100 protein-coding genes (2 of these 100 only partly in view) are annotated in these 115,343 nt (G+C 60.2%); 37 read left to right on the plus strand and 63 right to left on the minus strand.

Going from position 1 to position 115,343, the window contains the following annotated elements; genetic code table 11:
• From AC1RTQ_RS16690 to AC1RTQ_RS16705, 4 genes are all read right to left on the minus strand, one after another.
• Positions 1-1,092, minus strand: the 5' portion of a protein-coding gene (locus AC1RTQ_RS16690) for a methyl-accepting chemotaxis protein (protein WP_492877337.1). The gene continues 393 nt to the left of window position 1, outside the view; the window shows 1,092 of its 1,485 coding nt (coding positions 1-1,092); the start codon lies at positions 1,090-1,092; its stop codon lies off the left edge, out of view.
• A 297-nt stretch (positions 1,093-1,389) separates the two neighbouring features.
• A complete protein-coding gene (gene metW / locus AC1RTQ_RS16695) occupies positions 1,390-1,974 on the minus strand; it encodes a methionine biosynthesis protein MetW (RefSeq protein ID WP_003066861.1) in 585 nt (194 codons plus the stop codon).
• Entirely contained in the window at positions 1,971-3,200 is a 1,230-nt protein-coding gene (gene metX, locus AC1RTQ_RS16700; protein WP_492877340.1) for a homoserine O-acetyltransferase MetX, read from the minus strand. The genes metW and metX overlap by 4 nt, the downstream gene beginning before the upstream one ends.
• 217 nt (positions 3,201-3,417) lie before the next feature.
• A complete protein-coding gene (locus AC1RTQ_RS16705; RefSeq protein ID WP_302093152.1) occupies positions 3,418-3,987 on the minus strand; it encodes a TMEM165/GDT1 family protein in 570 nt (189 codons plus the stop codon).
• Positions 3,988-4,483: 496 nt separating this feature from the next.
• Here AC1RTQ_RS16705 and rbp (AC1RTQ_RS16710) point away from each other — a divergent pair, with 496 nt between their 5' ends.
• Positions 4,484-4,882 carry an RNA-binding regulator gene (gene rbp / locus AC1RTQ_RS16710; protein ID WP_302092581.1) on the plus strand — a complete coding sequence of 133 codons (399 nt, stop codon included), beginning with the start codon at positions 4,484-4,486 and terminating at the stop codon, positions 4,880-4,882.
• Between the two features lie 240 nt (positions 4,883-5,122).
• Positions 5,123-5,617: an RNA-binding regulator gene (gene rbp, locus AC1RTQ_RS16715; RefSeq protein ID WP_492877343.1), complete on the plus strand. Its 495-nt coding sequence runs from the start codon at positions 5,123-5,125 to the stop codon at positions 5,615-5,617.
• A 75-nt stretch (positions 5,618-5,692) separates the two neighbouring features.
• On the opposite strand, the gene AC1RTQ_RS16720 is transcribed toward rbp (AC1RTQ_RS16715), so the two are convergent.
• From AC1RTQ_RS16720 to AC1RTQ_RS16735, 4 genes are read right to left on the minus strand one after another with little or no spacing between them, the layout of a single operon-like run.
• Complete coding sequence (locus AC1RTQ_RS16720; RefSeq protein ID WP_492877345.1) at positions 5,693-6,505, minus strand: SDR family oxidoreductase; 813 nt, start codon at positions 6,503-6,505, stop codon at positions 5,693-5,695.
• Between the two features lie 3 nt (positions 6,506-6,508).
• The gene (gene lptC, locus AC1RTQ_RS16725; RefSeq protein WP_492877347.1) at positions 6,509-7,129 is read right to left on the minus strand and encodes an LPS export ABC transporter periplasmic protein LptC; all 621 of its coding nucleotides are present in this window, start codon (positions 7,127-7,129) and stop codon (positions 6,509-6,511) included.
• A complete protein-coding gene (locus AC1RTQ_RS16730; protein WP_034350998.1) occupies positions 7,126-7,686 on the minus strand; it encodes a KdsC family phosphatase in 561 nt (186 codons plus the stop codon). The genes lptC and AC1RTQ_RS16730 overlap by 4 nt, the downstream gene beginning before the upstream one ends.
• A complete protein-coding gene (locus AC1RTQ_RS16735) occupies positions 7,686-8,687 on the minus strand; it encodes a KpsF/GutQ family sugar-phosphate isomerase (protein ID WP_492877350.1) in 1,002 nt (333 codons plus the stop codon). Before AC1RTQ_RS16735 ends, AC1RTQ_RS16730 begins: the two co-directional genes overlap by 1 nt.
• Positions 8,688-8,798: 111 nt before the next feature.
• On the opposite strand from AC1RTQ_RS16735, the gene AC1RTQ_RS16740 reads away from it, so the two are divergent.
• Positions 8,799-9,356, plus strand: coding sequence for an adenine phosphoribosyltransferase (locus AC1RTQ_RS16740; protein WP_003066840.1), 558 nt, complete (start codon positions 8,799-8,801; stop codon positions 9,354-9,356).
• Positions 9,357-9,378: 22 nt separating this feature from the next.
• Here the strand turns inward: AC1RTQ_RS16740 and AC1RTQ_RS16745 are convergent, their stop codons facing one another.
• The 8 genes from AC1RTQ_RS16745 to def all read right to left on the minus strand — a co-directional run bounded on the left by AC1RTQ_RS16745 (position 9,379) and on the right by def (position 15,507).
• Positions 9,379-10,047 carry a hypothetical protein gene (locus AC1RTQ_RS16745; protein ID WP_492877352.1) on the minus strand — a complete coding sequence of 223 codons (669 nt, stop codon included), beginning with the start codon at positions 10,045-10,047 and terminating at the stop codon, positions 9,379-9,381.
• Between the two features lie 142 nt (positions 10,048-10,189).
• The gene (locus AC1RTQ_RS16750) at positions 10,190-10,669 is read right to left on the minus strand and encodes a Crp/Fnr family transcriptional regulator (protein ID WP_302092588.1); all 480 of its coding nucleotides are present in this window, start codon (positions 10,667-10,669) and stop codon (positions 10,190-10,192) included.
• Positions 10,670-10,966: 297 nt separating this feature from the next.
• On the minus strand, positions 10,967-12,160 hold the full coding sequence (locus tag AC1RTQ_RS16755; RefSeq protein ID WP_492877354.1) for a phosphoglycerate kinase: 1,194 nt from the start codon (positions 12,158-12,160) through the stop codon (positions 10,967-10,969).
• Positions 12,161-12,382: 222 nt separating this feature from the next.
• A complete protein-coding gene (locus AC1RTQ_RS16760; protein ID WP_492877356.1) occupies positions 12,383-12,715 on the minus strand; it encodes an AzlD domain-containing protein in 333 nt (110 codons plus the stop codon).
• Complete coding sequence (locus AC1RTQ_RS16765) at positions 12,712-13,482, minus strand: AzlC family ABC transporter permease (RefSeq protein WP_492877358.1); 771 nt, start codon at positions 13,480-13,482, stop codon at positions 12,712-12,714. The genes AC1RTQ_RS16760 and AC1RTQ_RS16765 overlap by 4 nt, the downstream gene beginning before the upstream one ends.
• Positions 13,479-14,444 (minus strand): methionyl-tRNA formyltransferase, encoded by a 966-nt coding sequence (fmt, locus tag AC1RTQ_RS16770; protein ID WP_409812067.1) that lies wholly within the window; start codon positions 14,442-14,444, stop codon positions 13,479-13,481. Before fmt ends, AC1RTQ_RS16765 begins: the two co-directional genes overlap by 4 nt.
• Before the next feature lie 42 nt (positions 14,445-14,486).
• Positions 14,487-14,984: a hypothetical protein gene (locus tag AC1RTQ_RS16775; RefSeq protein WP_492877360.1), complete on the minus strand. Its 498-nt coding sequence runs from the start codon at positions 14,982-14,984 to the stop codon at positions 14,487-14,489.
• A gap of 10 nt (positions 14,985-14,994) precedes the next feature.
• Complete coding sequence (def, locus tag AC1RTQ_RS16780; RefSeq protein WP_302092594.1) at positions 14,995-15,507, minus strand: peptide deformylase; 513 nt, start codon at positions 15,505-15,507, stop codon at positions 14,995-14,997.
• 203 nt (positions 15,508-15,710) lie between these two features.
• Here def and AC1RTQ_RS16785 point away from each other — a divergent pair, with 203 nt between their 5' ends.
• Together AC1RTQ_RS16785 and dprA are read left to right on the plus strand one after the other, a co-directional pair.
• Positions 15,711-16,898, plus strand: a complete 1,188-nt coding sequence (locus tag AC1RTQ_RS16785; RefSeq protein ID WP_492877363.1) for a LysM peptidoglycan-binding domain-containing protein — start codon at positions 15,711-15,713, stop codon at positions 16,896-16,898.
• Positions 16,899-16,911: 13 nt separating this feature from the next.
• Entirely contained in the window at positions 16,912-18,105 is a 1,194-nt protein-coding gene (gene dprA / locus AC1RTQ_RS16790; RefSeq protein WP_492877365.1) for a DNA-processing protein DprA, read from the plus strand.
• Positions 18,106-18,233: 128 nt separating this feature from the next.
• Here the strand turns inward: dprA and AC1RTQ_RS16795 are convergent, their stop codons facing one another.
• From AC1RTQ_RS16795 to AC1RTQ_RS16815, 5 genes are all read right to left on the minus strand, one after another.
• Entirely contained in the window at positions 18,234-20,633 is a 2,400-nt protein-coding gene (locus AC1RTQ_RS16795; RefSeq protein WP_492877367.1) for a DUF1631 domain-containing protein, read from the minus strand.
• Between the two features lie 56 nt (positions 20,634-20,689).
• A complete protein-coding gene (gene secF / locus AC1RTQ_RS16800) occupies positions 20,690-21,646 on the minus strand; it encodes a protein translocase subunit SecF (protein WP_302092598.1) in 957 nt (318 codons plus the stop codon).
• Between the two features lie 11 nt (positions 21,647-21,657).
• Positions 21,658-23,556 (minus strand): protein translocase subunit SecD, encoded by a 1,899-nt coding sequence (secD, locus tag AC1RTQ_RS16805; RefSeq protein ID WP_492877369.1) that lies wholly within the window; start codon positions 23,554-23,556, stop codon positions 21,658-21,660.
• 88 nt (positions 23,557-23,644) lie between these two features.
• The gene (yajC, locus tag AC1RTQ_RS16810) at positions 23,645-23,977 is read right to left on the minus strand and encodes a preprotein translocase subunit YajC (protein ID WP_302092600.1); all 333 of its coding nucleotides are present in this window, start codon (positions 23,975-23,977) and stop codon (positions 23,645-23,647) included.
• Between the two features lie 363 nt (positions 23,978-24,340).
• Positions 24,341-27,919, minus strand: a complete 3,579-nt coding sequence (locus tag AC1RTQ_RS16815; RefSeq protein WP_492877371.1) for an indolepyruvate ferredoxin oxidoreductase family protein — start codon at positions 27,917-27,919, stop codon at positions 24,341-24,343.
• A gap of 198 nt (positions 27,920-28,117) precedes the next feature.
• On the opposite strand from AC1RTQ_RS16815, the gene AC1RTQ_RS16820 reads away from it, so the two are divergent.
• Both AC1RTQ_RS16820 and AC1RTQ_RS16825 read left to right on the plus strand, forming a co-directional pair.
• Positions 28,118-28,600 carry an Lrp/AsnC family transcriptional regulator gene (locus tag AC1RTQ_RS16820; RefSeq protein ID WP_003060152.1) on the plus strand — a complete coding sequence of 161 codons (483 nt, stop codon included), beginning with the start codon at positions 28,118-28,120 and terminating at the stop codon, positions 28,598-28,600.
• A 221-nt stretch (positions 28,601-28,821) separates the two neighbouring features.
• Positions 28,822-30,531, plus strand: a complete 1,710-nt coding sequence (locus AC1RTQ_RS16825) for an MFS transporter (protein WP_492877374.1) — start codon at positions 28,822-28,824, stop codon at positions 30,529-30,531.
• A 94-nt stretch (positions 30,532-30,625) separates the two neighbouring features.
• Here AC1RTQ_RS16825 and mltA read toward each other — a convergent pair whose 3' ends face one another.
• Positions 30,626-31,801, minus strand: coding sequence for a murein transglycosylase A (mltA, locus tag AC1RTQ_RS16830; RefSeq protein ID WP_492877376.1), 1,176 nt, complete (start codon positions 31,799-31,801; stop codon positions 30,626-30,628).
• Between mltA and AC1RTQ_RS16835 the strand changes: the two genes are divergently transcribed.
• Together AC1RTQ_RS16835 and AC1RTQ_RS16840 are read left to right on the plus strand one after the other, a co-directional pair.
• A complete protein-coding gene (locus tag AC1RTQ_RS16835) occupies positions 31,800-31,970 on the plus strand; it encodes a hypothetical protein (protein WP_492877378.1) in 171 nt (56 codons plus the stop codon). The two genes, mltA and AC1RTQ_RS16835, sit on opposite strands and share 2 nt — an antisense overlap.
• A gap of 184 nt (positions 31,971-32,154) precedes the next feature.
• Positions 32,155-32,814 (plus strand): YiaD family glycine zipper/OmpA-like lipoprotein, encoded by a 660-nt coding sequence (locus tag AC1RTQ_RS16840; RefSeq protein WP_492877380.1) that lies wholly within the window; start codon positions 32,155-32,157, stop codon positions 32,812-32,814.
• Positions 32,815-32,879: 65 nt separating this feature from the next.
• On the opposite strand, the gene AC1RTQ_RS16845 is transcribed toward AC1RTQ_RS16840, so the two are convergent.
• From AC1RTQ_RS16845 to AC1RTQ_RS16860, 4 genes are read right to left on the minus strand one after another with little or no spacing between them, the layout of a single operon-like run.
• Positions 32,880-33,509, minus strand: a complete 630-nt coding sequence (locus AC1RTQ_RS16845; protein ID WP_492877382.1) for a response regulator transcription factor — start codon at positions 33,507-33,509, stop codon at positions 32,880-32,882.
• Between the two features lie 5 nt (positions 33,510-33,514).
• Positions 33,515-35,590: a two-component system sensor histidine kinase NtrB gene (locus AC1RTQ_RS16850; protein WP_492877384.1), complete on the minus strand. Its 2,076-nt coding sequence runs from the start codon at positions 35,588-35,590 to the stop codon at positions 33,515-33,517.
• Positions 35,587-36,402, minus strand: coding sequence for a carbon-nitrogen hydrolase family protein (locus AC1RTQ_RS16855; protein ID WP_492877386.1), 816 nt, complete (start codon positions 36,400-36,402; stop codon positions 35,587-35,589). The genes AC1RTQ_RS16850 and AC1RTQ_RS16855 overlap by 4 nt, the downstream gene beginning before the upstream one ends.
• Complete coding sequence (locus AC1RTQ_RS16860) at positions 36,399-40,511, minus strand: YhdP family protein (RefSeq protein ID WP_492877388.1); 4,113 nt, start codon at positions 40,509-40,511, stop codon at positions 36,399-36,401. The genes AC1RTQ_RS16855 and AC1RTQ_RS16860 overlap by 4 nt, the downstream gene beginning before the upstream one ends.
• A gap of 131 nt (positions 40,512-40,642) precedes the next feature.
• Here AC1RTQ_RS16860 and glnE point away from each other — a divergent pair, with 131 nt between their 5' ends.
• Positions 40,643-43,435, plus strand: coding sequence for a bifunctional [glutamate--ammonia ligase]-adenylyl-L-tyrosine phosphorylase/[glutamate--ammonia-ligase] adenylyltransferase (gene glnE / locus AC1RTQ_RS16865; RefSeq protein WP_492877390.1), 2,793 nt, complete (start codon positions 40,643-40,645; stop codon positions 43,433-43,435).
• A 341-nt stretch (positions 43,436-43,776) separates the two neighbouring features.
• Here the strand turns inward: glnE and AC1RTQ_RS16870 are convergent, their stop codons facing one another.
• Entirely contained in the window at positions 43,777-44,394 is a 618-nt protein-coding gene (locus AC1RTQ_RS16870) for a glutathione S-transferase C-terminal domain-containing protein (RefSeq protein ID WP_302092609.1), read from the minus strand.
• 170 nt (positions 44,395-44,564) lie between these two features.
• On the opposite strand from AC1RTQ_RS16870, the gene purB reads away from it, so the two are divergent.
• Entirely contained in the window at positions 44,565-45,944 is a 1,380-nt protein-coding gene (gene purB / locus AC1RTQ_RS16875) for an adenylosuccinate lyase (protein WP_492877392.1), read from the plus strand.
• Between the two features lie 150 nt (positions 45,945-46,094).
• A complete protein-coding gene (locus AC1RTQ_RS16880; RefSeq protein WP_302092611.1) occupies positions 46,095-46,655 on the plus strand; it encodes a YaeQ family protein in 561 nt (186 codons plus the stop codon).
• Positions 46,656-46,778: 123 nt separating this feature from the next.
• Here AC1RTQ_RS16880 and AC1RTQ_RS16885 read toward each other — a convergent pair whose 3' ends face one another.
• The gene (locus tag AC1RTQ_RS16885) at positions 46,779-47,225 is read right to left on the minus strand and encodes a DUF3717 domain-containing protein (RefSeq protein ID WP_492877394.1); all 447 of its coding nucleotides are present in this window, start codon (positions 47,223-47,225) and stop codon (positions 46,779-46,781) included.
• Positions 47,226-47,650: 425 nt separating this feature from the next.
• On the opposite strand from AC1RTQ_RS16885, the gene AC1RTQ_RS16890 reads away from it, so the two are divergent.
• From AC1RTQ_RS16890 to AC1RTQ_RS16900, 3 genes are all read left to right on the plus strand, one after another.
• Positions 47,651-48,406, plus strand: coding sequence for a TerC family protein (locus AC1RTQ_RS16890; RefSeq protein WP_302092613.1), 756 nt, complete (start codon positions 47,651-47,653; stop codon positions 48,404-48,406).
• Between the two features lie 133 nt (positions 48,407-48,539).
• Positions 48,540-49,013, plus strand: a complete 474-nt coding sequence (locus AC1RTQ_RS16895; protein ID WP_492877396.1) for a hypothetical protein — start codon at positions 48,540-48,542, stop codon at positions 49,011-49,013.
• 109 nt (positions 49,014-49,122) lie between these two features.
• The gene (locus tag AC1RTQ_RS16900) at positions 49,123-49,473 is read left to right on the plus strand and encodes a phage holin family protein (RefSeq protein ID WP_034348032.1); all 351 of its coding nucleotides are present in this window, start codon (positions 49,123-49,125) and stop codon (positions 49,471-49,473) included.
• On the opposite strand, the gene AC1RTQ_RS16905 is transcribed toward AC1RTQ_RS16900, so the two are convergent.
• Positions 49,432-51,093, minus strand: coding sequence for a M48 family metalloprotease (locus tag AC1RTQ_RS16905; protein WP_492877399.1), 1,662 nt, complete (start codon positions 51,091-51,093; stop codon positions 49,432-49,434). The two genes, AC1RTQ_RS16900 and AC1RTQ_RS16905, sit on opposite strands and share 42 nt — an antisense overlap.
• Positions 51,094-51,293: 200 nt before the next feature.
• On the opposite strand from AC1RTQ_RS16905, the gene moaC reads away from it, so the two are divergent.
• Positions 51,294-51,770: a cyclic pyranopterin monophosphate synthase MoaC gene (moaC, locus tag AC1RTQ_RS16910; protein WP_492877401.1), complete on the plus strand. Its 477-nt coding sequence runs from the start codon at positions 51,294-51,296 to the stop codon at positions 51,768-51,770.
• Positions 51,771-51,980: 210 nt separating this feature from the next.
• Here moaC and AC1RTQ_RS16915 read toward each other — a convergent pair whose 3' ends face one another.
• From AC1RTQ_RS16915 to AC1RTQ_RS16940, 6 genes are all read right to left on the minus strand, one after another.
• Positions 51,981-53,378, minus strand: coding sequence for a sulfatase-like hydrolase/transferase (locus tag AC1RTQ_RS16915; protein WP_492877403.1), 1,398 nt, complete (start codon positions 53,376-53,378; stop codon positions 51,981-51,983).
• Positions 53,365-54,588 carry a serine hydrolase domain-containing protein gene (locus tag AC1RTQ_RS16920; protein ID WP_492877405.1) on the minus strand — a complete coding sequence of 408 codons (1,224 nt, stop codon included), beginning with the start codon at positions 54,586-54,588 and terminating at the stop codon, positions 53,365-53,367. The genes AC1RTQ_RS16915 and AC1RTQ_RS16920 overlap by 14 nt, the downstream gene beginning before the upstream one ends.
• Positions 54,589-54,616: 28 nt before the next feature.
• Positions 54,617-55,084 carry a pilin gene (locus tag AC1RTQ_RS16925; RefSeq protein WP_492877534.1) on the minus strand — a complete coding sequence of 156 codons (468 nt, stop codon included), beginning with the start codon at positions 55,082-55,084 and terminating at the stop codon, positions 54,617-54,619.
• Between the two features lie 230 nt (positions 55,085-55,314).
• Positions 55,315-56,031: an FHA domain-containing protein gene (locus tag AC1RTQ_RS16930; protein WP_304351653.1), complete on the minus strand. Its 717-nt coding sequence runs from the start codon at positions 56,029-56,031 to the stop codon at positions 55,315-55,317.
• A gap of 540 nt (positions 56,032-56,571) precedes the next feature.
• Positions 56,572-58,488 carry a UvrD-helicase domain-containing protein gene (locus AC1RTQ_RS16935; protein ID WP_492877407.1) on the minus strand — a complete coding sequence of 639 codons (1,917 nt, stop codon included), beginning with the start codon at positions 58,486-58,488 and terminating at the stop codon, positions 56,572-56,574.
• Positions 58,485-60,416: an ATP-dependent nuclease gene (locus AC1RTQ_RS16940; RefSeq protein ID WP_492877409.1), complete on the minus strand. Its 1,932-nt coding sequence runs from the start codon at positions 60,414-60,416 to the stop codon at positions 58,485-58,487. Before AC1RTQ_RS16940 ends, AC1RTQ_RS16935 begins: the two co-directional genes overlap by 4 nt.
• Positions 60,417-60,763: 347 nt before the next feature.
• On the opposite strand from AC1RTQ_RS16940, the gene AC1RTQ_RS16945 reads away from it, so the two are divergent.
• Positions 60,764-61,417: a hypothetical protein gene (locus AC1RTQ_RS16945; RefSeq protein WP_492877411.1), complete on the plus strand. Its 654-nt coding sequence runs from the start codon at positions 60,764-60,766 to the stop codon at positions 61,415-61,417.
• Between the two features lie 375 nt (positions 61,418-61,792).
• On the opposite strand, the gene AC1RTQ_RS16950 is transcribed toward AC1RTQ_RS16945, so the two are convergent.
• Both AC1RTQ_RS16950 and AC1RTQ_RS16955 read right to left on the minus strand, forming a co-directional pair.
• The gene (locus tag AC1RTQ_RS16950; protein ID WP_492877413.1) at positions 61,793-62,674 is read right to left on the minus strand and encodes a hypothetical protein; all 882 of its coding nucleotides are present in this window, start codon (positions 62,672-62,674) and stop codon (positions 61,793-61,795) included.
• Complete coding sequence (locus tag AC1RTQ_RS16955) at positions 62,667-63,662, minus strand: type IV toxin-antitoxin system AbiEi family antitoxin (RefSeq protein WP_492877536.1); 996 nt, start codon at positions 63,660-63,662, stop codon at positions 62,667-62,669. Before AC1RTQ_RS16955 ends, AC1RTQ_RS16950 begins: the two co-directional genes overlap by 8 nt.
• Before the next feature lie 566 nt (positions 63,663-64,228).
• On the opposite strand from AC1RTQ_RS16955, the gene AC1RTQ_RS16960 reads away from it, so the two are divergent.
• The 5 genes from AC1RTQ_RS16960 (at position 64,229) to AC1RTQ_RS16980 (ending at position 68,047) form a co-directional block, all read left to right on the plus strand.
• Positions 64,229-65,287, plus strand: a complete 1,059-nt coding sequence (locus tag AC1RTQ_RS16960; protein WP_492877415.1) for a Fic family protein — start codon at positions 64,229-64,231, stop codon at positions 65,285-65,287.
• Between the two features lie 265 nt (positions 65,288-65,552).
• The gene (locus AC1RTQ_RS16965; protein ID WP_492877417.1) at positions 65,553-65,705 is read left to right on the plus strand and encodes a hypothetical protein; all 153 of its coding nucleotides are present in this window, start codon (positions 65,553-65,555) and stop codon (positions 65,703-65,705) included.
• A 65-nt stretch (positions 65,706-65,770) separates the two neighbouring features.
• Positions 65,771-66,958 (plus strand): AlbA family DNA-binding domain-containing protein, encoded by a 1,188-nt coding sequence (locus tag AC1RTQ_RS16970; RefSeq protein ID WP_492877419.1) that lies wholly within the window; start codon positions 65,771-65,773, stop codon positions 66,956-66,958.
• A gap of 369 nt (positions 66,959-67,327) precedes the next feature.
• Positions 67,328-67,582 carry a hypothetical protein gene (locus AC1RTQ_RS16975; RefSeq protein ID WP_492877421.1) on the plus strand — a complete coding sequence of 85 codons (255 nt, stop codon included), beginning with the start codon at positions 67,328-67,330 and terminating at the stop codon, positions 67,580-67,582.
• Positions 67,583-68,047, plus strand: coding sequence for a hypothetical protein (locus AC1RTQ_RS16980; protein ID WP_492877423.1), 465 nt, complete (start codon positions 67,583-67,585; stop codon positions 68,045-68,047).
• A gap of 223 nt (positions 68,048-68,270) precedes the next feature.
• Here the strand turns inward: AC1RTQ_RS16980 and AC1RTQ_RS16985 are convergent, their stop codons facing one another.
• The 3 genes from AC1RTQ_RS16985 to AC1RTQ_RS16995 all read right to left on the minus strand — a co-directional run bounded on the left by AC1RTQ_RS16985 (position 68,271) and on the right by AC1RTQ_RS16995 (position 69,976).
• The gene (locus AC1RTQ_RS16985) at positions 68,271-68,771 is read right to left on the minus strand and encodes an HAD domain-containing protein (protein WP_492877425.1); all 501 of its coding nucleotides are present in this window, start codon (positions 68,769-68,771) and stop codon (positions 68,271-68,273) included.
• Positions 68,772-68,834: 63 nt separating this feature from the next.
• Positions 68,835-69,392, minus strand: a complete 558-nt coding sequence (locus AC1RTQ_RS16990) for an HAD domain-containing protein (protein ID WP_492877427.1) — start codon at positions 69,390-69,392, stop codon at positions 68,835-68,837.
• Entirely contained in the window at positions 69,389-69,976 is a 588-nt protein-coding gene (locus AC1RTQ_RS16995; protein WP_492877429.1) for an HAD domain-containing protein, read from the minus strand. The genes AC1RTQ_RS16990 and AC1RTQ_RS16995 overlap by 4 nt, the downstream gene beginning before the upstream one ends.
• A 550-nt stretch (positions 69,977-70,526) precedes the next feature.
• On the opposite strand from AC1RTQ_RS16995, the gene AC1RTQ_RS17000 reads away from it, so the two are divergent.
• Positions 70,527-70,907, plus strand: coding sequence for a helix-turn-helix domain-containing protein (locus tag AC1RTQ_RS17000; RefSeq protein ID WP_492877431.1), 381 nt, complete (start codon positions 70,527-70,529; stop codon positions 70,905-70,907).
• A 370-nt stretch (positions 70,908-71,277) separates the two neighbouring features.
• Here AC1RTQ_RS17000 and AC1RTQ_RS17005 read toward each other — a convergent pair whose 3' ends face one another.
• Positions 71,278-72,036 carry a hypothetical protein gene (locus tag AC1RTQ_RS17005; RefSeq protein ID WP_492877433.1) on the minus strand — a complete coding sequence of 253 codons (759 nt, stop codon included), beginning with the start codon at positions 72,034-72,036 and terminating at the stop codon, positions 71,278-71,280.
• Between the two features lie 504 nt (positions 72,037-72,540).
• Here AC1RTQ_RS17005 and AC1RTQ_RS17010 point away from each other — a divergent pair.
• Both AC1RTQ_RS17010 and AC1RTQ_RS17015 read left to right on the plus strand, forming a co-directional pair.
• On the plus strand, positions 72,541-73,323 hold the full coding sequence (locus AC1RTQ_RS17010) for a Hachiman antiphage defense system protein HamA (RefSeq protein WP_492877435.1): 783 nt from the start codon (positions 72,541-72,543) through the stop codon (positions 73,321-73,323).
• A 12-nt stretch (positions 73,324-73,335) separates the two neighbouring features.
• Positions 73,336-76,461, plus strand: a complete 3,126-nt coding sequence (locus AC1RTQ_RS17015; RefSeq protein WP_492877437.1) for a DEAD/DEAH box helicase — start codon at positions 73,336-73,338, stop codon at positions 76,459-76,461.
• A 59-nt stretch (positions 76,462-76,520) separates the two neighbouring features.
• Here the strand turns inward: AC1RTQ_RS17015 and AC1RTQ_RS17020 are convergent, their stop codons facing one another.
• From AC1RTQ_RS17020 to AC1RTQ_RS17045, 6 genes are all read right to left on the minus strand, one after another.
• Positions 76,521-76,931 (minus strand): hypothetical protein, encoded by a 411-nt coding sequence (locus AC1RTQ_RS17020; RefSeq protein WP_492877439.1) that lies wholly within the window; start codon positions 76,929-76,931, stop codon positions 76,521-76,523.
• Positions 76,928-78,982 carry an integrase gene (locus AC1RTQ_RS17025; RefSeq protein ID WP_492877441.1) on the minus strand — a complete coding sequence of 685 codons (2,055 nt, stop codon included), beginning with the start codon at positions 78,980-78,982 and terminating at the stop codon, positions 76,928-76,930. The genes AC1RTQ_RS17020 and AC1RTQ_RS17025 overlap by 4 nt, the downstream gene beginning before the upstream one ends.
• Positions 78,975-80,549 (minus strand): site-specific integrase, encoded by a 1,575-nt coding sequence (locus tag AC1RTQ_RS17030; RefSeq protein ID WP_492877443.1) that lies wholly within the window; start codon positions 80,547-80,549, stop codon positions 78,975-78,977. Before AC1RTQ_RS17030 ends, AC1RTQ_RS17025 begins: the two co-directional genes overlap by 8 nt.
• The gene (locus AC1RTQ_RS17035) at positions 80,549-81,850 is read right to left on the minus strand and encodes a tyrosine-type recombinase/integrase (protein WP_492877444.1); all 1,302 of its coding nucleotides are present in this window, start codon (positions 81,848-81,850) and stop codon (positions 80,549-80,551) included. Before AC1RTQ_RS17035 ends, AC1RTQ_RS17030 begins: the two co-directional genes overlap by 1 nt.
• Positions 81,851-81,977: 127 nt before the next feature.
• Positions 81,978-82,532 carry a single-stranded DNA-binding protein gene (gene ssb / locus AC1RTQ_RS17040; protein ID WP_302092620.1) on the minus strand — a complete coding sequence of 185 codons (555 nt, stop codon included), beginning with the start codon at positions 82,530-82,532 and terminating at the stop codon, positions 81,978-81,980.
• 273 nt (positions 82,533-82,805) lie between these two features.
• A complete protein-coding gene (locus AC1RTQ_RS17045) occupies positions 82,806-83,978 on the minus strand; it encodes an MFS transporter (protein WP_492877538.1) in 1,173 nt (390 codons plus the stop codon).
• Positions 83,979-84,371: 393 nt separating this feature from the next.
• Here AC1RTQ_RS17045 and uvrA point away from each other — a divergent pair, with 393 nt between their 5' ends.
• Together uvrA and AC1RTQ_RS17055 are read left to right on the plus strand one after the other, a co-directional pair.
• On the plus strand, positions 84,372-87,440 hold the full coding sequence (gene uvrA / locus AC1RTQ_RS17050) for an excinuclease ABC subunit UvrA (protein ID WP_409812039.1): 3,069 nt from the start codon (positions 84,372-84,374) through the stop codon (positions 87,438-87,440).
• A 54-nt stretch (positions 87,441-87,494) separates the two neighbouring features.
• Positions 87,495-88,667 carry an NAD(P)/FAD-dependent oxidoreductase gene (locus tag AC1RTQ_RS17055; RefSeq protein WP_492877447.1) on the plus strand — a complete coding sequence of 391 codons (1,173 nt, stop codon included), beginning with the start codon at positions 87,495-87,497 and terminating at the stop codon, positions 88,665-88,667.
• Between the two features lie 201 nt (positions 88,668-88,868).
• Here AC1RTQ_RS17055 and AC1RTQ_RS17060 read toward each other — a convergent pair whose 3' ends face one another.
• From AC1RTQ_RS17060 to pyrF, 3 genes are all read right to left on the minus strand, one after another.
• On the minus strand, positions 88,869-89,852 hold the full coding sequence (locus AC1RTQ_RS17060; RefSeq protein ID WP_492877449.1) for a Bug family tripartite tricarboxylate transporter substrate binding protein: 984 nt from the start codon (positions 89,850-89,852) through the stop codon (positions 88,869-88,871).
• Positions 89,853-90,056: 204 nt separating this feature from the next.
• Complete coding sequence (locus tag AC1RTQ_RS17065; RefSeq protein WP_302092624.1) at positions 90,057-90,965, minus strand: LysR family transcriptional regulator; 909 nt, start codon at positions 90,963-90,965, stop codon at positions 90,057-90,059.
• A 19-nt stretch (positions 90,966-90,984) separates the two neighbouring features.
• A complete protein-coding gene (gene pyrF / locus AC1RTQ_RS17070) occupies positions 90,985-91,812 on the minus strand; it encodes an orotidine-5'-phosphate decarboxylase (protein WP_302092625.1) in 828 nt (275 codons plus the stop codon).
• 232 nt (positions 91,813-92,044) lie between these two features.
• Between pyrF and AC1RTQ_RS17075 the strand changes: the two genes are divergently transcribed.
• A complete protein-coding gene (locus AC1RTQ_RS17075; RefSeq protein ID WP_492877452.1) occupies positions 92,045-92,929 on the plus strand; it encodes a DMT family transporter in 885 nt (294 codons plus the stop codon).
• Here the strand turns inward: AC1RTQ_RS17075 and AC1RTQ_RS17080 are convergent.
• The 6 genes from AC1RTQ_RS17080 to sucC form a co-directional block, all read right to left on the minus strand.
• Entirely contained in the window at positions 92,926-93,495 is a 570-nt protein-coding gene (locus AC1RTQ_RS17080) for a dihydrofolate reductase family protein (RefSeq protein WP_492877454.1), read from the minus strand. The two genes, AC1RTQ_RS17075 and AC1RTQ_RS17080, sit on opposite strands and share 4 nt — an antisense overlap.
• A gap of 121 nt (positions 93,496-93,616) precedes the next feature.
• A complete protein-coding gene (locus AC1RTQ_RS17085) occupies positions 93,617-94,051 on the minus strand; it encodes a PaaI family thioesterase (RefSeq protein WP_492877456.1) in 435 nt (144 codons plus the stop codon).
• Positions 94,051-94,485 carry a MerR family transcriptional regulator gene (locus AC1RTQ_RS17090; protein WP_302092629.1) on the minus strand — a complete coding sequence of 145 codons (435 nt, stop codon included), beginning with the start codon at positions 94,483-94,485 and terminating at the stop codon, positions 94,051-94,053. Before AC1RTQ_RS17090 ends, AC1RTQ_RS17085 begins: the two co-directional genes overlap by 1 nt.
• Positions 94,486-94,627: 142 nt before the next feature.
• Positions 94,628-95,320 carry a TerC family protein gene (locus tag AC1RTQ_RS17095; protein ID WP_492877458.1) on the minus strand — a complete coding sequence of 231 codons (693 nt, stop codon included), beginning with the start codon at positions 95,318-95,320 and terminating at the stop codon, positions 94,628-94,630.
• Between the two features lie 145 nt (positions 95,321-95,465).
• Positions 95,466-96,365: a succinate--CoA ligase subunit alpha gene (gene sucD / locus AC1RTQ_RS17100; RefSeq protein WP_003064739.1), complete on the minus strand. Its 900-nt coding sequence runs from the start codon at positions 96,363-96,365 to the stop codon at positions 95,466-95,468.
• Between the two features lie 20 nt (positions 96,366-96,385).
• Positions 96,386-97,546, minus strand: coding sequence for an ADP-forming succinate--CoA ligase subunit beta (gene sucC / locus AC1RTQ_RS17105; RefSeq protein ID WP_492877460.1), 1,161 nt, complete (start codon positions 97,544-97,546; stop codon positions 96,386-96,388).
• Between the two features lie 471 nt (positions 97,547-98,017).
• Between sucC and argC the strand changes: the two genes are divergently transcribed.
• Positions 98,018-98,950, plus strand: a complete 933-nt coding sequence (gene argC, locus AC1RTQ_RS17110; protein ID WP_409812027.1) for an N-acetyl-gamma-glutamyl-phosphate reductase — start codon at positions 98,018-98,020, stop codon at positions 98,948-98,950.
• Between the two features lie 200 nt (positions 98,951-99,150).
• A complete protein-coding gene (yddG, locus tag AC1RTQ_RS17115) occupies positions 99,151-100,074 on the plus strand; it encodes an aromatic amino acid DMT transporter YddG (protein ID WP_492877462.1) in 924 nt (307 codons plus the stop codon).
• 3 nt (positions 100,075-100,077) lie between these two features.
• On the opposite strand, the gene AC1RTQ_RS17120 is transcribed toward yddG, so the two are convergent.
• From AC1RTQ_RS17120 to recA, 3 genes are all read right to left on the minus strand, one after another.
• Positions 100,078-100,800: a hypothetical protein gene (locus AC1RTQ_RS17120; protein ID WP_302092634.1), complete on the minus strand. Its 723-nt coding sequence runs from the start codon at positions 100,798-100,800 to the stop codon at positions 100,078-100,080.
• Positions 100,801-100,851: 51 nt separating this feature from the next.
• Positions 100,852-101,328: a recombination regulator RecX gene (recX, locus tag AC1RTQ_RS17125; protein ID WP_302092635.1), complete on the minus strand. Its 477-nt coding sequence runs from the start codon at positions 101,326-101,328 to the stop codon at positions 100,852-100,854.
• A gap of 182 nt (positions 101,329-101,510) precedes the next feature.
• The gene (gene recA / locus AC1RTQ_RS17130) at positions 101,511-102,620 is read right to left on the minus strand and encodes a recombinase RecA (protein ID WP_492877465.1); all 1,110 of its coding nucleotides are present in this window, start codon (positions 102,618-102,620) and stop codon (positions 101,511-101,513) included.
• Positions 102,621-102,758: 138 nt separating this feature from the next.
• Here recA and AC1RTQ_RS17135 point away from each other — a divergent pair, with 138 nt between their 5' ends.
• The 4 genes from AC1RTQ_RS17135 to AC1RTQ_RS17150 all read left to right on the plus strand — a co-directional run bounded on the left by AC1RTQ_RS17135 (position 102,759) and on the right by AC1RTQ_RS17150 (position 106,769).
• On the plus strand, positions 102,759-103,250 hold the full coding sequence (locus AC1RTQ_RS17135; protein ID WP_492877467.1) for a MarR family winged helix-turn-helix transcriptional regulator: 492 nt from the start codon (positions 102,759-102,761) through the stop codon (positions 103,248-103,250).
• A gap of 109 nt (positions 103,251-103,359) precedes the next feature.
• Complete coding sequence (locus AC1RTQ_RS17140; protein ID WP_003060046.1) at positions 103,360-104,037, plus strand: response regulator; 678 nt, start codon at positions 103,360-103,362, stop codon at positions 104,035-104,037.
• Positions 104,038-104,128: 91 nt separating this feature from the next.
• Entirely contained in the window at positions 104,129-105,571 is a 1,443-nt protein-coding gene (locus AC1RTQ_RS17145; protein ID WP_302092638.1) for a sensor histidine kinase, read from the plus strand.
• 220 nt (positions 105,572-105,791) lie between these two features.
• Positions 105,792-106,769 carry a tripartite tricarboxylate transporter substrate binding protein BugE gene (locus tag AC1RTQ_RS17150; protein ID WP_034374884.1) on the plus strand — a complete coding sequence of 326 codons (978 nt, stop codon included), beginning with the start codon at positions 105,792-105,794 and terminating at the stop codon, positions 106,767-106,769.
• A 90-nt stretch (positions 106,770-106,859) separates the two neighbouring features.
• Here AC1RTQ_RS17150 and AC1RTQ_RS17155 read toward each other — a convergent pair whose 3' ends face one another.
• From AC1RTQ_RS17155 to AC1RTQ_RS17165, 3 genes are all read right to left on the minus strand, one after another.
• Positions 106,860-107,672, minus strand: a complete 813-nt coding sequence (locus tag AC1RTQ_RS17155) for an SPOR domain-containing protein (RefSeq protein ID WP_492877470.1) — start codon at positions 107,670-107,672, stop codon at positions 106,860-106,862.
• A gap of 164 nt (positions 107,673-107,836) precedes the next feature.
• The gene (locus AC1RTQ_RS17160) at positions 107,837-108,667 is read right to left on the minus strand and encodes a biotin--[acetyl-CoA-carboxylase] ligase (RefSeq protein WP_304349478.1); all 831 of its coding nucleotides are present in this window, start codon (positions 108,665-108,667) and stop codon (positions 107,837-107,839) included.
• 156 nt (positions 108,668-108,823) lie between these two features.
• Entirely contained in the window at positions 108,824-109,330 is a 507-nt protein-coding gene (locus AC1RTQ_RS17165; protein WP_492877473.1) for an SET domain-containing protein, read from the minus strand.
• A gap of 117 nt (positions 109,331-109,447) precedes the next feature.
• Between AC1RTQ_RS17165 and AC1RTQ_RS17170 the strand changes: the two genes are divergently transcribed.
• On the plus strand, positions 109,448-112,384 hold the full coding sequence (locus tag AC1RTQ_RS17170; RefSeq protein ID WP_492877475.1) for a DNA topoisomerase III: 2,937 nt from the start codon (positions 109,448-109,450) through the stop codon (positions 112,382-112,384).
• A gap of 64 nt (positions 112,385-112,448) precedes the next feature.
• Here AC1RTQ_RS17170 and AC1RTQ_RS17175 read toward each other — a convergent pair whose 3' ends face one another.
• Positions 112,449-113,042, minus strand: coding sequence for a TetR/AcrR family transcriptional regulator (locus AC1RTQ_RS17175; protein WP_367882854.1), 594 nt, complete (start codon positions 113,040-113,042; stop codon positions 112,449-112,451).
• Positions 113,043-113,210: 168 nt separating this feature from the next.
• Between AC1RTQ_RS17175 and AC1RTQ_RS17180 the strand changes: the two genes are divergently transcribed.
• Entirely contained in the window at positions 113,211-114,455 is a 1,245-nt protein-coding gene (locus AC1RTQ_RS17180; protein WP_492877477.1) for a branched-chain amino acid ABC transporter substrate-binding protein, read from the plus strand.
• Between the two features lie 80 nt (positions 114,456-114,535).
• On the plus strand, positions 114,536-115,343 hold the start of the coding sequence (locus tag AC1RTQ_RS17185) for an acyl-CoA dehydrogenase family protein (protein WP_492877479.1). Its footprint extends 842 nt past the window's final position; the window shows 808 of its 1,650 coding nt (coding positions 1-808); its start codon is at positions 114,536-114,538; its stop codon lies beyond the right edge, outside the window.

Below are 115,343 nucleotides of genomic sequence, written 5' to 3' on the forward strand. Positions count from 1 at the left end.
GCCCCGGCCCTGTTCACCGGCGCGTGCAGCCTCCACGGCCGCGTTCAGTGCCAGGATATTGGTCTGGAAGGCGATGGCGTCTATGACGCCGATGATGTCGGCAATGCGCGAGCTGCTGGTGTTGATGTCCTGCATGGTCTGTACAACGCGCGCCACCGCGGCACCGCCCTGCCGGGCCACTTGCGAGGCATTCTGCGCCAACTGATTGGCCGTCTGGGCACTGTCGGCGTTCTGGCGCACGGTGGCGTTGAGCTGCCCCATGCTGGCCGCCGTTTCCTCCAGCGCGCTGGCCTGGCTTTCGGTACGGGCAGACAGGTCGGCATTGCCCTGGGCAATCTCGCTGGATGCATGTTGCATCTGCACCGATGCGCCGTGCACGCGCTGAACCAGTTCGCGCAGCGCACCGCGCATGGTTTGCAGATCGGCCATCAGGCCCCGTGCCATGCTGCCAGAGCTCCCACCAGTCAGGTCGCCATCGGCCACGCGGCGCAACGCCTTGCGCGCATCGGCCGGGTCTCCGCCCAGCTCGCTGCGCAGCGTGCGCACCATCACCCAGAGCAGCGCGGCCGAGATGGCCACGGCCAGCAGGGCCAGCAGACCCGACCACAGCTGCATGCGCTGGGCGCTGGCACGAGTGGCCGCATGCGATGCTTCGGCCGCATCGCGGGCCGCCTTGAGCTGTTGCAGCACGGCTTCGCGCAGCTTGCGCCAAGCTGGGGTTTCCCGGGTCTTGAGCGCGGCGGCGGCGGCGTCATAGTCCTCGGCCGCCAGAGTCACGATCTGGTCCTGCGCTTCGGACTGGGCCTGACGCAAGGCCTGCAAGCTCTTGACGGCGACTTCCATGGCCGTGCCCTGCACGCGCCGGCTCAGGTCATCATAGGCGGCGTCATAGGCCTGACGGGCATTGCCCAGGTTCTGCACGGCCTGCCCGTCCGACGGATCCATCACGATATTGCGCAGTGCCTGGCCCGATTGCAGACCCTGGGCATACAGCTCCTGCAGCTGCGCCACCACGGCCTGGTTGTTCCTCAGGTAGTCGTTGAAATCGGACTGTGTGCGGGTCAGCCCCCACTGGCTGCTAAGCAGCGCCAAAATAAACAAGGCTGCAGGTGCAGCCGAGCAAAAAATGAGACGGGAACTAAAACGCATGGCAAGGCGCGCACCGGCCGAAGCTTCAGTGCATTGATTCAGATCAAAAAGAAATAAGCAGTTGATTATGAATCAGATGCTTACATCTTTGCATTGCAGCAGCAGCACCGCCTTGCCTCAGGAGTGCGGCCCTCTCAAATTTAAGAGCTTCCGGCTCTTATCAGGCAATGAATTCGATATGAATCCATACCCGATTCATTGCCCATGAATCGCAATCAGCTACTGTTTCAAGAGCAGCAATCAGGCATGCTCGAAGTGGAACACCGCCGTTGTCGCCAACAGATTGGGCAAGCTTCTCACCACCTGACCGTTTTGCAGACCGAAGGAGTCGCGAATGCGCAAGCGGTTCTTGGTAGCCAGCACCTCGAAGTCCTTGTAGGTGCCCACGCGGATATTCGGTGTGTCATACCACTGATAGGGAAGGCGACGCGTGACCGGCATGCGCCCACGCAGCACGGAGAAGCGATTTTGCCAATGTGCAAAGTTGGGAAAGGCAACCACGCCTTGCTTGCCGATGCGGGCCGTCTCCTGCAGCATCACCTCGGCATTGCGCAAATGCTGCAACGTGTCGATCTGCAGCACCACATCGAAGCTGTTGTCGCCGAAGATGGCCAGGCCGTCCTCCAGATTGAGCTGCAGCACGTTCACGCCGCGGCGCGTGCAGGCCAGCACATTGGCATCGTCGAGCTCCACGCCATAGCCCGTACATCCGCGCTCTCGCACCAGATGCTCCAGCAGCGCGCCGTCGCCGCAACCCAGGTCCAGCACGCGTGCGCCCTCGGGCACCAACTGGGCAATGGCTTTCATGGTGGTCAACTCGGTCATGCGGTGTCTCCTGCGCGCTCGGCGGTGTTCAGTTCTTTGGCAATGCCTTCAAAATAGGAGCGCATCACGCCCATATAGCGTGGGTCATCAAGCAAAAACGCATCATGGCCATGGGGGGCGTCGATCTCGGCATAGCTGACGTCGCGGTTGTTCTCCAGCAGTGACTTGACGATCTCTCGGCTGCGCGCCGGGGCAAAGCGCCAGTCCGTCGTGAAGCTCACCAGCAGGAACCTGGCCTTGGCCACGGCCAGCGCCCGGGTCAGATCGCCATCATGGGAACGGGCCGGATCGAAATAGTCCAGGGCACGGGTGATGAGCAGATAGGTGTTTGCGTCAAAGTAGCCGCTGAACTTCTCGCCCTGGTAGCGCAGATAGCTCTCGATCTGGAACTCCACATCCTGGGTGCTGTACAGGTAATCGCGCCGATCCGACGCTGGGCCGCCCCGAGTCGGGCCAGCTCCCTCAGGAGGCAGCGATTCAGGTGCAGCGGGGAGCGTGGTGGCCCTGAGACTGCGGCCGAACTTTTGGTTCATCACGTCATCGCTCAGATAGGTGATGTGACCGATCATGCGCGCGATGCGCAGGCCGCGCGCGGGCACCACGCCATGCTCGTAGAAATGGCCGCCGTTGAAATCCGGGTCGGTGACGATGGCGCGACGCGCCACCTCGTTGAAGGCAATGTTCTCGGCGTTCAGATTCGGCGCGCTGGCCACCACCACGGCATGGCGCATGCGCTCGGGATAGCGCAGCGACCAGGACAGGGCCTGCATGCCGCCCAGGCTGCCGCCCAGCACGGCGGCGAGCCTCACGATGCCCAGGCGGTCCAGCAGGCGGGCCTGCGCATCCACCCAATCCTCCACCGTCACCACGGGAAAATCCGCACCATAGGGCTTGCCCGTGGCCGAGTTGGTGTGCATGGGGCCGGTAGAGCCGAAGCAGGAGCCCAGATTGTTGATGCCGATGACAAAGAACTTGTCGGTATCGACAGGCTTGCCCGGGCCGATCATGTTGTCCCACCAGCCTTCGCTCCTGGGCTGGCCCTCGTAGCTGCCGGCTACATGGTGGGAGGCATTGAGCGCATGACAGACCACGATGGCATTGCTCTTGTCGGCATTGAGCTGGCCATAGGTCTCGAAGGCAAGGTCGTAATCGGCGATGGAGCCGCCGCTCTGCAAGGGCAGCGGTTCATCAAAATGCATGAACTGAGGTGTCGCGATGAAGGACATATGAAAAAACCCGGCATCGCTAAAAACGAGGCCGGGTCGGTGTACTGTCACTTCGCGGACGGGTCTTTAGCTGGATTTATAAAGCGCCCGCAAGCTTTGGCAAATCGGCGCGTGAAAAGTCCAGTGTACTGCATTCATTGCACCGAGCTCAAAAGGAGACTGTCAAAGCTGTCCAAGCCTTTTGAGCCTTGTGCAAATAGCTATGCTTTTGGTAGTGTCACACTTTGGTCAGGAGCGCCGCCACACCCAGCACCAGGAAGATCACGGCGCACACACGGTGAATCGTCTTGATCGGCAGCTTCTTGGTGATCTTCTCGCCAAACCACACCACCGGCGCATTGGCCAGCATCATGCCCAGCGTGGTGCCAGCCACCACCCAGTAATACGACAGAGGGTACTTGGCGGCCAGGCCCACCGTGGCCAGTTGGGTCTTGTCCCCCATCTCGGCCAGGAAGAACAGCATCAGCGTCGTACCAAAGACACCCCAACGCCCGGCGCCATTGCCGGTATCGTCATCATCCAACTTGTCGGGAATCAGCATCCAGCCCGCCATGAGGATGAACGAAATCCCCAAGATCCAGCGCAGCACGTCGGGACCTAGCATCGTGGTGATCCAGTTGCCCACGGCGCCGGCCAGAGCATGGTTGACCAGCGTCGCGGCAAAAATGCCGGCCACGATGGGGACGGGTTTGCGGAACTTGGCCGCCAATACCAATGACAGCAGTTGGGTCTTGTCCCCCATCTCGGCCAGGGCGACGATGGAGGTGGATATGAGAAAGGCTTCCATGATGGGGATAGATGGCCGGAGTTGCCAGAACGCATTGATCACGCACCGACTCCGGCCTATCTCTTCATAGGTTTTCTCGGTACGTAATCAATGGTCTCGACCGGTCGCACCACGCATTGCACGCGGTACCGCATGCGCCATAGGTCACGAGGACCCAAGTCTGTTGACGCATGCATCCGGCAGCTGGCTGCCGAACGGCCTACTCCCCAAAGAAAGTAAGTCATCATTCTATCTGTTTAACCCTGTAAGACAACTGCTTATTTGAATATTCAAAATTTTGTATTTCAGGGTAACTCCTATCGGGACAATGTTGTTACCAACACGAAATTTGATCTTTTCGTAATACAACGGCTTCTCTTGTGACTCATAATGTATGAGTCTTCGTCTGGAAAGCAATTTTCGGATCGGAGCAAGTGCGTTAGCGTCTCTAATGTTGTCATCCAAGGCTGACTCCCTAGGGCTCCATCGCGTTTTCAAGTTTTTTCAGGAGTCCAGCATGGGCAACAAGCTTTACGTAGGCAATCTGCCTTACACATTCCGCGACCAAGATCTGCAAGACAGCTTCAGCGAATTCGGCACTGTGAACAGCGCCAAGGTGATGATGGAGCGCGACACCGGCCGCTCCAAGGGCTTCGGCTTTGTGGAAATGGGCAGCGATGCCGAAGCACAAGCCGCTATCCAAGGCCTGCACGGCCAAAACCGTGGCGGCCGTGATCTGGTCGTGAACGAAGCACGTCCCATGGAGCCTCGTCCTCCCCGCTCCGGCGGCTTTGGTGGCGGCTTCGGCGGTGGCCGTGAAGGTGGTGGCGGCGGCTTCGGCGGCGGCCGTGGTGACGGCGGCTTTGGCGGCGGCCGTGGCGACGGTGGCGGCTATGGCCGTCGCAATAGCTACTAATCAGTTATTGCCAATAACAAAAAAAGGATCTTCGGATCCTTTTTTTGTTGCTAAACGTTAGCAACGCGGTTTTCGAGCATTTATTTTTTTCCTTGTTCTCCGTCATAATTCCTTTCTCGGGCATTTCCCGTTCACAAGCGAATAGGTTTTCAGGATTTTTGGCATGTTTTCCCATGAATATGCGGCGGCCATCCTGAATTCGATCGCGCCATTGAAGCATTGAGGAGCTAGGAGTTATTAATGGGCAATAAGCTGTATGTCGGCAACCTTCCCTATGGTGTGCGCGACAACGATCTGGAGCAGGCATTCAGCCAGTTTGGAGCCGTAGCAAGTGCACGCGTCATGATGGAACGAGACACCGGCCGCTCCAAAGGCTTTGGTTTTGTGGAAATGGCCAGCGAAGCAGAAGCACAAGCTGCCATTCAAGGCATGAATGGCCAGCCCCTCGGGGGTCGCAGCCTCATCGTGAATGAGGCACGCCCCATGGAACCCCGCCCCCCTCGCACCGGCGGTTATGGAGGCGGCTTCCGCAGTGAAGGCGGTTTTGGCGGCGGTAATCGCGATGGCGGTTACGGTGGCCGCAGTGAAGGTGGTGGCTATGGTCGTGGCGATAGCGGCGGCGGCTATGGCGGTGGTGGTGGTCGCGGCGAAGGCGGCTTCCGCAGTCCCTATGGCTCAGGACCACGCCACGGTGGTCGCGGTGGCTACGGTGGCGGCAATAATCACGGCGAATGAGCTTCTTTTAGCAGCTCGGCAATAAAGGCACGATAACGTGCCTTTATTTATTTCTGAAGGCATTCAAATGCATAGTCATTTCCCCAATGTCTTCCACTCATCCTTTTTTAGATGCCTGGGCTTTCTGGTTTTCCCCAGAGTCAATCTATCCCATAGATAAGCGGGCAGCATCCGCATTACGCTGCCGACAATCCTCATCTGCCAGGGAATAATCGCATATCTGGCTTTGCGCTCGATAACCCGAAAGGCACGCCTTGCGAACTCCTCGGGCGAGAGCAGAAAAGGCATGGAATACGGATTATTTTTCGTCAACGGAGTGTCCACATAGCCAGGCAATAAACTGGTCACAGAGACCCCGGATTTCTGCAACTCAACGCGCAGACTCTCACAGTAAGCAATGGCTGCCGCTTTACTGGCCGAATATGCGGCATGGCCGGGCAAGCCGCGAATACCGGCCACACTGCAAATACCCACCAGACGCCCGGAGCCGCGTCGCACCATGGGAGCAATAAACGGCTGAAAGCTTGCAACCAGCCCCATGGTGTTGCTGGCCAGCACCTGCTGCATGACCTCAAGATCCTCGCGCAAGGAGGTATCCACGCCCCAGCTGACACCCGCGTTGGCAATAACAACATCGGGCAGGCCCTGGCGCTCAAGACAGGCATTCGCAGCACTGCAAGCACTTGCTATGTTCGTGACGTCCGCACCATAAACGGCGTAGCGGGATGCATCCATTCGCATGGACTGCGCCCACTGCTCCATGACTGCGGTACGTCTTGCCACCAAGGCGATCGACCAGCCCAGCTGGTAGTAGTGCCAGGCCAGGGCCTGACCTATGCCGCTGGAGGCACCGGTGATGTAGACGAGTCCGGCCCCATGTCCTGCCATGGCTTATGGCTTCTGGCTGGGCTGGATGACGCCCTTGACCCGTCCCTGCATCTGCAGAATCTGGTCAAGGTGCGCGTACTGCATGCTGTCACCTGTAAATCTGTCATTGCCACGGGTCATGACCACAGACTTGTTGGTACTGACGCGCTCGTCATTGGGCCAGATTTGCAGGAATTCGCTCTCCAGCCGCATGGCGGGCAAAGCCTTCTGGGTTGCAGTTGCAGGCACCGGCTCGCGCTGAATGACGGCCTGGCCGAACATCTGGATTTCCGAGCCATCGCCATTGCTCAGTGCCCGGTTGGAACTGCCCACGGTCTTGCGCCCATCAGGCGTGAAGCTCAGCATGCGTGCGTCGTAGACTTCCAGCGTATCGGTATCGGGAAAGTGCTCACCTGTCGTGCCATTCAGTCGATTTTTGAGGCGGCCCGATGCTTCGAAATTCTTGATGACGAAGTCTTTGAGGAAATAGTCCGGATCATGCCGCACGACCTTCTCCGTGCCACTGACAATCGGCTTGGGAGCATTGCGCACCAGCCACCAGGTGCCCAGTGCCAGCAGGCCCATGATGAGCACGGGGAGGTACATCGAGGCCTTGTCGCCCACACGGCGCCATTGCCCACTCATGAGCCATACCCCGAAAGCAGCGCCGCATAAGCGCCATTAGCGGCCAGGAGCAGATCGCAGAACTGCCGCACCGCCCCCTCTCCGCCATTCTTGGCACTGACCCAGTCCGCCACATGCGATGCCTCGTCATGGGCATTGGCGGGTGCGCAGGAAAAGTGGCTGCGACGCATGACAGGAAGATCGGGCCAGTCGTCTCCCATGGCGGCGGCCTGCGGCCATTGCAGACCCAGTTCAGCCAGGATGGACTCGGCAGCCGGCACTTTGTCCTCCGTGCCAAAGCGCGCATGTTCAATGCCCAGTTGCTTCAAGCGCAAACGCAGCGGCGCGGAGTCTCGCCCCGTCACCACGGCCGGCGTGATGCCGGCCTTTTGCAACATTTTCAGGCCATGACCGTCCAGCGTATGGAAGCGCTTGAGGACCTCACCCTCGCCCGAGAAGTAAAGGCCGCCGTCGGTCAGGACGCCATCCACATCGAAGAAGGCCACACGAATTCCCTGGGCCTTGAGCAACAGCTGTGGGTCCCATTGCTGGCGGGGTGTCAGAGCAGGTCGGTTCATCAAATCACCTTGGCACGCATCAGATCGCGAATATGCACCACACCCTGCAGGAGCTGGTTGTCGTCGGCCACCAACACTGCAGTAATGCCATGTTCTTCCATCATGCGTGCCGCAGCAACCGCCAGCAGATCAGGCTTGATCGTCAGAGGCCTGGCATGCATGACGTCCCGCGCCGAGCGGCTGCGCAGATCCACGCCTGCTTCCACACAGCGGCGCAAATCACCATCGGTAAAGATCCCCACCAGCTCACCGGATGCGTTGACCACAGCGGAGCAGCCCAGGCCCTTGGCACTCATTTCGCGCATCAGGTCCACGCTACTCACATCCTGGACAACCTGGGGCACATCGACACCACGACGCATCACATCGCGCACATGGGTCAGCAGGCGTCGACCCAGAGCTCCTCCGGGATGCGAGCGAGCAAAATCCTCGGCACCAAAGCCCCGGGCATCGAGCAAGGCCACGGCCAGCGCATCTCCCATGGCCAGCTGAGCCGTGGTGCTGGCAGTGGGTGCCAAGTTCAAGGGGCAAGCTTCCTTGTCCACATGGGTGTCCAGCACCCAGTCTGCATGCTTGGCCAGTGTCGATTGCAGACCGCCGGTCACGGCCACCAGGGGCACGCCCATGCGCTTGATGGCGGGCAACACGCCGGTCAGCTCATCGGTCTCGCCGCTATTGGACAAGGCCAGCACCAGATCGTCCTGCGTCAGCATGCCCAGATCGCCATGACTGGCTTCTGCGGGGTGCACGAAAAAGGAGGGGGTCCCTGTGGACGCGAGCGTCGCGGCCACCTTGCGGCCCACATGCCCGCTTTTGCCCATACCCATGACCACCACACGGCCCGGCAGCTGCAGAATGCGCTGAATCACCGCCGTGAATGCGCCATTGAGGCGCGCCGACATCGCACGCAAGGCGGCGGCCTCTATATCCAGGGCCTCTCGGGCCAGGCTCAAAGCTCGCGGTGCGTCGATCAGACGCGAATTGGCAGCATCAGAATTCATGCCCGGATTTTAGCCAGCCCATGCTTGCCGGGCAGCGGGCAACATCCCTTTGGCCCGCATTTCAGACCTGAGCCCATACACTGGCGAGCATTCAAAAACTCAGGCGGCCCCATGCAAACTTCCACCAGCGTCAACGACTATCTGCGCGACCATATCCGCACCGTGCCGGACTGGCCTGCGCCGGGCGTGCAATTCCGCGACATCACACCCCTGCTGCAAGATCCCAAGGTCTTTCGCATCATGACCGATGCCTTTGTTCACCGTTACATGGACCCCAAGCTGCGCCCTGACGTGGTGGCCGGCCTGGATGCGCGCGGATTTATTCTGGGTGCAGTGATCGCTCACGAGCTCAACGTCGGCTTTGTACCCATCCGCAAAAAAGGCAAGCTGCCCTTCACCACGGTGGAGGAAACCTATGAGCTCGAATACGGCAGCGCTACCGTGGAGCTGCACACCGATGCCGTCAAGTCCGGCGACCGTGTGTTGCTGATTGATGATTTGATCGCCACCGGCGGCACCATGATGGCCGGCAAGAAACTGCTGGAAAAGCTGGGGGCTACCGTGGTGGAAGGCGCAGCGATTGTGGATCTGCCGGAACTGGGCGGCTCCAAGCACCTCAAGGACAGCGGGCTGCCCCTGTTCACTCTGGTTGACTTTGCCGGGCACTGAGCAACCCAGCAGCAGCCCTGGATCAGCGCAGCTCTCCGTACTGGGTCGTGCCCAGAGAGCCCAGTCCGGACACGGCAAATTCGCCCCCCTCCTCATGGCCAGAGCCAGGGCCCAGCAATGGCACCTGGCGTGATTGGCGCACACTCGCAGGCGATCCCGCAGCCATGGCCACGGCCTGCTTGAACGCATCCATTTCCTGCGCGTCAATGGGCTCGAAAGAACGGCCTGAATGTGTCGCAACCGGAGCATGGCGAGGTGCCTGCATCGGGGGTACAGCCCCGTCAAAAAACTGCGTCTGCACAAAATCCGGGCTAGCAGCACTTTGAAGCTGCCCATTCACGCGCCAGTAAACGGCATGAACCCCTGCATCCATACGGGTTCTGGCGAGCTCAGCAATCATTGCCTCGATACGTCTTTGCTGCTGAGCATCCGCAGCGTATGCAGGAGCCAGATCCACCATCACGACAAAGCGCTGACCAACGCTGTCCAGCGAGAGCACCTTGAATTTGTATCCGGCCGAAAGAATGCCGACCCTGACCATGGCTTCACGCACGATGACGTACAGCTGCTCGCGTCTGGCAGAGCGCTCACGGCGCTGCGACTGACGCGCTACAGGATCATCCTCGTGGCGCGGTGCTTGCGTGCTACCTTCTCGGCGAGGCCCGCGAGAAAACCATCGGAACAGGGACATGAGCACACTCGAACAAGCAGTATTTACAACAAGACACATTCTGCCTCCAGGTCTGGAGCAGCTCGTGACATTTAACGAAATATTAGCCTTTGTCCGACGTGGATCAAGCGCCAAGCCCGGTCGAAACACAAAAAATCTTCACTCAGGTGCTGGCCACCCGGCGACGAGTGTCCCCTGCGCGGCGGGCCAGCACCTGGCCTGCCATGGTCAACAGCGCCAGCGCCAGAGCAGGCTGGCGGTTGGCAATTTCGGAATAACGCAGCGCAGTCAGACACCATAGACGGCTGGGCGCTGCGGCTTGAACCGTGGCCTTGCGTGGTCGATGGGCGAAAAAGGCCCCTTCCCCCACAATCGCCCCCGGCCCCACCAAAGCCAGGCGGATTCTTTCTTTCGAATCCTGGTAATGCACGCTCAGCGAGCCGTACTCCACCAGGTACAGATTGCGGTCCAGCGCCCCTTCGGCAAACAACACCTCGCTGGCTGCCAGATTGATCGGCTGCAGATACGGCGCCAACAACTCCCATTGAGCGGCATTGAGCACGTTTTGAGCGGTATCGGTGGCAACCGAGGTCGTCATCGCCTGGATCAGCGCCGACAAATCCTGAGGTGTTGAAGCGAACATAATCAGTGGGTAGAACGCGAACGCCGCATGTCATCCGGTTGGACAAATCCGGATACACATCCCGGCCGCTCAGGGTAAAAGAAATTCATAGCGCGCCATGGCTCACCATCAACGCAGGCTGAATGCTAAGCGACTCTGACAGTCCCGCCAATCACTTGCCGTGCGGAGTTACTGTCACTTCCCCAAAGTGTCTGCATCTTCATTCGCGTCAAAGCAAAAAAGGATCGATGATTCGATCCTTTTTTGATAGCTTACATCGCTCTTCCCAGTTGGGTTAGCGACACTTTTCAATGGAAATCAGCCATTGGCGCGCTTTTCCAGGATCTCGAAGGCAGGCAGCTTCTTGCCCTCCAGCACTTCCAGGAAGGCACCGCCGCCTGTGGAGATGTAGCCCACATCCTTTTCAATACCGTACTTGGCAATGGCGGCCAGAGTATCACCGCCGCCGGCAATGCTGAAGGCGGGGGACTCGGCAATCGCCTGGGCGATGACCTTGGTGCCATTGGCAAACTGGTCGAACTCGAACACGCCCACGGGGCCGTTCCAGACGATGGTGCCGGCCTTCTTGAGCTGCTCGGCCAGCAGGGCTGCGGTTTGCGGGCCGATGTCCAGAATCATGTCGTCGTCCGCCACTTCGGAGGCTTTCTTGACGGTGGCCATGGCGTCGGCTGCAAAGGTCTTGGCGGTGACCACGTCGGTGGGCACGGGCACATTGGCGCCACGGGCAGCCATGACGTCGATCACGGCCTTGGCATCGGCCACCAGATCGGGCTCGGCCAGCGACTTGCCAATCTTCAGGCCGGCAGCCAGCATGAAGGTGTTGGCAATGCCGCCGCCCACGATGAGCTGATCCACCTTGTCGGCCAGGCTCTTGAGGATGGTCAGCTTGGTGGACACCTTGGAGCCGGCCACGATGGCGGCCAGGGGACGGGCGGGCGCAGCCAGGGCCTTGTTCAGCGCGTCGATCTCGGCCGACAGCAGCGGGCCGGCGCAGGCGATGGGGGCGTATTCGGCGATGCCGTAGGTCGTGCCTTCGGCACGGTGAGCGGTGCCGAAGGCATCGTTCACAAAGATGTCGCAGAGCTTGGCCAGCTTCTGGGCCAGCTCGGGCTTGTTCTTCTTCTCGCCCACGTTGACGCGGCAGTTTTCCAGCAGCACGACCTGGCCGGGCGCGACCTGCACGCCGTCCACCCAGTTGGCAACCAAGGGCACATCGCGGCCCAGCAGCTCGGACAGGCGCTTGGCCACGGGTGCCAGCGAGTCCTCAGGCTTGAATTCGCCTTCGGTGGGGCGGCCCAGGTGGCTGGTGACCATCACCGCAGCGCCGGCCTTCAAAGCCATTTCGATGGCCGGCACGGAAGCGCGCACACGCGTGTCTTCGGTGATTTCACCGGCGTCGTTCAAGGGCACGTTCAGGTCGGCACGGATGAAAACACGTTGTCCCTGGGCCTTGCCCTGGGCGCACAGATCGGAGAAGCGGATGATGTTCATGCAGCAAAAAAGCGACTCCGAAAGTCGCCCATACAAAGGTTGGAAAACAAAAAATCTGCCTGCATTCTAGGGCGATCACCTCTTTCAGGCATCGCTTTTACACGCTTACTCGACTCAAAAACAGGAGCATCTTGTGCGCTCTGTAACTGGATTTCAAGCCTTTCTATCGGTAGCTAATATGAAAACAGGAGCACGCAGCTCCTGTTTTGTCTGGTCTTGAGGCTACCAGCCCAGACCGATATGCAGCGGCAGATAAATCGCCATCCCTAAAGCAATGGTGCCAAGAATGCTGCGCTTGTAAAAAAAATACACCACCGAAGCAGCCAGCGCAGGCAATCGCGCATCGGCCAGACTGTTGATCAGCTGACCATTGCTCATCACGATCTCGGGCGCAATCACCGCCGCCAGGGCCGCCAACGGCGCGTATTTGAGCCCGCGCTTGAGCCAGTTGGGCAGCGGCAGTTCACGCTCGGGGATCATGAAGAAAGCACGCGTGATCAGCGTGATGAGCGCCAGACCGATGCAGGCAACGATGACCCATAAACTGCTCATCATGACCGCTCCTCCTCATCCTTCACCGCAGGCAGCCGGCTGGCCTGCTTTTGCAGCTGCTCGGCCGTCAGGCCTGCAGCCACGGCGGCAGCGATCGCCACCAGGATATTGAGCTTGAGCGGCAGCGCAAAAGCCGCCACGGCTGCCGTACAGGCTACGATCGAGGCCACCCAGGTTGCGCGGTCCTTGAGCATGGACAACAGCACGCCCAACAACGCCAGCACGCCGGCAAAGCCCAGCCCCCAGGACAGAGGAATCTGATCGGCCAGGAAAATGCCCAGCGTGGACGGGATCTGCCAGGCCACCCAGTTGGTCAGCGCCGCACCCCAGAAATAGGGCAGTTGCTCGGGCTGCGGCCTGGCCTCTGGGTAGCGACGCATGAAGTTCACGAAAATCACATCGCCGCTGAAATAGGCGACCGCCAGACGGTGACGCAGACTCAGGTTGGCGAAATAGCTGCGCCACATGCTGGACAGGATCACAAAACGCAGGTTCACGCAGATGGCGGTGAACCAGACCACCCACAGCGGAGCTCCCACGGCCATCAGCGGCAGCACGGCCAACTGGGCACTGCCCGCATAGACAGTCAAACCCATGAGCAGCGCCAGGGGTACGGAAAGACCGCTTTTGACCATGGCCACGCCGGTCACCAGACCCCAGGCGGCAATGCCCAGAGCGGTGCCACCCATCTCTTTGGAGCCGACCCAGAAAAACGGATCCCTGACTATCGATTTCGCACGCTGACCCAGCGTGAGCACCACATCCGTCATACCTCGCCAGCATCCTCGCCCAGCTGCGCGCCTGCGGGCAACTCGAAGCCACGCAGAAAATCGCCTGCGGCCAGGCGTTTGCCACCCGCGCGCTGCAGCAGCGTCATATTGAGCACGCCGCTGCCACAGGCCACGCGCACGCCCCGGGCATCGGCTGACAGCACGCAGCCGGGTGCGCCGCTGCCTTGCTGCGCCTGTGCTTCCCAGACCTTGATGGCTTCGCCGCCCAGGCTGGTGGCACCGCCGGGGAAGGGATTGAAAGCGCGCAGGCGGCGCGCAATGACGTCGGCGCTTTCGCTCCAGTCGATCAGGCTCTCGGCCTTCTCGATCTTGTGTGCATAGGTCACTCCATCGGCAGGCTGTGGCGTGCGATTGAGACCTCCGCAGGCCGCCATTTCCAGCGCTTGCACAATCAGGCGGCCGCCCAGCGTGGCCAGCTTGTCGTGCAGGCTGGCCGTGGTGTCGTGCGCAGCAATCGGCAGACGCTCGATCACGCACATATCGCCGGTATCCAGGCCGGCATCCATCTGCATGATGGTGACGCCGGTTTCGGCATCGCCGGCCTCGATGGCGCGATGAATCGGCGCTGCACCGCGCCAGCGCGGCAGCAGGCTGGCGTGAATGTTCAAGCAACCCAGGCGCGGCGTATCAAGCACCCATTGGGGCAGGATCAGGCCATAGGCAGCCACCACCATCACATCGGCCTGGGCGGCATCGATAGCGACCTTGGCGGCAGCGGCGTCTTCGGGATATTTGCCGTCCAGACGCAGGCTCAGCGGCTGGGCCACGGCAATGCCATGCTCCAAAGCGCACTGCTTGACGGGAGAGGCTTGCAGCTTCATGCCGCGCCCGGCGGGGCGATCCGGCTGCGTCAGCACCAACGGGACTTCAAAACCTGCAGCCAGCAGACTCTCCAGGGCCACGCGCGCAAATTCGGGCGTGCCGGCAAAAATGACTTTCATGGGGCTCACAAATTAAAAAGGCAGCCGCCGGCTGCCAGATGTTCAAAGATGCGGTTCTTTGAAGTAAATGCTCTCATCGGTGAACATGACCTTCTGAACCACACCTTGCGGGTCTATGTGCACATGGGCACGCCGAGCAAAGGTATTGTCCAGAAAACGGTAGGTCCAGATGTCACCTTTGAAGCTGTAGACCCTCTCGACTATGGCGGGCGGACCAAACACGCGGTAGACATCGTCACGGGTGTCAACGCCGTTGCGCAGCGCGAAAAAATGCGCCGTATCCAGCACCTGCTCCACACGCACCAGCTTGTGCCGGGCATCGAAATCCATGTGATAGACCTGCTGACCAGCCGGCTGCTGGCTATAGACCAGGCGCTGGCCGCCGTCGGGCAGAGGCACGACCAGGGTGGGTTTGCCCATGCCTTTTTCCACCTCGGCCTGAGGCATGCCGGGCTTTTGCCACTGGGGCACCATACAACCCGCCAAACCCAACGTCAGCAGACTGGCGGTCAACAGTGTTTGCAGGCGAGGCAGGGACATGGGACTCCGATCAGGCCCTCAGGGCTTGCTTTTGGGCCTTGACCAGCTTGGTCTTGATGCGATTGCGCTTCAGCGGCGAGAGGTACTCGACAAACACCTTGCCCAGCAGGTGATCCATCTCGTGCTGGATACAGATGGCCAGCATGCCTTCGGCGTCGATCTCACGGCTGTTGCCGCGCTCATCCAGGGCCTTGACCTTGACGGCAATGGAGCGCTCCACGCCGTCGTAGATGCCGGGCACGGACAGGCAGCCTTCCTCGCCCAGCTGCTTTTCCTCGCTGGCCCAGAGAATCTCGGGGTTGATCAGAGTCATGGGCTCATTGCGCTTCTCGGACACGTCAATCACGATGACGCGCTCATGCACATCGATCTGCGTCGCGGCCAAGCCGATGCCCTGGGCGTCATACATGGTCTCGAGCATGTCTTTCACCAGAGTCTGGATGCGCTCATCCACCTGCGCCACGGGCTTGGCGACCTTGTGAAGACGGGGATCGGGATAGCAGAGGATGGAAAGAATGGCCATGGTGTCTTGGTAAATCTGTCGTTATTGTCCCAACATTTGACGCCAAACGCTTGTCACGCCCTCAATAAACATTGATCTATCGAGGCCTTGCATCGAGAATTTCGACACATTTATAGGACTTGTTGGCTGGCTATGCCAAGATCGGCCACAGTGCGGCGACGCGAGGGACGCTGCAGCAAACGAATCCCGCCAGAAGGAATTTCATGACCGCATTTGCCACTGCACGCACCTTGAGCATTGGAGCCACATTGCTTGCAGCCCTGACTTCGGTCCATGCCCAAAGCTATCCTGTGACCGCCACCCAGCGCTCCACCGCACAGCAAGTCGCTCAGCAAGGCATCCCCGAGAACGAACTGGCGTCCAACGCTCCCGCGCAATACACCGTCAAGCGTGGCGACACACTATGGGGCATCTCGGGCATGTATCTGCGCCAGCCCTGGCGCTGGCCCGACCTCTGGGGCATGAACCTCTCCAGCATCGCCAACCCACATCAGATCTACCCCGGCCAGGTGCTGTATCTGGTGCGCAGCAACGGTTATGCCCGCCTGTCGACCACTGCCCCCAACGGCGACTCCGAGGTAGTGCGTCTGTCGCCGCAAACGCGTGAATCGTCACTCAACGACTTGGCCCTGCCCACGCTGCCGCCGCATCTGATCGAGCCCTTCCTGGCCGAGCCGCTGGTGGTGGACAGAATGGCCCTGGCACAGGCACCGCGCATCATTGCCACCCAGGACAAGCGCGTGCTCATGACCAATGGCGATCGCGCCTATGTGCGCAACTCCGGCGGTGCGCTGATCACCACCGGCAAGGGCCAGCCCGCGAGCTACCGCATCTTCCGCGATGCCACGCCCCTCAAGGATCCCGTCACCGGGGAAATCCTGGGCTACGAAGCCAAGTACCTGGGCAGTGCCACCGTGGCACGTAGTGAAACATTGCTTGAATCCGCGCCAGGCCAGCCTGTACAGACCACGCCTGGAACAGTGGACATCATCCGCTCCAAGAACGAAATCCGCGCCGGTGACCGTCTGCTGCCCTCGCCCGAGCAGCAGTATCTGAGCTATGTGCCCCATGCCCCGCGCCAAGCGGTGGATGCCGCCGTGGTCTCCATCTACGGCGACTCGGTGGGCTATAACGCGGCTCAGAATCAGGTCATCGCCATCAACAAGGGGGCTCGTGACGGCATGGACGTCGGCACGGTGCTGGAACTCGTCAACAGGGGCAATGTCATCGTGGACAAGACCAGCCCCAGCCGTGACCGAGTGAAGCTGCCCGATGAGGCCAATGGCTATGCCATGGTCTTCAAGGTGTTTGACCGAGTTTCCTACGCGCTCATCACCACGGCCCAGCGCGGAGTGAATGTGGGCGATGGCCTGCAGTCACCCCTGCCCTGAATGGAGCGTGAGCATGGTATCGCCCCCTTCACAAGATGCGCACCATGCCCTACCCGATGCCGAAGCTCTGGCCTGGCTGCGGCTGCTGCTGACACCAGGTCTTGGACGCACCACGGCACGCCGCCTGCTGGCCAGCGCCGGTAGTGCAGACGCGGTCTGGCAGCTGCCGCTGTCCACATGGGCGGAATGCGCCACTCAGGCTCAGATCAAGGCTCTGACAGCGCTTCCGGCTGACTGGGACAGGCATTGCACCACCCTGGCCCGATGGCTCGCCTCGCCCGCACCGGGGACCTTGCACACCGTGATCCATCTGGGCAACTCTCAATATCCGGACTGCCTGCTGCAGACCGAAGATCCGCCCCTGCTGCTGTTTGTCCAAGGTCCAGCGACACTGCTGGCATCTGCCCGGCCCTGGTTCCCCTATCCCGCCACCCTGGCCATGGTGGGCAGCCGCAATCCATCCGCCCAGGGCGTCATCAATGCGCGCAGCATGGCGCAGGCACTGGCCGAGCAAGGGCTGTGCATAGTCTCAGGTCTGGCACGCGGCATCGATGCAGCAGCCCACGAGGGAGCACTCCAGGCCCGCTCAGGCCCCACCCCCTGCACCATTGCCGTCGTCGGCACCGGACTCGATCAGGTCTATCCGCGCGCGCACGCCAAACTGGCGCAGCAAATTGCGCTCCATGGGCTGGTCATCAGCGAATACCCGCTGGGCAGCGAGCCCTTGCCCAGGCATTTCCCTCAGCGCAACCGCATCATCTCCGGCCTGTCGCAAGGCACCCTGGTGGTGGAAGCCGCCTTGCAGTCTGGCTCGCTCATCACGGCCCGTCTGGCCAACGAGCAGGGGCGTGAAGTCTTTGCCATGCCCGGCTCCATCCACGCGCCGCAGGCCAAGGGCTGCCATGCGCTGATACGCCAGGGAGCCAAGCTGGTGGAAACCGCTGACAATGTGCTCGAAGAGCTTCAAGGACTGAAGCTCGTGCCAACCAAAGCCGAGCAAGCGCAAGAAGCTATCAAAAATAAAGCGCCGACACCCGAGAGCCCGCTGCTGCAGGCGCTGGGCCATGACCCCATGACACTGGAGTCCTTGAGCGATCGCACGGGCTGGGATGCCGCCCATTTGCAGGCGCAGCTGATGGAGTTGGAGCTCGACGGCCTGGTCGCGCGCCTGCCTGGCGGCCTCTACCAGCGGCTTACCCAAAGCTGAAACGTCCCAAAACCGGCATATCCCGACAAGACCACGCCAAGCAGGGGCCGCTACGCGCCGAAGGTTTCGCGCCCCTTCACTGGCGCAGCGCCTAGAGAAAGGGAAAGGGTGTAAAGCACCGCAGGTGCTTAGACCAGTCTTTCCGGATTCGCCTGGATTTTCTGCAGTGCATCGCGCGTGGCGCGCACCGTCAGGGCTTCGGCATCATGCACCGCGAGCAAGCCGGCCTGCAGATAGGTCGCCATGCGCTGCGCCTGCAGCAGATAGCAATGTCCATCCAGCGAGGCGAACAAATGCAGATGTTTGCGACGGCTATGCCAGACATATTGCACCTGCACACGGGCACCGTTGTGGTCCAGCGTGAACCAGCGACCGCTTTCCAGCGACTGAGCCCACTCCAGCATGGCGGGCTCCACCGGGCTGTCCGTGTTGGCAATGACGTTCAGATCGCCCGCATCCACGCCCAGCATCAGCTCTATGCTCTCGCTGGACAGCGGCAGATCGTCGAGCTTGCCGTCCTCGCTGATGTATTTTTCCAGCTCCGCCAGACGCTTGGCCATGGCCTCGATCCGCTCGGTCGGAATGGCCGCCGTCTTGGACATGAAGGCCTGTGCCAGCGTATCGGTCAACACCTTGATCGCGGTCGACTGCGCCTCCCCCGTCACGCTCACCAGCTCCAGCCCTTCACGCAAGGTCTGCAGCAAGGTCGGCAAGCCCTGGATGACACGCGCGCGCTCCTGACGCATCGGCTTGGCGCTGGCCGACCAGACCAGCTCGCTGGCCGCCTGCTTGAGGCGCATGGCCCGCGCATCCTTGGCGCCATAGCGCACGGTGGCCATGGCCAGCACATCGGCCCAGGACTTGAAGAGAAAGTCTCGCACCTCTTCGCGCACCGGCATATCGGTGAGCATATTGCGCAGCTCGATGGTGTATTGGATGGCCAGCGTCTCCTTCTGCTCCACCTGCTGAGCCACGCTGGTGATCTTGGCCGTGGACCGATTCTGGGCAAAGTGCCTGGTGAGGAATTCCTCGAACTCGCGCAGCACCAGAGCGAAGACCTTCTGCCCGGTTTCAGGGTACTGCTCTATCACCTGAACCACGCGGCGGATCTCGGTCTCCAGCGCATTGCCATTGATGCTGCTGGCATCAAAGCCCATGACGCAGGAGCCCATGCGGTCGATCAGCTTGCGCGCCGGGTGGTTGAGATCGCTGAAGAACTGCGGCTCGGCCAGGGCCACGCGCAAAACGGGGACCTGCAAGCGCGCGAACCACACGCGAATGGACGGCGGCAGCCGGTCTTCCGAAAGAATGCTCTGGAACATCAGCGCCACCACCTCGATGGTCGCCTTCTCGCTCTTGGTCTCGGCCTTTTGCTTCCAGTCAGCCGAGCGCTCGCGCACCAGATTGACCAGCTGGCCGATCGCTGCCTGGCTGTAGTCCATGGCAGGCATGGCCATTGCCGAGCCGGCCCCGGACGGATACAGGGTCTGGAGCTCGGCCGCCATCAGATGTTGCTGCTCCTGCAGCGCCTGCGCCAAAGCGGCAGACGCCGGAGGCATGGGAGCGACAGGCGCGCCTGGCATCAGACCTGGAATGCCGACCGCAGGCTGGCTCAGCACCTGGCGCAGCTGATTCATGGCATCCAGCGCGCGATGTCGCGCCCGCGCCAGCATGCCCAGGCCGGCGCTGGCGCCTGGCGGCAGGACCAGTCCTGGAGCCATCCCAGGCCCGGCGCCCAGGCCGGCGGCCATACCGGCCGGCATGTACTGCATGGCAGAGTTGGGCCAACCCGCATCGGATGCATTGCCATAGCCACTGCTGGCGCCCAGATGCATGGCACCGGTGGACGGGCTGCCCTCGGTACGTCGCACGCGCAACGGAGCATCCTGGGCCTTGCTGACTCCCTTGGCATCCAGCAGCTTGTGCAGGATGCTGTATTCGGACTCCATCAGCGGAGCCAGCGCATTCTGCAAGGGCTCCACGGCCCTGAGCAAATGCTTGCGCTCCATGCCGCTGCCCAGCCACTGCTCGACCAGATGCAGGCAGATGGTCTCGGCACGGAACATGTCCTGGGAAGCCAGTTCATGGCCCTCCAGCGCCTGGATACGCAGGCGCATGTCCTCGAAACCGGGCTGCAGCGTCTCTCCCATGGCCAGGGCCATGCGAGAGGCAAGAATCTTGTTTTCGACGACCTCGTCGCTGAGCAGCTCGAAGGTCAGCGGAGCCGAGCCCGACGAGTGGCTCTCCGCACTGCCAGAGGGCGGCTTGCGCACAGCCTGCTGCAGCGCCTGGGTGCCTGCCTGCAACCACGCGTCCTTGTTCTGCTGAAAACCGACCCAGGCCTCGCGCCACTCCTGCATCTCCTTGGCAGTGGAGACGGCAATGCTCTGATTGGAGAGGAATTCATCCAGTTGCTGAGCGACCTTGGGCAGGCCCTGACAAATGCCGTGGACCCAACGCAAGCGCGCCTGCCAGCCCAGCTGTTGCGGGGCCGCAGGCGCGGTGGAGGAAGACTGCGAGAGAGCCATTCCCTAAGTGTAATGGCGGCAGAAGCAGTTATGCACCTGCCGCAATGGTCAAAGCGTCAGACCACGGCTCCCGAGTTGGGATCATTGGGATCCTGCGGCCCGGACTTGGCTGGAGCCTTGACCAGATCTTCGCGCTTGACGCCCAGCCACATGGCGATGGCAGCCGCCACGAACACCGAAGAATAGATACCGAACAAGATACCGATCGTCAGCGCCAGCGCAAAGTAATGCAGGCTGGGGCCGCCAAAGAAGAACATGGACAGCACCATGGCTTCGGTCGAGGCGTGAGTGATGATGGTCCGGCTCATGGTCGACGTGATGGCGTGGTCGATCACCTCGTGGGTGCTGAGCTTGCGGAACTTGCGGAAGGCCTCCCGGATACGGTCGAAGATCACCACGGACTCGTTGACCGAGTAGCCCAGCACGGCCAGCACGCCTGCCAGCACGGACAGCGAGAACTCCCACTGGAAGAAGGCAAAGAAGCCCAGGATGATGATCACGTCGTGCAAGTTGGCAATGATGGCCGCCACACCGAACTTCCACTCGAAGCGGAAGGCCAGATAGATGATGATGCCCAGCACCACCATGCCCAGCGCCATCAGGCCGTTGTGCATCAGCTCATCGCCCACCTGCGGGCCGACAAACTCGGTGCGGCGCAGCGTGACCTCTGCATCCTCGGCCTTCAGTGCAGTGATCACCCGCTCACTTTGCTGAGCAGTCGTCACACCCTTTTGCACGGGCAGACGAATCATCACATCCTTGGATGTACCGAAATTCTGCACGATCACATCGGCATAGCCGAGCTTGGAAACGGTTTCACGCACCTTGCCGATGTCGGCAGGCTGGGTGTAGGCCACTTCCATGACCGTACCGCCCGTGAACTCCACGGACAGATGCAGGCCGCGCGAGAACAGGAAAAAAACGGCCAGCGCAAAGGTGATGAAGGAAATCGCGTTGAAGACCAACGCGTACTTCATGAACGGAATGTCTTTTTTGATGCGGAAGAACTCCATGATCTTCCTCCTTAGTTGTTGCCGCCACGGCCGGCCACGGAACGGTGACCCTCACCCTCAGGCTTCCAGACCTGACCGATGGCAAGGCTCTTGAGCTTCTTGCGACCGCCATACCAGAGATTGACCAGACCACGCGAGAAGAACACCGCCGAGAACATGCTGGTCAGAATGCCGATGCAGTGCACCACGGCAAAGCCGCGCACCACACCAGAACCAAAGGCCAGCAGTGCCAGACCCACAATCAGGGTGGTCACGTTCGAGTCCAAAATGGTGTGCCAGGCATGCTCGTAACCGGCATGGATCGCCGCCTGGGGCGAGGCACCGGCACGCAGCTCTTCGCGAATGCGCTCGTTGATCAGCACGTTCGAGTCGATGGCCACACCCAGCGCCAGCGCCATGGCGGCAATGCCGGGCAGGGTCAGCGTGGCCTGCAGCATGGACAGAATGGCCAGCAGCAGCAACACGTTGACGCCCAGAGAGATCGTGGAGATCACGCCGAACAGCATGTAATAGACACACATGAAGGCAGCAACGGCCACCATGCCCCAGACCACGGAGTGGATGCCTCGGTCGATGTTGTCGGCGCCAAGGCTTGGGCCGATGGTGTATTCCTCGATGATCTCCATGGGAGCGGCCAGCGAACCGGCGCGCAGCAGCAGCGAGGTGTCGTTGGCTTCAGCCGTAGTCATGCGACCCGAGATCTGCACGCGGCCGCCGCCGATTTCGCCACGAATCACGGGAGCCGTCACCACTTCGCCCTTGCCCTTTTCGAACAGGATGATGGCCATGCGCTTGTTGATGTTCTCGCGCGTCACGTCCTTGAAGATGCGCGCGCCCTTGGCATCCAGCACCAGGTTGACGGTGGGCTCCTGGGTCTGGCTGTCAAAACCGGGCTGGGCATCCGTCAGGTTCTCGCCGGTCAGGATCACCTGCTTTTGCACGATGATGCTCTGGCCGTTGCGGTCCAGGTATTTCTCGGAGCCGAAAGGCACGGGGCCGGAGCCCATCTCGGCAGCACGCGCTTCGGCGGACTCGTCCACCAGGCGCACTTCCAGCGTGGCGGTACGGCCCAGAATGTCCTTGGCCTTGGCCGTGTCCTGCACGCCGGGCAGTTGCACCACGATGCGGTCCAGACCCTGCTGCTGGATCACAGGCTCGGCCACGCCGAGTTCGTTGATACGGTTGTGCAGCGTGACGATGTTCTGCTTGAGCGCCTGCTCCTGCACCTTGCGCAGGGCCTCGGGCTTGATCGAGGCCACCAGCTTGAAGCCAGTGCCATCGGGCGAGGAAGCGGCCACCAGATCGGGGAACTGGTCCGTAATCAGGTTGCGCGCCGCCGTCAGCGTGGCTTCGTCGCGCACGCGAATGGTGACGTTGTTGCCGTCGCGGCTGACACCGCCGTGACGGATGTTCTTGTCGCGCATCGAAGAGCGCAGATCGCCCGCATAGCTCTCGGCCTTCTTGGTCAGGGCCGCTGCCATGTCCACCTGCAGCATGAAGTGCACGCCGCCGCGCAGGTCCAGGCCCAGATACATGGGCTTGGCGCCGATGGCCGTCAGCCAGTCGGGCGAGCGCGACACCAGGTTCAGCGCCACGATGTAGGAGGGGTCGGTGGGATCGGCAACCAGAGCCTTCTCGATGACGTCCTTGGCCTTGAGCTGCTCATCAGGCGTATCGAAACGGGCGCGCACCGAAGTGCCTTCCAGCGACATTGAAGTGGCTTTGACGCTGGCCGCGCTCAAGGCAGATTCCACCTTTTGCAGCACAGCGTTGTCCACCTTGACGGTGGACTTGGCCGAGGACACCTGCACGGCAGGCGCTTCACCAAAGAAATTGGGCAGGGTGTAGAGCACCCCCACCAGCAGCGCGATCACGAGGATCGCGTACTTCCAGACCGGGTATCGGTTCATGATCGCGCTCTTTGTTTTACAGCAACGCACAACGAGTACGCGCACTCTGCTCGAGCGCCGTACCCCTCAAAATCCACAGCAGACAGGCTTACTTGGCCGTGCCCTTGGGCAGCACCTGCACCACAGCGGAGCGCTGGATCTGGACTTCCACACCGGAGGCTACTTCGATGTAGATGAATTGCTCGGCCATACGGGTCACGGTGCCGATGATGCCGCCGGCGGTAGCCACTTCATCACCCTTGGCCAGCGCCTCGATCATGGAGCGGTGTTCCTTTTGACGCTTCATCTGGGGACGAATCATCACGAAGTACAGCACCACGAACATCAGCACCAGAGGCAGCATGCCGGTGAGCGAACCCATGAAGCCGCCTTCAGCAGCGGCGGCAGGAGCGGTCTGGGCGAAAGCAGAAGAAATGAACACGAAAAAGACTCCGAAAGAGTGAATTTGTCAGGAATAGGTCCCGGCAGGCACGCACTTGCGCGATCTCGCCAGGTCAGCGGGACATTGTATTCGGCTGGCTTGTGCCCAAGATTGGCATGGGCAGCCGCGCAGCACAGGCATTCCCTGATGCGATGCGGACCTCCCGTCCCACATCAACAACACCTGCAAAAAGCATAGCTATCAGCGCACTACCTGTATTATTTTCTGATTGTTTTATATTTGAATATCAGTCAACACAGGCGCTTGCAGCTATCAATCAGATAGTACCGCCAGCGTCGCGCCTTTGGCCATGAATACAAAGGCCGGGTTGCCCCGGCCTTGTTGTGATGCGCCTCGGCGCAATTAGTTCACTGCCATCAGCTTGACCGCTGGCGCAGCGGGTGCAGCCGAGCCATTCCAGCGCGTCATCAACGACTGCCACTTGATGCGCGCGGCCGCCAGATGGTGCTCCTTCACATGGCCGTAGCCTCGAATGTCTTCGGGGATGGAGGCGATCTCCACAGCCAGCGCCAGCTTGTCGGTCGTCAAACCCGTCAGCAGGGTTTCGATGCACTGGCGGTATTCGACGATCAGGGCGCGCTCGGTGCGGCGCTCTTCGGTGCGACCGAAGGGATCGAGCGCCGTGCCGCGCAGTCCCTTCATGCCGGCCAGCCAGCCCATGGCCTTGCGCATCCAGGGGCCATAGGACTTTTTGAGCAGACGGCCCTGCGCGTCCTTCTTCGCGAAACCGGGGGGCGCGAGGTGATGCACGAGCTTGTAGTCGCCCTCGAACATGTCGCTGATCTTCTGGGTGAACGCTGCCTCGGTGTGCAGACGCGCCACCTCGTACTCGTCCTTGTACGCCATCAGCTTGAACAGATAGCGCGCCACGGCCTGGGACAGGCGCGTGCCCTGGGCCAGCGGCTCTTCCGCCGCGCGCACCTTGGCGACGAAGTCGCTGTACTGCTGGGCATAGGCCGCGTTCTGGTAGGCCGTGAGGAACTCCACACGCTTGTCCAGCATTTCCGCTAGCGACGGCTTCTTGACGAACTGGATCACCTGCGATGCCTGATACAGAGCGCGCACTGCCTCCAGATCGTGGGCGCAGCGGCGGCCCCATTCAAAGGCCTCCTGGTTGCGCGCCACCTGCACGCCGTTGAGCTCCATGGCGCGCATCAGCGAGGCATGGCTCAGCGGCACCTTGCCCTTTTGCCAGGCGTAGCCCAGCATCATGGGGTTGGCGTAGATGCTGTCGCCCAGCAAGGCGGTGGAGGCCTTCTCGGCGTCGAAGCTGCCCAGGGCGCCATGACCCACGGCCTCGGCCAGCGCCGTGGCGCAGCGTGCGGCAGGCGACTGCCAGTCGGGGTTGCCCACAAAGCTGGCCGTGGGCGCGGCATGGCTGTTGAGCGCCACATAGGTGCGCCCCGGCTGCATCACGGACAAGGTGGTGGGCGTGGCCGCCACGATGGGGTCGCAGCCGATGACCAGATCGGCCTTGGCCATGTCCACTTTGGTGGTGTAGATGGCATCGGCGCGGTTGGCGATCTGGATATGGCTCCAGGTGGAGCCGCCTTTTTGCGCCAGACCGGCCGCATCCTGCGTAACCACGCCCTTGCCTTCCAGGTGTGCGGCCATGCCCAGCAGCGAACCGATGGTGATCACGCCCGTGCCGCCGACACCGGCCACCACGATGCCCCAGGCCTGCTCGGCCACGGGCACGATGGGCTCGGGAATATTGGGCAGCGCTTCCAGGCTGCCCTTCTTGTCCTGCTTGGGCTTCTTGAGCTGACCGCCCTCGACGGTGACGAAGCTGGGGCAGAAGCCCTTGACGCAGGAATAGTCCTTGTTGCAGCTGTTCTGGTTGATGCGGCGCTTGCGGCCGAACTCGGTCTCCACGGGCTCCACCGACAGGCAGTTGGACTGCACCGAGCAATCGCCACAGCCCTCGCAGACCAGCTCGTTGATGACCACGGTCTTGTCGGGCGTGGATAGCAGGCCGCGTTTGCGGCGGCGGCGCTTTTCGGTGGCGCAGGTCTGGTCGTAGATGATGGCCGTGCAGCCCGTGAGCTCGCGGAACTGGCGCTGGATCGCATCGAGCTCGTCGCGGTGGTGCACGGTCACGCCCTCGCCCAGCTTCACGCCATCGTATTTCTCGGGCTCGTCGGTGACGATGACCAGCTTGCGCACGCCTTCGGAGAGCAGGCTGTTCATGATCTGCAGCACCGAATGGCCTTCGGGCCGCTCGCCCACGCGCTGGCCGCCCGTCATGGCCACGGCGTCGTTGTAGAGCACCTTGTAGGTGATGTTGGTGCCGGCCGCGATGCTCTGGCGAATGGCCAGCAGCCCGCTGTGGAAGTAGGTGCCGTCGCCCAGATTGGCGAAGACATGGGCTTCCTTGGTGAAAGGCGCCTGTCCCACCCAGGTCACGCCCTCGCCGCCCATCTGCGTGAAGGTGCTGGTGCGACGGTCGGGCATCCAGGTGGTCATGTAGTGGCAGCCGATGCCGGCCACGGCGCGCGAGCCTTCGGGCACGCGTGTCGAGGTGTTGTGCGGGCAGCCGCTGCAAAACCAGGGCGTGCGGTCGCCGGTGGAGACTTCCTTGGCCGCCTTGATCGCCGCTTCGCGGGCGTCGAGCACGGCCAGACGCTGCTGCATGCGCGTTTGCACATGCTCGGGCACGCCCAGCTTCTTCAGGCGCTGGGCAATGGCGCGCGCAATGATGGCGGGGGTCAGATCGGCCGTGGGGCGCAGCAGCCAGTCGGTGCTGGGGTTGGGCAGCGACCATTCGCCGCCATGCTCGTCGCTGAACTTGCCCACCACATTGGGGCGCACGTCGTCGCGCCAGTTGTAGAGCTCTTCCTTGATCTGGTATTCGATGACCTGGCGCTTTTCCTCGACCACCAGAATCTCCTGCAGGCCGCGCGCGAAATCGCGCGTGATGGTGGCCTCCAGCGGCCAGACCACATTCACCTTGTGCAGCCTGATGCCCAGCTGGTGGCAAGTGTCCTCGTCCAGCCCCAGATCGGCCATGGCCTGGCGCGTGTCGTTATAGGCCTTGCCGCTGGCGATGATGCCGAAGCGGTCGCTCGGTCCCTCGATCACGTTGTGGTTGAGCTTGTTGGCGCGCACATAGGCCAGGGCCGCATACCACTTGTAGTTCATCAGCCGCGCTTCCTGCTCCAGCGGCGGATCGGGCCAGCGGATATGCAGGCCGCCGTCGGGCATCTGAAAGTCTTCGGGCAGGATGATGTTGACGCGATCCGGGTCCACCAGGACCGAGGAGGAGGACTCCACCACCTCCTGAATCGTCTTCATGCCCGACCACAGGCCCGAGAAGCGGCTCATGGCAAAGGCATGCAGGCCCATGTCCAGGATGTCCTGCACATTGCTGGGAAAGAACACCGGCGTGCCGCAGGCCTTGAAGATGTGGTCGCTCTGGTGCGCGGCCGTGGAGGACTTGCTGATGTGGTCGTCGCCCGCGATCGCAATCAAGCCGCCATGCTTTGCCGTGCCCGCCATATTGGCGTGCTTGAACACGTCGGAGCAGCGGTCCACGCCAGGCCCCTTGCCATACCAGATGCCGAAGACACCGTCGAACTTCTTGGTTTCGGGATAGAGATCGAGCTGCTGCGTGCCCCAGACGGCCGTGGCGCCCAGCTCTTCGTTCACGCCGGGCTGAAAGACGATGTGATTCGCCTCCATATGCTTTTTGGCGGCCCACAGCGACTGGTCGTAAGTGCCCAGGGGCGAGCCGCGATAGCCGCTGATGAAGCCGGCGGTATTGAGTCCGGCCTGCGCATCGCGCAGCCGCTGCAGCATGGGCAGTCGGACCAGGGCCTGCACGCCGCTCATAAAGGCGCGGCCGCGGGCCAGGGAATATTTGTCGTCCAGAGTCACAGACTCCAGGGCACGACGGACTTCATCGGGCAAAGGGGCATTCATGGCTTGTCTCCATGTGGGTGACCACCCGTGGCAGCTGTTGGCTACCAGAGCAGCATATTGCTTTGGGCATTCCTGCGCCAGAGGCATGGAACGCGGGTTGTTTGACCAAAGTTTACGGAAAACGCCCTGAATAGAGCTTTCTTTTTATTGCCGGGATTAACCTAGTTTTTGAAAGAATCTTGCTGTAAATTGTGAATCATGAATCAACTTGATCGCTTCGACTGGGCCATCCTGAACGAGCTCCAAATGGACGGCCGCCTCACCAATGCCGAGCTGGCCCAGCGCGTAGGCCTGTCCGCCGCGCCCTGCTGGCGGCGCGTGCGCGCGCTGGAGGAGTCGGGCTATATCACCGGCTATCACGCCACGCTGGACCGCCACAAGCTGGGCCTGGGCGTGCTGGCCTTTGTGCGCGTGGATGCCGCACAGAACACGGCCGACATCACGCTGCGCATGGAGGAAGCGATTCGCCTGCTGCCCGAGGTCACCTCCTGCCACTACATCAGCGGCGCGGGCACCTTCGAGCTGCAGGTCGTGGCCCGGGATCTGGAGAGCTTTTCCGGCTTTGTGCGCAATGTGCTGCTGCGCCTGCCCAACGTCAAAGACGTGCACACGATTTTCTCGCTGGGCGAAGTGAAGTCCAGCAGCGCGCTGCCGCTGCCCAGCACGCTGACGCACGCCTGAGTGCCGCCCGCTCCAGGCCGGCATCCTTCAAAAGTGAAGCATGTACCGCTTTATTCATAAGCGATACAGGCTCAATATATATTGAAATCATTGTTGAGAAAGCGCTACAAGCTCACATATAGATAGCATCCAGTGCATGGCCAGCACTGAGCGCCTGGCCTGGCAGGTTTGAGAAACTACGTATTTGTCAGCACAACTTTCCTGCGACAGAATCGTGCACCATGGCCCACGATGATTCCGCAGCACGCGCTTCCCACCCCCCAATCATTTCAGAATCCGGCCAGGTCCCAGCAGGCAAGCTGCTGGAAGATCCCTCGGCCATGCATGACGGCGGCGCGCCGCCTGCCGCGGCCCCGGGCGTCTGGACACCACTGGCCACCCCCACCTTCCGCATGCTGTGGATGATCTGGATGACGGCCAATATCTGCATGTGGATGAACGATGTGGCGGCCGCCTGGCTGATGACATCGCTGACCACCTCGCCCGTGCTGGTGGCGCTGGTGCAGTCGGCCTCCACCTTGCCGGTGCTGCTGCTGGCCCTGCCCAGCGGCGCGCTGGCCGACATTCTGGACCGGCGTCGCTATTTCATCGTCACCCAGTTCTGGGTCGCCGCCGTGGCGCTGCTGCTGTGCCTGGCCGTGCTCTCGGGCCAGCTGACGCCCTATCTGCTGCTGGCCCTGGTGTTTGCCAACGGCATCGGCCTGGCCATGCGCTGGCCGGTGTTCTCGGCGCTGATCCCCGAGCTGGTGCCCAAGCACCACCTGCCCTTTGCCATGGCGCTCAATGGCGTGGCCATGAATGCCTCGCGCATCATCGGCCCGCTGGTGGCGGGCGCCCTGATTGCCAGCCTGGGCAGCGCCTGGGTGTTCGTGCTCAACGCAGCGCTGTCCATCGTCTCGGGCTTTGTGCTGCTGCGCTGGAAGCGCCAGCAGCCCGCCAACCCGCTGGGCCGCGAGCGCCTGGGCTCGGCCATGCGGGTGGGCCTGCAGTTCATCCAGGAGTCGCCGCGCATGCATGCCGTGCTGCTGCGCACCGTCTGCTACTTTCTGCAGGCCGCCGCCATCATGGCGCTGCTGCCGCTGACGGCCCAGCGCCTGGACCACGGCATGGCCAGCAGCGGCAGCGCCGGCACCTTCACGCTGCTGCTGGCGTCCATGGGCGCGGGCGCCATCCTGGGCGCCATGCTGCTGCCGCGCATACGCCAGATGATGTCGGGCGAGCGCACGGTGCTGGCCGGTGTGGCCGCGCAGAGCCTGGCCACGCTGACCGTGGCCTTCGCCCCCCATATCGCCGTGGCCGTGCCGGGCATGATGCTCTCGGGCCTGGCCCTGCTGGCCACGGCCAACACGCTGGGCGTGGCCGCGCAGATGGCCCTGCCCAACTGGGTGCGGGCACGCGGCATGTCCATCTACCAGATGTCCATCATGGGCAGCACGGCGATTGGTGCCGCCATCTGGGGCAAGGTCGCCAGCCTGGGCTCGGTGCAGATCAGCATGGCCGTGGCCGCCGTCAGCGGGCTGACGGCCCTGCTGATCGTGCAGCGCCTGAACCCGGACCGCGACATCGAGGAAGACCTCAGCCCGTCGCGCGCCTTCACGCCGCCGACGGCCGCGCTGCCGCCCGAAGCCGGCCGCGTGGTGGTGACCATCGAGTACCTGATCGATCCGGCCAGGGCCGGCGCCTTCCGCGATCTGATGCAGCTGAGCCGGCGCAGCCGCCTGCGCCAGGGCGCGCTGTCCTGGAGCCTGCTGCACAGCATGAGCCATCCCGAGCGCTTCGTGGAGCAGATCACCGACGAGTCCTGGACCGAGCACCTGCGCCGCTTCGAGCGCGTGACGACCGCCGATGTGGCGCTGCGCGACCGCAAGCTGAGCTTTCACAAGGGCAAGGAGCCGCCCGTGGTGCAGCGCTACTTCACCGACGCTCTCTAAAAGAGAGCTGCTAGCGCTTTCAGTGCAAGGATTTCAGATAGTTATCCATTGAAATTCATTGACTGACAAGCGCTTGCAGCTCCTGTTTTTTGCATCAGCGCAGATGCGGCGCCGATCCGGCCAGGGCCTTGGGCCAGAAGGCCCAGAGCTTGAGCGGCTGCTTGATGCGGCCCGCCACATCGCCGGCCTCGGCCCCCCAGCCCATGAAATAGTCGGCGCGCACGGCGCCCAGAATGGCGCTGCCCGTATCCTGCGCAAACACCAGGCGGTTGAGCGAGACGGTGGGGCCGGGCGTGGACAGCCAGACCGGCGTGCCGTAGGGGATGCTGTTGCGGTCCACGGCAATGGAGCGGCCCGGCGTCAGCGCCACGCCCTGCGCGCCCTTGGGGCCGAACTGGGCATCGAAGTCATTGAGCGCCTCCTCGCGGAAGAACACATAGCGCGGATTGCTCCACAGCATCTCGTTGACCCGCGACGGATTGGCGGCAATCCAGGCGCTGATGCCCGGCCAGGTGGCGTCGCGCACCAGGTTCTGATCGAGCAGCCAGCGGCCCACGCTCTTGTAGGGCTGATCGTTGGTGCCGGCATAGGCTACGCGGATCATGCGCTGGCGACCGTCGGCCTCGGTCAGCATCAGCCGGCCCGAGCCCTGGATATGCAGCACCAGCATGTCCACCGGGTCGCGCAGCCAGGCAATGGCACGGCCGGCCAGCGCGGCCTGCGCCTCGGGGTTGGTGTCGATCTGCTGGCGCGTGAACCAGGGCTTGCGCTTGCCAAAGCCCTGCGGGACCTGATAGATGGGCACATTGAAGCCGTTGCCCTGTACACGGCGCGCCTCGTACAGGGGCTCGTAATAGGCGGTCAGCATGCCGTCGGGGCTGCCCGTGGTCGCTTCGATGCGATAGGGCTGCAGCGTGTTCATCATCCAGCTGCGCTGCTCGTCTTCCGAGGCAATGCTCAGGCGGCGCACCTCGCCGCACAGATTGGCAAACACGGTGCTGGGACGCTCGCAGTTCTTGATCCAGGCATTCCAGGCCTCGTTCAGAGAATCCTGGGGCACGCCGGGCAACTCGCCCCAATCCACCGCCACCCAGCGGCTTTTAGTCGGTACATTGGCGGTGAACGGCGGCCTGGCTGCGGAAGCCGGCCCGCCATGCGGAGCCATCTCGGGCACCGGTGCCGGGTCGTTTTGCTGCTTGGTGGTGGTGCATGCCACCAGGGTTCCTACAATCAGCGCCAGTGAAAAACGGCGCAGGAGATGGAAATTCATGGGTCTGATTTTGCTTGAAGCTCTGCTGGCATTGGCCATTTTGGTCGCTATTGTGTGGTGGACCATGTTCTCGGGTCGGAAAAAGGGTGAGTTGCCGGCCCCGGTCGAGCCGGCAACGCACAAAGAAGTGCTTGCAGACCCCGAACAAGATCGCTCTAATCGAGCTTAGCCCATGACGCTGCAGCCACTGCGGCGCGGGCTGGATGTGACAATCTTTTGCACCAGAAACCGCTCGCTGGCCCGCGTCCTACTTTTTTTGCCTTCTCTTGGCAGTACGCTCGTGGCCTTGCAGCTTTTACGCGAAGCTGGTTTGCAGGACCCTCCGGGTCGTTCATCAAACTAAGGAGTTTTCTATGCGCAAGCAAATGGCTGTGACGGCCGCTCTGGCCTCTGCATTGTTGATCACCGGCTGTGCCAATACCGGCGGCATGTCGGACACCACGCGTCGCACCGCCACCGGCGCAGGCGTGGGTGCGCTGGGCGGCGCGGCCATCGGTGCACTGACCGGCCACAACGCCGGCGCGGGCGCCCTGATCGGCGCTGGCGTAGGTGCACTGGGCACCTATATCTGGTCGCAGAACCTTGAGAAGCAAAAGCGTGAAATGGAAGCCGCGACCCAGGGCACAGGCGTGGGCGTGACACAGACTGCGGACAACCAGCTCAAGCTGGACATCCCCAGCGATATTTCCTTTGACACCGGCCGCGCCGACATCAAGGGCAACTTCGCCCCCATCCTCGATCGCTTTGCCGAAGGTCTGCGCAACAACCCCAACGCAGAAGTGCGCATCATCGGTCACACCGACAGCACAGGCTCCGATGCCATCAACAACCCTCTGTCGCTGCAGCGTGCCGAGAGCACCCGCAACTATCTGACATCGCGCGGCGTCAACGGTGCCCGCATCCAGGTGCAGGGCATGGGCTCGCACCAGCCTGTGGCCTCCAATGCCACCAACGAAGGCCGTGCGCGCAACCGCCGCGTGGAAATCTTCGTGGGCGAACGTGCGCCTCAATAAGCCAGCGCGAGACCAGCAAAAAGCCCCGCCTGGCGGGGCTTTTTTCATGTCGCGGGGGCTTTTATTCAGGCGTTGCGCAGCAGATTGGCCAGCTCGACGGCCGACTTGACCTGCATCTTGTCGAAGACCCGCGCGCGGTGCACTTCCACGGTGCGCACGCTGATGTCGAGCTGATCGGCGATCAGCTTGTTCGGTACGCCCTCGACGACCAGTTTCATCACGTCCTTTTCCCGATCGGTCAGCTCGTCCAAACGGCTACGCACCTCTTCGCGCGCCTGCAAGGCAGCCAGATGCTCGGCAGACAGCGCCAGAGCCTGCTCCACACGGTCCACCAGCGCGTTGTCGGAAAACGGTTTCTCGCAAAAGTCGAAGGCACCGCGCTTGACCGTATCCACGGCCGTGGGGACATCGGCATGTCCGGTCAGAAAGATCACGGGCATGGCCTCGATCTGGCCGCGCTCCAGCATGCGGTCGAACAGCGACAGGCCGCTCATGCCCGTCATGCGCATATCGAGCAGCAGGCAACAGGGTCGGCGCGTCACGGGGGTGGTCTGCAGCACGGCCTGCTCGAATTCTTCGGCGTTGCGATAGCACTCGCTCAGCAATCGGCGCGAACGCAGCAGCCATGCCAATGCCTCTCGGACATCGGCATCGTCGTCCACAACGTAGACGGTAGCGTCGGTGACAGGTTCCATGAAGCCTAGTTCTTTCTGGGTTCCCTGTGGGCCGGAAGCGTGAAGACAAACTCCGTGCCCTGCGGGAGGTGCGGGCGGTAATCAAGGCGACCACCATGTTGCTCCACCACCGTGCGGCACAGGCTCAGGCCCAGGCCCATGCCTTCGGTGCGCGTGGTGAAGAAGGGGGTGAACAGCTGCTCGGCGACTTCCGAAGAAATGCCGGCGCCGCAGTCCATGATGGAAAATTCTACCCAACGCGCGTTATTACCGTCAGAACTGCGCCTGACAGCCATGGTCAACACCCTCTCCTTGAGCTCGGGCAGGTCCATGGCCTGCATGCCGTTGCGCGCCAGATTGAGCAGAACCTGCTCGACCATGGTGACATCACACAGCACCCCCGGCAGATCGGGCTCCAGCTCCAGCTGCACATTTGCATTGAGCTTGTGCGCCTGCAGATAGACCAGAGGCATGACGGCATCGATCAGCTCTACGGGCGGCACCACCTCTCTGGACTTGTCTCGCCGGCGCACGAAATCGCGCACGCTCTTGATGACCTTGCCCGCGCGATCGGCCTGAAAGCTGATGCGCTCCAGAGCCATGCGCAAGTCCTTGATATGCGGGGCATGAGGGTCGCTAGGCTCATGCTCGAGCAGATTCAGCGAGCCCGTGGCATAGCTGGAAATGGCGGCCAGCGGCTGTGTCAGCTCATGGCTGAGCATGGAGGCCATCTCGCCCACGGTCGCCAGGCGTGCCGTGGCCTGCAGGCGCTCCTGGGAGGCACGCGACATCTCCTCCATGCGGCGCTGCTCGCTGATGTCGATGAAGGCGCTCATCCAGCCCGTGTGCTGGCCCTGGGCGGTGATCAGCGGTGCCTCGAAAATCAGCACCGGAAAGCGCGAGCCGTCCTTGCGCATGAATACGCTCTCGTGGCCCTGGCGCGGTGTGGGCAGCAAGCCGGCAAGGCGCTGATCGCGCCGGCTCACATATTCCTGGGCCAGCTCGGGCGGCCAGTAAGGCGCCACATTGAGGCCCAGCAGCTCCTGCGCACTGAAGCCCACCATATTGCAAAAGGCCGGGTTCACATAGGTGATGCGGCCCTGGAGGTCACGTGCACGCATGCCCGTGACCAGGGAGTCCTCCATGGCCTTGCGAAAGGCCAGCGCATCGCCCAGATCTCGCTCCGCCCGCAGGCGGCGACGGTTGTCGCGCACCAGCACCACCACCACGGTCACCAGCGCGATCGACATGCCTGTCACCAGCGCCGTCATCACATTCGGAAAGACGCTGGGCGCGTGATGCCAGCTGTCCATGCGCAGCACCAGGGTGTTGCCGGGCAAATCCAGCAGTTGCTGGGCCGTGAACATGCGCGAGCCGCGCCAGGCCGCGCCCACCATGGCCAGACGCGTGCCGTCCGGCTCGGTGAACGAAACCTCCTGGGTGCGCGGCAGGGACTTGCCCACCTGGGCCATGAGAATGCCTTGCAGGCTGTAGGTGCCCAGCACATAGCCCACCACATGGCCGTTCTCCGTCAGCGGCATGCAGACCTGCATGGTCTCCGTGCCCAGGCCCTCGCCCAGCAGCTGGAAGCGGCTGGGCGAATACGATGGCCCGTTGACGCGTCTGGCCTGGGTACAGGTCAGTGCCTCGCCCGAATGCAGCTCGGGCAAATGGCTTTCGTCTTCGACCAGCAGGGTGCGATAAGGCGTCTCTGCATGCTCGATGAGGCGCATGTTTTCGCCCCGCCACTCGATGCGCATCAGGTCACGGCGCTGCTGCAGCAGCTCGGTCGCTTGCTCACGCCAGCTCGAGTGCTTGCCGCTGTAGGCGCTCAGCGCCAGCAGGTCCTGCAGATTGCGCCCCAGCGCTGCACGGATATCGCCAACGGCATTGGCGGTATCGCGCTCCAGCTTTTCCTGCACCTGCGATGCTTCATAGCGCCCGGCCAGCCAGACCATGGTGACCAGCATGCTGACCACCAGTGCCACCAGCAAGGTCCATAGCGACCAGCGCTTCCAGGCCATGCGCCAGCGCCGCCAGGGCCAATGCGCAGGATGGTCCTCGGGCAGCTCGTCAAGAGTGGTATTTAGCGGATCAGTCACAGCACACGATGGCTCAAGGCCGGCAATTGCTGGCGCACTTGCAGCAAGCGGTCGCGATTGAGCTCTCCCGCCACCACGCCGGCGCCGCTGGCCTGCAGGCCCTGCACCTCGCCCCAGGGATCGATCAGCAGACTGTGGCCCCAGGTGCGACGACCGTTTTCATGCACGCCGCCCTGGCCCGGTGCCAGCACATAAGCCAGGTTCTCTATCGCCCGCGCCCGCAGCAACACCTCCCAGTGCGCCTGGCCCGTGGTGTAGGTGAAGGCACTTGGCACCAGTAGCAGATCGGCCCCCTGTGCGCTGAGCGCGCGGTACAGCTCGGGAAAGCGAAGGTCATAACAGACGCTCAGGCCCAGGCGCCAGCTCACGCCATTTCTGGCCTGTATGTCGCAGACCACGGGCTGGCTGCCCGCCTGCACCACGGCGGCCTCGGTATAGCTCTCGCGCCCGTTGTCGAACTGAAACAGGTGGATCTTGTCGTAGCGGGCCACGCATTCGCCGTCAGGTGAATAGACCAGACTGGTGTTGAGCACGTGGCTGTCATCAGCGGCCTGCAGCGGCAGCGTGCCGGCCACCACCCACAGTCCCAGCTGCCTGGCGGCAGCGGCCATGAAGTCCTGGATCGGCCCCTGGCCAAAAACCTCCCGGTAGGCCAGCTTGTCGGTGTCCCTGGCACCCATGGCACAGAAATACTCGGGCAGCACCACCAGCTCCGCGCCCAGGGCGGCGGCCTGCTGCATCAGGCTGCGCGCCTGCGCCAGATTGGCGGCGACATCCTGACCCGAGACCATTTGTAGAGCGGCAATCTTCATGGCTTCTCCTGTGAGCCTGCAGCGGCAGCGGGCTGCTTGTCGACACCGTCGGCACCGGCCTTGGGCACGCTGCGCCTGGGCAGCTCGGTCACCTGCGGGTCTTCCCAGCTGCCGTGGATATGGAACTCCTTGGTCGTGGCCGCAATCAGCGGGCCACGCAAAATCATCTGGGCCAGAAAGCTGCTCAGCCCCACCACGGGGTTGATGGCCGTCGCAACCAGGGAGGCGGACAGGGCGTTGATCTCCGGCACCACCACCACATGCAGGTCCTGGGTTTCCTTGTCGATATCGGCAAGGCCCTCCATCAGCACGGCCGCGTTCACGCCCTTCATCTGCATGTTATTCGTCTTGGCTATGCCGCGCTCTATGCTGACATCGCCCCGCATGAAGTCGAACGAGAAGCCGTTGCGGAACACGTCGCGGAAGTCCAGCGTCAGCCGCCTGGGCAAGGACTGCAGGCTGAGCACGCCCAGCAGCTTGGCCAGTCCCGGATCGGCCTTGAGGAACTGGCCTTTTTGCACCTCCAGATGCACTGCGCCGGACATGGTCTTGAACTCCGGCGTCACGGGCGCTCCTGTCCAGCTGATTTCACCCTGCAGCTGACCCTGTCCATTGGCAACCACGCCAGGCATGTCAAAGCGATTGAGCAGCTTGCCCACATCGCGCAGATTGAGCTGGAACTGCAGCTGGGTCTGACCCGGGTGCTTTTTGTCACTGGAGCGCAGCCCCCAGGAGCCCTGGGCCGTCAACGTCGCCTCGGGAGTGCTGATATTGAAGCGCGACAGTTGCCATTCGCGCTGCCCCGCGCCGGCGGACAGGCCTTGATTGCGCGCCACCACATCCAGCTTGCCCAGCGAACGCTTGCCCAGCTGGAAGTCGTCCACGCTGACCTGCAAGGCCGGTAACTCGCGCACATTGCCGCTCTGTTCCGCAGCAGCATCCAGCCCTTCGTCCGGGCCGTCGGGAATGCTCAGACGCGAGAGCTTGGCGATGACCAGGCCGCCCGGCTCCTGCGCAGATGACTCGCGATACTCCACACGCCCCGCCAGCTCGCGTGACTGGATCTGGTTGGTCCAGACCTTGTTGGCATGGCTGAGCTGCAGGGATACATCGTGCAGCGAACGGCCATGGAGCTTGACCTCCCGCGCCTTGAGCGCCAACTGCTGCGGCACAAACTGGCGCCAGCTCTCTTCCTCGGCACCAGGACCATCGGCAGCGCCCCCTGCGCCATCGGGCCACAAACGACTCCAGGCATCCAGATCAAGCACCGGCAGCTGCACCCTGGCCTGCAGGCCCGCAGGCGGCAAAGCGGCTTCCGCCTTGCCCGCCTCCACCAGCTCCAGGCTGCCGCGTGTGATGCGGGCCTGCGCCCCGCTGATATCGCGCTCCAGCAAGGCTGCGGCCTGATTGCCCCATTGCACGCTGAACTGATCAGTCAGCGGCTTGGCCACGGCTGGCACTGTGCGGTTGACACGCAAGGCCAGGGAGCTGTCGGCCGCCTTGCCCAAAGGAGCTGGCAACATGACCGCCATGCCTTGCAGGTCGGACTGCAGACTGATTTCCGGCACGCTGTGCAACACCTTGATCTGCAAGCCATAACGGGCCTGGCCTTGCAGATGCTTGCCCAGAGCCGCCAAATCGCTCATCTCCCTGGCATCTCGCAGGCCCTGGGCGGTGGCAATACCGTCCACACGCACTTGCACCGCAGCCGTGGCGGCATCGGCGGCGGGCTTCATGCCGCCCTCGATGCGCACATCACCGCCCAGCGCTTTGGCTTGCACACCCGAGAGCTGAAAGCCGGTCTCCGAAAACTGCACATTGCCGCGCAACTGGCTGAGCGCGGGCACCTCGGGCATCAGCTGCAGCGTATTGCCCGCCAGCGCCACTTCACCCTGAACCTTGCTGCGCTCCATATGCATGGTGGGCAGATGCAGCCTGAGGCTGAGCTTGGCATTGCCCGTGGCCTTGCTGCTATCCAGCGCGTGGGCGGTCAGCGCAGACAGGGCAGAGCCTTGAACCAGATTCAGCATATCGCCCAGGGCTCCATGAGCCTTGGCGTTGACCTCCACCTCGGTCAGGTTCCAGTCGGCCACTCCGGCCTGCGCTTCATCGACCACGATGGCGGTATGCCCCAGAAAGCCCTTGGCCTTGCGCACCTGCATGGAGTTGCGCTCGAACACCAGCTCGCCCGACAGCCTGGTCAGCGGCGGCCAGGGCTTTTCGCCGGGCCCGAGCAGATAGCCAGGCACGAACTGGTAGTTCACATCATGCATCTGGGCACTGATGTGGAATTCGCCCTTGCCCGGTTTTTCAAACGGCACATGCTCGAGCTCGCCCTTGACGCGGAAGTTCACCGCGCTGGCCTGACCCGTGGTGATGGCCTCGCGCACATAGCGCAGCGCATCGCTGCCCAGATCCTGGGGCAGATAGCGATAAATGCGCTCCCCCTTGGCGCGGCTGAGCTGCCCTTGCAGATCCAGCAGCCCCGGAAAGCGCGGCTGCTCCTTGGTCCCTGCACCGGACTGCCAGCTGGCCTGGGCCTGGCCAGCCGTGTCCTCATTGGCGAAACGCAGCCGGGGCACCTGCACCTTGATGGTCCGGCCCTTGTCCAGCAACTGCCAGCGCACCAGGCTGTCGAGCTGATCGAACGGGATATCGGGGTCTTCAAACACGCCGGGAAAGCTCAGCATGGCCTGATTGGCGGCCGGCGCCTTGGTCAGCGTGGCCTCGCCGCTGTCCTGGTCCAGGCTGAACTTGCCGCTCAAGCCCCGCACGCCTGGAATGCCTATGCTGTGGGGGCCCTCCTGCGAAGCCTGGGAGCGCAATCCCAGCTGCTCGAACCGCCCCGAAGCCTTGTACTGCGCCAGCTGCTGCAGAGGTCCGCGCCATGACAACTTGAGATCACTCAGCTGTCCTGCCGGCGCAAGCGCCTTGAGCTGGGTCTGCACGGCCTGCGGCAGGGGCAGACGCTGCAGCATCTGCGCCGCAATGGCCAGGTCGATGCCATCGGCCTGAACGTCGCCATGCTCGCCCTGGCTGCCCTGCTCGGAAGCGCCGGTGGGCACATAGCGCAGGCTGAAATCGCCTCTGGGCCAGCTCAGGCCGTCATCGGCCGTGAACTGCAATCCCTGGACGGAAAACTGGTAACCGTTTTGATTCTTGGCCCGCAGGCGCCCCCGCAAGGCCTGCAGGGCCAGGGGCTCAGGTCTGTCCCGCCATTGAAGTTGCAACGCCTGCACGGCGACATCGGCCACCCCGCCTACGGGCTGGCCGCGTTCCACATCCAGCCAGGCCCTGACCGAGCCCTTGCCCTGCTGCAGCTTCCAGTCCTGCGGACCCAGATACTGGCCCAGATGGGACAGGTCGATATGCGTGAAGTCCAGATAGGCCTGTCCGCTCCAGCGCTCCAGACGCCCTTCATGCACCGACAGCAAAGGCTCCTTGAAGTTGCCCATGACCGTAAAGCGCTGGCCCCAGCCCTCTGGCGGCGTGGCATCCAGCCGCAGGGAGTGATGCCAGCGCTTGTTGCGCAGCACCAGATCCACATCCTGCAGTTGCAAGGGCGCGGCATGGCGCAGCTCGTCCACCCACTGCAGCTTGCCGCTGCGGATGGCGATTTCGGGCTGGGAGAAGATCCAGTCGGAGTCGCCCCCATGCCCCGGATCGGATGACACGGCAATGCCGGCGACAAAGATCTGGCCGTCGGCATCGCGGCGGACCGTCAGATCCGGCCCTTCAAGGTATATCTGCTCCACGCCCAGGGTCATCAGCGAATGGGCGGAGACCGCCACCACCACCTTGGGCAGCAGCAAGGCCTCACTCTTGTTCGCAGGGTCATGCAGGACCACATCGCCCAGCTCGAAAGTCGGCACCAGACCCGATCGGTACGCATGCAGCCGGCCTATGGAAACCGGTATACCCAGGCTGCGTGAGGCCAGGGATTCCAGCTCAGGGCGCCACTGCTCGATTCGCGGCACAATCCAGAAATGGAGCACCCCCCACACGGTGGCCAGCAGCAGCCACAGGCTAAGGACCAGTCCCAAAGACCACCGTGCCAAGCTGGCCAGCCGATGAATTTGGCGAGTTGGGAGTGGTTTCGGTTCGATCATCGGTGGCCTAGCAATGGCAGGAATTATGACCGGCGCCCCGTGCGCGTTTCGGTAACCACACGTTGCCGAGCTGATTACCTGCCTGCCTGACACCATTTTTTACGGTCCGCATGCAGTCCCCAGAGCAAGCAATGGCAGAAAACGCCCTCAACGTTCCTTCCCCGGCCCAGTACTCGCGCTTTGTGCAGCGCCTTCACCGCCGTTACGAGAACTGGTTTGACGTCTTGCCGCCGGGAGCCCCCGACCACTCCCTGATGGAGCAGGCCCTGGGCACGCTGCAGTCGCGCGGCCTGGACCTCTCCGCGGCGCTGCGCGTGCTGCGCCAGCTGGTGATGGAGCGCATCATCGTTCTGGACTGCGAACAGCAGGCACCTCTCGCCGTGGTGACCAAGGCCGTCACCGAGCTGGCCGAGCTGGCCCTGGATCGTGCCTGCACCCAGGTGCGTGCCGAACTCGATGTCCGGCACGGCGCGCCTCAGGGGCCGGCAGGTCAGGAAGTCCAGTTCTGGGTCATCGGCATGGGCAAGCTCGGCGCCCGCGAGCTCAATGTCTCCAGCGACATCGACCTGATCTACGTCTACGAACATGACGGCGACACCCGGGGCCAGGCCGACGGGCGCGGCGTGATTTCCAACCACGAGTACTTCGGCCGTGCCGTCAAAGGCATCTTCAGCCTGATCGGCGACACCACCGAACACGGCTTTGTCTTTCGCGTCGATCTGGCCCTGCGGCCCAACGGCAATTCCGGCGCCCCCGCCGTCTCGCTGTCCTCGCTGGAGGAGTATCTGCAGATTCACGGCCGGGAGTGGGAGCGCTTTGCCTGGCTCAAGAGCCGCATCGTGGCGCCGCTGGCCGATATCCAGACCCCCAACGTCCAGGCCCTGCGCGGCGTGGTGCTGCCCTTTGTGTTCCGCCGCTACCTGGACTATGCGGTGTTCGACTCGCTACGCAGCCTGCACCGTCAGATCCGCGACCACGCCTCCAAGCGCAGTGCGGGCCATCCCGAGCGCGCCAACGACGTCAAGCTCTCGCGCGGCGGCATCCGCGAGATCGAATTCATCGTGCAGCTGCTGCAGGTGGTGCGCGGCGGCCAGTTCCCCGAGCTGCGCCGCCGACCCACGCTGGAAGCCCTGCAGCGCCTGGTGCAGGCCAATCTGATGAGCGCCGAGATTGCCGATGCGCTGAGCCGCGCCTACATCTTCTTGCGCCAGGTGGAGCACCGCATCCAGTATCTGGACGATCAGCAGACCCATGTGCTGCCCACACGCGACGATGATCTGCTGTGGATTGCGCGCACCCTGGGCTATGACGATGCCTGTGGCTTTCTGCACCAGCTCGACGAGCACCGCGAACTGGTGGCGCAGGAGTTCGACACCTTGCTCGGCGGTGACTCCCAGCAATGCAGCAACGGCCACTGCAATGCCGCCAAGGCAGCGGCAGGTGGTCCGCCCACGCCCAGAGACATCGAAGACCTCATCGAGACCCTGCCGCCCTCACTGGCCGGCCAGGTCGCCGACTGGCGCAGCAACACCCGCATCAACGGCCTGCGCGACGAGGCCCGTGCGCGCTTGTTCAGGCTGGTGGAGCGCACCGCGCAATGGGTGGAAAGCGGCCAGTCCGGCGAAGAAGCCGCCAAACGCTTTCTGCAATGGCTGGAGCCCCTGCTGCGCCGCGAAAGCTATCTCGCGCTGCTGCTGGAACGCCCGGCAGTTCACGAGAGATTGCTACATCTTTTAGGAGCGGCACGCTGGCCGGCACGTTACCTGCAGCAACACCCCGGAGTGATCGATGAGCTGGCCAGCGATGCCATCCTCAAGGAGCGCTTTGTCGCAGCAGACTTCGAGCACGAGCTGGCCATGCGTCTGGCCGCCCTGCAATCGACGGGAGAGGACGACGACGAAACCCTGCTCAATCTGCTGCGCCGCGCCCACCATGCCGAAGTCTTTCGCACGCTGGCGCGCGATATCGAAGGCCGCATTACCGTGGAGCAGGTGGCCGACGACCTCAGCGCGCTGGCCGACAGCGTGCTGCGCATCACGGCCCAATGGTGCTGGAGCCGGCTCAAGAGCCGCCATCGCGATACGCCGCGCTTCGGCATCGTGGGCTACGGCAAGCTGGGCGGCAAGGAACTTGGCTACGGCAGCGATCTGGACATCGTCTTCGTCTTCGATGACGACGATGACCGCGCGCCCGAGGTCTACGCGGCCTATGTGCGCAAGCTCATCAACTGGCTGACCGTCAAGACCGGTGAAGGCGATCTGTTCGAGATCGACACCGCGCTGCGCCCCAACGGCAACTCGGGTCTGCTGGTGACCAGCTTCGAGTCCTATGCCAACTACCAGCAGCAGCGCGGCAGCAACACCGCCTGGACCTGGGAACACCAGGCCATGACGCGTGCCCGCTTTGTCCTGGGCAGCCGCGACTTTCCCTCGCCGGCAGGCGAGCCTGCGACCGATCTGCACCTGCATCAGCGCTTTGATGCGGTGCGCGAATCCGTCATCACTGCGCCGCGCGATGCCGCGGCGCTGCGCAACGAGATTGAAACCATGCGTGAGCGGGTGCGCGGCGCCCATCCGGTACGCGGCGGCCTGTTTGACGTCAAGCACAGCCCCGGCGGCATGGTGGATGTGGAATTTGCCGTGCAGTACCTGGTGCTGGCCGAATCCGGTGCACACCGCGAGCTGATTGCCAACGTGGGCAATATCGCCTTGCTGCAGCGCGCCGAAGACGCGGGCCTGCTGCCCAAGGCAGTGGGCTATGAAGCAGCCAAGGCCTACCGCGAGCTGCGTCGCCTGCAACACGTGGCAAGACTGGATGAGCGCTCCGGACAGCTGGAGCCAGAGCAGGCCCAAGTCCAGCGTGAAGCGGTACTCAAGCTCTGGGCTGCGGTGTTCGGGCCTGTCGCCTCAACGCAAAGCAGCTAACGGCTCCAAGGGCCTGGAGATTGGTGAGCACCTGCTTTTCGAGGCGCTGGCAGCATCCATCAAGATTTGCCTACAGGCATTGCCAAACTGTTACAAAAATGAAACCCACGGGGGCTGGAACTTCTGCAACAGTGTCTTATCTGATAGTCAAGTGCAATGAACTGACAGGTCTGCATTCACCAATTTCCAGTTGCGAAGCCCTTGGGTACGCCCATTGAACAATCCCCGGAGCGCTTCTCCTCCCTCCCTCTCTTAATTCGTTTCGGGATGCTTCGCAGCTTTTTTATGCCCTCAAAAAAGGCCACTTCCGAGTGGCCTTTTCTTTGACGACATGCTGCCACTCAGTGGGGCACTGTGTTCAAAAAGCTGGGGCGCGCCGCCAGCTTGGCCAGCAAGGCGGCCAGATTCGGGTGTTCGGCGCGCCAGTCCATCTCGGGAAAGCGGAAATCCAGCCAGGCCAGGGCACAGCAGACGCTGATATCGGCCAGCGTCAGATGCGTGCCACCACAGCAAAACGGCTTCTCGCCCAATCCCTGCGACATGACCTTGAGCGCGGCCCGGACCTTGCCCATCTGGCGATCCATCCAGGCCTGGCTGCGCTGCTCTGCGCTGCGCCCGGGCCAGGTGGCCTCCAGCCGCACCAGAACCGCAGCGTCCAGCATGCCGTCAGCCAGGGCCTCCCAGGTCTTGACCTCGGCGCGCTCGCGGCCCGTGCCCGGAATCAGCTTGCCGACCGGCGAAAGCGTGTCCAGATATTCGACGATGACGCGCGAGTCGAACATGGCCTCAGTGCCGTCCATGACCAGGCGCGGCACCTTGCCCAGAGGATTGCCCGTACCGGGTGAAAGCGCTTGCTCCCAGGGGTTCTCTTCGACGAATTGATAGTCCAGCTTCTTTTCGGCCAGCACGACGCGGACTTTGCGCACAAAGGGGCTGGTGGTGGAGCCTATTAGTTTCATAGCAGCGGTTCCATGACACGAGTCACCGGCGACGGGCCGGTGCAACGATTCTATGCGCTGCCATGGCGGCCCGGCTGCTGCTGCACAGGGCTTGTAGGCATGCCAGCCACAGCCGCCGAGCAACCCAGCGCTGCGTGCGACTGATGCCGCGCACCTACAATTGCGCCACCATGAACCTGTCCTCCCTCACCGCCATCTCTCCCTTGGACGGCCGCTACGCCGCCAAGCTGTCCGCACTGCGCCCCATCATGAGCGAATACGGCTATATGCACCGCCGTGTTCAGGTCGAGGTGACCTGGTTCATCGCCCTGTCGGATGCCGGCTTTGCCGAATTCCCCGCGCTGTCGGCCGAATCGCGTGACTATCTGCACGCACTGGTGGCCAACTTCTCCGAAGCCGATGCAGACGCCATCAAGGCCATCGAAAAGACCACCAACCACGACGTGAAGGCCGTGGAGTACTGGATCAAGTCCAAGTTCGACGGTCGCGCCGAGCTGCAAAAGGCGGCCGAGTTCGTGCACTTTGCCTGCACCAGCGAAGACATCAACAACACCAGCCACGCCCTGCAGATCCGCGTCGGCCGCGACACCGTGCTGATGCCTGCCATCGACGGCATCATCGCCAAGCTGCGCGAGATGGCCCACCTCTACGCCGAAGTGCCCATGCTCAGCCGCACGCACGGCCAGACCGCCTCCCCCACCACCGTGGGCAAGGAACTGGCCAATGTGGTCGTGCGCCTGCAAAAGGCCGCTGCCAACATCGCCGGCGTGAAGATCCTGGGCAAGATGAACGGCGCCGTGGGCAACTACAACGCCCACCTGTCGGCCTGGCCCGAGTTCGACTGGGAAGCCTTCAGCCAGAGCGTGGTGGAATCCGCCGAACCCAAGGGTCTGGGCATCAGCTTCCAGCCCTACTCCATCCAGATCGAGCCCCATGACTACATGGCCGAGCTGTTCGATGCCATGGCTCGCACCAACACCATCCTGATCGACCTGTCGCGCGACATCTGGGGCTATGTCTCCCTGGGCTTCTTCAAGCAGCGCCTGAAGGCCGGCGAGATCGGCTCGTCCACCATGCCCCACAAGGTCAACCCCATCGACTTCGAGAACTGCGAAGGCAATCTGGGCATGGCCAACGCCATGCTCAAGCACCTGGCCGAGAAGCTGCCCATCAGCCGCTGGCAGCGTGACCTGACCGACTCCACCGTGCTGCGCAACATCGGCGTGGCCTTCGGCTACACCACGCTGGCCTACGCCTCGCTGATGACCGGCCTGAACAAGCTCGAGCTCAACGAAGAGCGCCTGCAGGACGACCTGAACCACGCCTGGGAAGTGCTGGCCGAGCCCATCCAGACCGTGATGCGCCGCTATGGCGTGCAAGGCGCTTACGAAAAGCTCAAGGAAGTCACGCGCGGCAAGACCGTGCTGGCCGAAGACCTGCACAAGCTGATCCACAGCCTGGAAATTCCCCAGGCCGACAAGGACCGTCTACTGGCCATGACGCCCGCCTCCTACATCGGCAAGGCTGCCGAGCTGGCCAAGCGCGTTTGATCCGCAAGCCTGATCCACAAAAAGGATAGCTGCTAGCGCTTGATACTCAAGCTTTTCAGCATCAAAGAGCTGCCAAAGCCAATGTTGATTGGCGCTGGCAGCTCTTGTTTTTGATAGTTTTCAAAAGGACTGCCTGCGGGCAGCACCGCCATGGCCATCAAGTCCACCATCTTCAAAGCCAATCTGTCGATTGCCGACATCGACCACAACTACTACGCCGACCACAATCTGACACTGGCGCGCCACCCCAGCGAAACCGATGACCGCATGATGGTGCGCCTGGTGGCCCTGGCGCTGAACGCCTGGAAGCTGCAAGACCTGTGCAATGGTGATGGCACGCTGGGCTTTGGCATTGGTTTGTCCGACCCCGACGATCCGGACGTGCACATCACCGATTACACCGGCCAGAAGCGTCTGTGGATCGAAGTCGGCCAGCCCGACGAAAAGCCCATCACCAAAGCCTGCAACAAGTCGGACCATATGCTGGTCTACCCCTTCAACCACGCCTCCCATGTCTGGTGGAAGGGTCTGGAAGGCAAGCTGGCGCGCCAAAGCAAGCTGGAAGTGCATTACATCGACTCGGAAGTGGCCCAGCAACTGGGTTCGATGGCCGAGCGCAGCATGCAGCTGCAGGCCACGATTCAGGAAGGCCAGCTCACACTGTCCAGCAATCTGGGCACCGTGTTTGTCGAGCCCACGCGCTGGAAATAAGGCACAGCCCTGACCGGGCATTGGCGCGGGGTGCCGAGCAAGGGCCGCCCCGCAGCGATGGCATCGTCCCCATCCCGCGAAGCGAGACAGTGGAAAGGCGCGGGGCCGCCTGGGCGCAGCGGCTCAGGGGGTGCGTTTACGCTCCACGGCACGCTCCGCATAGCGGGTGAAGCGCCAGGAATCGCCCTCGACCGTGATGCGGCGCCATACGGCCCGCTTCTCGGCAGGCTCCATGGCCGTCCAGTGCTGCACCTCGTCGAAACTGCGGCCGCAGCCCTTGCATTTCTCGTCGCCCTGACTGGTCGAGCAGATGGCAATGCAAGGCGTATCGGGCATGGTGTCGAACCAGGCCAGCCAGGCAGCCATGGCATGTGACGGGAAGCCCTCCACCGCCACCTCCGACTCGCAGGCATAAATCATCAGCGCATACACCTCGGCCAGAGCCTTGAGCTCGGGTGCCAGCAGCACGCCGTCGGGCGATGGAGCACGGCCTCGCCAGTAATTGATGGCAGCTTCGATGTCGGTGATGTGGATAGCAGTCATGGAGCAGGGATCATAAGCTGCGGCCATGAGACCTGTTTCCGCAAGGTTGCTTCGTTTTTGGTAGCTGCCTATGCTTTGTTCAAAGGCGCTGCAAGACGTTTACTCAATATAAAACCTGTGAACTAGATGGGGTTTGAAACTTGAAATCCCATGCCTGCTGTGTTGAAATGCGCAGCTTCGAAGGGGAGTAGCTTATCGGGCGCATGCTTTGCGTCATGAGCGGATGGTCGTCAATACGAAGCGCAAGCTTCCGGCCATACGGTTTGCAGCCAAGCTGCAATCGAGCAAGACCTTTGATAGGCCGATGACGGTCAATCAAAGTGTCTGCCCCTGCACGATTCCTCGCGCGGGTTTGCGCTTCGACTTACGTCACCTTGGTCTTCACCCGCTGGCGTCAAGTGCTAAACCTATGCAGACTGCACCGGCGGCATTCCACAACGAGGAAAAATCACATGGATCTGGACTTTCTGACCCACACGCCCTTCTGGATTGCGCTGGGCCAAATCATCATCATCGACATCCTGCTCGGCGGCGACAACGCGGTCGTGATCGCACTGGCCTGCCGCAAGCTGCCTCCCGAACAGCGTCGCAAAGGCATCATCTACGGTACTGCCGGCGCCATCATCCTGCGAATCATCCTGATCGCCTTTGCCATGGTGCTGCTGCAGCTGCCATTCCTGAAGGTCGTGGGTGCCGTCCTGCTGATCTGGATCGGTATCAAGCTGATTGCTCCCGATGACGAAGGTCACGACAACATCCAAGGCAGCGACAAGCTGTTTGCCGCCATCAAGACCATCATCGTGGCCGACCTGGTGATGTCCGTGGACAACGTGATCGCCATCGCCGGCGCCGCCCAGAGCTCGGGCGACCACCAGATGCTGCTGATCGTGCTGGGTCTGCTGATTTCCGTGCCCATCATCGTCTGGGGCTCGCAGCTGGTCATCAAGCTGATGGAGCGCTTCCCCATGATCATCGTGGCCGGCGGCATGCTGCTGGGCTGGATTGCGGGCGGCATGTTCGTGACCGACCCCGTGTTCGTGAACACCGATAAGTGGCTGTGGATGCCCAAGCTGGGCACGACCGATGCACAAGGTCTGGCCGAGATCTCCAAGACCCTGTACTGGGCAGCCCATATCGGCGGCGCATTGCTGGTTCTGGCCCTTGGCAAGTTCATTGCCAGCCGCCGCCCTGCGGTTGCAGCCCACTAAGTCTGGAAAACTCGGCAATTCGTGAAGGAATGCGGGAACTGACCGCAGCCTTCACGACTCACAATAGAAACAAGTCGGCACATTCCTACAGATGTGCCGCATTTTTCAACCTTCGTTCCCGTTAGGACGCACTTTGAACCCCATCATTGTTTACGTGGATGACGCCACATACGCCCAGCCTATGCTCGAGGCACTGGCGGGATCGAGCCAGGCGGCTTCCTCCCACTGGTTGCTGGTGGCCTGTGCTCCGCGCATGACCCACCGTGTGAGCAAATGGGTCAGCCATCGCGCTCGCGAGAACTGGCGCGGCAAATGGGCAGACAAGCTGTTTGCGGCGCTGATGCCCGTGATGGCGACGACAGGAGGCAAGGTCACCGCCGTGCTGGCCAAGGGCCCGCTGACCGAGCTGGTCGCCGAGCTGCAGCAGGAACATGGCGCAGCGCAGATCATCGATGCCCGCCGCCCCAAGCAGGAGGTCGTGCAAGCCGCCCCCGTCAAGGCCAACGCCAAGACAGGCGCCACCGGCGGCCGCTGGAATCTGCCCGGCACCATGGCGGCGATTGCCGCCATGATGGGCTTTGTGATCGAGGACTCGCTCTCGATTTAAGAGCATCAGACACTCTCTGAAAAAGCCTTGCGCGGCCAAAGCCTCGCAAGGCTTTTTTTATGATGTGCCGCGATGACCGCAGACACCGCCTGCTGCTATGCTGGCCAGCATGAAAATCCTCGTCAAATGGCTTCTTTGCGCGGCGGCTCTTCTCGCAGTCGCCTATGTCTACAGCGGCGTTCAGGTACAGAGCTTCGGTTCGGCCATGATTGCGGCCCTGGTCATCGGCCTGCTCAACACCATCATTCGCCCCATCCTGGTGATACTGACGCTGCCCGTGACCATCATCACCGTGGGTCTGTTCCTGCTGGTGGTCAACGGCCTGATGTTCTGGATGGCCTCCGGCATCCTTGGCGGCTTCCATGTCACCGGCTTCTGGGCCGCCATGCTGGGTGCGCTGATCTACTCGGTGCTGGGCCTACTTATTGATCGCCTTGTCGCGCAGCTGTTCCCGGAGTAACTCTTCGACAGCACGCAGGCGCGTGTCGATGATGGAAGCCTCGAAGTAATCGGCACCGGCACCGGCCTTGCGGGCCAGATCCTGCGCCGCCTTGAAGCGGTCCACCGCTGCGGCGTAGTCATAGTGCGCCACCTGGGCCTCGGCTTCGGCCCGCAGGGCACGCATTTCCTGACCCTGGCTGCGCCATACGCGCGCCAGCGTCTGCCAGGCCGAGCCATCGCGTGGATGGTCCGTCACCCAGGTCTGCAAGGGGCTGGCCATGGGGCCTGCCTGATTGAGCCTGAGCAGGATTTCCGTCTTGAGCAACAGCTCGGGCCTGCGCGGCGCAACCCGCTCCACCACAACAATCGTGGCCAGGCTGGGCCCGGCCTCACGCGGCCCGGCCTCGCGCGGCCCGGCCAGATTGCCGCTGGCCGTCACCTTGGGGGCTGCCTGGGGAGCCATCACCGACTGCAAGGGCAAGGCAGCCAGGGCCGTCTGTGGATTGTCGGCCTTGTACTCCAGCTCGGCATTCAGCCATCTGGCCTGAATATTCGCTGGCCCATTACCCGCCGTCGCCGCCAGCAGCCGCTGCACCATCTCGCGCGCCAGTGGCCAGTCGCGCAGATACATGGCGCTGAGAGTGGCTGCATAGAGCTGAGCGACCTGCTCGGACGGGCTCAGGCTGGAGAAACTGCCGGAACGCGGCAGCCTGGCCCATTGACGACGCACCTCGACACCGGGGTTGGAGATCACGCGCGCACGGGCCGACATCATCACATGTTCCAGCGTGGGCACGGGGTCGGCCGCGCGCTTGCCGGGCGGAATGCGTGAATCCATGTCCGCGATACGCTGGGTGGTCAAGGGGTGGCTGCGCAGATAGGGCCAGCTGCCGTTGTCATTGAGCCGGCTGGCCTGCTGCAGCTTGCCGAACATGCTCACGAAGCCCTGGGGGGCAAAACCGGCGGGAGACATCAGGCTGTAACCCATGCGGTCCGCCTCGCTCTCCATGGCGCGCGAGAAATTCAGCTGGTTCTGCATCACGGCCGCCGGCCCGCCCATCATGATGGCCATGGCCGCATCGGGGCTGCGCGTGGCCGCCAGGGCGCCCAGCAGCATGGACGCCAGCATCAGCGGCGTCTGCTTGCCTTGCTGCGCCATCATGCGGGCAATATGGCGCTGGGTGATGTGGCTGGTTTCATGGGCAATGACCGAGGCCAGCTCATCGCCGCTGCTGACCACGCCGATCAGGCCCAGATAGACGCCCATATAGCCGCCGGGCAGCGCAAACGCGTTGACCTGGCGATCCTTGCCCAGGAGCAGCGTCCAGGCAAAGCGCTCCTCCAGCTCGGGCGACAGCTCGCCATTCTTGCGCGCCGCATCCTGCAGATGCAGCCAGATACCTTCCACATACTCCTGCAGCACCGGGTCGTCCAGATAGTCCGGGTCGCGGTAAAGCTCGCGGACGATGGAATCGCCCAGGCGCCGCTCCTCACCCGTGGTCAGCGACGATGCACCGTCGCCCAGGGTCGGCAAGCCCGCCGCCTGCGCAGAGCAAGCCAATGGTGATATGGCCTGAATAGCTATCAAAACAGAAGCTGTCAGCGCTTTTAGAATATGAACAGTACGCAGTTTTGGCATCAAAAATGGCATGGCAATCACAGCATTGCCGACATACGGATCTTCCATATGCCGACCATTCAACACCCCACTATGATGCCTTGATTGATGGATGCGGCGAGATGCCCGCCTGTGATGCCCAGGTATAGCCGCCCTCCACCACCCACTCAACCTTGATTGCGCTGCAGAGCCGAACCCGTCTGCTGCCGGAAAGAACCGCCATGTCCTCTCTTACCCACTTCGACGCCCAGGGCCAGGCCCATATGGTGGACGTCGGTGCCAAGCCCAGCACCCACCGCATCGCCGTCGCCGAAGGCCGCATCACCATGAAGCCCGAGACCCTGGCCATTGTGCAGGCCGGCACGGCCAAAAAAGGCGACGTGCTGGGCGTGGCCCGCATCGCTGCCATCATGGCCGCCAAAAAGACCAGCGACCTGATCCCGCTTTGCCACCCCCTGGCCCTGACACGCGTCGCCGTGGAGTTCGAGCTGGAGCCCGAATCCAGCTCCATTCTCTGCACCGCCACCGTCGAGCTGACGGGCCAGACCGGCGTGGAAATGGAAGCCCTGACTGCCGTGCAGGTCGGCTTGCTGACTATCTACGATATGTGCAAGGCGGTGGACAAGGGGATGGTGATGGAGGGAGTGAGGGTGCTGGAGAAGCACGGAGGGAAGTCGGGTAGCTGGGTAGCTGGGTAGCTGGGTAGCTGGGTAGCTGGGTAGCTGGGTAGCTGGGTAGCTTAGAGGAGACTAGCCAGAATAGAAGGCCCGAAGAAGGTCTCGAACACCAGAGCCACCTACTACCCACACCTCTTCACTGTCAGCCTTTTGGGCTATATGGAAAAACTCTCTTGCACCGTTAGAAGCATTTGAGCGCGTTGCCGTAAAAGTGAAGACCATTTAACCTGATCAATCAACCTCAATTATCAAATAGGGCACTTGATCTTCAACGAATGCATCGCGCGAATCTGCATCAAAGAACTTGGCCGCGTGATCACCAACGAGCACGATACGCAGGCCCTTCACGGGGTGACGCAGCAACGCGTCCTTCAACGATTGCATGAAGTCATACAGCAGCGCAGCATGCGCGCAGCGTGTGCCCTCCAAGTGCAACACTGGGCATACGCGCCCTGGCACATCGGGAGAACTCAGATCGGCTAGCTTGTAGGGCGTATGTGAATTAAGCGTCATCCAGTAGCTGAACTGTCGCCCTGGTTCGTTCAATGTCTGTACCACGCGGTCAGCAATACTGTAGTCGCATGTACCAGGCACATTGGCACATAACTTGCCACCTGTCATCAACTCGGGCAGGAAATACATATGCTCAAAGCCCACCTGCGGATACCAGTCGCTGCGCCTGTACATACGAGGCGAAGCACCGTGGAAAGCCTGAGTCTGCCAGCCTTGCTCACGCAAGCGGCTTGGCAAGCAGTTACCGCCTTGCGGCACCTCATCAATGCGCAGTGTCTGCGGTAACAGCCCGCACAGTTCCCGGAATTCCGCCTGCAGAGTTGCCCCCAGAAAATTGATGCTTCCCGCATCCACCTGATGCAGTCCTGGCGTATGCCACAATTCGCGCCAAAACTGGTTCTCCGCCTTGTTGTGTACTAAGCCCCAAGACTCGACCACCACCAGCAATAGCTTGTCAGGCATTGCTGCATCATGGGCAGAGTCATTTAGTTGGCTAATGGCAGATTGTTTCGGTGCGACAGGCCTGAACTTTCCCACGTCGGGCTCATAGCCTTCTTCGTAAAAAGCCATCGCTTGCTGCATAAACCGGCTATCCATCAGCCACGACCCGGCCAGCTTTGCTTGGCGAATACCGTAGAGCTTGTCCTCCTCGTGATTGAAGCCGTCGAGCCTGGGCACGGCTACCGCAACACCCATAATCGCCAGCGCCCACACCAACATGGACCGCCCCGGCGACCCGACATGGTGAACCCGCACGCACAGCCAGCCCCAGGCCGCCAGCGCCACCAAGCCTGCGATGCAAGCCCCAACCCAGCCTGTATTGGCATAAGGCAAAAAGCCCAATAGCTCCAGCACATCACCATAGTCCGACGAAAGATTGACCTGCGCAAAAGCAAAAAGAAAATCCGCCAGCCATAGCAGCGCCAAGCCTGCCGCAAACAACAGCGGCCTGCCGCGCGCAATCAGAGCCAGCAGTAGAAACTCAGCCCAGAACCAAGGTCGGTAGATTTGGAGCGCCAGTGCTGCCGCCAAGCCCGGCAACATAGGCAGCAGCAGCGAACCCAGCGCGGCGCTGGCGGTTTTCCACTCGCCCGCCAGTTGCTTATCGTGCTGCATGTTGGCTCACTCCATCAATCAATGTACGTACCAGGAAATCAGAAGCCAGCGTGGGCGGATTTATCTCGCCACTGCCTAACCAAACTAGAAAATTCCCCGCCTTATCCATCACAAACAGCGCCGCCATGCCGTAGAGATAGCCGCGCTGCTGCCATACCGTGACGTCGCCCAGGCGGCGGCGCTCCAGAAAGCCATCCATGCAGCTCTCGAACAAGGTTTCGTTGCAGGGAATACCTGGATCGTGCATACCGCGCGCATAGTCCAACAAAGCACGGTTGTCAGCCACAAAGCGGGCTAGTCCCTGGGCACTACCTGTCATACCCATTGGCGCGCGCAGTGCCTGCCAGTCAAAGTGTTCGACAAACTCCGGCCCACGCATCTCGTTGTGCATAAAGTTGTAGGCAATGGGTGAATCCGCCTCATCCATATAACCCAGCCCGTAGCGTGATAGATGCATATCCTGCTCCAGCGCACTCCACAGACTGCGGCCCATATGCTTTTCATAGGCCGCAGCGGCTAGGCAAAAGCCCAGATTGGCATAGGCATAACGCGCACTTGGAGTGAATTGCAGCGGCATGTCTGCCAGTTTTTCAACTTGTCCGGGGCACCAGGGCTTTTGATCATCTATGACCATAGGATCCTTGGCGCGCATACGGTCAAAACCCGCCGAGTGATTGAGCAAGTGGCGCACTTGTATCTGGGCGATGCGCTGGTCCCGGAAAGGAGGCGTCAACCCCAGCACCTGGACCAGAGGCAGACCCAGCCAGTCTGCCTGACCTAGTGCCTGCTCATGGGCTAAGCCAAAAAAAGTCACCAGCTTTGACAGGCTGGCAAGGCGAAAGCGCGTATCGGTTGTCACTCGCTTGCTGATCAGGGGATAGCTTTCCCAGCCATTGACACAACCGGAAAGCGTGCCCGATTGATCGACCAACACAATCTGGTTGCTAGGGGAATCCAGCTGTGCGGGGATTTGCTGCGCCAGTGTCTTTAGCCAAGCCGGAGCAGTTGCATCGCAGCGCGTGGACAGCGCTGCCAACTGGCCTGTGATCGGATAAACCCAGCGCCGCACCATATTGCGGTCCGTCTCCCAAGCCATCCAAGGTAGGAAGATAGCGCAGATCAACAAGAAATAAAGGATTGACCGCCGGAGCATTGGAATCAGAACGCTTACAAAAGAAGAAGCGCCTTTAATAGGCGCTTCTTTTAGCAAGTTTCAAAAAGAAACTGGCGATAAAGCATTAGGATTTTGCAGGGGCGGTCGCTGTGCTAGCAGAGCAGCCAGCGGGGCGATACTTCGCATCAACCGTGGTGTAGCAAACCCAGGTTCCTGTGGCGGCTGCACGCTCCCAAGTCAGCTTCTTTGTCTTCAGGGTTGCCGCAGCGCTGGTACCAAACGTGGCTGTAATCGTTGCAGCAGTGGAGGCATCACCCAGATTCACATCAAGACCCTTATAGATTTCAACGGATGTGGCTGCACCCAGAAGATTGCTCTGAGTCACGCCCAGTTCGCAGTCTGTAGCGGGGGTTGCAATAGCCGCTCCCAACTTAAGAGGAGTTGTTTTGCCATCCAGAATACAAGCCTCGGCTGCAGTACGCAGCGACCCTGCTTCAGACATCACTCGCGAGACTTGGGACTTGGCCACATAGGTCTGGTATTGGGGAATGGCGATGGCAGCCAGAATACCGATGATCGCCACAACGATCATCAGTTCGATCAGGGTAAAACCCTTTTGAATGGAACGCTTCACTTCAAACTCCCTAGTTGGATGAGACCCAAGCTACCAAGCAAGCCGCATGCCAACAATTTGGCAGGCGCAGGGCATCCGCCAGGCAACACGTTTGGCAACATTCAAGCGGGTTTCAGTAACATTTTTGGCGATCCGATCGCAAGCAGTGACAAATTTGTCAGGCTCTTGGCACAAGTCAAGCCGGCCTCTCACTCCACGACAAAGCGCATGGTGCTTCCCGCCAGGTCCACCGTGTCGCCGTTGAGCAGCGGCACAGACAGAGGGCCTACGACCTGGCCATTGAGCTTGAGGTCTTCGCTTGCGCCCTCCAGTTGGGTGAGCACAAAGCCATGGGGCTTCTGGGTAATGGAGGCGATGGCTACACCGGGCTTGCCCAGGGTGGTGACGACCTTGAAGAGAGGTATTTCCCTGCCGGCCAGGCTGCCGGTGAGCATGCGAATCAAGGCGTGGCGCTGCGGCAGCGCGGCGAGCGAGCCCTGGATGGTGGAGCTGAAGCTGGAGATTTCACCAAATCCTGAGGGGCTGGCGAGTTTGGCGTAGCCGCTGTCTGCCTCTTCGGAAATATGCGCCAACGCCTTTTTGCCGCCCTGGGCAGATGGCGTATTCGTGTCGGCAATCACGGTATCGAGAAAGCGGATTTTGTAGCGGCCAATGTCCAGCAGGTCGCCATTGAGCAGGTCCTGCTTCTGGATGGCGCGACCGTTGACATAGGTGCCGTTGGTGCTGCGCAGGTCTTCAATGCTGACCTTGCTGCCAGAGATGGTGAGCACGGCATGCTCGCCGCTGACCGCCAGATTCTCGATCACGATGTCGTTGTAAGGACGACGCCCCACGGTCGTGCGCTCCTTGGTGAGCTGTACTTCCTTGATGACTGCGCCGTCGATTGAGATGACCAAAGTCGGCATGCTCGAAGCTCCTGAGGAAACGCCAAATCCCGCTTGGCAGCACTGGCTAGGACCACTCCCACTTGAGTGTGTGATTCAGCGCTCAATCATCAATCGTAACTGGATGAAACGCGCTCGTATGCAGCATCTTATTTCACTAATTCGATGAAGCCAGATAACCGATTGAAATTTTCAACCTGGCTGCCATTCACCTGCAACATATTGAGAAGCACTTCCGCAATCTATCGAGTCTCCACATAAAAAAGCCCACGCTAATTGGAGCGCGGGCTTTTTGCAAATCTTTGCAAAGTGGCGGCAGCCACCTGTCCGTGATTTAGAAGGGCAGAGGTCACCTTTTGTGTAAACATCTCTCTGAAAGCTAGTCAGAAGGCCGTTTCCGTCGGAGTTTACTTTAACTAATGCAAACAAGTAAGCGTTTTTTTGGCAGGTTGTTTACATTGCTTGAGTAGGGGTGCCGCGCAGACTGTTCTAACGCTGGCCAGGTAACGAAATCGTACCGCGTGCAGCAAGCAGGACGGCCAACACCTGAACAGCCTCAAGCTAGCCCAGCACTTCTATCGCCCAGCCTTGCTGTTGAAGCGCGGTTACGCAGTCCGCAGATACGCGTGCTTGGTTCACCGCGAGGCATAAGAAGCTAGTGGGCCTAGACATCCCGACATACAAACTTCTAAATTGCGACAGGACACTTTCCTTCATCTTAGGGTCGCGAACATTTAGGCCGGCGAGGACTGGCAGGGCCTCTTGCAAGTCAAACCTGCGACTTGGATACCCAAGCGACTCAAGCACTAGCGTAGCAAGGTGGGTTTCACCCTTCATTGAAGCAACAGTGCCAATTTCCACCTCCACACTACGACCATCCTTGGTGACACGGCAACGCTGCTGGCCTACTTCCTGCTCTGGCTCTTTTTCAGGAGGGGCAAACACAGAAAGAGCCTGGAACTCGGCGAGTGTCATCTCGGCAGGAAACAGGGGCTGCAAGTATCTATAGAAGATAGCTACTGCTCTAGCCCGTCCGCCGTCGCTGCCATCGAGGTCAGTAGCAAGAGCCAGAGTGTGAAATAGTTTGACGACAGCTGTTGAGTCTTGTCCCGCATCCGTGAGACGTCGAACCAATTGAGAGCCGTCGCGCACGCCTTCAACGTGTGAAGACTTCACTGCACGCAGTACAAGTAACGTGGCTCGCTTTGCGTCTATTGCCCTCGAGTACATCGAGCCTTTCCTCAGCTTTGCCTCGGAAGGTTGGCGTAAAAGAGCCCAAAGGCGCTCTGAGCGACCCCCACCTTTGGACTGTTCTAGGTAGGCTGGCCAGTAGTCGAGTAGCGTTCGACCAGGCTCCTGCGTTGGGGCGTTACCTTGCTTGCGAGCACAAAGAGCTTTGACTGAGCTGTTATGTAGAGCGGCATCATCGAACCGGTCTAGTACACAGTGGGCGAAATGCCCGACCACCTCTGCGACGCGTGCTGCTGCGTACATTAATAGCATAGGCGGGTGTACATCCCCTGCGGCGCCAGTGACCGCTTCGCCACCAACCCTTACGGTCGATACAGCAGAGGCAATGGTGGGACCGAATCTCTTGCTGCTGCTTATTGGCATTGCGGCTGCAATGGGGAAGCTCAGTTTCGAGATGTCAGCTCCGCTTCCGAGTATGCGTTGGTTGACGTCGCCGAACCGCTGGACAAACACCGATGCACTGAACAGTTTGTCGAGCAAGGCCTCCTGCTCGATAGATGTGTCCTGCATCTCATCGATGAAGACCAATGGAAATCTACGCGAGATATGCTCTTGGATGTCGGGGTACTGAGCAAGATGGGCCTCTGCGATGGCGAACATATCCGCATATCGGAAGACGCCGGCCATTGACAGTTCAGCTTTGACATTCGCGAGGACGGGATAAGTCTTAGCACTCTGTTTGGGAAGGGTTCCATCCTCAGAATCCAGCTCTAGATTTGGTCCGCGGTAAACCAAACCTCCAATCATCGGCTTTACGCCTTCATTTTTCTGCGTCCATCCCCACACTGATGGGTTTTTTATCGCAAGAGAAATGGCTTTTTGGGCGAACACATCGTCATCGATGACATCGACGGCAATGCCGCTGCTGCGCAATGCAGGTAAAGCCAAGAAGCGGTCAACGAAGCTATGAATGGTACCGATGAAGTGTGGGTAGGCTAGAAGCCGCGCACCTTCAGGAGTTGCTGCCAGTCTCTTTTGGATTTCATCACGAGCGACCGTCGTGTGACTAAGTACGCAGATACCGCGCTGGTCATACGGCCAAGTGCGCGCGTGCAGCAGGAGCTTAGCGGCAAGGACAGTAGTCTTTCCACTACCTGGTGCTGCATTGATATCCCTAGTGCCGGTTGCCAGCAGTACAGCTTGGCGCTCTGCATCGGAGAAGTCGAGTCCAGGCGCTAGAGACTTCAGTTCAGCGAGGTCGTCGGGGGTAATGGCAGGGATGCTCATGCTGCACCAGGCTTTCGTGTAAGCCAATTCAGTGCACGTTGCAAATACGGTGGAAGCTTTGCGAATAGGTCGTCACCGCTCCCATATTCGCCTGTCGCGACAAGGTGGGCGGCGTATTGCGCAGTGACAGCCTTAGATGCCTTACCAGCCGCAAGTGGTTCATAGATGTCCGAAGCGAGAGCATCTGCATTCGGGGCTGTCGACGCTAGGGCTGCCCAGTCGACTTTAGCTTTTTCGATGGCGAGCAGCTCGTCTTTTTCATCCAGGCTTTCGCCTTTGGTCTCAGCCTTTATCGCGAGCTGAATAGCAATAAACATCAGCTCCGCACAGCCATAACGGGCCAAATCGTACTCAAAGGTCCAGTGGTCAGATACGCAGACTATGGTGCTTCCACCTTCTGCTCTCTTAACCTTCCCGTCCACCACAGCCTGTAACTCGGCAGGCGAATAGTCAGATTCAAATCGCTTCTTCCCGTTTTCAGGTCTCTTGATGTACTTAGACGCGTTGTCGGGAACGACATCTCGGTCAGTCAGGCATGCCACCGGGATGGGGATGACCTCTTTCTCATTTGCACGCTGGAGAATCCGCGCGTAGTGGTATAGCCCGACACCGCCAACGTTCACCACAGCGAGGCCGTGCTTTGAGAAGGACATGCCGCAGGCCGCAGCCAAAGCAGGCAGCAACAGTGCTTCGGCCGGGCCTTCCACAATTGCGACTCCTCTGGCGAAGAAGAGGTTTGCTTTGGTCGCATCAAGGAAGCGGCGCAAAAACTCGTAGTCGCTCATCTTCAGCTTCGTCTTGTCATGCGCCAGGCTAAACACCTGTGCTTTGTGGACAAGCGTCATCGAGGCGATGTTGGCGCCGGCGGCAAGAGAGGGGCTGTGGGTGGTCATGATGACCTGGACCGGACGCTTCCCTGCTTGAGGGTGGTTTGACGTTTGCTCCAACAGTTCTTGCACACGCTCCTGCAGTTGAGGATGCAGGTGTGCTTCGGGCTCTTCGATAAGCAGTAATGCCAGCTCATCCCCATCTCTGAGCAATACAAGCTCAGTGGCCATGAAAAGTGCATTGTTGTAGCCGAGCCCTCGAGCGCATCGGAAATCAGGATGAATGCCTGACGATGGCAACAGGCCCAGTTCGAACTTCTCAAGAACAGGTTGAAGGGCCAGGTCAGGCGCAATCTGAATACGCGACTCAAGCGTATCGCCCGCAAAGGCAAACTTCCCAAGGTAGTTCTGGTTGATATCGTCCTCAACACCTTTGATGACGGTATGTTGGCCAAGGTGATGTTGGGTGAACGCCATCAATCCAACGAGATTTTGGGGAGTCTTATCTGCGTCCGCCGCATCAAAGTCGTTCACCTCCTGGCCTTGAATGCTCCTATGTGCGCCAAGAATTTGTGAGAGCCGCGATTGACGTCCTGGCTTCAGTTCCGCCTCGGCATCCCGCAGAGGACGTAAATATGTAGCGCGCACCAGTTCACGGACGGCGCTACCAATTTCTGGACCATTGCCGTCTCTACCAGCGCGAGTTATTGCATCGACGCGGCCTCGCTTGTTATCGCGTGGAGGTATCCAACGGGCTTGAAGATGAAGGATGAGACTGCGTGTCCCGTCTTCCTCGTAGGTCAGCCACTCAAGTACCGCTGCTTCTTGGTCTGCATTCAAGCCAATCAGGGTAGCCTCGATGAACATTGACTGGGCGCGAGTTGACCCCTGCGTGTGGAAGTCTTGCTCCTGCAGCCGAATGAACTCATAGCTCGTAGTCCACAGCACGTGGCGAATGGCATCGATGATTGAGGTCTTACCAGCATCGTTCTCGCCGATGAGAATATTTAGACCAGGAGCCAAGCTCCAATCTAATTGGGATGAGGTCTTACCGTCACCGAAAGCACGAAAATTCTGGGCACGGATGCGCTGAAGATGCATTAGGTCTCCCTCAGTAGGCGCTTGAGTATTTTTATGATGTGGCCTCTTACTGGCCATCCGAATGCACGCTAAAACTGAATGTCAAGTGCTTCAGCATCGCTTGACTACTTTACAGCAGCGCTTCACGAACACTACGTTCACCCAAGCTGCACCAAAGAATCTGTGCTCCTTGCAAATGCACTTAACATCCAATAGACTGCAGTCCAAGGCCTCGTCCGCCTGAGCTTCGAGCGGCTCATACCAGACTGCTAGTCTTCTCTCGCTTAATTACTAACCCCCATGCGCATTCGCCGGGGCGTGGACCAGTTAATCGCTCGAATGGTCACGCTTAACCTAGGAGAACTGCCATGTCAGTTGGTATCACAGACTTCGCCCATTCCATTCGCAAAAGCACTGCAAAGACTTCGGAGCCTATCTCACTAAGTCATGCTCAGCAGCTCGTCTGCGCCGCTTTGGGGCACAACACTCTTGCGTCCTTTCAAGCATCCCAAGCGGATGGGCAAGAGCCACAGTCTTTCGATGATGTGGAGCATGTAGTTATTGACTCTGATTTGCTTCTGACTCGTGCGCACACGCTGGGCATTCAACTATCAAAGCAGCCCCTTGTCGGGCTGATTGAGCGTGCATTAGAAAACTGCAATCCAAACATACGGCATCACCTTACGTTCAGCGAACTGATAGATGAGTTTCAAGATGGAATGCAAAACGCAGCTCTCCAAGATGACAACGTAAATTCGGAAATAGCTAATGCTAACTACGACGGAGTTGATGAGGTCTACATCACGGCAGACGAAGAGCCTAACTTGATGCCTTTCGACGAACCGCTGACCGTAGAGGTTTCAGGCCACGTCACATTAGGTCTCGACCTTGAACGCCCATATTCTGGTCATCAGGTTCTATTTTCTATGGAGGCTACCATTCAACGCAGTGGTCGTCGTTGCTTTGGGAGAGATGGAGCCGAGTTCACGGTTGTCACGGCGGGTCTGGATTACGACTGGTAACGACCTTGAGCCTGACTCAAAACCAACTCTTGCTCAGGAACTGGCAACACGTCTGAACATCGAATTATCAGAGGCTGAGGAGTTGGTTGACGCAGACCATATGGAACTCAGTGGCAGCTCTGGTGAGATGACATATAGCCTTCTCTTCGACTTTCTGAACACGCCTCGCCAGCACTTGCCGCTAAGCTTTTACGGCAGCGCGGCTCGCTCCAGCTCGAAGTGGAAACGTCATTCTTCGCACTCGTACAGCGCTCCCACCAAGACAGCTTGAAGATACCAAAATCAGCCCCCGTCGGTAGACCGACAGGGGCTGAGCACGCAATTTCGACGTGTACTGGTCAGCACTAGCTCATTGCACGGACAGCCGTAGCTCAATCACAGCCCAACCCGCTCGCGCACTAAATTGACAAATTCTGTGACCAGTCCACTGACCTGACGAAGCTCCAGCGAGCGCGCTTCTTCGTCAGTGATTCCGTGGAATATGACATAGCGTCCAGGTCCGTCCTTTGCGTAGCCCGGCGTGTGTTCGTCAGTGCAGAATTTTTCTTCCAGCGTCGCAAGTGCAATTTGAAGCGGCTCGGCATATTCCCCGGCCCTGAGTCGTGCTGCGTACTGCTCTGCAATGGATGCTGGCGCTCCGGCGTAATTCCGTAGAACGTGCACCAAGTCAGCGACATCTTTGGCTTCGTGCCGGTTTTTCATTGCCAGCGCCTTTAGCGCAACGAAAGTTGCGGCGTCTGCATACCGGATAGTCTCCTTCGAGATACCGGCACCATCAGGTCTTTGGAAACGAATGGTGTGGGTTTCGAACCAGTCCTTGGTCATCCCCGCGTAGGGAATCCTGCAAGCAGAAATCTCCTCGCCATCCAACGGCACCAAGCCTTTTTCGTTCGGATTGTCGCTATTCACCAAGAACTCGACGACGACTGGTACACCGTGGGCCTCTAGTTGCCACTGCCAGCTACTCGGCTTGCCATCCTTTACAAGCCGGCTGAAACCTGCTTTTTTCAGTTGATTTCGAAGTGAGGTGTAGTCTTCACCAGCCAACAACACTTGAACATCAAGCACGATATCCACGTCGGTTGTGCCAATGTGAGCAGGTTCTGCCGGCGTCAGATATCGCGGCACAAGTCCGCCAATCAAGCGAAGACTCTCCTTGAAACCACCGAAGGCTTCAAGCAGCAGCCCAAGCGTGACCTCACAGGCCGTGGTTACTTCTTCGCTATAGAGCGCTGCCGTGTTGTGTTTTTCAGCCACTGACCATTTCTCCCAATTTCAGCACCCGACTCCTAAATTCGGCCGCAAGTTCTTTGTTTCTTCCAACCCCGTCCAACAGGTCTAGGTACATCACAAAACGGCTTGCAAAGCGAGAGCTCCATCGCTCCGGATGTGCGTCACCAAACATTAGCGATGCGCCCGTCCGCTCGACGAAGGTTACGTTCGAGCCCTTCTCCGCCTGTTCGAGCTTTAAATCGGCAGCCCAACTTTTGCTAACGCCTGGCGGTACGATGATGGTTACGCGGTCGATGCCCGTCAGATGTGGCATGACCGCATTGGCGGCGGCGGCACCAGTCACCAGCCAGCCGTCGCGCCCGGAAAGCCTTTCAAGCATATGGTCGACAATTCCGCCGGAACCCCCAGCGTAGGCATACCAACGAGTTCGCGTTTCCTGGGGCAGTCTTTGTGTCCAAACTTGGGCCCAGGCATCGAGCAGTTGGTCCGGGCGGCGGAGCCTGCGTCGCAGAGTCGGCCCTGAACCAGTGACGTCAATCCAATCGTGCCGTTCGAGTTCCTGCATGGTCGTCGACACCGTAAATGGGGATGTATCTGCCATGCCCGCAAGCTCGGCGCCCGACACCCACCCCTCGTCCTCTTCACGTCGCCAATGCTCTAGCAAAGCATGAACCACCTGCTCCCGAGCGCCGCTGAACACGCTTCGGATTTTTCGCGGCTCTGCTGGCTCTTTGCTTTCCCGCTGTATGTCAATGTGCCTTTGACCATGTCTGAAGTAGAGTGTCCCTGAGGCTACCTCATAGAAGTTGACGTGGCCATCGCGCAGCAACTCTTGTGTACTGCTGCTCAGGAAGTTAGCAACCACCACTGGCACCTCGTCATCCTCATTCAGATACTTGGCTCGCGAGGCGAACCTCTCCAGCAGCATGCGAGCACCACGCGGATAGACAATCTCCTCGGACTCGATGGCTAGCGCTGTGGACTTTTTGTCCTTTCCAAGTTGCGCATGCACCAAGAAGTCGAGTCTTAATCGTCTTCCCTCAGCTTCAAACGGCTCTTCCTCTCTGTAGTCGACAACCCGCAGCCCGATGACTTGGTCAAGGGCATTGAGAAACTGTCTAACGCGGATGTCTGATACATTTGGCACAATGGCAATATTAGCTGTTCAGCAAATTTTGTCAAATTAGCTAAGTTATGCATTCTCTATATATTTGCTGAGCAGCAAACTTACGCTAGAAAGCAAACATGAAACCGCCCAGCACTGACTGGAGGACTGCCACAGAGATGCGCATTCCACTGGCCCAACTTCGCAGCGCCCCCTGCGCCTTAGCCACACCACGGCCAAGTCCGCTTCCAACATATCAAGTGCTGCTTGGGTAGCCGGCGGGATAGCACCGAACGCTGGGGTGCTCTCGAACATACTCATGTATCAGTACAAAAATAGCCAATTTGCACTCATATATCGGTACACCCACAGCTTCACCTCTTGCCACATCGGTTCGAGACGGTGCTAGAGCTGACCAGCAATCACCACGAAGAAGCGGGTGGTCCAGCGCATCCTTGAAGCACAATTCACTCATGAGCATTTCAGAGCGCAAGGAAGCAATATTGGATGCGGTAAAGGTCGCCCGCAGCCCTGTCCGGTCAAGCACATTGATGGATTCCATCGAGAGTTCTCGAGCCTCGCTCAATCGCGATTTGAGAAGCCTGGCGGAAGCTGGGCTTCTGCAAGTTCATGGCAAGGGACGTTCGACGCATTACCTCGCAGGGGTCGACCCCAACGAGCCTCCAAAGGCACGCCAGCAATGGTCGTCAGCCGCAACGGCGCTGCTTGAGTCACTAAGCCAATCGTCTGCTACGCGCTCACAAGCTCAATACGAGCCAAGCTTCTTGACTACGTACACCCCGAATCTGTGCAGCCTACTGCCGCCGCAGCTAGCCCTGCAATTGTTCCATGAAGGCTATTGCGGACAGGCGCGCTCAGGCCAATCCAAGGTTGGTTTGGCAGCAAAGCAACCTCTTGAGGAGCTCGCATGGTCATCTGCTTGTCTTGATGGCATATCCATGAGACTGGATGACGCCCAGCTGCTCCTAAACGGGCAACCTCAAGCAGAAGGTCTCGGCAAGGAAGCTTTGGTACTTCTCAATCACAGGGATGCCATCGACTACATCAACGTCAATGCGTCAGAGCAGGACATATCAGTTGAGAGCATTGTCGATGTGCAAGCCTTGCTGATGCGGGACCTCGTGGAGGCAAAGCTCATTGGCAGCATCCGCACGCTGCCTATTTATGGCTGCGACTACGCACCCTGCCACGACCCTGCTTTCCTGCAACCGTTGCTGAAGTCCATTGGCGATAAGGCACGACAAGTACACAACCCTATTGAAGCTGCGTTCTTCACATGGGTGAATTTGTCGTACCTGCAAGCATTCAATTTCGGAAATGGCGCGACTGCTCGCCTAGCTGCTAACTTCCCGTTGCAGCATAAGAACTGTGCCCGCCTGTCGTTTCTGGGCGTGGGTAAAGCCGACTACGAGCTTGCGCTCAGTGGTATCTATCAAAAGCGGGATGTATCGGCTGCAGTAGAACTATTTGAGTTCGTATATCGCCAGTCCGCGCGAAGCTTTCACCAGTGAGCGCATCAAGGTTCTCGCTGGAGGTCTGCGAATGCTCAGAAGGAGCTAGTCAGCTCGACCACCCTGTAGAGCAAGGCTACTCACCAAGCTCGTTGTCGTCGACCGGCTTATCAGGGTGAACTGGCCGCCTGTGCAGGCTGTGGCTGACCAGGCTGCTACTCGTAACCGACTGAGTTCGGCCAACAGCGGACATTGCACATGAACCCTTGGGTCGTTATCGTGATGGCAGCGTAGTGCCCAGCCCCGGTCGTATAGGCCTAGAGTGATGCTTACCGAACCTGATGGCACACTGCACACGCTTTTGCAGGTGGCGCGTGAGAAAGGCGGCAACAATGAAGCGGCGCTAAGAGCTTTGCTGGCGACTCTTCAGGAACTGAAGTCACGAGGTGCGGACACGCTACTCAATTTGCTCGACTAAGCAAACCTGATTGGGCTTATCTGCGACCTCGTGAATCTGTATAAATTACTTAGAGGGGGCCAATTTTGAACGAACAGCTACTGAATAGACTTCGCTACAAAAGCGAGGGAACCGATATTGACTTCAAATCAAAGCAATATGCATTTGCCGGTGCCAATGAGTTCGAAAAATCAGAAATTCTCAAGGATGTTCTGGCTATGGCAAATGCCTGGCGCGAGGGCCCTGCTTATATTCTCCTGGGATTTCTGGACCAGAGGCCGCACCCGGCAGAGGTGGTCGGTATTAGTAGCAATATCGATGACTCGACACTCCAGGAATTCGTTAATAGCAAGGTAAAGCCCAAGCTGACTTTTCGGTACGAAGAACACTTATACGGCGGTAAGACCGTTGGTGTAATAACCATTCCAAAGCAGAAGCGCCCTTTCTTTGTTTCCAAGGCATACGGGAAGCTGAAGCCCAATATCGTGTACGTGCGGCGCGGCAGCAGTACAGATGAAGCAGACCCCACTGAAGTCGGTGATATGGTACTGGCGGATTCCGGGCGTGGGTCGGTGCAGCTAGACCTGTTGGTGCTGGCCACGGACAACGAGCCTCTGCCGAAGACGTTCGCACTTCGGTATCTGCAATACTCAGAGAAGCTGCCGGATTATGCGAGTGCGCGCGAGTCTGACGGACCTTTTGGTTTGTCCATACGGTCCTCGATTTGGCATGACAACAAAGACTTTTGGCGAGAGTATGCGAGGTACGCTGTAGTCGATGCCGCACTTATCGAAATGAAGTTCGTGCTGCTTAATCGCTCGGAAACGCAGCTGTCCAATGCAAAGCTAGAAGTTTCTGTCGAACCTCTCGACGGACAGGGCTTCCAGATGTTCCCCGGGATGGACATGCCGGAAATGCCTAACAGTCAGTGGAGCCCAGTGATGCGCGGCTTGCCGGACTTGCTTGAGCGAAGGGATGCGCGTCTTGTCGTCGATGAAGGCGGAGTCACGCCCCTCTGCCATATCCGTTTCGGCTCACTTCTCCCGGGCGAAGAGGGACGCTCGACTGACTCGCTTGCCATTGTTCCATCGGGTCCCGGCAAGTTTCGTCTCAAATTTCGAATCCTCGCGGCTGAACTGTCCGCGCCACAAGAGGTTGAGCGAATCATTGAAGCTACAGGCGAGACGGTTGTACTAGACGTTGACGCTCTAGACGACCTGTACAGTAAAGCGGTGTACGCGCAATACAAAGCTGACAAGGAGGAACCGGACTAAGCACTGGTGGACCTAACTCATGCTGCCCCGCCTAGCTTGGCTTAGCCGGTTTCGTCTCCAGTTTCGAGTGGCCGCCGCGGAAGTTCGGATTTGGATGGCTGCTTTGGAGGCCGTTTGATGACCGCTTTGGGTCGTTCTGCGACAGTCGCATACCGGCCAGAAGCTGTCATTTCATCATTGTCCTTTGGACTACATGCAAAAATCTCCAATCTCGAAATCTTTAGGTTTTACTAAGTAGCATGTTTGTCATTGCTCACTCTCGAAAATTCAGATAAATTCAGATAAATTCAGATAAATTCATTTTTATAAGAACGATAAGCTTTTTTCCTTGTCGTCTAAATCTATCTGGTAATAAAATAGGAAAAACTCATGGATTTAAATACTATTACAACATTAGAGAATTTGCGAGATTATATAAGCAAAAAACATGAAAATGAATGGAAGGATTTTCCATTTAAAGATATATTAAAGAAACAAATTGAAGTATTAAGTATATTCGAATTGAGTTCGGATGAATATGAGTATGCATCCGTTATTAAACTTATAACGGAAGACCAATCGGTAAAAAAAACCATTATAAATACAAGCAAAGCAAAACAAATTTTAATAAAAAAGAAGAAATAAATGACTTTCAATATGGATGTTGGAACTTTTCTGATAGCATTAATTGGAACCTCTATCGCATGGATTCAATTAGGAAAAATTAATAGTCAGATTGGCATAGCAATTAAAAATCAAAGAATGGATTCGTTGAAAATTGTTCTTGAGATAGAAACTCAAATGAATTCAAGGAAGCTGGAGTTTGATAAGGCGGCAAAATCAGTTAGGGAAGCAGAAAATAATGGTAATCTAAATGGAGTTGCTTTAGAAATTCTTGAGGATTATTTTAATGCTACTAAAGAAAGCTATCTGAACGCACTTGATAGGCTATGCTATTGCATAGAAAAAGATTATATAAGTGATAAGGATTGGCGAACAGAATATAGAAACCTAGTGCGCGACATAATTTCAGAATATGAGGAAGACTTTGGTGAGGCATCGCCTTACAACAATATCAAAACAATAAATAAAAAATGGCAGCAGTCATAGATATAAAAATCAATTAAATTAGCTCTAGGTGTTTGCCGGACGTTCATGGCTGTTTTTTGCGTTTGGTCTAACCCGGCTCTCAAGCCGACCCGCTAAAGCGATTGGCTTAAGTTCAGAGTTAGTGGCGGTCTGCTTTGGGTCGCATGCAGCCGCTGGTCAGCTCAAGCATACCGGTCAGCTCCGAGCGGAATGACGGTCAACAATGGCCAGCACCCGCAGGCAGTCACCACTGCTTAAATTGTTCTTTCAATTTGTCTGACAGCTCTTTGAGAGCCTGAGGTTCAGATAGCCCTGACGTACGTTCTGTCAGCACGAGATGCAGGGATGCAGCGGCGCCCCAGCCTTCGCCGTCGTCGTCCAGCGCGACCCAACTAGTTGCTGAACGGCGTGTCGCATCGGCCAACACTTGGGCACCGCGGGTCATCGCATCGAACTCGAACTTGTTCATCGCGCTGTGAAACGTAGCTCCAATCACTCGAATGCGCAACGCTTCAGGGAGATAAGCCTTGGCCTGAGAATAGCTCAGTACGCGCACCCAGGACGTAGACAAGACGATGGCGACTTCGGAGTATGGCGCCAGGGCTTCGACAACGAGCTCCGCGTTCTCGAACAAGCGATGGCCAGCATGGTCGACACTGAAGTACATACCACCCCTCGGATGTCGGTAGACAGGCTCCGGGTGCAGCACTCCGTCATAGTCCAGATAGAGAATGGTCTTTGACATGTTTACCTGGCTTACTGTCACGTCAGCAGGCACAGATGTACGCCGACTGAAGCGCTGCTGATTTCAAGGTTTAGAACTTAAGCCTCGCAACGCAAAGGCACGCTTGAGGCTTTGAAGCTCGTACTTCTGAAAGCCAACACCTTCCTGGCAGAGAACCACGAATTGACGCCGCTCTCGCGACCAGTTCCCGAACCCGGTGCCGGAGAGTCCGTCATCCAGCACAGCCCACGAGTGAGCACTTTCTGGATGCTGCTCCAGCCAACTGTTGATTTCCACCGCCCGATGCGCCTGCCTTGAGACTTGAGGCGTAGTCCAGTCCTGATGTAGCCCCTGTGCGACAAAGCCAAGACCGCCCAGCTCTAGCGTCCTCTCCAATAGGTCTCGGTCAAAAAACCAGCGCCAACTGGTGGAGAGCACGTACCGCGGAGAGAACTCGTCATGCACCAGCCTAAGGTGCGACACCGCCCGAGTGTCGAACAGCTTGGTCCAGAGCTCATCCAAAGCACGCAGCGGTGCACCTTCTCGAGCAGCTTCAGCAAAAGCAGTGAGTGCGTCATAGCCGCCGAATGGGTTGTTAAGGCAAATGACGTCATCGAAGTCTAGGAAGAGGATGGGACTCATATGGGCTCAGCTCGCTTCTGCTCATTGCCGAGGGGTTGGCCTTCTTCTGCAGCCGCACCGGCTGTGTGCCGGTTCACCCAGTCACGAAGCTTCTGCTGAACCCTGATGTCCGATATCCCTGTCTCGCTCTCACAGAGTATTAACGTGGGCCAAGACTCTGCCGGCCCCGGGAAGAACTTCGGTTTGTCGTCGAGCACAGCATAGTCAGTGATGGCGTTGTGCTCCAGCCAGGCGCGAATCGCAACGTCGCGTCCTATTTGCGGGTTGCCCACGGAGCCGCCATACCAGCGGGCAATGGGGGCAAGGAGTTCTCCCAGTTGGGCGTCATTCAAGAAGATGCGCCAGGAGCTGCTGACAACCACTGCGATATCCGAATGCTCCCGCAGCAAGTCCTTGAGGATGCCTAGGTGTTGGAAGGTTGCAGGCCATCCCGCTCGAATCTCGTGCGGCTCAAGCGGTGGCCTCGCACCTGCAATAGCTCGGGGTGGATGCAGGACTCCGTCAAAGTCTAAAAAAATAACGCGACTACATTGCTCCGCAAGAGACGGCTCAAGCTTGTTCGGCCCGTACTTCGATGAAGTCATCAGTTCAACCACTCAAAAGAACAATCACTTGGATGTGACTCGTCGTCGGCAAGCAACTCGATACCAATGGACTCGAAATAGACTAATTTCGTGAGCCCCGCTTTGCAGGACTGCTAGAGATTTCGAACAGCGGTACCCAGCCATCCGACTCAGCCCTAACGACAGGACTCATAGAGTGGCCGTCGAGATATTTGTCTGGAACACCAGACATCTTTAGGACTAACTTTTCGCTGTGACGCTCTGGGCTGACCCAAACCTCTTCTATGGGCTGTATGGCCAAGTTAGTCTGCTGTTTGGAGTAGGTAACGCAATGAAGCGCAACGACGCGACAAGGCTCCTGTGTATTTCGAAGCTTGCTGAGCGCTTCTACGTCGGCAAACATAGCCGTCACTCTCTCTGAAGCCGGCTCACCTTCGGGCTGGACAGTTGCAATGAACATCGGCGCCGCACAGTCTTTGACGACGCAGCCCCAGTACCCACCACCGTTAGGGAAAAAGACCTTCTGATGCGGGTAGGGAATCTGGTTTTCGGGTAAGCAAAGAAACATTAGATGCTCGAAGAGATACGGGTCAATTGTGACACACAACTCTACTTACAAGTAGTCGATTTCTTGGTAGTCGATGCATCGGTAGTCGACATATCAGTAGTCGACACAGTAGCTATGTTTCAACATCATTCGGTCATGCATGCCCCGAAGCTTCAGAAAAAGAAAACAGCCGTCTCAGCAAAGGAACTACTCGCAAAAAATGTTCTCCGCCTGCGCGAGGAACGGGAGCTCTCACAGGAAGAACTGTGTCATCGTGCAGGTGTACACAGAGCCATCATTGGCCACATTGAACGCCAAAAACGCAACGTCACTCTTGAAACGCTAGAGGCGCTCGCAGTAGGCCTTGATGTCGGTATCAGTGAACTGTTTACTGAATCCAAATAGCACCTTGGGTCGCCAATTGCGGGCGCTGCTCTCAAGTGGTCATCATCCCGAGGCGAGATGATGGGCCTGCCTGTACGCCCCTTTGCGGACCTTGCGGCGGCCTAGCAGCGCTTACGCAAATTAGATACGCGCTTCCCAACTTGCACTCTCTTGAAGGCGTCTAAGTCGCCTATATGGTGCACTTTCCGCCCTTGGAGAAGCTTCAAGAGACGAGATACAAAAGGAATTGCGACCGCACGCAATATCGCAGATAGGACGTTAGGGCATAGGGTGTCGTGTGCTCGAACAGCCCCACCCGCCTTCACACCAATTAGATAGCAGGACCCCACAGACCCCGCAGAGGAATCTGTAGGGCTCTGAAACTATCCAATCACAGCCGGACACCGCCTCGGTCACCATACCCTTCAGGTACGGAAGTCATCGCTGACAGCGAATCGAGCAGAACGGTCCTGCATGAGAAGCGCTCTTTTGAAGACTGCAGCCAAGCACCATCTCTCCTTTCCAGCCATCCCAAAGCGACGGCGTCACCAGCAAAGAAGCCCGCATTGCCTGCAGCCAAGGCGTTTCCTTTAGGGTTGACGGCGACGTGAACATTCAGCTCACCAAATCCTGCGTCGGATACACAACCTCTCGCCCCCAGTCCACCTGGCAGCTCAAAGTCATAGAAGGCACTGCCGCCTCCGAACCTATCAACGTGCCATCGATTGTCATCTGGCTTCAAAGAGAACAACTGTATGCGCAGCCCTTCATTGACCGCCGCAACCATTAGATTGCGCCAAGCCGTCGCTCGCTTTCCGTTGTACTCAATGTCGTAGGCGCTGGATGGCACAGTCGAAATCAAGCAGTCTGGTACATCCGTTGCCCCAACCATCCATTCGAAATCGAACTCAGGGTCAGCTGGATAACCAAGCTCGCAGAGCCGCTGCATGAATCTCGTGGTGCTCAGAAGCCGGTAAACGACCTTATCACCGACGTGCTTCAAGTCACTCAGTAAAGCTGCGTGTTTGCCGTATCCAAGGCTTACTGCAATTGCTTCTGTTAGATGTGAAGACTTGACCTCAAAGAAGTCGTCGCGCAGGTAGCGCTTCAAAGACTGAAGCGACTTTTCGCAAAAAAGAATAGAAGCCATTCGGCACCCTCATCACGTATTCAGTCGACGATTTCCGATTACGCGTCGACTCGGATGGAGTCCGCTGGGTTCATAAGAGAAGTTGTCTGCTTTAACCCGGAAATAGGTTGGGCCCAGACGCCTACCTCAAATGTATAGGTGCTCAACGAACATTACAAGCCATCCAGCCCATACCAGCCATCTGCAAGGTTTTCTAGGTTCTCGCGGATGCTGTCGTGCCGTGCAGAGCTTGCTCGTAAACGACTACCTTCGACTAGAACTTCTAGTCCTCAAATGGAGCAAAAATTCACAGATGTTTGAGGGCGCAGGAATCTTCTGAGCATCAATGTTTGTCCCAAACTCGACTCATCTCTGGCCTGTGAAATATTTTTTGAGGTCATTGGCCATAGAATCACGTTTGTTACTTTTGGAAACCAAAGTAGAACGAAGCCTCATCCAAAAACCGGGGCTATGTCATATCAGTGCCACGCAGTAAATTGCAAGCTAGCAAGGTGATACCGAACGATGCCCGTACCCTTTGATTTGGTAAAGATTTACGACCATCTAGATGGGCATATTTCTTGCCAAGCATTTGATGCCAGTAATCACAGTTCCTATGTTGCCTGGCTCAGTGACGACGTTGCGGCTCGGGTCTTTGACAAGCCCACTATTGATGCTTTTGAAAGCGATATCGCTGCACTATCGGCAGAAGGCTTTGATGTCTCCGCACTGGTAGAGATTCACAGTGAACCGTACTCAACAACCTCCGCAGATATTGGCGAAGGCATTGCAGATTTGTTCCTAGCTGAGCGTCACAACTCAGTTTTGCCAAGCAATCGACGGCGTGACCTTAAAAATCCAAATGCGAGCCAAGCCGGTGCTGACATCGCCGGCTACGTTTTGCAAGCTGATGGAACCTACTGCTTTCTATTTGGCGAAGTAAAGACCTCGAGCGAGAAAAAGTCTCCGCCTTCCGTGATGACTCACATTCACTCAGGAATGGCGGTTCAACTGCAACGAGTTAGCGATTCTCGTGGGTATCAGCGAACCTTGATGTTTTACTTGAGGGAACGGTCGCAAGACGCTGCGAATCGCCCCCTTTACCAATCGGCGCTTGAAAACTTGGCAGCTGGCAAATTCCAGCTGGTAGGTGTGCTTTTACGAGATACCAAGCCGGACGTTCTAGACGTCAGGGCTCCCATGGCCAAGATGAGTGCCCAACTTCCCACACAGCAACTCTGCCATCTCTATGTGCTGCATACTTGTCTACCAACTTCGGACTGGTTACAACACTGTCAGGTTGCCTAGTTAACAGTTCCTATGACTCCCACCCTGACTTCAGTTGAGACCGCTTACCAGCAGGCAATGCGTCGCCGCGTGCATGCTGCTGTGGGCTCCAACATCGACCAGGAGCCGCAGGATGCCTACGTTAGCTTGGTAGCTGAATTGCTGACATGGGATGCTCTCGACGGCAACCCTGAACTGAGCAAAGAGCAGCAAAGCGCTGCCAAGCACGCATTTTCCCTCCTGCGAGAGCAACGCCCCAACGACACAGATTCTTCTGAATTTATGTCTTGGCACCTGCGTGCCGCTTGTTTGGCTGTCTTGGCTGACCTCCCACAAGAGGGTCGAAAGCTTTTAGAGCAGGCCCCAATCAAGGTCAACGCAACTCCCGAAGGTGACTGGCTTGAATTCGCCCGAGAGACCGTCTGGTCCGGCTGGCTGGGTATTCTGCGGCATGGGTCCCAGAACGACCTCATGTTGGCCAAAGAGGGGGCGAACCTGCTGCGCTCAACGCAGAAGGCCTATGAGAAAGCTTATCTTCAAAAACTCAGTGGCGGCGCCCACGGCGCAGCACTTGAGCTCATCGGGCTCTACTTCCTTGCGACTATTAGTGAGCGTCTCGCCGACTTTCTCTTAACAGGCAGCGCGGACGGTGCTGGAGATATAAAAGCACAGATAGATATGTACTTCGACCGCGTCATGTCCGCATTGGACCGCGCTCGAGGAGTTCAAAATCTAGACATCGTTTTCTTGTTGCGGCCTACAGCGCACTGCCTTGAAAGTAGCTCTATTCGTGCTGCGACCCGCGGTGCAAATCAACTGGCAAGACAATTTGCAGAGAGCCTGACGAACCGCGCATCACGTCCTATTTTGCAGCTGCTTCCGCCACAGCGTGAAGCGTTACGTCACCAAGGGCTCGCCACCAATGTGCACCGGTCCGTGGTTGTCAATTTTCCGACTTCCAGCGGCAAGACCTTACTTGCGCAATTTGGTATTTTGCAGAGTCTCAATGACCTGGGTACTGAACCAGGCTGGGTTGCCTATGTGGCACCCACGAGAGCTCTCGTAAATCAAGTAACAAATCGCCTTCGGCGAGAGTTTTCCCCGCTTAATAAACGAGTGGAAAAACTCTCTCCAGCGCTCGAATTCGACACTTTAGAAGTTAGTGCGCTAACAGCCAAAAACCCTGAAATCGATGGTCCAAGGGTTGATGTTCTGGTGTGCACACCTGAAAAACTCGACTTGCTCATTAGGCGGGAAGAGCTGTGCTCAAAACTAGGCCGCCTGTCCATGGTGGTTGTAGATGAGGCTCACGGCATCGGTGCCGGCGATGACAGAGCAGTTAAGTTGGAGCTTTTGCTCTCGATTGTGAATCGAGAGCATATCAATGCGCGTTTCTTACTCTTAACGCCATTCATCAGCAATGCAAAACGCGTAGCTCAATGGCTCGACCGGGAGAGCTATAAAGACTATTCAGTCGAAGCTCAATGGGTTCCCAATGACCGCATCGTTGGAGTCGTATGCCCTCCACCCAAAGGAAAAAAGGGTGCGAAGGCAGACCATATCCTGTTTGAACCAATAGCGACGCGCAAGAACACACTTCATCTGGATGAACAGTTGAAGCTTGATGGCGTTGCTCCTGAATTGGGCTTCACTCCAGCAGTGCTTCACCAGAATGCAAGCAAGTTGTCTGCAGCGACAGCACAGCTACTTTCATCACGTGGGCCTACCGTCATCCTTTGCCAGACCGTTGCAGCTACCTGGAGGTCTGCAGAATATCTAGCAAAGGTTCCAGAGGCTGAGTTGGAGGGTGCTGAAGACCGGGCTGCTGTTGGTCGTTTTGCAAGCCACGAGCTGGGGCCTGCATGTAGTCTTGCCAAGCTGCTTAAGCAAGGGGTCGGCGTTCACAACGCAGGCCTTCCTGAGGAATTAGCTCAGGCGATGGAGTGGCTATTCGAGAACAAGCGCTTACGTGCTCTGTGTGCCACGACCACTTTGGCGCAGGGTGTCAACTTTCCAATCTCCAATCTTGTCATCTCCTCTCTACAGAAGCCAATGGGTTATGGGGAGAAGATGGGCTACGCCGAGTTTTGGAACATCGCCGGGCGAGTGGGTCGAGTGGACCAAGATGCAATTGGCGTTGTTGCGCTTGCGGCGACGAGTGAGGAGAAGAAAAGCGAATGTAGAGTTTTTGTTCAAAGGTCGATGGTTGACCTCGCCTCACGCCTAATCGCAATGGTTAATGACCTTGACCTGTTGGCAGATGAACATGGACTTTCGCAATTGGTCTACAAGAAGGAATGGTCCAACTTCAGCCAATTCATCGCTCACACGCTGCGACAGGTCGGTCAGGCAAAATTCGCTGACCAAATTGAGCTGGTTCTACGTGGCACCTTCGGCTATCAAGTGCTGCGAGAAGAAAAGCCTCAGCTTGCAAGCAAGCTTCTGCGCGCTTCACGTCAATATGCAGCTCGAATTGCCCAGGACATGGGAGCAGTAACGCTAGTGGACTCAACTGGCTTCAGCTTCGAAAGTGTGAAGGGTGCACTTGGTCGCTTGAGTGCTGTGGAAGACTTGTCTGATTTAGAAAGTCCTAGCGAGTTATTTTCAGGAAAAAGCGGAACACTTCGCGATGTGATGGGTGTCTTGCTCACCATTCCCGAAATCAGAGATGAGCTAACGGAGGCAGGCCGCGGAGATGGCCGAAAGCTTGCGGATATGCTCGCAGATTGGGTGAACGGTGCATCTTTTGACACCCTGGCCACGACCTACTTCTCCGACGCAGCAAACGAAGAAGATGCTCTGGCTAATTGCGTCAGAGGCTTTAAGCGTCTCGCAATGACAGCCTCCTGGGGCCTGTCTTCTGTACTTGCGATGAAGCTTGGGAAAACCATCGAGGATTTACCGCTCAGCCAGCAGACAGAGGTCACCAACATTCCATCGATGGTGCTCTACGGAGTCAGGACCACTGAACAAATCGCGCTGAGGTCAGCAGGCGTTCCACGCAACGCTGCAATCGCACTGGCCCCACATCTGGGTGCACCAGCAACGCCTTACGCTACTCGGAAGGCTCTAAAGGAAAAAGGCGAGGCAGTTTGGAAGAAGGCGATGGGGGACGCCGGTGCTGATTACTTCCGTGTGTGGCACATGCTTGAAAATTAAGAAGTGAGGCACCGTCCCAGGTTGCCCACTTCTTACCAAGTCACTGCTGCCTCTAAGAGCTACTTCCTGCTAATTGGAGGCAATGGCTGATTGAGGAAGTGAGCATCCAACCCACGCGTATTCGCGTTGTATGCCCACCGGACGAACTGTTCAAGCAGCCTCGTGTTCTCAAGCTCAAGCCGCTTATTTTCAGCCTCTAGTCTGTCAATTCTCTGCCATGCGAGCTCCAACTCCGGGCTGGAGGCCACCTTTGGACTGCGAGGCTTTTCTGATGAGAGTGTCTTTTTACGCAGAGTGAAGGCATCCCGAATACGAACGTGTTTGTGCAACGCCTGGCGCGTGTAACGCACGAAGAGATGCTTCTCAATCGAATCGATGAGGGCATCCCATGTCAAGCTGCCTGTCCAACCGTCCAATATGCCGACAATGCTTGCGATGTCCTCATCATCAAGATTCTTCGCTCGGCTCATTCAGTAGCTCCTTCCTCAACAACAATCCATTTCAGCAAGCGCGGCTTGTCGGACTTATTTTCAAGGGCAGCGCGGGCTTTCACTGCATGCTGCAGTCGAGATGCTTGCTCAACGTGCGTGAGGCGAATAAGGGCACCCTCCGGAACCCGCGGGTTGTCCAAGATGGCGATAAGCTCTGACAGGCGAGAGTGGGTCAACGTCTGGTGCTGAACCCAGCGCGACGCACCATATTCCCCGTCGGCATCAGCTTCTTTAGCAGCTTCCAGCAGACTCGCGGTCTCCTCATGCGCCGCCCTTGCGTTAGCTTCGCCGACCTTGTCCCCCTTAATACACACCTGCTCGTTGCAGTTGTTGCAATCCTGATGGATTGGGCACGGGGACATGACGAAGTCGTGGACACACATACCGAAATCCGTTGTGTGAGCCGCCTTAATTCCTAGCTTCTTGAACTCTGACCTCGGCAGGAGGCTGATGCGAACCTGAGGGACCAAATCGGTCGATGAGCTCTCTTCAACTTCTCTCTTAAGCTCAACAATACGGGCCTGGACGTCACGGTCGGAGACATGGTTGTATGCCTCATTCTGGCGAATGTCTTTACGACCAGACCATTTCGCAATGTCCAACTCACTCAAGCCTCCAGCTTGAGCGAGTGTGTTCAAGTAGTGCCGGAACTGGTGCGTCCGAATAGCAATAGGTGAACCATCGGCTTCGAACAGCCCCAAGTTATCGAAAACAGATTTCAAACCGTGCTCAGAGCGATTGCCCAGACCAGTGGCGATGAAATTCTGGTCAACAGCCTCGACGATGCCTCGAAACGTCGTTCTGCTTTTGTGCAACTCATTGCGCCGAACGAGGCATAGCGCCTCGCTGTAACGCAGGCCGATATCAGCATCAAGCCAAGGAAACCCACGAGGTAATTCCCCAAGGATGGCCGCTTCAACATCAGAGAACTTGACGGCTTTCTTCTTTCCGACAGAGAAGGTCGGAACTTCGTTACCCTTGCACCACTGCCCTGGTGACGTCCGACTAACAGGCTCGGCGAAAAGAACTTCTCCTAGTTCATCCATGAACAAGTCTTGCCCCCGTAGGTGCTCTAGGTGCGAAGGCAGGTACATCGCGCTCGGATTCTCCTCGTACCAGCGAGCCACCTTCCGGGCTTCGGAGGAAGCGCCCTGCAACTTACTAATCGCCTCCTGAACCACTGAACTCATCGATGGCACAACCCATTTGACCATCGGGTCTGCACCTTTCGATGGCCAGAAACGTAGCCCATAAGCTTCAGGCGCATTCTGCCGGGAGCTATGCACTTCGCATCCTATCTGGAGCCTCAGCACTTCATTCACGCGGTCCGGGGCCGAGCACATGATTGCGGCCACAGATGTCACAACAACTTCCGGGGTTTCAGATGCGGCACGGAATGCTCGAGCCAGCGCGTCAAGAGCGAAGGGGGAAGGGAGCATTTCCTGCCGGCGAGCTTCAAACTCTTCACCAACTCGCCCAGCCGCCTGCACTGGGCGCTCAATCGGGTTCACCCAACGCAATGGGACAGAAGCCAATCGGTTGTCGTCTATGAATGACGCCAACATTGCTAGCTGCTGCCCAGTTCGATAACCAGCCTCCTTACCGTAATGAGCAGTGATGAGTTGAGCTGCGCGATTGAGCACCTGGCCATGAACGAGGGTGACGTCGTGCGAACCATATTCAGCCAATGCAGCGCCTAAGGCCCGGGTCGCAGCAATCCGAGAACCTATGGATGTTGTTGGACGAAAGGCATGTTGATAGCGGAAGTAGGACTTTGCGAAAGCGGCATAGGGCTCAGCCATGGGTGTCGGCTCGCTGTGCTCGGCAGACTCCCACGTGCTGAAGACTGCACGCAGCGCCGCGTTCTTTCCTTTGAGCTTTATGTGGTTCGTCACATCCCACTTCATCTCGTCGAACGGGAGGTCAGCCCCCAAAGCTGTCAATTCGTCACGGCACATGGCAACGAACGCCGCCAGATTCTTCTCAGCACTGAGTTCACGACGTGGTTTGAATAGAACCAAGTTAGACATCACTGGTCTCCTCGCTGGCTTCTACAGGGAGCAGCTTTGTCTCCTCACTTGCTTTGGCAGCGGGATTTTTTTTCTCCTTGCAAAGCCGAATCACTGCGGCAACGGCAAAGATAGTCCGGTCATTGATAGACGCAATTCGCTTGTCTGTGGTTTGAAGCTGCCTATCCCGTTTTTCAAGAAGGTGTGCCAAGACGCCTTCGTGTGGCCCATCAACCCATGCTTCGAAACTTGAGCAGGTGTAGCAAGCAATGGGAGCATTGAAACCACAGAAACCGTGTTTCCCACAGTCCCCCATAGGTGCACCGCTGTGGTCGACACGCAAGTCGATAATGCGATTCGAGGTGTCAACGCCCAACCCATCCACCAATTTCCCGGCAAACGCCTGGGCCAAAGGCGCAATTCCCATTGCGATTACTCGGTCGATTCGGTCGATGATTGCTGGAGAGCTGGCCGTATACACCTGAACATTCTGGGTATCACTGTGGTCAAGGAGGGCTGCGATTTCGAGCTCGCTGTAGCCTTCCTCTGCCGCCCGCGTCCCTGTAGTTCTTCGGAAGCGTGTTGGAGTAATGCTCATCACCTCTCCCGTACGCTCTGAGACGACCGACAACCCCTCAAGCACGGTGGTGATAGTCTTTCCAATATCCAGCGCAGTCCGGTGAAATTCGAATCCGTTAATACCACCCGCCGAGCGCTTTGTCGGAAACAAAGGAGCCTGCATTGGGTCCACCAAACGGCCCTCAAATTGCTTGCATACACCTTCAGCATAAGCTACAAGAATTTCGCCAAACTGCTCAAGGAGAGAGCGCTCTTTCAGTTCTGCACGGGCGTTCTTAGTGCGTTTCTTGGCACGAGGCATGTGTATCGAGTACTTAAGTACCCCCTCAGCACTTCTCTTAACCCGTACATCGCAGACCTTTAGGGCTGCGTATTGCTGATTTCGCTGACCCAGCAAAATGTACAACCAAGCCAAGACGTAGTCTTCTTCAGACACTGACCCGCAGGCATAGGCTTGGTTCAACGCGGCGTGAAGGCCCTCCATCTCGTTGGTTGTGAATGGACCATCTATGGGGTCCCAGGTCAGCACAGCTATACCTTTTCGGTTTCCCTTAAGTCGCAGCTGCTTCAGCAGTAAATCCACGCCCTCATCAACACCGGGATAACCCAGCTGAATCCATTTCCTCAGAAATCCGGCGAGAGTTCCGAGATACCAACCTGTCGACTCGTCAAGGCCCGCACGGTAATTGAGTAGGCTCACATCACTGATACTTGAGAGCTGACTCGGCGTCATACGAATGAAGTGCTGGAATCGCTGAAAAAGATTCCTCATATGAGCGGATGAATTGTTCTCGGCGTACCAAGACAGCACTCTTTTCGCGCTCTCACGTAACTCATCTGAAATGTTCGTCAGCTGACTAAAGTTCAGACTCACGTCTGTCACGTCATCACGAAATGCCCAGATATCAGCACTGGCGTCAAACTCAATACCAGACTTGGTGCGCACCAGTCCTAGGGTACTCAAAGGACGGGCGGGGAGATTCTCAGTGGTAGGCAAGTCTTTTTTCATCAGTTTTTCTTATCTGTGGGCTTGAACGATTTGGCTTGCAGCGCTAGTGAGGCTTCATTGCTCTTTCGTTCGATATGCCTCTTCGTATAGTGACCGGCCATCCTCGATTTAGGGGACCAACCCATCGCCTGGCTCCGCATCCTTTCCTCATCCTCTGATGACACACCCTTCGTGTCCATTAGCTCGGAGAAATCGTCGTTCCAGGTGTGACGCAGCACATGAGGCGAAAGGTCATTAGTTAGTCCAGGCACCTTCGTCCGTAGCTCTCTGAAAAGCTTGTTGAGGGCCGGCTTTGACAGTGCTGCACCTGTACCGTTGGCCACAAAAAGGTAAGGATGACGTCGCGCGCCCTTGATGCTCGAACGCGAACCCTTTTTATCCTTGCTCTTCCCAATGATGTAATCACGCGTAAGGTCCATTAACCCAGGACTAAGGGCTAAAAGCCTGCTTCTTGTCTTAACCAGTGGAGCGTTCCCGCGCTCATCCTCCGGGTTATCTGGTCGGCGGGTGATGACAACTTCTCCCGTGCGGAGATTAACGTCACTGACATAGACCCCCAGAAGCTCACCATTCCGAATACCAAGCAGAAGCAGCCACATGAAAATGAGCTGATTCCTAAGGCGAACATGCCTGCCCTTCCAAGGGTTTTCTGGGCTATCGGGGTTTATGACCTCTAGTATTCGGGCGCGCACCTCAGCACTGACACCTTGTCGGCCACCGGCGTCATGGTCGCGACCAGGGATGCGTGCATTCAGTTGGCCCACCACAGTCTCAGTCGCTACATTCAAAGCACGGAAGTGCTCGTGACCAACATCAAGCTTCAAGCGTCTGCCTGCGCTTAGCCATTCAATGTACTTGCGGATATATATGAGTCGAGCAGCCTTGGTTTCGGACTCGACATGCTTCAGTGCTTTGCTTGGACTGCGCATTCGCGCTCTTTCAAGCGAAACCACACGAGACGCTGCCTGCAACTTCTTTTTATCCCCCAGGAGTGCGTCAAGCTCTTCTTGCTTCAGCCCTGCCAACTTCACAAGCTCATCTACTTCACTCAACGAGAGAAGCTTTCCTTGCTCTAGGCGCTGATGGAGGTCGATGCCCAAGTAACGAAAAATCTGCAGGCCGACCATCACCGCTCTAGCCGCATGCGCAATCGTGTTGGTCGCCAAACTGGTAGAGCGCAGCGCCGTCAGGATGAACAGCGTCACATCCCAGACCGGCACTCCAGTCTCTTCGCTTAGTAGCAGCGGAAGCCGCTCACCAGACTCCAAACGTATCGTTCTGACTTGATAGCCTACTGACATGTTTACATTTCCTCAAAGGTAGTCGATAAGTACACACTATCGGCCTTCGAAAAAAATGTTAACAAAGAAAAAGGCCCGTAGATTCGTCATCTCGGGCCTCTTGTTTACAAATCAGGAAAGGTAGGCTCTAGAACGGGATGTCGTCATCCATATCGTCAAACCCCGAAGCTGCGCGCTGGGGAGGAGGAGCCATGGGTGCAGGAGCAGCACGCTGCTGCATGGGTGCCGGTGCGGGGCGCTGCTGCTGCATGGGTGCAGGAGCCTGACGGCGGGGTGCTGCTTCGTAGCTGCTTTCGCCATAGCCATCATCGCTGCCGTAGCCGCCTTGCTGCTGACCGCCGCCTTGGCGGCTGCCCAGCATCTGCATCGCATCGGCACGGATTTCGGTGGCGTAGCGTTCCTGGCCGGAGGCCTGGTCGGTCCACTTGCGGGTGCGCAGGCTGCCTTCCACATAGACCTGGCTGCCTTTGCGCAGGTACTGACCCACAATTTCGGCCAGTTTGCCGTTGAAGACGACGCGGTGCCATTCGGTGGCTTCGCGGTTTTCGCCGGTGTTCTTGTCGCGCCAGCGGTCTGTGGTGGCGATGGTCACATTGGCCACCTGATCGCCGCTGGGGAAGGTGCGCATTTCGGGGTCACGACCCAGATTGCCGACGATGATGACTTTGTTGACGGATGCCATAGAGATACCTTTTCAAAAAGTGGCTCGGGCAATTACGAAAGGTCCCGAACCAATGAACCTCGTATTTTGCCCCAAGCCAGCCATGAAGAGCTCGGGATTTCCCGATATCCCATCACGGCGATACATGGCGCCCCAGCAGGAAAGGGGCCACTGCGCGCGAGCAGCCGAGCAAGGGCAGCCCCGTTGCGAGGACTGCGTCCCCCTTCCGCGTAGCAGAGAGGGGGAAGGCGGGGCCGCCTAGGCGCACAGCGCCTCAGGCGGTGTTGCTGTAAGTCAGTGACGCCCCACCGGACGCAGCGGCCAGGTCACGACCAGCCACAGGGCAACGAGCACAGCCGTCATGACGAACAGGCCCGGCACGCCGGCAAATTTGGCGACTGCACCACCGACAGCGCCGCCGGCAAACAGCCCCAGCGACTGCAGCGTGTTGTAGGCCCCCAAGGCCGCACCGCGCAGCGGCGCCGGCGCCATGCGCGAGACCAGGCTTGGCTGGGTGGCTTCAAGAGCATTGAAGCCGCAGAAAAACAGAAACATCAGCAGCGCCATGCACCAGACCGTCGGAATGGTGCCGCTGGCGGCCAGCATGCCCAGGCCGACCTGCACGACCAGCACCAGACCGATGGCCCCCAGCAAGGCAGTGCGCAGCCTGCCCTTGCGCTCCATGGAAAACAGCAGGCCCATGGCCACAAAGGACAGCAGCACGGCCGGCAGATAGATGTGCCAATGCTGCTCCTTGGCCAGACCCGCCTGTACCAGCATGGCCGGCACGGCAACCCACATGGACATCTGCACGGTATGCAGAATGAAGACGCCGAAGTTCAGGCGCAGCAGATCGGACTGGCCCAGCAGCTCGCTGAATCGGCCCTTGGGCGCATTGGCATGCTGCCTGGGCTCGGGCGGCACCACCCACAAAACCACGGCAATCCCGGCCAGCGCCAGCGCGCAGGTCAAGCCGAAGATGCCGGACAGCCCGATCCAGGCGTTGAGCAACGGTGCCAGCACCAGTGCCAGTGCAAACATCAGACCGATGCTGCCGCCCACCAGGGCCATGGCCTTGGTACGCACGCCATCGCGCGTCAGATCGGCCAGCAGGGCCGTGACCGCGGCAGACACGGCGCCTGCGCCCTGAATGGCACGCCCCGCCATCAGGCCCGTCAGCGAGTCGGCCATGGCCGCAATCAGACTGCCCGCCGCAAATACCAGCAGGCCGGCGACGATGACCGGCTTGCGGCCGATACGGTCGGAGGCCAGACCGATGGGCAGCTGGAACAGGGCCTGGGTCAGGCCATACAGACCCATGGCCAGGCCGATCATGGCCGGATCGTCACCACCCGGGTATTTGCGCGCCTCCAGCATGAAGACAGGCAGCACCAGGAACAGGCCCAGCATGCGCAGCGCAAAGATCAGCGCCAGGGCGCCGCTGGAGCGGCGTTCCTGGGAGGTCATGGTGGTGGTGGATTTGTCCGTGCCCTGCGTGCCCGCGCTGGGGGATGTATTGATTTTTTTCACGCTCAGATTTTGCCAAGAGTCAAAGTCTTATGCCCAGGTTAACTAAATCACTGCCGGGCAAAAGAGAGGAAATAAAACCATAGATTGTCCGTGAACCTGGATCCATTAGGGTCTATTGAGGTTTGCGCGGAGTCGCGAAGGTATTGGGCCGATTGCCAATCCAGGCGCCTGACGCAGTGCGGGTGCCACACGCACAAGGAGCGCAACGACGAGTGGCGGTCGCGGCCATGCACCTTCACTTTGGGTTGCAGCGACCAAATTTCAACAAACCCTAGTCACGCTCATTCCCGTCTGACTATCATGGAGAGTTTTCCCCCGTCTGGAGCGCCCGTGTCCCTGAAGCCTGATTCGCCATCTGAAGTCCATGATGACAGCCTATACCTAGGCCGTTCTCTGGCGCAGACACGCATCGCCATTCGCGGCGCACGCACGCACAACCTCAAGAACATCGACCTGGACATTCCCCGCAACCAGCTGGTGGTGATCACCGGCCTGTCGGGCTCGGGCAAGTCCAGCCTGGCCTTCGATACCTTGTACGCCGAAGGCCAGCGCCGTTATGTGGAGAGCCTCTCGGCCTATGCACGCCAGTTTCTGGGCCGCCTGGACAAACCCGACGTTGATCTGATCGAGGGCCTGTCGCCCGCCATTTCCATCGAGCAAAAGGCCACCAGCCACAACCCGCGCTCCACTGTGGGCACGGTGACCGAGATCAACGACTATCTGCGCCTGCTCTACGCCCGTGCCGGCACACCGTTCTGCCCCGACCACAATCTGCCGCTGCAGGCCCAGACCATCAGCCAGATGGTGGACAGCGTGCTGCAGCTTCCCGAGGACACCAGGCTGATGATCCTCGGCCCCCTGGCGCGCGAGAAAAAGGGCGAGTTCGCCGAGCTTTTCGTGCAGCTGCAGGCCCAGGGCTATGTGCGCTTTCGCGTCGACGGGCAGATCTACGACGCCCAGTCCCTGCCCAAGCTGGAGAAGAACGAGCGCCACAACATCGATGTGGTGATAGACCGCGTCAAGGTGCGCGAAGACGTCAAGCAGCGCCTGGCCGAGAGCTTTGAGGCCGCCTTGCGCGCCGGCGGTGCCGATGCCGGTGGCCGCGTCATCGCGCTGGAGATGGACGGAGGCAAGGAGCATCTGTTCAGCGCCAAGTTCGCCTGCCCCCTTTGCGACTACTCCCTGCCCGAGCTGGAGCCGCGCCTGTTCTCCTTCAACTCGCCCATGGGTGCCTGTCAGGCCTGCGACGGCCTGGGCAACAGCGAGGCCTTCGACCCCGACCGCGTCGTGCCCTTCCCGTCGCTGAGCCTGGCCAGCGGCGCCATTCGGGGCTGGGACAAGCGCAACAATTACTACTTCTCCATGTTGGAGAGCGTGGCCAAACACTATGGCGTGAGCACCGAGACGGCGTTCGAGGAGCTGCCAGAGAAAGTGCGCAACGTGATTCTCTTCGGCTCGGGCGACGAGTCCATGGAGTTCAACTATGTTTTCGAGAGCGGCGATCGCAAGGGCGAGGCTTTCATCAAGTCGCACCCGTTCGAAGGCATCATCCCCAACATTCAGCGCCGCTTCCGCGAGACCGAATCCCAGGTCGTGCGCGACGATCTGGCCAAGCTGCGCAGCATTCGCAAATGCCCCGAATGTGAAGGCACGCGTCTGCGCCGGGAAGCGCGCTTTGTGCGCGTGGGCGATGGCGAGCAGGCCCGCTCCATCTATGAAGTCAGTCATGCCACGCTGGCCGATGCGCTGGGCTGGTTCAAGCAGCTGAGCATGGCCGGAGCCAAGGCCGAGATTGCGGACAAGATCGTGCGCGAGATCGCCTCGCGCCTGCTGTTTCTCAACGATGTCGGCCTGTCCTACCTGAGCCTGGATCGCAGCGCCGACACGCTCTCGGGCGGCGAAGCCCAGCGCATCCGCCTGGCCTCCCAGATCGGCTCGGGCCTGACGGGCGTGATGTATGTGCTGGACGAGCCCTCCATCGGCCTGCACCAGCGCGACAACGACAAGCTGATTGCGACACTTGAGCACCTGCGCGATATCGGCAACAGCGTGATCGTGGTCGAGCATGACGAAGACATGATGCGGGCGGCCGACCAGATCATCGACATGGGCCCGGGCGCCGGCGTGCATGGCGGTCGCATCATGGCCCAGGGCAGCTACGAAGACATCAAGGCCTGCCCCGATTCGCCCACAGGCCGCTACCTGAGCGGCGTACAGAGCATTCCCGTGCCCAGGCAGCGCACCGCCTGGCTGCCCGTGCTGCGCAAGGAAAGTGAAGCCGAGGCCGTCCAGAGTACATCGCGCTTTCCCGTCACTGCCGCCAAGAAGCGGGAGTCCGCGAGCAAGGCGCGCACCGACCTGCAGGCGCTGACCGTGCAAGGCGCGCGCGGCCACAACCTCAGGAACGTGACGGTGGACTTCCCCGTCGGCCTGTTCACCTGCGTGACCGGCGTCTCCGGCTCGGGCAAGTCCACCCTGGTCAACGACACGCTGTATGCCGAAGCGGCACGCCAGATACACCGCGCAGGCACCGAGCCGGCGGCGCATGACGACATCGCGGGCATCGACTATTTCGACAAGGTCATCAACGTCGACCAGTCCCCCATCGGCCGCACGCCGCGCAGCAACCCCGCAACCTATACCGGCCTGTTCACGCCGATCCGCGAGCTGATGGCTGAAACCAATACCGCCAAGGAGCGCGGCTACGGCCCCGGGCGTTTCTCGTTCAACGTCTCGGGCGGTCGCTGCGAAGCCTGCCAGGGCGACGGCGTGGTCAAGGTGGAAATGCATTTTCTGCCCGATGTCTACGTGCCCTGCGACCTCTGCCACGGCCAGCGCTACAACCGCGAGACGCTGGAAGTGCAGTGGAAGGGCCGGAACATCTCACAGATTCTGGAGATGACGGTCGAAGACGCTCACGCCTTCTTCAAGGACGTGCCCAGCATTGCACGCAAGCTGCAGACCCTGCTGGACGTGGGTCTGTCCTATATCCGCCTGGGCCAGAGCGCCACCACGTTGTCGGGCGGCGAGGCCCAGCGCGTCAAGCTCGCGCAGGAGCTGTCCAAGCGCGACACCGGCCGCACCCTCTACATACTGGACGAGCCCACCACCGGCCTGCACTTCGCCGACATTGCCCTGCTCCTGAAAGTGCTGCACCAGCTGCGCGATGCGGGCAACACCATCGTCGTGATCGAGCACAACCTCGACGTCATCAAGACCGCCGACTGGCTGATCGACATGGGCCCCGAGGGCGGCTCGGGCGGCGGCCAGGTCGTGGCCCAGGGCACTCCAGAGGACGTTGCGGCCAACCCGGCCAGCGTGACGGGCCGCTACCTCAAGCCCTATCTGGACAAGGCGCCCGCCAAATCCAGAGCCAGATCGACAACAGGCCAGGACTGACCAAGCTCAGCCAGCCATGCAGGGCCATGACCGGCTACACCGAGGAGAGAAGCAATGCAAAAAGATGTCTGGGATTTCGTCATCGTGGGCGCGGGCATGGCCGGTGCATCCGCCGCCTGGCAATTGGCGCAGTCGGGTGGCGATACTCCGCCTTCCGTGCTGGTGCTGGAGCGCGAATCCCAGCCCGGCTATCACACCACCGGCCGCTCGGCAGCGCTGTTTGAAGAGCATTACGGTCCCGCCCAGGTTCAGGCCCTGACCCGCGCCAGCCGCGCCTTCTACGATGCGCCGCCGGCCGGCTTTGCCGAAGCCCCCATCCTCACGCCGCGCGGCGTGCTCTATGTGGGCACGGCCGATCAGAGGGATCTGGTGGATGCTGCCTACGCCGAGGCACGGGTTCACTCCCCCGATGCCCAGCGCCTGAACGCCGCACAGCTCAAGGCCCTGGTTCCCGTGCTCGACACCGAGGTCTTGGTGGACGGCTTTGTGGACACCGGCGCACGCGACATCGACGTGCACGGTCTGCACCAGGGCTATATCCGCGGCCTGCGCCAGCGCGGCGGCGACCTGTGGTGCAACGCCGAGGTCCAGGCCATCACCCGGGTCAGCGACTGCTGGCATCTCGCCCTGCCCCAGGGACTGAGCCTTCGTGCCAAGGTCATCGTCAACGCCGCCGGGGCCTGGGTGGATGCCGTGGCTGCCATGGCGGGCGCCGCTCCCATCGGCATCACGCCCAAGCGCCGCAGCGCCTTCACTTTCCCGGCTCCCGAAGGCGTGGATGCCACGCACTGGCCCGCCATCATCAGCGCCGATGAAAACTGGTACATCAAGCCCGACGCCGGCCAGTTGCTGGGCTCGCCGGCCAATGCAGACCCCGTGGCACCGCACGATGTGGTGCCCGAGGAGCTGGACATTGCGACCGGCATCTATCACATCGAGGAAGCCACCACGCTGCAGATTCGCCGCCCCTCGCATACCTGGGCCGGCCTGCGCAGTTTTGTCGCCGATGGCGAGCTGGTGATCGGCTGGGATGCCTCGCCCACGCCCGTACCGGGCTTTTTCTGGGTGGCCGCCCAGGGCGGCTATGGCATCCAGAGCGCCGCCGGCTACAGCCTGCTGGCGCGCAATCTGCTGCTCGGCGAAACGCTGGATGCGGCGCTGGCCGCGCAGAGGGTGAATGTGGGGGCCGTGTCGCCTGCGCGTTGTCAGCTGGCGTCTCAGAATTGATAGCTGGTTGTGCTTTGCGGGACTGCGCTATAGCCTGATTTTTGCTTTATTTCAGGGCGGAGACCGGGAGTTCGCCCCGGCCCCTACCAACAAATCAAGCACGACACCGAAAAAGCACAAAAACAAAAACGGCCTGCGCCCCAAAGACACAAGCCGTTTCCCAACCGGGGCGACCCCAGGCCGCCGCCAGTCAAAGTCAGATCAGTTCTCGATATGCGCGAACTGAACAATCTTTGCGTACTTGGCAATCTCGGTGTTGATGTACTTGCCGGCATCCACCTTGGGATCGGCCACCACATTGCCGGTCTCTTCCATCTTCTTGCGGAACTCGGGCGAAGCCATGGTCTCTTGCAGCGCCTTTTTCAGCTTGGCGGCGATGGGAGCGGGCAGGCCCTTGGGGGCCATCAGCGCAAACCAGCTGTTGATGTCCACGTTCTTGAACTGTGGCAGCTCGGACAGGGCAGGAATATCGGGGGTGATGGCCGAGCGCTTGGCTTCGGTCGTACCCAGGGCCACGACCTTGCCGGCCTTGATATGGGGCAGGCCCGAGGACAGCACGAACACGCCGAACTCGATGTTGTTGCCCACCAGGTCGGTGGTCAGCGGAGCCACGCCCTTGTAGGGCACATGGGTCATTTGCAGCTTGCCCTGCTCCTTGACCAGCTCGCCGGCCAGATGCAGCGCCGTGCCCACGCCGGAGCTGCCGTAGCTGAACTTGTCGGGGTTCTTGGACACCAGGCTCACGAACTCGGCCGCGTTCTTCACGCCCGCCTTGTGCGAGGCGACCAGCACCATGGGCTGGGATCCCACCAGACCGATGGGAGTGAAGTCGCCAATGTTGTACTTCACGGCCTTGTTGATGAGCCTGGCAATGGCCAGCTCATTGTTGGCACCCACCATGATGGTGTAACCGTCGGCAGGGGCCTTGGCCACTTTTTGCGCACCGATGGCGCCACCGGCACCGCCCAGGTTTTCCACCACCACGGGCTGGCCCAGCTGCTTGGCCAGGCCGTCGGCCACCAGACGACCCACCAGGTCGGTGCTGCCACCGGCCGGGTAGCCCACGACCATGGTGATGGCCTTGCTGGGATAGTTGTCGGCGGCGATGGCTGGGACTGCCGCGGCAGCGCCCAGCAGCAGGCCCGCAGCGATGGCGGTACGGCGGAGGATGTTTGTGTTCTGCATGAAACTATTCCGAATCTGTATGAGGCAATTGTCCGAATACGGAGAAAACCTTTCGGTGCCGATCTGGCACATTTCCGTGCCATTTCAGCACATCAATGCGTTTTGAGCACATCGAGAGGGAGCCATACCTCCAGGAGTCCGATACCCACTGTTGTTTTTCCAGCTTCAAGTCTGGCCGCAGGCAAAAAAGGAGTGACTGCTCATTTACCGGCCCGTGATATCCGTCCAGAACTGCTCCGCAGCGGTGCTCAAGCGGCGTTTGGGCCGATAAAGCCGCACATCGAAATGCACGTCCAGGCTGCCATCCCCGGCCAGCGCCAGACGACCGTCCTGGCAGTCGCGCTGCACCATGGACCAGGGCATCCAGGCCACGCCCAGACCCTTGAGCACGTACTCGTAATTGGCATCCGCCGAATCGCATTCGATGCAGCGGCGCAGACGCGGCCACAACGGATGGCTGGCCAGATGGTCTTCAGCCAGCCGCCCCAGCGCCATGCTGTGCGAGAAAGCCAGATAAGGCACGGGGCTGGCACCGGGCAGCAGGGCCTGCGCCAGTGCAAACAAGGGCTTGCCTTCGGCATCGGCACGCGCCACGGGCACCAGCTTGTCGCTCATCACCGTCAGATAGCTGAACTGACGGCCATCCAGCCGAACCGCAATGGCTGCATGGTGATAGAGCAGGGCAAAGCTGACCTCGCCTCGCTGCAGCATGTGCACGGTTTCGTCGAGTGTGCGGGTAACGATGCGCATCTGTGCCGTCTGCAGCACGCTGCCGTAGCGCGCCAGCCAGTCGGCCACGATGGTGCGCGCCAGGGTACGCCCCGTGGCCAGCGTGACCACATGGGCCTGCCGGCCGGCCACGGCCTGCAGCTCGTCATGCGACTGGGCCAGGGTGCGCACCATCTGCTCGGCGGTGTCGCGAAAGGCTTCACCGGCCGGGGTGAGACGGACCGGCCCGCCACCTGCTTCGATCAGCGGCGTTCCAGCCCATTCCTCCAGCGCACGAATGCGCCGGCCGAAGGCAGGATGGGTGACATGGCGCAGCTCTGCCGCACGGGTGAAGCTGCGCTCCTGAGCCAGAAGCAGGAAGTCTTCCAGCCATTTGCTTTGCATGGCCAGAGCCTACCTTGGCTCAGCTCTGGGCTGCAGCCTGCAGCGTGGCGCGCGTAGCGATGGCGGCTTCGCGTGCAGCCTTGGCAAAGTCATCGCCCTGCCCGGCGTACAGAATGGCGCGCGAGGAGTTGATGATGATGGGCCCGCCGCCGATGCGGGCGGCCTTGACGGTCGCCACGGCATCGCCGCCCTGTGCACCCACGCCGGGAATCAGCAGCGGCAACGTGGGGGCCACGGCACGAACGCGCTCGATCTCGTTGGGACGGGTCGCACCCACCACCAGGCCCAGCTGGCCGTTGGTGTTCCAGGGCCCCTGGGCCAGCTTGGCCACATGCTCGAACATATGGGGGTTGCCGGGCACATCGGCCAGGATCTGGGCCTGCAGGTCGTCACCGCCGGGGTTGGAGGTGCGGCACAACAAAAAAGCCCCCTTGCCCTCGTACTTGAGATAGGGCGTGATGGAGTCGAAACCCATGAAGGGCGAAAGCGTCACGGCATCGGCACCATAGCGCTCGAAAGCTTCCTTGGCGTATTGCTCGGCTGTGGAGCCGATATCGCCACGCTTGGCATCCAAAATGACGGGCACATGGGGTGCCACGCGACGCATGTGCTCCATCAGCTTCTCGAGCTGGTCTTCGGCGCGATGGGCGGCAAAGTAGGCGATCTGGGGCTTGAAGCTGTTGACCAGATCATGGGTGGCATCGACGATGGCTGCGCAGAAGTCGTAGATCTTGGACGCATCGCCCTGCATGGCGCCAGGAAAACGGCTGGGTTCAGGGTCCAGACCCACGCACAGCATGGAGTCATTGCGCGTGGACGCGTCGCGCAGCATGTCGATAAAAGTCATAAAGCGTGATTTTAATTGTTCGCCCCTTCCAAGCCTTGCCACAGGTTTTGCAGCAAGGCGTCAAATCTGGCACACACCAGCAAAGAGACAGCGAGCAAGGGCCTAGGCGGCCCCGCCGCCCCGCTGCGAGGCTGTCGTCCCCCTCCCCTAGCGCGCAGCGCGTGGAGAGAGGGGGAAGGCGCGTAAGCGCCACAGGGGGAGAAGATCATTCCGGGGGAGATAATCCAGCCCCATGCCGTCGTTCACGCCCAAACAGCTCGTTCTTCTCGTCTTGCTCACCATCGTCTGGGGCCTGAACTGGCCGGTGATGAAGCTCGGCGTGCAGCATTTCCCGCCGCTGAGCTTTCGCATGGTCAGCATGTGGATAGGCCTGCCCATTCTGGCCCTCTTTGTCGTCGGCAGGGGCTTGCCGCTGGCCATACCGCGCAGCTACTGGGGCCAGCTGGCCAAGCTCACGCTGTTCAATATGGTGCTCTGGCACTGCCTGATCATCATCGCCATCCCCACGCTGTCCAGCGGGCGCGCGGCGATTCTGGGCTACACCATGCCCATCTTCTCGGCCGTGTTCGGCAGCCTGTTCTTCAAGGACCGGCTAGGCGCACGCGCCTGGGCGGGCGTGGGAGCGGCCTTCGCCGGCGTGCTGCTGCTGCTGTGGCACGAGGTTGGGGCTCTGGGCAGCAAGCCCCTGGGCGTGATGCTGATGCTGATTGCAGCCGCCGGCTGGGCCTGGGGCACGCAGTTGCTGCGCCGCACCGAGGCGCCCGTGCCGCTGATGACGCTGTCGCTGTGGATGGTGGCCATCACCACCGTGGTACTGACCGTACTGGCCTTTGTTTTCGAGCGAAAACAATGGCATATGCCCGACCAAAGCGCGCTGGCGGCCATTGCTTTCAATGGCATCCTGGTGCTGGGCTTTGCCCAGGCCGTGTGGTTCTATCTGGCTCGCAGCCTGCCGCCCGTGGCCTCCACGCTGAGCGTGATGATGATTCCGGTGCTCGGCGTTTTTGTGGGTGCCGGGTGGCTGGGCGAGGTCTTGCATTGGCAGGACTGGACCGCCGTCTGTCTGATGGTGGTGGCGATTGCCTCGGTGCTCTGGCCTGCCAAAAACAGCCGTTAATTCCCAGGCAGCTGCGTCTTGCACACGGTGTAGCGCAGCTCCGCCATGCCCGTGCCCATCTGCTGCACGGACTGCAGCTGCAGCACGGGGCTCAGCACGCGGCGCGGAAACAAAGGCTTGCCACGGCCCAGAGTGGCCGAGCCAATCTGCACAATCACCTCGTCCAGCAGGCCCGCGTCATGGAACTGAGCCGCCAGATCACCGCCGCCCACGATCCAGATGTTCTTGTCGCCGGCTGCAGCTCTCATGCTTGCCAGCGCGGGCCGCACATCGCCGCTGACAAAGCGCACATCGGCGCCCTCTATCAACGGCAGCTGACGGCTGGAGAAAACCCAGGCAGGCTGCGCATAAGGCCAGGCCGCGCCGGTCTCCTGCTTTACGGCATCGGCGTTGCGGACCATCCATTCATAGGTGGCCGAGCCCATGGCCAGCGCACCGACCTGCGCAATAAAGCCCGGATAGCTGGACTCCGTCAGGCTGCCCAGGGGAAACAGCCAGTCCAGAGAGTCGTCTTCGGTGGCGAGAAAGCCATCCAGGCTGCAAGCGGTGTAGTACTGGGTCTTCATGATGGACTGTAGTTTGCCTTGAAGGCGCTGACTCGGTCGGTTACAGACCCGCTATGGAGAAAAATCAATCTCGATAGCATCCAGCATCCACCATGCAGGCGCTACAGCACCGAAAGGCCCCCTACTGTGCAGGGGCCAGGTTCCGCGCCGTGGCCAGCATGGTGGCGCACAGCAGCTCCCGGCCTTCGCTGCAGGAAAACACATCCGCCCGGGCCACGGTCAGCAGCTTGCTGGCCTGGATGACACGGCCACGGGCCAGCAAGCTCGTGCCATTGGCTGCCGCCAGGTATTTGATGCTGCAGTCCACGGTGGCATTGAACCAGCCAGCCGGCAGCAGCGTCCCTGCGGCCGACACGGCGGCGAAGTCCGCGATGGCAAAGACGGGCGTTGCCTGCAACTGGCCGGGCCTGAAACTCAGGCTTTCCTGATAGGGCAGGCTGAGATCGACCTCGCCTGGCTCTATGCGCTCAAAGCGCAGTTGCAGCATCCGGGCCACCGGCATGGAAAGTACCAGGGCCTGTACGTCACGGGCGAAATTCTCGTTCTGAGCTGTCATCACTTCCTCCTACTCCGACCGGATGAACCGGCCTCGTCACTGCCGCGGGCGCGAACCCGCGGAAATCCTGGCTTCGAGGCTGGCTGCGGCTCGCGCTCGCCAAACCACGCGATGTGTGAAACCAGGTGCTTGCGCAGTGCGCGCCGCTGGGCAATCTCCGCATCCAGTTCGGCAATGCGCTCCTCAAGCCTGGCAATCATCTGGGCCGCCGTCAGGGTCTGGCGACGATAGGCCGGCAGCACTTCGGCGATCTGCGCCAGGGAGAAGCCACATTGCCGCGACATGGCGATGAATCGCAGCTCGCGGATCACGCTGTCATCGAACTCGCGGTAGCCGGAGGGGCGCCGGGCGGCGGCAATCAGGCCCAGACTCTCATAGTGGCGAATGGCGTGCACGGACACACCCGACAGGCTGGCAAGTTCCGATATCTGCATGGCGACAAGGCTAACAAGCCTGGGGTTACACGAAGGTTGTGGTCCACAGCCATGTTCACACAGTTTGTCGTCCGTGCTGCGGCCATAAAAAAACGCACTGTGCTTGCACAGTGCGTTTTTTGGCAAAGCCGTCGCAGGGCGCTCAGGCCGTCGCCACTTCCTTCTTCTCGCCACGGGCTTGCATGAACTTGCCCAGTCCGACCACCAGCACGGCGCCTGCTGCAGCAGCGGCATAGTGCAGCCAGGGGTGCGCCAATGCGAACCCATGCAGCAGGTTGTCGTTGACGATGGTCTCACCGCCCACCCAGCCGATCAGCGCAGCGCCCAGCGTGACAATGACGGGGAAGCGTTCCATGAGCTTGATCATCAGCGTGGAGCCGAAGATCACCAGGGGAATGGAAATGGCCAGACCCAGGATCAGCAACACCATGTTGCCCTGGGCGGTGGCGGCCACGGCAATCACGTTGTCCAGGCTCATCACCAGGTCGGCGATCAGGATGGTGCGGATGGCGGTCATCATGGAGCCATGGCCCTTGGACTCGCCATCGCCGTCTTCTTCGCCAGTCAGCAGTTGATAGCCGATCCACAGCAGCAGGCAGCCGCCCACGACCTGCAGGAAGGAGAGCTCCAGCAGCTTGGCAGCCACCACGGTCAGCACGATACGCAGCACCACGGCGGCGCCGGAGCCAAACATGATGGCTTTCTTTTGCTGTTCAGGGGGAAGAGAGCGCGCGGCCAGTGCGATGACCACGGCGTTGTCGCCGGAGAGGATGATGTTGATCCAGATGATCTTCACCAGGCCGATCCAGAAATCGGCGCTATTGAGCATTTCCATGATGACTCCACTGTTTTGAATATGAAAGCGCCGCATTGCGCGGCGCTTTCTTTTAAGAGTGGAGGCAGTTTAGGGCTCGAAGCCCATCTTGCCAGTTCGTAATACTGCGTAAATTCAACGCGACATCACGAACTTTTGCACGGGCTTACTTCTTGAGCAGGCCTTGCAGCAGGCGACCCATTTCGGAAGGGTTGCGGGTGATGGTGAAGCCGCACTCTTCCATGATGGCCAGCTTGGCGTCAGCGGTGTCGGCACCGCCGGAGATCAGGGCACCTGCGTGGCCCATGCGCTTGCCGGGAGGCGCAGTCACGCCAGCGATGAAGCCCACGATAGGCTTCTTCATGTTGGCCTTGCACCACTGGGCAGCTTCGGCTTCGTCGGGACCGCCGATTTCACCGATCATGATCACGGCATCGGTGTCGGGATCGTCGTTGAAAGCGCGCATCACGTCGATGTGCTTCAGACCGTTGATGGGGTCGCCACCGATACCGACAGCGGAGGACTGGCCAATGCCCAGTTCGGTCAGCTGAGCCACGGCTTCGTAAGTCAGCGTACCGGAGCGGGACACCACGCCCACGCGGCCCTTCTTGTGGATGTGACCGGGCATGATGCCGATCTTGATTTCGTCAGGCGTGATCAGACCGGGGCAGTTGGGGCCCAGCAGCAGAGTCTTCTTGCCGCCGGCAGCTTCCTTGGCCTTCATCTTGTTGCGCACTTCCAGCATGTCGCGAACGGGGATGCCTTCGGTGATGCAGATGGCCAGGTCCAGGTCGGCTTCAACAGCTTCCCAGATGGCAGCGGCAGCACCTGCGGGAGGCACATAGATCACAGACACGGTAGCGCCGGTTTCCTTGGCGGCGTCCTTGACGGAACCAAAGATTGGGATGTCGAAAATCTTTTCGCCAGCCTTCTTGGGGTTCACGCCTGCCACGAAGCAGTTCTTGCCGTTCGCGTATTCCTGGCACTTTTCAGTGTGGAACTGACCGGTCTTGCCAGTAATGCCCTGGGTGATGACCTTGGTGTCTTTGTTGATAAAGATCGACATGTTTCTATCTCCGGGGCGTATTACTTAACGGCAGCAACGATCTTGGTCGCTGCTTCAGCCATGGTGTCAGCAGCGATGATGGGCAGACCGGAATCCTTGAGGATTTGCTTGCCCAGTTCTTCGTTGGTGCCCTTCATGCGCACGACCAGAGGCACGCTCAGGTTCACGGCCTTGCAGGCAGTGACCACGCCGTTGGCGATGGTGTCGCACTTCATGATGCCGCCGAAGATATTGACCAAAATACCCTTGACTTCAGGGTTCTTGAGCATGATCTTGAAGGCTTCTGTCACCTTCTCGGCCGTAGCGCCGCCGCCCACGTCCAGGAAGTTGGCAGGTTCGCCGCCGAACAGCTTGATGGTGTCCATGGTGGCCATGGCCAGACCAGCGCCGTTGACCAGGCAGCCGATGTTGCCGTCCAGGGAGATGTAGGCCAGATCGAACTTGGAGGCTTCGATTTCGGCAGCGTCTTCTTCGTCCAGATCGCGGAAGGCCACGATTTCGGGATGACGGAACAGCGCGTTGGGGTCGAAGTTGAACTTCGCGTCCAGAGCCATCAGGTTGCCCTTGGAGTCGCAGTTCAGGGGGTTGATTTCCACCAGCGACGCGTCGGTTTCCATGTAGCACTTGTAGATCTTGGCGAAGATGTCTACGGCTTGGTCGATGGAAGCGCCTTCCAGACCGATGGCAGCTGCCACCTTGCGCGATTGCGCTTCGGTGATGCCGGTCAGCGGGTCGATCATCTCGGTGATGATCTTTTCGGGAGTGGAGTGAGCCACTTCCTCGATGTCCATGCCGCCTTCGCTGGAAGCGATCAGGGCCACCTTCTGTGTGGCGCGGTCAGTCACCAGCGACACATACAGCTCGTTCTTGATGTCGGCGCCGTCTTCGATGTACAGACGACGGACCTTCTGGCCTTCGGGGCCGGTCTGGTGAGTCACCAGTTGCATGCCCAGGATCTGCTCGGACAGCTTTTGCACGTCCTCGATGGACTTGGCAACCTTCACGCCGCCGCCCTTGCCGCGGCCACCAGCGTGGATCTGGGCCTTCACCACCCACACGGGTCCACCCAGCTTCTGGGCTGCTTCAACAGCCTCTTGCACGGTAAACGCAGGAATGCCACGGGGAACGGGCACACCAAATTGGCGCAAGATTTCCTTGCCTTGGTATTCATGAATCTTCATGACTTTGTCTCTCTGAACTGAGGGGAAATACCCGCTTGCCAGCGACTCGGGGGAGCCTGGCCATCGGGTTCATATGACATGGCGAGCAGGAATGTACCATGCTGCACCGCGCAAAACGACACCTGAACATGCGCAAAATCCACAATTTCGCGCAACTTTGTCGTGTTCCGGAAACAGCTGCAATGCCTTGAATTCTTTAGGGAAATTATTCCTACACGATATCTTTTCTTCCCGCAACTTTCTTATGTCTTATATACGAGTTAAAGGCCTTGAGGCTGCGGCTGGCAATGTGCTGACAACCGCTAATAGCTGCTACGTCTACTGGGCCATTCGCGCAAGACTTGTGCAAAGACAGGCCGTGCACATCCCTGACGAGATTCAAGGACAATCACCGCTCGTAAAGCGGCAATGGTGCCGCAGGCAGCGGCATAGAAACCAAGAAATGCGCGCGCCGGTGCAGGAGAAAATGCAATGGCAAAAGTCTTTATTGACGGAGAAGCAGGAACCACGGGTCTGCAGATCCGTGAGCGTCTGGTCGATTTTGCAGGGGTGGAGCTGGTCAGCATCGACCCCGCACTGCGCAAGGACCCGGCCGCCAAACGCTCTCTGATTGCCGGTGTGGATCTGGTCATCCTCTGCCTGCACGACGATGCCGCCCGCGAAACTGCCGCCATGGTGGACTCCATCACCGCAGAGACCGGCCGCGCCATCAAGATCATCGACGCCTCCACCGCCCATCGCACGGCCGCAGGCTGGGTCTACGGTTTCCCCGAACTGCGCGCCGGCCAGCTCGAGGCCATCAAGAGCGCCACCCGCGTCTCCAACCCCGGCTGCTACGCCACGGGCGCCATCGCCCTGCTGGCACCGCTGGTGGCTGCTGGCCTGATTCCCGCCGACTACCCCGTGAGCCTGCCTTCCGTGTCCGGCTACAGCGGCGGCGGCCGCAGCATGATCGAAGCCTATGAAGGCGGCGATGCCGCGCCTTACGAGGCCTATGCACTGGGCCTGTCGCACAAGCACATTCCCGAAATCCTGCACTACACCGGCATGACCCGCCGCCCCGTGTTCATCCCCGCAGTGAGCAACTTTGCCCAGGGCATGCTGGTGCAGCTGCCGCTGCACCTGGATCTGCTGCCCGGTGCCCCCAAGGCCGCCGACCTGCACGACGCGCTGGCCAGCCACTACGCCCGGACCAATACCAGCGCCAACTGGGTCAGCGTGCTGCCGCCCACGGACGACAACAAGCTGGCCGCCGACACCCTGGCCAATACCAACAAGCTGGAGCTGCGCGTTTTTGCCAACGAGCAATACCGCCAGGCCGTGCTGATCGCGCGTCTGGACAATCTGGGCAAGGGTGCCAGCGGCGCCGCCGTGCAGAACCTGCAGATCATGCTGGGCCTCTGAGCGCGCCCAGTCTCTGCTGAAACGGCCCTATGGGCCGTTTTTTATTGATTTCGCGGCGATGATCAGCACTTGGCCCCGCTGGGGACAAACAATAAAATCAATAGCTTACAGCGCCATCCAGACAAGGACTTCAATGCAAAAGATGCATCAAATCGTTGCCTACATTGCGCATAAAGCTCCTGTTTTAAAAGCGCCTCTCCATGAACCCCACTGAAGCCGCCGCCCGGCGTGCCACGCTTATCGGCCTGCTGGCCGTGCTCTGCTGGAGCTGCACCGTGGGCCTGATGCGTGCCGTGGCAGAGCCGCTGGGTGCCGTCGGCGGCGCGGCCTGCCTCTACACCATGGCCGCCATCTGCGTTGCCGCAGCACGCGGGCGCAAAGGCTGGCGCGAGCTGGCACGCTGGCGCAGCATGCACCCTGCCTATCTCTGGGGTTGCGGCCTGCTGTTTGTGGTCTATGAGATTTGCCTGTCCGTAGCCGTGGGCCTGGCCCACGACCGCAGCCAGGCCATGGAGATCGGGCTCATCAACTATCTCTGGCCCAGCCTCACCATCGTGCTGGCCGTGCTGTGCGGCCAGCAGGCGGCTCGCTGGTGGCTGTGGCCAGGCGTGCTGATCTGCCTGTGGGGTCTGGCGCGCGTGCTGGGCGGCGACAGCTTCAGCCTGCCGCTCATGTGGAGCCATGTGCTGGGCAACCCGCTGGCCTATGGCATGGGTTTTGCTGCCGCCCTGCTCTGGCCGACCTACTCGCTGCTGGCGCGCCGCTATGGCGCAGGCTTCAACGCCGTGGGTCTGTTCGTGACCTGGACTGCCATCGCGCTGTGGCTCAAGTGGCTGATGCTGGGCGAGCCACAGCCCATGCTCTGGACCTGGCTGACCGCCGGCCAGGTCTTGCTGGTCGGGGCGCTCACGGCAATGGGCTACAGCTGCTGGGAGCACGGCATCCAGCATGGCAAGCTGGCCCTGCTGGCTGCGGCGTCCTATTTCACACCGGTGCTCTCGGCGCTGATGGCCAGTGCACTGCTGCAGGTGCTGCCGGGCTGGAGCTTTTGGCAAGGCGTGGCACTGGTAACGCTGGGTTCGCTGGTCTGCTGGTGGGCAACGCGCACGCCTGCGCCGGTATAAGCCTCAGGTCAGCCAGATGCCAAGGCCCAATACCACCGCATGCACGGCCATCACAATCCACAGCAGCGTCCACGACGGCTCGGCCATCTCCTGCAGCAGGCTCTGAATTTTTTCGCCCACAAAGGCACGCAGCGCCGGGTCTCCCCGGCTGGCTTGCTCACCCCACTCGGCACGCGTCCGGCCCCATTCGTCCATCACCTCGGACAGCGGCAGGCGATTGAGCACCGTACGCACCACCCATTGCACCGCCCGGCCATCGCCAATCCAGGGTTTCAGATGCTCCATGGCCGTGCTCATGTTCAGCAGGTCGGCGGTTTTGTGCAGTGCATTGTGCGCACGGGGCATAGACTCGATGCGCTGCGCCAGCATCTCGGCCAACCGCTGCGACAAGCCCTGTCCATAACGCGCCACCAGCTTGCCAGTGGCGCGGGCGCGCCCGATCTGCAGGCCCACCATCACATAGGCCGGGATGATGAACACCAGCAGCAGGGCCACCACCAGCGACGGCGAAAACAGCAAGGTGATGAAAGCCCCCGCGCCACCGGCATGGGCCGCCGCAGGCATGCCCGGCCCGTCCAGGCGCAGGAAGTAGAAAGCGGCCGAGGTGCAGCCCAGCACCAGAGCCAGCGCAATGCCGAGCATCAGGCCACCCAGCAGGGATTTGCCTGCGCTCAGGCCGACACGCAAGGCGGACACAGTATCCGGATTCGAGGCTGTTGAGGGCATGCATTGTCCTTTCCGTCACGGAGTCTAACGGTCGCCGGCTGCGTGCAGTTCTCAGCCCGCGTCATCACTTTCGTCGAACGCCGAGTATGGAGCCTCGCGCAAAACCCGCGATGCCACGGCAGAGGAAAAGCCCCGCGACGCCATGAAGCGCAGCTGTTTGGCCTTTTCCTTGATATCGGCAGGCGGCGTGCCAAAGCGCTTGCGCCACAGCTCACGGGCACGTTCCAGCTCGGTATCGCGCAGTTGCTCGCTCGCGTTGCGCACCACTTCATCGTCCAGCCCTTTGCTGCGCAACTCCTGCACCAGCCGCGCCGTGCCAAAGCGGCTGGACTTGCTGTGAATGACGGAATCCACTACCCGCTGCGCGCTGATGAAGCCGCGCTTTTCCAGCTCATCGAGAATGGCCCGCAGGTCATCGCCCTCTTCCACATACGGCGCCAGCTTGCGCTGCAACTCCAGACGCGAATGCTCGCGCTGCCCCAGCAGCTTCAGGGCTCGGCCTTTGAGTGAAAGCTTGGCAAAGCTCACGACGCATCTCCAGAAACAAAAAGGCGCAGGACGAACCTGCGCAAAGATGGCAAACCTTTTGAGCAATAAGGCCCGAACTCAAACACTGGCGTTCACCAAGCCAGGGACATCAAGCAAGGGCCGCACTGCTGCGAGGATGTCGTCCCCTTTCACGAAAGGCGCATAGCGCCTCAGGGGAAGAATCAACCTTCAATCACTCCGTCCTTGTCTACCTTGCCCTTGCCGCCCTTGGCAGGCTTGGCTTCGGCAGCCGCAGCACCGTCCACGGGCAGCAGCTTGATGCCCAGGCTATCGCGCACCTTGTTCTCGATTTCGATGGCCAGCGCGGGGTTCTCGCGCAGGAACTCACGCGAGTTGTCGCGGCCCTGGCCGATTTTTTCACCGTTGTAGGCGTACCAGGCACCGCTCTTTTCCAGAATCTTGGCGTTCACGCCCATGTCCAGAATCTCGCCTTCGCGGCTGATGCCTTCGCCAAACAGGATGTCGAACTCGGCCGTCTTGAAGGGGGGCGAGACCTTGTTCTTCACGACCTTGACCTTGGTTTCGTTGCCGATGGCCTCGTCGCCCTTCTTGATGGTGCCGGTGCGGCGGATATCCAGACGCACGGAGGCATAGAACTTCAGCGCATTGCCGCCGGTGGTGGTCTCGGGCGAGCCGAACATCACGCCGATCTTCATGCGGATCTGATTGATGAAGATGACCATGCAGTTGGTCTTCTTGATGGTGGCCGTCAGCTTGCGCAGGGCCTGGCTCATCAGGCGGGCCTGCAGGCCGGGCAGGGCGTCGCCCATCTCGCCTTCGATTTCGGCCTTGGGCGTCAAGGCGGCCACCGAGTCGATGACGATCAGGTCCACGGCCCCCGAGCGCACCAGGCTGTCGCAGATCTCCAGTGCCTGCTCACCGGTGTCGGGCTGGCTGATCAGCACCTCGCTGAGGTTCACGCCCAGCTTCTGGGCATAGCTGGTGTCCAGCGCATGTTCGGCGTCGATAAAGGCGCAGGTGCCACCCAGCTTTTGCATCTCGGCAATGACCTGCAGCGTCAGCGTGGTCTTGCCCGAGGATTCGGGGCCGTAGATTTCAATCACGCGGCCGCGCGGCAGACCGCCTACGCCCAGCGCGATGTCCAGACCCAGAGAGCCGGTGGAGACGACCTGAATGTCTTCGATGGCTTCACCTTCACCGAGCTTCATGATGGTGCCCTTGCCGAACTGCTTTTCGATCTGGGCCAGGGCTGCAGCCAGGGCTTTGGCTTTTTCGCTGTTGGCGTCGTTGGTCTTGGCGATGGCGTTCATATCAGGCTCCGAAATAGGTGAATGACTGTCTGTAGCCAGTCCTGTTTATGTATTCAGGCTGGATGCTTGAACAGTAGTTTAGAGGCTGATACTGCAAATTTATTTAAATATTTAGTCAGTTTGCCTTACTATTTATCCATGTCGGAAATCGCCCATGTCACCCCGCCCGCCGATGCCTGGCGCCAGACCCATCTGGGCCGTTTGCTGGGTCATGCCATGCGCCGCTTCGATGCGCGCGTGCTGCAGCTCATGGCGCGTGCAGTGGAGGTGCCGCTGGCGCTGTCCAACCTGGCGGCACGCGACAAGGTGGGGGCGGCCCATATCCACATCACGCGCCATCTGTCGCTGGCTGGCGACCGGCTCACCGATCTGGCCGACAAGGCCGGCATGACCAAACAGGCCATGGCCGATCTGGTGACGCAGTGCGAATCCTGGGGCCTGGTCACGCGCGAGAGCGACCCGCATGATGCGCGCGCCAGGCGCGTGCGCTTCACCGATGCGGGTCTGGCCTGGCTGCAGGCTTTTCACGACGCCGTAAGCCAGGCGGAGGCCGAATTTCGCGAAGCCGTGGGCACGGATGTGGCCACCGTGGTCGCGCTGGGCCTGGAAGCCTATGCCGAAGGCTATTGAGATTCGACGCCTGTAAGCGGCTGTCGAGAATTGCCCTGAACGGCCACGAGCCATCCCTACAATGGCAGCAAAAGTGCAAACAGGCACACATAACAACCAGGAGACACACATGCGCATACTGATTGCCGAAGACGACCAGGTGCTGGCAGACGGCCTGCTGCGCACGCTGCGCAGCTCGGGCGCCGTTGTCAGCCATGTGGCCAATGGCAGCGAGGCCGATACCGCCTTGCTGACCAGCAGCGAATTCGATTTGCTGATTCTCGATCTGGGCCTGCCAAAGGTACACGGTCTGGAAGTGCTCAAGCGCCTGCGTGGGCGCGGCGATGCGCTTCCGGTGCTGATTCTCACGGCCGCCGATTCGATCGAAGAGCGCGTACAGGGCCTGGACTATGGTGCCGACGACTACATGGCCAAGCCGTTTGCGCTGTCCGAGCTGGAAGCGCGCGTGCGCGCCCTCACGCGTCGCGGCATGGGCGGCGCCAGCTCCACCATCAAGCACGGCCCGCTGGTCTACGACCAGACCGGCCGGGTCGCCACCATCGACGGCAAGATGGTGGAGCTGTCGGCGCGCGAGCTGGGCCTGCTGGAAGTGCTGCTGCAGCGCGCGGGCCGTCTGGTCAGCAAGGACCAGCTGGTGGAGCGCCTGTGCGAATGGGGCGAAGAGGTGAGCAACAACGCCATCGAGGTCTATATCCACCGTCTGCGCAAGAAAATCGAGAAAGGCCCGATCCGCATCGCCACCGTCCGCGGCCTCGGTTACTGCCTGGAAAAAATCACCCCCCCCTGAGCGGCTTTGCCGCTTCCCCCCAGGGGGACGGCAGCCTTGGCTTCGGGGCGGCCCTCGCTGGCTGCCTCTTGCATGAGATAGCGCCCCACCCATGAAGATCTTTCAGCGTGAGCAGCGATCCCTCTTTGGCGAGATCCTCGACTGGATGCTCACGCCGCTGCTGCTGCTCTGGCCCGTGAGCCTGGCGCTGACCTGGCTGGTGGCCCAGGGTCTGGCCAACAAGCCCTTCGACCGCGCGCTGGAGTACAACGCCCAGGCCCTGGCCCAGCTGGTCATCGTGCAACGCGGCAAGGTGCAGTTCAATTTGCCGCAGTCGGCCAGCGAGATCTTGCGCGCCGATGAGTCGGACACTGTGTTCTTTCAGGTCAGCGGCACCAGGGGCGAATATCTGGCGGGCGAGCGCGACCTGCCCCGCCCACCCGCCGTCGACGAGGACCCGCCCACCGGCACGGTGCTGCTGCGCGATGAGGAATACAAGGGCATTGACCTGCGCGTGGCCTATATCTGGGTGCGCATGCCGCTGCCCGGCGAGCCCAATGCCCTGGTGCAGGTCGCGGAAACACGCGAAAAGCGCAGCGTGCTGGCCACGGAAATCATCAAGGGCGTGATGCTGCCGCAGTTCGTCATCCTGCCGCTGGCCGCCTTGCTGGTCTGGCTGGCGCTGGCGCGCGGCATCAAGCCGCTGCACCGACTGGAAGAGCGCATCCGCGCGCGCAAGCCCGAGGATCTCTCGCCCATCAACCACAAGGATGTGCCGCTGGAAGTGGTGCCGCTGGTCGATTCGGTCAACGATCTGCTGCAGCGGCTGCATGACTCCATCGCCACGCAAAAGCGCTTTCTGGCCGACGCCGCCCACCAGCTCAAGACCCCGCTGGCGGGGCTGCGCATGCAGGCCGACCTGGCCCAGCGCGAGGGCACGAACACCGAAGACCTGAAGCGCTCGCTGGCGCAGATCGGCCGCTCAAGCATGCGTGCCACCCATACTGTCAACCAGCTGCTGGCACTGGCACGGGCCGAGAGCGCCGTGCCCGCCATGCAAGGCTGCAACCTCGTGCGCATCGTCACCGACGTGGTGCAGGACTGCCTGCCGCGCGCCATGGACAAGCACATCGACCTGGGCTACGAGGGCGCCAGCGCCAGCACGCCCGGTGTCTGGCTCAACGGCAATGCCACCTTGCTCGCCGAGTTGGTGCGCAATCTGGTGGACAACGCCATCAACTACACGCCATCGACCAGCGAACAGCCGGGCGTGGTCACCGTGCGCGTGCAGGCCGATCATTTCGGCCAGATTCTGCTGCTGCAGGTCGAGGACTCCGGCCCCGGCGTGCCGCTGGCCGAGCGCGAACTGATCTTCCAGCCCTTTTACCGGGCGCTGGGCTCCGAAGCCGACGGCTCCGGTCTGGGCCTGCCCATCGTCATGGAAATCGCCCGTCAGCATGGAGCGCAGGTGCTGCTGCAAGAAGCCAGGCCCGGTCATACCCCGCCTGGGGCGCTGTTTACCGTGCGCTTCAAGGCCATGCCCGGACAGCAGTAAAGCGCAAGCTCGAAATGCACCAATTCGGTGCCTGACAAGGCTGAGAAGCCGCGCCAGGCTTGGCTTTGCGCCCATTTGCCCCGATGCAGGCATCGGAAACTGCGTATTTAGCAAGCTCTCGCTTACCCTAGAATCAATTCGGTCATGGGTTGTCTGAAGAGTCGCTATTTGTGCTCTGCAAGACAACAATTTGGAATCACTGGATCCTGGGAGCTTTTTGATGCAAAGACGTCAATTCATCTACACCGCCGCTGCTGCCGCAGCCGCTTCTTCTTTCTCCGGCATGACCATGGCGCAGGACACATCGCGTCCTCTGCGCATCGTCGTGCCCTTCCCCGCTGGCGGCCCTACCGACATGGTGCCCCGCAATATGCAGGACGTGCTGATCAAGCTGCTGGGCGGCCAGGCCGTGGTGATTGAAAACAAGGCCGGTGCCGGCGGCTCCATCGGCATGGCCGAAGTGGCTCGCGCCACCGATGGCGTGACTTTCGGCATTGCCACCCTGTCCACCCATGGCGTGAACCCCGCCGTGTTCAAGAAGCTGCCTTACGACGCGATCAACGACTTCGTGGGCGTGACCGAAATCGTCAAGGCCCCCGGCGTGCTGGTGATCAACCCCAAGCTGATTCCCGTGAAGACCTTTGCCGAGTTTGTGGCCTACCTCAAGGCCAACCCCGGCAAGGTGTCCTATGCCACCCCCGGCAACGGCACCATCGGCCATATGTGGGGCGCCCAGTTCCTCAAGAGCACGGGCACCGAAATGCACCACATTCCCTACCGTGGCTCGGCTCCGGCCATCAACGACGTGCTGGGCAACCAGGTTCCCGTGTACTTCGATCAGGTGAACTCGTCCCTGCCCCATATCAAGTCGGGCAAGGTGCGCGCCCTGGCCGTGTCCTGGCATGAACGCCTGGACGTGCTGCCCGATGTGCAGACCTATGCGCAGGCCGGTCACCCCGATCTGAACGAGCCTTCCTGGTTCGGCCTGGTGGCCCCCAAGAACACGCCCGCAGCACAAGTGGAACGTGTGCAAAAAGCCATCATTGCCGCACTCAAGGATCCCGCCGTCAAGCAGCGCATGGCTGCTCAAGGCCTGTACCCCTCGGGCACATCGAGCGCCGACTTCACCAAGCAGATCGCCAGCGAAGTGGCCAAGATGAAGAAGCTGGCCGCTGTCGCCAATATTCATCTGGACTAAAAATAGGAGCTGGTTACGCTTGTCGTAACTGGTTTTCCAATACAAAAGGCCTGCAAATGCAGGCCTTTCTTGCGATAGCAGCTACGAAAATTACTTAGGACAGACCTGCAAAGCCTTGGGCAACAGATTCTTGCCAGCAAGCGCCGCCACTTCGTTGCGCAAGGTCGGCGTGGCCTTGGGCAGACGCAGCGCATAGGTTGTCACATCGGGGCGCTCCTGCACCACGCGCGCGGTGCGCACGCCCTGGCGCGCGAAAGTGGCCAGCTGGCGCTGGGCGGCTTCTTCCGTCGAAAAACGCCCCAGCGACAGACCGGGCTCGAAGCTGCCGCCGGCGCGGTCGAAGTCGATATTCATCAGGCGCAGCTCGCCGCGCTTGCGGTCCATGAATTCGGCGTCTGGGAACTTGCCCATATAGACCATCCAGCGTCCGCCCTGATGGCTGGCCACCAGCTCCCAATCGCTCTTGGACTTGCCCGCCAGCGCACGGCGAATGCTGTCGGCCTGCACCTCTTCGATGCCGTTGGCCTGATAGCAGGCCTCGGGCTCCTTAATGGCGGTCTTGACATCCTTTGTGTCCTTGGCGTCCTTGGCATCCTTGATTTCCCTGGCCGCGACGGTTGCAGCGCCGGACTTGTCATCCGACTTGCTTTCGGGAACGGCGGGCGGCGCACTGTCGTCCACCGCAGGCGCTTCGGGCTCCGCAGTCTTTGCAGGTTCATCGTCCGGAGCTTGCACCGCTTCGGGCTGCTGCAGCACCAGGCCATCGGGCCTGATCTGCTCCTGAAGGCGCTGCGGCTCGGACTGCAACTCCGGCGCCAGCCCCATGCCGGCCAGATAGCCGTGGCTCCACATGTAGTAACCCGCGTTGCCCAGTACCAGGAGCAGAAAAACGATTCTCAGCATAGGTTTCTCACATCAGTTATCCATGGGCTGCAGCCGCTCGCGGGCAGCCGAGCAAGGGCCCGGGCGGCCCCGCCGCCCCGCAGCGAGGGCTGCGTCCTTCTGCCCTAGCGCGCAGCGCGTAGAGAGAGGAGGAAGGCGCAAAGCGCCTCAGGAGGTGCTTCATTTCAAGCCTGCAGCGGGCTGCCAGCCGGGCGCACGCTGATTTCGGAACTGGTCACGGCTTGCAGCCCGGTCGCGGTACGCACCAGAAAGCCGCCATCAGCAGCCACACCCTGAGCCATGCCGCTGGTGCCGTCGCTCAGATTCACTTCGCGTCCAGCCAGCAGATCGCGCTGGGCGAAACGCTGCATCAGCGGAGCAAAGCCATGCCGGGCAAAGCTCTGCACCTCGGCCACCAGGTTTGGCAATATGCAGGCCAGGGCCGTGGGCGCATCCAGTGCCGCATCAAGCTCCTGCAGGCAGGCCGGGGCCGTGCGCATGCCGTCACCGGGACGCGGACGCACATTGATGCCGATACCGATCACCACATAGCGCGGCGCCGTCATATCGTGTTGCTGGCCGCCGACAAAGCTGGCGGTCTCGATCAGAATGCCGGCCAGCTTGCGGTCGCCCTCCAGCCACAGATCGTTGGGCCATTTGATGCCGATCTTGGGCGCAGCCCCCGCTGCGGGAAGCTGGGGCTGCAGGCTCTCGGCCACACTCACGCCCACCGCCAATGACAGCCCCGACCAGTCGCGCGGTGCCAGCGGCAGGCCCAGCGAGAACATCAGCGAATCACCGACGCCGCTAACCCAGTTGCGGCCCAGACGGCCTCGGCCCTGGGTTTGCTGCTCGGCAATCAACAGCACCGGCTCCGTCAGCCCGTCTCGCGCGCGGCGCATGAGTTCGGTGTTGCTGGAGTCGATGCTAGGCAGCACCTCGACCGTAAAGCCCGGCAGCTGCGGCGCAATGGCTTCCCACAAGGCTTCGGCATTCCAGTGAATCGGCTGAGTCATTTCTCTTTATCCAAAATTTCTATGCAGCGGGCACGCCTTGAATAAGCATGTTCCAACTCAGAGACGCCGAGCAAGAGCCGCCTCGCGGCGATGGCGTCGTCCCCTTCCCGCGAAGCGAGAGAGGGGGAAGCGGCGGGGCCGCCTAGGCAAAGCCGCTCAGGGGGTGGCAGCCGGCATCGGCGGTTTCCAGCCCCTTTTCGGCGCCAGCATGGTGCCGCGGCAGTTCGCAGCGCCGCAGTAGCAGGCATATTCAGCCTTGAGCTTGGCCGTATAGCGCTCCTCCACCATCAGGCCATAGTCATAGTTCAGCTCCTCGCCCGCTGCAATATTGCGCAGCGCCACGATATAGACGCGACCGTCGATCTCGTCGGTGTAGCAGTTGGGCGCGCAGCTGTGGTTGATCCAGCGCGAGGAGTTGCCCTTGTGCGTGGCATCTATCACCCGCTCATCGTCGACCTGAAAGTAAAAAGTGTGATTGGGCTGGCTGGGATCATGCGGATGACGGTCCTGCGCCTGCTGCCAGTCAATCACTTCGCCCACGTACTCAATAATGGTTTCGCCTTGCGCAATATCCTGCGCGGCGAAAACGCCTTTGCCATGAACGCCGGAGCGCCGGGTCTGGATGCGGCGGCCCGTTGAAGAGGCCAGTGATGTGCGGGGCATGTTTTCTCTGATACTTTGAATATGCACACATGTGCGCATGCGCGCGCATGAGAAGCGAATTGTATGAGCCTGAGTTTTGATTCGGGTTCAGGTGGTTAATGACGACGAGAACACACAATGACTAAAACCCTGGTGATTGCAGAGAAGCCTTCTGTCGCACAGGACATCGTCCGTGCGCTGACCCCGGTGGCAGGCAAGTTCGAAAAACACGATGACTATTTCGAATCCGACAGCTATGTGGTGACCAGTGCGGTCGGCCACCTGGTGGAGATTCAGGCGCCCGAAGAATTCGACGTCAAACGCGGCAAATGGAGTTTTGCCAATCTGCCGGTCATTCCCCCGCGCTTTGATCTCAAGCCCGTGGACAAGACCAAGACCCGCCTGAACGCCGTGGTCAAGCAGGCCAAGCGCAAGGATGTGACCGAACTCATCAATGCCTGTGACGCGGGCCGCGAGGGTGAACTGATCTTCCGCCTGATCGAGCAATACGCAGGCGGCGCCAAAGGGGGCCTGGGCAAACCCGTCAAGCGCCTGTGGCTGCAGTCCATGACGCCTCAGGCGATTCGTGACGGCTTCAACAACCTGCGCAGCGACCAGCAGATGCAAGGCCTGGCCAGCGCCGCGCGCAGCCGCTCCGAAGCCGACTGGCTGGTGGGCATCAACGGCACGCGCGCCATGACGGCCTTCAACTCGCGCGACGGCGGCTTCTTTTTGACCACCGTGGGTCGCGTGCAGACACCGACGCTGTCCCTGGTGGTGGAGCGCGAAGAAAAAATCCGTAAATTCGTCAGCCGCGATTACTGGGAAGTGCACGGCAGCTTCAACGCGCAGGCCGGCAGCTATCTGGGCAAGTGGTTCAACCCGCAGTGGAAGAAGAGCGAAGACGCCGAGAGCCGCGCCGACCGCCTGTGGAACAAGGCCGAAGCCGATGCGATTGCCGCCGCCGTGCAGGGCAAGCCCGCCCAGGTGACCGAAGAGAGCAAGCCCACCACGCAGGCTTCGCCCCTGCTGTTCGACCTGACCAGCCTGCAGCGCGAAGCCAACGGCAAGTTCGGCTTCTCGGCCAAGACGACTCTCGCACTGGCACAGAGCCTGTACGAGCGCCACAAGGCCCTGACCTATCCGCGTACCGATTCGCGCGCACTGCCCGAAGACTATCTGCCGGTCGCCAAGCAGACCTTCGACATGCTGGCCACCAGCGGCATGCGCCATCTGGCGCCCTTTGCCCAGCAGGCCATCAACGACAACTACATCCGCCCCACCAAGCGGGTGTTTGACAACAGCAAGGTGTCGGATCACTTTGCCATCATCCCCACCACGCAGGCCCCCTCCGGCCTGTCCGAGGCCGAGCAGAAACTCTACGACCTGGTGGTGCGCCGCTTCATGGCCGTGTTCTTCCCCAGCGCCGAATACCAGGTCACCACGCGCATCAGCAAGGTGGAGCAGCATTCCTTCAAGACCGAGGGCAAGGTGCTGGTCAAGCCGGGCTGGCTGGCCATCTACGGCAAGGAAGCAGCCAACGAGGTGGAAGATGCCAAGGAAGGCGACAAGGGTCAACCGCTGGTGGCCGTGCAGCCGGGCGAGCGCCCCCAGACCGACCACGCCGACGTGAAGGCCTTGAAGACCAAGCCACCCGCGCGCTACTCCGAAGCCACGCTGCTGGGCGCCATGGAAAGCGCCGGCAAGCAGATCGACGATGAAGAGCTGCGCAGCGCCATGCAGGAAAAGGGCCTGGGCACGCCAGCCACGCGCGCGGCCATCATCGAAGGCCTGATTACGGAAAAGTACATGCTGCGCGAAGGCCGCGAGATGATTCCCACGGCCAAGGCCTTCCAGCTGATGACGCTGCTGCGCGGCCTGCAGGTGGAAGAGCTGTGCCGCGCCGATCTGACCGGCGAGTGGGAATACAAGCTGTCGCAGATGGAAAAGGGCGAGCTGTCGCGCGAAGCCTTCATGCAGCAGATTCAGGCCATGACCGAGAAGCTGGTCAAGAAGGCCAAGGAATACGACCGCGACACCATCCCCGGTGACTACGCCACGCTCTCCACGCCCTGCCCCAACTGCGGCGGTGTGGTCAAGGAAAACTACCGCCGCTACGCCTGCACGGGCGCCAATGGTGCCAGCGAAGGCTGCGGCTTCTCGTTCACCAAGTCCCCTGCGGGCCGCACTTTTGAGACGTCCGAGGCCGAGCAGCTGCTGCGCGATCGCCGTATCGGCCCGCTGGAAGGCTTCCGCTCCAAGGCCGGCTGGCCGTTTGTGGCCGAAGTCGCCATCGTGCACGACGAAGAAGCCAAGAACTACAAGCTGGAATTCGACTTCGGCGACGACAAGGACTCCGAGGACACGGGCGAGATCGTGGACTTTGCCCATCAGCAAAGCCTGGGCCCCTGCCCCAAGTGCGGCTCGCCCGTCTTCGAGCATGGCGCCAACTATGTCTGCTCCAAGGCCGTGCCCACGCTGGCCCAGACCACGCCCAGCTGCGACTTCAAGAGCGGCCAGATCATTCTGCAGCAGCCCATCGAGCGCGAGCAGATGAGCAAGCTGCTGCAGACCGGCAAGACCGATCTGCTGGAGAAGTTCGTCTCCAACCGCACGCGCCGCAACTTCAAGGCCTTCCTCGTCTGGGATGGTGCTGCAGGCAAGGTGAACTTCGAGTTCGAGCAGCGCGAAGGCAAATACCCGGCACGCAAGACGGCTGGCGCAGCGGCGGCCAAGACCACAACGGCTGCCGCCAAGAAGACAGGCACGGCAGCCAAGAAGACGGCGACCAAGACGGCGGCCAAGGCAGCGACCAAGACCGCTGCGGTGAAGAAGCCTCGCACCGTGAGCGCCACGCTCAAGCCCAGCGCCGACCTGGCCGCCGTGATCGGCAGCGAGCCCACCTCGCGCCCCGACGTGATCAAGAAGCTCTGGGACTACATCAAGGCCAACGGACTGCAGGACGCCAAGGACAAGCGCGCCATCAACGCCGACGCCAAGCTCAAGCCGGTGTTCGGCAAGGAGCAGATCAGCATGTTCGAGCTGGCCGGCATTGTGGGCAAGCATGTGAGCTGATCGCCAGCCCTGCCGCAATGACCAACCAAGACCGCCACGGCTTGCCGCTGGCGGTCTTTTCATTTCAGGCAGCGCAGCGCAAGGCGCTCAGATAGCCAGATATGGCCGTGTTGGCGCGCTGGCGCAGCAAGTCCAGATCCGGCGGTGCATCGGCGGCCAGATAGCTGTGATTGAACAGGCCGTACAAAATGCACTGGCTCACCCGTGCAGCATCGCGCACCGGGTAGTCCAGGGGCAGATCGACGGCCTGCTCTATGGCTGCGGCCCAGGCATCCACAAAGCGCTCGAACATCTTGCGGTAGGCCTCCGAAGTGGAGTAGTGGCGCTCCAGCAGATAGTGGGCACCCCATTCATCTGCCCGCTCACGGTGCGCCTGCAGCTGTGACTCGATCACCGCCTCGGCAATCTGCATCAGCGGCTGGCCCGCATGGCTGCTGGTCACGCCGCGAATGCCCAGCAGCAGTGACTTGGAGCGCAGATGCAGGCAAACCTTGGCCAGGTCTTCCTTGCCCGAGAAGTACTCGTAGAAGCTGCCCAGCCCGGTGCCCGCCACCAGGACGATCTCGCGCACGGTGATTTGCGCGTAACTGCGCTCCAGCAAAAGCCGAACAAAGGCGTCCTGCAAGGCCTGAAACGTCTGCCGCGCACGGGACTGCAAAGGGCGGCGACGCCCTGCTGTCGCGGTCGAACGAGTGCGTGGTTTCATGCTGGCCAAATCCGAACACCTTTTTTGCACGGTTTCCTAGAATTTTTGACAGGTACTTCGATGCCATTGTGCATTGCGGCCTGGTGAATAAAAAATTCTTATGAGAAGACGGAGACAAGCATGCACCCTCGTATTTCCACGCCCTTGGCAGCAGTGGCTCTGGCCTGCGCATCACTCGTTCACGCGCAGCCGGCCACGGTGGTGAAGATTGCCTCGCTGGATGCCATGAGCGGCCCCATGGCGGGATTGGGCCTGAATGTGCTCAAGAGCTTCCAGTACAGCGCCAGGCTTGCCAACGAACAAAGCTGGGCCGGTGCCGTGAAGTTCGAGGTCGTGCCCTTCGACAACCGCCTCTCCGCACAGGAGGCGCTGAGCCAGCTCAACTCCATCATCGGACAGAACATCCGCTATGTGGTGCAGGGTGCCAGCTCCTCGGCCGTGGGCCTGGCGCTGCAGGAGGCCATCGAAAAGCACAACAGCCGCAACCCCGGCAAGGAAATCATCTACCTGAACTATGCGGCCCAGGCACCGCAGATGACCAATGCCAAGTGCAGCTACTGGCATTTCCGCACCGATGCAAATTCGGACATGAAGGTGGCCGCGCTGACCTCTTACCTGGCCGGGCAAAAGCAGGTGAAGCAGGTCTTTCTGCTCAACCCCAACTATGCCTACGGCCAGGAAGTCTCGCGTGCCGCGCGCAGCATGCTGGCGGCCAAGCGCCCCGACCTGAAGATCGTGGGCGATGACTTTCACCCGCTGGGCCAGGTCAAGGATTACTCACCCTATATCGCCAAGATCAAGCAATCCGGAGCCGATGCCGTCATCACTGCGGACTTCGGTGCCGATCTGGCGCTGATCGTGCGGGCTGCGCGCGAAGCGGGTCTGAACACGGACTTCTACACCCTCAACGGCAACAACTTCGGCGTGCCCAGCGCCATGGGTGCAGCAGGACAGGGCCGGGTCAAGCTGATCTCCGCCTTCAGCCCCAACTCTGAGCCGCTGATGAGCAGCCCGCTGCTGCCGGGCTTCAAGCGCCAGTTCAACGAGGACTTCATCAACGGCCTGGGCCACAACGCCATGCTGATGCTGGCCCAGGCCATGCGCGAGGCCAAGTCCGTGGAACCTGCCGCCGTGGCGGCCAGGATGTCGGGCATGCGCTTTGACGGCCTCAACGGCCCCGTGGAAATGCGCAAGAGCGACCACCAGGCCCAGCAACCCATCCATGTGCTGAGCTGGGAAAAAGTGGACGGCAAGACGGTGGTGCATGACCAGGAAGGAACAGGCCTGGGATGGAAACCCGTCAGCACGGTTTCCGCACAGGCATCCAGCCTGGACACCAGCTGCAATATGAAGCGGCCCTCCTGAACCGCCTGTCTGGCGTGCCCCAGAAATCACAAGCCCTGCGCCCTGCTGCGGGCAGGGCCACATAGCAAGGAAGAGACATCATGACTGGCATCCACCCCCACAACCAGGTCCCGGAGCTCAAGGACTACAACGTCTACACCAGCGACCCGGTGCTGCAGCGTGCCGTGACACGCGGCGGCGCACAGTGGCGCGACCCCGAGCTGCAACGCCAGGGTGCGGAATATGGCGCCGAAGCCACGCTGCGCGCTGCGCAAGACGCCAACCACTTCGAGCCCGAGCTGCACACGCACTCGCCCACAGGCGACCGTATCGACCAGGTGCGCTTTCACCCCGCATGGCACCAGATGATGACGATTGCACGGCGCAACGGTATCTCCAACCTGCCCTTCACCGACCAGCGGCAGACGGCCTGGCCAGCCTATGGCGCATCGCTGTTCATGCACAGCCAGATCGAGTCCGGCTCGACCTGCCCGACCACCATGACCAAGGCCAGCATTGCGCTGGTGCGCATCAACCCCCAGCTCAATGCGGCGCTGGGGCCGCTGCTGGAATCCACCGACTACGACGCGCGCGACATTCCCGTCGAGGGCAAGCGCTCCATCACCGTGGGCATGGGCATGACGGAGCGCCAAGGCGGCAGCGATGTGCGCAGCAACACCACGCGCGCCGTGGCCCTGAACCCATCGGGCAGCAGCGGCTCCTGGGGCGAGGAATACCTGATCACCGGCCACAAGTGGTTCTTCTCGGCTCCCATGTGCGACGGGCATCTGGTGCTGGCCAAGACCGAGGAGCGAGGCCCCACCTGCTTTTTCGTGCCACGCTGGCGGCCCGACGGCAGCAAGAACGCCATTCATATCCAGCGCCTCAAGGACAAGGTGGGCAACCGCT

The sequence above is a fragment of the Comamonas sp. GW821-FHT11H03 genome (genome assembly GCF_058807955.1).

Coding starts and splice junctions, on each gene's coding strand:
- AC1RTQ_RS17170 (WP_492877475.1), top strand. CDS start 109,448: ATGACTAAAACCCTGGTGATTGCAGAGAAGCCTTCTGTCGCACAGGAC.
- AC1RTQ_RS17155 (WP_492877470.1), bottom strand. CDS start 107,672: ATGCTGAGAATCGTTTTTCTGCTCCTGGTACTGGGCAACGCGGGTTAC.
- AC1RTQ_RS16870 (WP_302092609.1), bottom strand. CDS start 44,394: ATGAAACTAATAGGCTCCACCACCAGCCCCTTTGTGCGCAAAGTCCGC.
- rbp (WP_492877343.1), top strand. CDS start 5,123: ATGGGCAATAAGCTGTATGTCGGCAACCTTCCCTATGGTGTGCGCGAC.
- AC1RTQ_RS17025 (WP_492877441.1), bottom strand. CDS start 78,982: ATGTCTAACTTGGTTCTATTCAAACCACGTCGTGAACTCAGTGCTGAG.
- AC1RTQ_RS16765 (WP_492877358.1), bottom strand. CDS start 13,482: ATGACGGATGTGGTGCTCACGCTGGGTCAGCGTGCGAAATCGATAGTC.
- AC1RTQ_RS16745 (WP_492877352.1), bottom strand. CDS start 10,047: ATGTCCCTGTTCCGATGGTTTTCTCGCGGGCCTCGCCGAGAAGGTAGC.
- AC1RTQ_RS17015 (WP_492877437.1), top strand. CDS start 73,336: ATGACTCCCACCCTGACTTCAGTTGAGACCGCTTACCAGCAGGCAATG.
- AC1RTQ_RS16940 (WP_492877409.1), bottom strand. CDS start 60,416: ATGCATCTTCAGCGCATCCGTGCCCAGAATTTTCGTGCTTTCGGTGAC.
- AC1RTQ_RS16825 (WP_492877374.1), top strand. CDS start 28,822: ATGGCCCACGATGATTCCGCAGCACGCGCTTCCCACCCCCCAATCATT.
- AC1RTQ_RS16705 (WP_302093152.1), bottom strand. CDS start 3,987: ATGGAAGCCTTTCTCATATCCACCTCCATCGTCGCCCTGGCCGAGATG.
- AC1RTQ_RS16760 (WP_492877356.1), bottom strand. CDS start 12,715: ATGATGAGCAGTTTATGGGTCATCGTTGCCTGCATCGGTCTGGCGCTC.
- AC1RTQ_RS17160 (WP_304349478.1), bottom strand. CDS start 108,667: ATGACTCAGCCGATTCACTGGAATGCCGAAGCCTTGTGGGAAGCCATT.
- AC1RTQ_RS16855 (WP_492877386.1), bottom strand. CDS start 36,402: ATGAAGATTGCCGCTCTACAAATGGTCTCGGGTCAGGATGTCGCCGCC.
- lptC (WP_492877347.1), bottom strand. CDS start 7,129: ATGAGTGGGCAATGGCGCCGTGTGGGCGACAAGGCCTCGATGTACCTC.
- AC1RTQ_RS16755 (WP_492877354.1), bottom strand. CDS start 12,160: ATGAACATCATCCGCTTCTCCGATCTGTGCGCCCAGGGCAAGGCCCAG.
- AC1RTQ_RS16815 (WP_492877371.1), bottom strand. CDS start 27,919: ATGAATGCCCCTTTGCCCGATGAAGTCCGTCGTGCCCTGGAGTCTGTG.
- AC1RTQ_RS16990 (WP_492877427.1), bottom strand. CDS start 69,392: ATGAGTCCCATCCTCTTCCTAGACTTCGATGACGTCATTTGCCTTAAC.
- purB (WP_492877392.1), top strand. CDS start 44,565: ATGAACCTGTCCTCCCTCACCGCCATCTCTCCCTTGGACGGCCGCTAC.
- glnE (WP_492877390.1), top strand. CDS start 40,643: ATGGCAGAAAACGCCCTCAACGTTCCTTCCCCGGCCCAGTACTCGCGC.
- AC1RTQ_RS16720 (WP_492877345.1), bottom strand. CDS start 6,505: ATGGCAGGACATGGGGCCGGACTCGTCTACATCACCGGTGCCTCCAGC.
- AC1RTQ_RS16980 (WP_492877423.1), top strand. CDS start 67,583: ATGACTTTCAATATGGATGTTGGAACTTTTCTGATAGCATTAATTGGA.
- AC1RTQ_RS16965 (WP_492877417.1), top strand. CDS start 65,553: ATGCTTACCGAACCTGATGGCACACTGCACACGCTTTTGCAGGTGGCG.
- fmt (WP_409812067.1), bottom strand. CDS start 14,444: ATGAAAGTCATTTTTGCCGGCACGCCCGAATTTGCGCGCGTGGCCCTG.
- AC1RTQ_RS16835 (WP_492877378.1), top strand. CDS start 31,800: ATGGGTCTGATTTTGCTTGAAGCTCTGCTGGCATTGGCCATTTTGGTC.
- ssb (WP_302092620.1), bottom strand. CDS start 82,532: ATGGCATCCGTCAACAAAGTCATCATCGTCGGCAATCTGGGTCGTGAC.
- AC1RTQ_RS16885 (WP_492877394.1), bottom strand. CDS start 47,225: ATGGCCGCAGCTTATGATCCCTGCTCCATGACTGCTATCCACATCACC.
- AC1RTQ_RS17180 (WP_492877477.1), top strand. CDS start 113,211: ATGCACCCTCGTATTTCCACGCCCTTGGCAGCAGTGGCTCTGGCCTGC.
- AC1RTQ_RS17150 (WP_034374884.1), top strand. CDS start 105,792: ATGCAAAGACGTCAATTCATCTACACCGCCGCTGCTGCCGCAGCCGCT.
- rbp (WP_302092581.1), top strand. CDS start 4,484: ATGGGCAACAAGCTTTACGTAGGCAATCTGCCTTACACATTCCGCGAC.
- moaC (WP_492877401.1), top strand. CDS start 51,294: ATGTCCTCTCTTACCCACTTCGACGCCCAGGGCCAGGCCCATATGGTG.
- AC1RTQ_RS16930 (WP_304351653.1), bottom strand. CDS start 56,031: ATGCCGACTTTGGTCATCTCAATCGACGGCGCAGTCATCAAGGAAGTA.
- AC1RTQ_RS16890 (WP_302092613.1), top strand. CDS start 47,651: ATGGATCTGGACTTTCTGACCCACACGCCCTTCTGGATTGCGCTGGGC.
- metX (WP_492877340.1), bottom strand. CDS start 3,200: ATGTCCTTCATCGCGACACCTCAGTTCATGCATTTTGATGAACCGCTG.
- AC1RTQ_RS17135 (WP_492877467.1), top strand. CDS start 102,759: ATGTCGGAAATCGCCCATGTCACCCCGCCCGCCGATGCCTGGCGCCAG.
- AC1RTQ_RS16960 (WP_492877415.1), top strand. CDS start 64,229: ATGAGCATTTCAGAGCGCAAGGAAGCAATATTGGATGCGGTAAAGGTC.
- sucC (WP_492877460.1), bottom strand. CDS start 97,546: ATGAAGATTCATGAATACCAAGGCAAGGAAATCTTGCGCCAATTTGGT.
- recA (WP_492877465.1), bottom strand. CDS start 102,620: ATGAACGCCATCGCCAAGACCAACGACGCCAACAGCGAAAAAGCCAAA.
- AC1RTQ_RS16935 (WP_492877407.1), bottom strand. CDS start 58,488: ATGAGCATCCCTGCCATTACCCCCGACGACCTCGCTGAACTGAAGTCT.
- AC1RTQ_RS17035 (WP_492877444.1), bottom strand. CDS start 81,850: ATGTCAGTAGGCTATCAAGTCAGAACGATACGTTTGGAGTCTGGTGAG.
- AC1RTQ_RS17140 (WP_003060046.1), top strand. CDS start 103,360: ATGCGCATACTGATTGCCGAAGACGACCAGGTGCTGGCAGACGGCCTG.
- AC1RTQ_RS16775 (WP_492877360.1), bottom strand. CDS start 14,984: ATGTCCCTGCCTCGCCTGCAAACACTGTTGACCGCCAGTCTGCTGACG.
- AC1RTQ_RS17030 (WP_492877443.1), bottom strand. CDS start 80,549: ATGAAAAAAGACTTGCCTACCACTGAGAATCTCCCCGCCCGTCCTTTG.
- AC1RTQ_RS16860 (WP_492877388.1), bottom strand. CDS start 40,511: ATGATCGAACCGAAACCACTCCCAACTCGCCAAATTCATCGGCTGGCC.
- def (WP_302092594.1), bottom strand. CDS start 15,507: ATGGCCATTCTTTCCATCCTCTGCTATCCCGATCCCCGTCTTCACAAG.
- secD (WP_492877369.1), bottom strand. CDS start 23,556: ATGAACCGATACCCGGTCTGGAAGTACGCGATCCTCGTGATCGCGCTG.
- AC1RTQ_RS17060 (WP_492877449.1), bottom strand. CDS start 89,852: ATGCAGAACACAAACATCCTCCGCCGTACCGCCATCGCTGCGGGCCTG.
- AC1RTQ_RS17145 (WP_302092638.1), top strand. CDS start 104,129: ATGAAGATCTTTCAGCGTGAGCAGCGATCCCTCTTTGGCGAGATCCTC.
- AC1RTQ_RS17065 (WP_302092624.1), bottom strand. CDS start 90,965: ATGCAAAGCAAATGGCTGGAAGACTTCCTGCTTCTGGCTCAGGAGCGC.
- AC1RTQ_RS17000 (WP_492877431.1), top strand. CDS start 70,527: ATGCTCGAAGAGATACGGGTCAATTGTGACACACAACTCTACTTACAA.
- AC1RTQ_RS16820 (WP_003060152.1), top strand. CDS start 28,118: ATGAATCAACTTGATCGCTTCGACTGGGCCATCCTGAACGAGCTCCAA.
- AC1RTQ_RS17090 (WP_302092629.1), bottom strand. CDS start 94,485: ATGCAGATATCGGAACTTGCCAGCCTGTCGGGTGTGTCCGTGCACGCC.
- AC1RTQ_RS17165 (WP_492877473.1), bottom strand. CDS start 109,330: ATGCCCCGCACATCACTGGCCTCTTCAACGGGCCGCCGCATCCAGACC.
- AC1RTQ_RS16985 (WP_492877425.1), bottom strand. CDS start 68,771: ATGTCAAAGACCATTCTCTATCTGGACTATGACGGAGTGCTGCACCCG.
- AC1RTQ_RS17120 (WP_302092634.1), bottom strand. CDS start 100,800: ATGCCCTCAACAGCCTCGAATCCGGATACTGTGTCCGCCTTGCGTGTC.
- AC1RTQ_RS17010 (WP_492877435.1), top strand. CDS start 72,541: ATGCCCGTACCCTTTGATTTGGTAAAGATTTACGACCATCTAGATGGG.
- AC1RTQ_RS16785 (WP_492877363.1), top strand. CDS start 15,711: ATGACCGCATTTGCCACTGCACGCACCTTGAGCATTGGAGCCACATTG.
- AC1RTQ_RS16905 (WP_492877399.1), bottom strand. CDS start 51,093: ATGCCAAAACTGCGTACTGTTCATATTCTAAAAGCGCTGACAGCTTCT.
- AC1RTQ_RS16735 (WP_492877350.1), bottom strand. CDS start 8,687: ATGAATTCTGATGCTGCCAATTCGCGTCTGATCGACGCACCGCGAGCT.
- AC1RTQ_RS17095 (WP_492877458.1), bottom strand. CDS start 95,320: ATGGAAATGCTCAATAGCGCCGATTTCTGGATCGGCCTGGTGAAGATC.
- AC1RTQ_RS17080 (WP_492877454.1), bottom strand. CDS start 93,495: ATGAAGACCCAGTACTACACCGCTTGCAGCCTGGATGGCTTTCTCGCC.
- secF (WP_302092598.1), bottom strand. CDS start 21,646: ATGGAGTTCTTCCGCATCAAAAAAGACATTCCGTTCATGAAGTACGCG.
- yddG (WP_492877462.1), top strand. CDS start 99,151: ATGAACCCCACTGAAGCCGCCGCCCGGCGTGCCACGCTTATCGGCCTG.
- AC1RTQ_RS16915 (WP_492877403.1), bottom strand. CDS start 53,378: ATGCAGCACGATAAGCAACTGGCGGGCGAGTGGAAAACCGCCAGCGCC.
- mltA (WP_492877376.1), bottom strand. CDS start 31,801: ATGAATTTCCATCTCCTGCGCCGTTTTTCACTGGCGCTGATTGTAGGA.
- AC1RTQ_RS17020 (WP_492877439.1), bottom strand. CDS start 76,931: ATGAGCCGAGCGAAGAATCTTGATGATGAGGACATCGCAAGCATTGTC.
- dprA (WP_492877365.1), top strand. CDS start 16,912: ATGGTATCGCCCCCTTCACAAGATGCGCACCATGCCCTACCCGATGCC.
- metW (WP_003066861.1), bottom strand. CDS start 1,974: ATGACCGAGTTGACCACCATGAAAGCCATTGCCCAGTTGGTGCCCGAG.
- AC1RTQ_RS16750 (WP_302092588.1), bottom strand. CDS start 10,669: ATGTTCGCTTCAACACCTCAGGATTTGTCGGCGCTGATCCAGGCGATG.
- AC1RTQ_RS17045 (WP_492877538.1), bottom strand. CDS start 83,978: ATGACCTCCCAGGAACGCCGCTCCAGCGGCGCCCTGGCGCTGATCTTT.
- AC1RTQ_RS16845 (WP_492877382.1), bottom strand. CDS start 33,509: ATGGAACCTGTCACCGACGCTACCGTCTACGTTGTGGACGACGATGCC.
- AC1RTQ_RS17005 (WP_492877433.1), bottom strand. CDS start 72,036: ATGGCTTCTATTCTTTTTTGCGAAAAGTCGCTTCAGTCTTTGAAGCGC.
- AC1RTQ_RS16880 (WP_302092611.1), top strand. CDS start 46,095: ATGGCCATCAAGTCCACCATCTTCAAAGCCAATCTGTCGATTGCCGAC.
- sucD (WP_003064739.1), bottom strand. CDS start 96,365: ATGTCGATCTTTATCAACAAAGACACCAAGGTCATCACCCAGGGCATT.
- AC1RTQ_RS17085 (WP_492877456.1), bottom strand. CDS start 94,051: ATGACAGCTCAGAACGAGAATTTCGCCCGTGACGTACAGGCCCTGGTA.
- AC1RTQ_RS16925 (WP_492877534.1), bottom strand. CDS start 55,084: ATGATCGTTGTGGCGATCATCGGTATTCTGGCTGCCATCGCCATTCCC.
- argC (WP_409812027.1), top strand. CDS start 98,018: ATGGCAAAAGTCTTTATTGACGGAGAAGCAGGAACCACGGGTCTGCAG.
- AC1RTQ_RS17075 (WP_492877452.1), top strand. CDS start 92,045: ATGCCGTCGTTCACGCCCAAACAGCTCGTTCTTCTCGTCTTGCTCACC.
- AC1RTQ_RS16945 (WP_492877411.1), top strand. CDS start 60,764: ATGTCAGTTGGTATCACAGACTTCGCCCATTCCATTCGCAAAAGCACT.
- AC1RTQ_RS16900 (WP_034348032.1), top strand. CDS start 49,123: ATGAAAATCCTCGTCAAATGGCTTCTTTGCGCGGCGGCTCTTCTCGCA.
- AC1RTQ_RS16995 (WP_492877429.1), bottom strand. CDS start 69,976: ATGACTTCATCGAAGTACGGGCCGAACAAGCTTGAGCCGTCTCTTGCG.
- AC1RTQ_RS16730 (WP_034350998.1), bottom strand. CDS start 7,686: ATGAACCGACCTGCTCTGACACCCCGCCAGCAATGGGACCCACAGCTG.
- pyrF (WP_302092625.1), bottom strand. CDS start 91,812: ATGACTTTTATCGACATGCTGCGCGACGCGTCCACGCGCAATGACTCC.
- AC1RTQ_RS16975 (WP_492877421.1), top strand. CDS start 67,328: ATGGATTTAAATACTATTACAACATTAGAGAATTTGCGAGATTATATA.
- AC1RTQ_RS16795 (WP_492877367.1), bottom strand. CDS start 20,633: ATGGCTCTCTCGCAGTCTTCCTCCACCGCGCCTGCGGCCCCGCAACAG.
- AC1RTQ_RS16740 (WP_003066840.1), top strand. CDS start 8,799: ATGCAAACTTCCACCAGCGTCAACGACTATCTGCGCGACCATATCCGC.
- AC1RTQ_RS16840 (WP_492877380.1), top strand. CDS start 32,155: ATGCGCAAGCAAATGGCTGTGACGGCCGCTCTGGCCTCTGCATTGTTG.
- AC1RTQ_RS17055 (WP_492877447.1), top strand. CDS start 87,495: ATGCAAAAAGATGTCTGGGATTTCGTCATCGTGGGCGCGGGCATGGCC.